The sequence below is a fragment of the Chryseobacterium lathyri genome, assembly GCF_030812195.1.
Lineage (GTDB): Bacteria > Bacteroidota > Bacteroidia > Flavobacteriales > Weeksellaceae > Chryseobacterium > Chryseobacterium lathyri_A.
The window spans coordinates 865073-980415 of record NZ_JAUSSF010000003.1; the positions used below are offsets into that span (position 1 = coordinate 865073).

At 36.6% G+C, this 115343-nt stretch carries 110 protein-coding genes and 1 tRNA gene (1 of these 111 cut by a window edge); 62 read left to right on the forward strand and 49 right to left on the reverse strand.

Annotation, left to right across the window (positions count from 1 at the left end):
- The 4 genes from J2T03_RS19175 to lpxB form a co-directional block, all read right to left on the reverse strand.
- Nucleotides 1–568, reverse strand: partial view of a succinate dehydrogenase cytochrome b subunit gene (locus J2T03_RS19175; protein ID WP_306845378.1) — the 5' portion only. It extends 95 nt beyond the left edge of the window; 568 of the gene's 663 nt are visible here — the first part of the coding sequence; its start codon is at nucleotides 566–568; its stop codon lies beyond the left edge, outside the window.
- Nucleotides 569–712: 144 nt separating this feature from the next.
- Complete coding sequence (locus J2T03_RS19180) at nucleotides 713–2515, reverse strand: ComEC/Rec2 family competence protein (protein ID WP_307220941.1); 1803 nt, start codon at nucleotides 2513–2515, stop codon at nucleotides 713–715.
- Between the two features lie 255 nt (nucleotides 2516–2770).
- Nucleotides 2771–3853: a glycoside hydrolase family 99 protein gene (locus J2T03_RS19185; protein WP_307220943.1), complete on the reverse strand. Its 1083-nt coding sequence runs from the start codon at nucleotides 3851–3853 to the stop codon at nucleotides 2771–2773.
- 76 nt (nucleotides 3854–3929) lie between these two features.
- Nucleotides 3930–5033, reverse strand: coding sequence for a lipid-A-disaccharide synthase (gene lpxB / locus J2T03_RS19190; protein ID WP_306845383.1), 1104 nt, complete (start codon nucleotides 5031–5033; stop codon nucleotides 3930–3932).
- 78 nt (nucleotides 5034–5111) lie between these two features.
- Here lpxB and J2T03_RS19195 point away from each other — a divergent pair, with 78 nt between their 5' ends.
- The 3 genes from J2T03_RS19195 to J2T03_RS19205 all read left to right on the forward strand — a co-directional run bounded on the left by J2T03_RS19195 (nucleotide 5112) and on the right by J2T03_RS19205 (nucleotide 7624).
- On the forward strand, nucleotides 5112–5621 hold the full coding sequence (locus J2T03_RS19195) for a DUF2480 family protein (RefSeq protein ID WP_307220944.1): 510 nt from the start codon (nucleotides 5112–5114) through the stop codon (nucleotides 5619–5621).
- Nucleotide 5622: 1 nt separating this feature from the next.
- On the forward strand, nucleotides 5623–6882 hold the full coding sequence (locus tag J2T03_RS19200; RefSeq protein ID WP_306845386.1) for a protein O-mannosyl-transferase family: 1260 nt from the start codon (nucleotides 5623–5625) through the stop codon (nucleotides 6880–6882).
- Between the two features lie 82 nt (nucleotides 6883–6964).
- Complete coding sequence (locus tag J2T03_RS19205) at nucleotides 6965–7624, forward strand: DUF937 domain-containing protein (RefSeq protein WP_306845388.1); 660 nt, start codon at nucleotides 6965–6967, stop codon at nucleotides 7622–7624.
- A gap of 54 nt (nucleotides 7625–7678) precedes the next feature.
- Here J2T03_RS19205 and J2T03_RS19210 read toward each other — a convergent pair whose 3' ends face one another.
- Nucleotides 7679–7798, reverse strand: coding sequence for a 30S ribosomal protein THX (locus tag J2T03_RS19210; RefSeq protein WP_306845390.1), 120 nt, complete (start codon nucleotides 7796–7798; stop codon nucleotides 7679–7681).
- Nucleotides 7799–7948: 150 nt separating this feature from the next.
- Nucleotides 7949–9343, reverse strand: coding sequence for an MATE family efflux transporter (locus tag J2T03_RS19215; protein WP_307220946.1), 1395 nt, complete (start codon nucleotides 9341–9343; stop codon nucleotides 7949–7951).
- Between the two features lie 112 nt (nucleotides 9344–9455).
- Between J2T03_RS19215 and J2T03_RS19220 the strand changes: the two genes are divergently transcribed.
- From J2T03_RS19220 to J2T03_RS19250, 7 genes are all read left to right on the forward strand, one after another.
- A complete protein-coding gene (locus J2T03_RS19220) occupies nucleotides 9456–9815 on the forward strand; it encodes an ankyrin repeat domain-containing protein (protein ID WP_306845392.1) in 360 nt (119 codons plus the stop codon).
- 163 nt (nucleotides 9816–9978) lie between these two features.
- Complete coding sequence (gene aspS / locus J2T03_RS19225) at nucleotides 9979–11733, forward strand: aspartate--tRNA ligase (RefSeq protein ID WP_307220948.1); 1755 nt, start codon at nucleotides 9979–9981, stop codon at nucleotides 11731–11733.
- 43 nt (nucleotides 11734–11776) lie between these two features.
- Entirely contained in the window at nucleotides 11777–12508 is a 732-nt protein-coding gene (locus tag J2T03_RS19230) for a carbon-nitrogen hydrolase family protein (RefSeq protein WP_307220949.1), read from the forward strand.
- 235 nt (nucleotides 12509–12743) lie between these two features.
- Nucleotides 12744–13529, forward strand: coding sequence for a non-homologous end joining protein Ku (gene ku / locus J2T03_RS19235; protein WP_307220951.1), 786 nt, complete (start codon nucleotides 12744–12746; stop codon nucleotides 13527–13529).
- Nucleotides 13529–14107 carry a DNA polymerase ligase N-terminal domain-containing protein gene (locus J2T03_RS19240; RefSeq protein ID WP_307220954.1) on the forward strand — a complete coding sequence of 193 codons (579 nt, stop codon included), beginning with the start codon at nucleotides 13529–13531 and terminating at the stop codon, nucleotides 14105–14107. Before ku ends, J2T03_RS19240 begins: the two co-directional genes overlap by 1 nt.
- Before the next feature lie 100 nt (nucleotides 14108–14207).
- Nucleotides 14208–16097, forward strand: a complete 1890-nt coding sequence (ligD, locus tag J2T03_RS19245; RefSeq protein WP_307220956.1) for a DNA ligase D — start codon at nucleotides 14208–14210, stop codon at nucleotides 16095–16097.
- A gap of 33 nt (nucleotides 16098–16130) precedes the next feature.
- Nucleotides 16131–16676 (forward strand): hypothetical protein, encoded by a 546-nt coding sequence (locus J2T03_RS19250; protein WP_307220957.1) that lies wholly within the window; start codon nucleotides 16131–16133, stop codon nucleotides 16674–16676.
- On the opposite strand, the gene J2T03_RS19255 is transcribed toward J2T03_RS19250, so the two are convergent.
- From J2T03_RS19255 to J2T03_RS19270, 4 genes are all read right to left on the reverse strand, one after another.
- On the reverse strand, nucleotides 16673–17407 hold the full coding sequence (locus tag J2T03_RS19255; RefSeq protein WP_307220958.1) for an SDR family NAD(P)-dependent oxidoreductase: 735 nt from the start codon (nucleotides 17405–17407) through the stop codon (nucleotides 16673–16675). The two genes, J2T03_RS19250 and J2T03_RS19255, sit on opposite strands and share 4 nt — an antisense overlap.
- A 338-nt stretch (nucleotides 17408–17745) precedes the next feature.
- A complete protein-coding gene (gene yajC, locus J2T03_RS19260; protein ID WP_306845401.1) occupies nucleotides 17746–18108 on the reverse strand; it encodes a preprotein translocase subunit YajC in 363 nt (120 codons plus the stop codon).
- A 9-nt stretch (nucleotides 18109–18117) separates the two neighbouring features.
- Nucleotides 18118–18636 carry a DUF1573 domain-containing protein gene (locus tag J2T03_RS19265; protein WP_306845402.1) on the reverse strand — a complete coding sequence of 173 codons (519 nt, stop codon included), beginning with the start codon at nucleotides 18634–18636 and terminating at the stop codon, nucleotides 18118–18120.
- Nucleotide 18637: 1 nt separating this feature from the next.
- Nucleotides 18638–19543 carry a transcription antitermination protein NusB gene (locus J2T03_RS19270; protein ID WP_306845403.1) on the reverse strand — a complete coding sequence of 302 codons (906 nt, stop codon included), beginning with the start codon at nucleotides 19541–19543 and terminating at the stop codon, nucleotides 18638–18640.
- 90 nt (nucleotides 19544–19633) lie between these two features.
- Between J2T03_RS19270 and J2T03_RS19275 the strand changes: the two genes are divergently transcribed.
- Both J2T03_RS19275 and J2T03_RS19280 read left to right on the forward strand, forming a co-directional pair.
- Nucleotides 19634–21295: an ABC transporter ATP-binding protein gene (locus J2T03_RS19275; protein WP_307220959.1), complete on the forward strand. Its 1662-nt coding sequence runs from the start codon at nucleotides 19634–19636 to the stop codon at nucleotides 21293–21295.
- Between the two features lie 99 nt (nucleotides 21296–21394).
- Nucleotides 21395–21730: a DUF3276 family protein gene (locus J2T03_RS19280; RefSeq protein WP_034701927.1), complete on the forward strand. Its 336-nt coding sequence runs from the start codon at nucleotides 21395–21397 to the stop codon at nucleotides 21728–21730.
- 207 nt (nucleotides 21731–21937) lie between these two features.
- Here J2T03_RS19280 and J2T03_RS19285 read toward each other — a convergent pair.
- The 11 genes from J2T03_RS19285 to J2T03_RS19335 form a co-directional block, all read right to left on the reverse strand.
- A tRNA-His gene (locus tag J2T03_RS19285) sits at nucleotides 21938–22013 on the reverse strand.
- 35 nt (nucleotides 22014–22048) lie between these two features.
- Nucleotides 22049–22768 (reverse strand): bacillithiol biosynthesis deacetylase BshB1, encoded by a 720-nt coding sequence (bshB1, locus tag J2T03_RS19290; RefSeq protein WP_307220960.1) that lies wholly within the window; start codon nucleotides 22766–22768, stop codon nucleotides 22049–22051.
- 82 nt (nucleotides 22769–22850) lie between these two features.
- Nucleotides 22851–24500: a tetratricopeptide repeat protein gene (locus J2T03_RS19295; RefSeq protein ID WP_306845406.1), complete on the reverse strand. Its 1650-nt coding sequence runs from the start codon at nucleotides 24498–24500 to the stop codon at nucleotides 22851–22853.
- A gap of 92 nt (nucleotides 24501–24592) precedes the next feature.
- Nucleotides 24593–25465 carry a PstS family phosphate ABC transporter substrate-binding protein gene (locus tag J2T03_RS19300; RefSeq protein ID WP_306845407.1) on the reverse strand — a complete coding sequence of 291 codons (873 nt, stop codon included), beginning with the start codon at nucleotides 25463–25465 and terminating at the stop codon, nucleotides 24593–24595.
- On the reverse strand, nucleotides 25455–25652 hold the full coding sequence (locus J2T03_RS19305; protein ID WP_306845408.1) for a DUF308 domain-containing protein: 198 nt from the start codon (nucleotides 25650–25652) through the stop codon (nucleotides 25455–25457). The genes J2T03_RS19300 and J2T03_RS19305 overlap by 11 nt, the downstream gene beginning before the upstream one ends.
- A 76-nt stretch (nucleotides 25653–25728) precedes the next feature.
- Entirely contained in the window at nucleotides 25729–26568 is an 840-nt protein-coding gene (locus tag J2T03_RS19310) for an energy transducer TonB (RefSeq protein ID WP_306845409.1), read from the reverse strand.
- Between the two features lie 23 nt (nucleotides 26569–26591).
- Nucleotides 26592–27161: an ExbD/TolR family protein gene (locus tag J2T03_RS19315; RefSeq protein ID WP_306845410.1), complete on the reverse strand. Its 570-nt coding sequence runs from the start codon at nucleotides 27159–27161 to the stop codon at nucleotides 26592–26594.
- Nucleotides 27162–27173: 12 nt separating this feature from the next.
- Nucleotides 27174–27776 carry an ExbD/TolR family protein gene (locus J2T03_RS19320; RefSeq protein WP_223560362.1) on the reverse strand — a complete coding sequence of 201 codons (603 nt, stop codon included), beginning with the start codon at nucleotides 27774–27776 and terminating at the stop codon, nucleotides 27174–27176.
- Nucleotides 27777–27845: 69 nt separating this feature from the next.
- Nucleotides 27846–28709: a MotA/TolQ/ExbB proton channel family protein gene (locus J2T03_RS19325; RefSeq protein ID WP_306845411.1), complete on the reverse strand. Its 864-nt coding sequence runs from the start codon at nucleotides 28707–28709 to the stop codon at nucleotides 27846–27848.
- A 240-nt stretch (nucleotides 28710–28949) separates the two neighbouring features.
- Nucleotides 28950–31763, reverse strand: a complete 2814-nt coding sequence (gene leuS, locus J2T03_RS19330; protein WP_307220962.1) for a leucine--tRNA ligase — start codon at nucleotides 31761–31763, stop codon at nucleotides 28950–28952.
- Nucleotides 31764–31944: 181 nt separating this feature from the next.
- Entirely contained in the window at nucleotides 31945–32418 is a 474-nt protein-coding gene (locus tag J2T03_RS19335) for a lipocalin family protein (RefSeq protein WP_307220964.1), read from the reverse strand.
- A 178-nt stretch (nucleotides 32419–32596) separates the two neighbouring features.
- On the opposite strand from J2T03_RS19335, the gene J2T03_RS19340 reads away from it, so the two are divergent.
- From J2T03_RS19340 to J2T03_RS19350, 3 genes are read left to right on the forward strand one after another with little or no spacing between them, the layout of a single operon-like run.
- The gene (locus J2T03_RS19340) at nucleotides 32597–33592 is read left to right on the forward strand and encodes an acyltransferase family protein (RefSeq protein ID WP_307220967.1); all 996 of its coding nucleotides are present in this window, start codon (nucleotides 32597–32599) and stop codon (nucleotides 33590–33592) included.
- A gap of 22 nt (nucleotides 33593–33614) precedes the next feature.
- A complete protein-coding gene (locus tag J2T03_RS19345; RefSeq protein WP_306845415.1) occupies nucleotides 33615–34370 on the forward strand; it encodes a glycosyltransferase family 2 protein in 756 nt (251 codons plus the stop codon).
- A complete protein-coding gene (locus J2T03_RS19350; protein WP_306845416.1) occupies nucleotides 34370–34996 on the forward strand; it encodes a deoxyuridine 5'-triphosphate nucleotidohydrolase in 627 nt (208 codons plus the stop codon). The genes J2T03_RS19345 and J2T03_RS19350 overlap by 1 nt, the downstream gene beginning before the upstream one ends.
- Here the strand turns inward: J2T03_RS19350 and J2T03_RS19355 are convergent.
- The 6 genes from J2T03_RS19355 to J2T03_RS19380 all read right to left on the reverse strand — a co-directional run bounded on the left by J2T03_RS19355 (nucleotide 34988) and on the right by J2T03_RS19380 (nucleotide 39736).
- The gene (locus J2T03_RS19355; RefSeq protein WP_307220968.1) at nucleotides 34988–36220 is read right to left on the reverse strand and encodes a 3-deoxy-D-manno-octulosonic acid transferase; all 1233 of its coding nucleotides are present in this window, start codon (nucleotides 36218–36220) and stop codon (nucleotides 34988–34990) included. The two genes, J2T03_RS19350 and J2T03_RS19355, sit on opposite strands and share 9 nt — an antisense overlap.
- Before the next feature lie 5 nt (nucleotides 36221–36225).
- Nucleotides 36226–36570, reverse strand: coding sequence for a cupin domain-containing protein (locus J2T03_RS19360; RefSeq protein WP_307220970.1), 345 nt, complete (start codon nucleotides 36568–36570; stop codon nucleotides 36226–36228).
- Nucleotides 36567–37034, reverse strand: coding sequence for a DUF1648 domain-containing protein (locus J2T03_RS19365; RefSeq protein ID WP_306845419.1), 468 nt, complete (start codon nucleotides 37032–37034; stop codon nucleotides 36567–36569). Before J2T03_RS19365 ends, J2T03_RS19360 begins: the two co-directional genes overlap by 4 nt.
- 17 nt (nucleotides 37035–37051) lie before the next feature.
- Nucleotides 37052–37768, reverse strand: coding sequence for a C40 family peptidase (locus tag J2T03_RS19370; protein WP_307220972.1), 717 nt, complete (start codon nucleotides 37766–37768; stop codon nucleotides 37052–37054).
- An 89-nt stretch (nucleotides 37769–37857) separates the two neighbouring features.
- On the reverse strand, nucleotides 37858–38505 hold the full coding sequence (locus J2T03_RS19375) for an O-methyltransferase (RefSeq protein WP_307220974.1): 648 nt from the start codon (nucleotides 38503–38505) through the stop codon (nucleotides 37858–37860).
- Between the two features lie 397 nt (nucleotides 38506–38902).
- On the reverse strand, nucleotides 38903–39736 hold the full coding sequence (locus tag J2T03_RS19380) for an OmpA family protein (protein WP_223560367.1): 834 nt from the start codon (nucleotides 39734–39736) through the stop codon (nucleotides 38903–38905).
- A 90-nt stretch (nucleotides 39737–39826) separates the two neighbouring features.
- Between J2T03_RS19380 and tilS the strand changes: the two genes are divergently transcribed.
- The 6 genes from tilS to J2T03_RS19410 all read left to right on the forward strand — a co-directional run bounded on the left by tilS (nucleotide 39827) and on the right by J2T03_RS19410 (nucleotide 47399).
- Nucleotides 39827–41146: a tRNA lysidine(34) synthetase TilS gene (gene tilS, locus J2T03_RS19385; protein WP_307220975.1), complete on the forward strand. Its 1320-nt coding sequence runs from the start codon at nucleotides 39827–39829 to the stop codon at nucleotides 41144–41146.
- On the forward strand, nucleotides 41143–43209 hold the full coding sequence (locus tag J2T03_RS19390) for a protein-disulfide reductase DsbD family protein (RefSeq protein ID WP_307220977.1): 2067 nt from the start codon (nucleotides 41143–41145) through the stop codon (nucleotides 43207–43209). The genes tilS and J2T03_RS19390 overlap by 4 nt, the downstream gene beginning before the upstream one ends.
- Before the next feature lie 152 nt (nucleotides 43210–43361).
- On the forward strand, nucleotides 43362–44912 hold the full coding sequence (locus tag J2T03_RS19395) for a T9SS type A sorting domain-containing protein (RefSeq protein ID WP_307220978.1): 1551 nt from the start codon (nucleotides 43362–43364) through the stop codon (nucleotides 44910–44912).
- A 196-nt stretch (nucleotides 44913–45108) separates the two neighbouring features.
- On the forward strand, nucleotides 45109–45633 hold the full coding sequence (locus tag J2T03_RS19400; RefSeq protein WP_306845428.1) for a biopolymer transporter ExbD: 525 nt from the start codon (nucleotides 45109–45111) through the stop codon (nucleotides 45631–45633).
- 101 nt (nucleotides 45634–45734) lie between these two features.
- Nucleotides 45735–46517, forward strand: coding sequence for an alpha/beta fold hydrolase (locus tag J2T03_RS19405; RefSeq protein ID WP_307220980.1), 783 nt, complete (start codon nucleotides 45735–45737; stop codon nucleotides 46515–46517).
- Nucleotides 46518–46589: 72 nt separating this feature from the next.
- The gene (locus J2T03_RS19410) at nucleotides 46590–47399 is read left to right on the forward strand and encodes a patatin-like phospholipase family protein (RefSeq protein ID WP_306845432.1); all 810 of its coding nucleotides are present in this window, start codon (nucleotides 46590–46592) and stop codon (nucleotides 47397–47399) included.
- A 46-nt stretch (nucleotides 47400–47445) separates the two neighbouring features.
- Here J2T03_RS19410 and J2T03_RS19415 read toward each other — a convergent pair whose 3' ends face one another.
- Nucleotides 47446–48450, reverse strand: a complete 1005-nt coding sequence (locus J2T03_RS19415) for a DHH family phosphoesterase (protein WP_306845434.1) — start codon at nucleotides 48448–48450, stop codon at nucleotides 47446–47448.
- A gap of 235 nt (nucleotides 48451–48685) precedes the next feature.
- Here J2T03_RS19415 and rpmH point away from each other — a divergent pair, with 235 nt between their 5' ends.
- Together rpmH and J2T03_RS19425 are read left to right on the forward strand one after the other, a co-directional pair.
- Complete coding sequence (gene rpmH / locus J2T03_RS19420; protein ID WP_034701860.1) at nucleotides 48686–48844, forward strand: 50S ribosomal protein L34; 159 nt, start codon at nucleotides 48686–48688, stop codon at nucleotides 48842–48844.
- Between the two features lie 155 nt (nucleotides 48845–48999).
- The gene (locus J2T03_RS19425) at nucleotides 49000–49710 is read left to right on the forward strand and encodes a cell division ATP-binding protein FtsE (RefSeq protein WP_111955548.1); all 711 of its coding nucleotides are present in this window, start codon (nucleotides 49000–49002) and stop codon (nucleotides 49708–49710) included.
- A 66-nt stretch (nucleotides 49711–49776) separates the two neighbouring features.
- Here the strand turns inward: J2T03_RS19425 and J2T03_RS19430 are convergent, their stop codons facing one another.
- Genes J2T03_RS19430 through J2T03_RS19440 form a run of 3 tightly spaced genes read right to left on the reverse strand, consistent with a single transcriptional unit; the run spans nucleotide 49777 to nucleotide 52512 of the window.
- Nucleotides 49777–50472: a tRNA1(Val) (adenine(37)-N6)-methyltransferase gene (locus tag J2T03_RS19430; RefSeq protein ID WP_307220981.1), complete on the reverse strand. Its 696-nt coding sequence runs from the start codon at nucleotides 50470–50472 to the stop codon at nucleotides 49777–49779.
- Complete coding sequence (locus J2T03_RS19435) at nucleotides 50472–51926, reverse strand: sensor histidine kinase (RefSeq protein WP_306845444.1); 1455 nt, start codon at nucleotides 51924–51926, stop codon at nucleotides 50472–50474. The genes J2T03_RS19430 and J2T03_RS19435 overlap by 1 nt, the downstream gene beginning before the upstream one ends.
- Before the next feature lies 1 nt (nucleotide 51927).
- Nucleotides 51928–52512: a riboflavin synthase gene (locus J2T03_RS19440; protein ID WP_307220983.1), complete on the reverse strand. Its 585-nt coding sequence runs from the start codon at nucleotides 52510–52512 to the stop codon at nucleotides 51928–51930.
- 48 nt (nucleotides 52513–52560) lie between these two features.
- On the opposite strand from J2T03_RS19440, the gene pdxA reads away from it, so the two are divergent.
- The 9 genes from pdxA (at nucleotide 52561) to J2T03_RS19485 (ending at nucleotide 60740) form a co-directional block, all read left to right on the forward strand.
- On the forward strand, nucleotides 52561–53652 hold the full coding sequence (gene pdxA / locus J2T03_RS19445; RefSeq protein ID WP_307220985.1) for a 4-hydroxythreonine-4-phosphate dehydrogenase PdxA: 1092 nt from the start codon (nucleotides 52561–52563) through the stop codon (nucleotides 53650–53652).
- Between the two features lie 84 nt (nucleotides 53653–53736).
- The gene (locus J2T03_RS19450; protein WP_306845450.1) at nucleotides 53737–54267 is read left to right on the forward strand and encodes a YceD family protein; all 531 of its coding nucleotides are present in this window, start codon (nucleotides 53737–53739) and stop codon (nucleotides 54265–54267) included.
- A gap of 66 nt (nucleotides 54268–54333) precedes the next feature.
- Nucleotides 54334–54537 (forward strand): 50S ribosomal protein L32, encoded by a 204-nt coding sequence (gene rpmF / locus J2T03_RS19455; protein ID WP_007843326.1) that lies wholly within the window; start codon nucleotides 54334–54336, stop codon nucleotides 54535–54537.
- 127 nt (nucleotides 54538–54664) lie between these two features.
- Complete coding sequence (gene accB / locus J2T03_RS19460) at nucleotides 54665–55147, forward strand: acetyl-CoA carboxylase biotin carboxyl carrier protein (protein ID WP_306845456.1); 483 nt, start codon at nucleotides 54665–54667, stop codon at nucleotides 55145–55147.
- Between the two features lie 98 nt (nucleotides 55148–55245).
- Nucleotides 55246–56601 carry an acetyl-CoA carboxylase biotin carboxylase subunit gene (gene accC, locus J2T03_RS19465; RefSeq protein WP_306845457.1) on the forward strand — a complete coding sequence of 452 codons (1356 nt, stop codon included), beginning with the start codon at nucleotides 55246–55248 and terminating at the stop codon, nucleotides 56599–56601.
- A 331-nt stretch (nucleotides 56602–56932) separates the two neighbouring features.
- On the forward strand, nucleotides 56933–57340 hold the full coding sequence (gene tssD / locus J2T03_RS19470) for a type VI secretion system tube protein TssD (RefSeq protein WP_306845459.1): 408 nt from the start codon (nucleotides 56933–56935) through the stop codon (nucleotides 57338–57340).
- Between the two features lie 331 nt (nucleotides 57341–57671).
- The gene (gene rocD / locus J2T03_RS19475; protein ID WP_306845461.1) at nucleotides 57672–58919 is read left to right on the forward strand and encodes an ornithine--oxo-acid transaminase; all 1248 of its coding nucleotides are present in this window, start codon (nucleotides 57672–57674) and stop codon (nucleotides 58917–58919) included.
- A complete protein-coding gene (locus tag J2T03_RS19480) occupies nucleotides 58919–59674 on the forward strand; it encodes a glycosyltransferase family 2 protein (RefSeq protein ID WP_306845463.1) in 756 nt (251 codons plus the stop codon). The genes rocD and J2T03_RS19480 overlap by 1 nt, the downstream gene beginning before the upstream one ends.
- Before the next feature lie 322 nt (nucleotides 59675–59996).
- On the forward strand, nucleotides 59997–60740 hold the full coding sequence (locus tag J2T03_RS19485; protein ID WP_307220987.1) for a polysaccharide deacetylase family protein: 744 nt from the start codon (nucleotides 59997–59999) through the stop codon (nucleotides 60738–60740).
- Here J2T03_RS19485 and J2T03_RS19490 read toward each other — a convergent pair.
- Entirely contained in the window at nucleotides 60737–61816 is a 1080-nt protein-coding gene (locus J2T03_RS19490; protein WP_307220990.1) for a glycosyltransferase family 4 protein, read from the reverse strand. The genes J2T03_RS19485 and J2T03_RS19490 overlap by 4 nt on opposite strands.
- 59 nt (nucleotides 61817–61875) lie before the next feature.
- On the opposite strand from J2T03_RS19490, the gene J2T03_RS19495 reads away from it, so the two are divergent.
- The 8 genes from J2T03_RS19495 (at nucleotide 61876) to J2T03_RS19530 (ending at nucleotide 71279) form a co-directional block, all read left to right on the forward strand.
- Nucleotides 61876–62853, forward strand: coding sequence for a glycosyltransferase family protein (locus tag J2T03_RS19495; protein ID WP_306845469.1), 978 nt, complete (start codon nucleotides 61876–61878; stop codon nucleotides 62851–62853).
- The gene (locus J2T03_RS19500; RefSeq protein WP_307220992.1) at nucleotides 62850–64037 is read left to right on the forward strand and encodes a glycosyltransferase family 4 protein; all 1188 of its coding nucleotides are present in this window, start codon (nucleotides 62850–62852) and stop codon (nucleotides 64035–64037) included. Before J2T03_RS19495 ends, J2T03_RS19500 begins: the two co-directional genes overlap by 4 nt.
- A gap of 64 nt (nucleotides 64038–64101) precedes the next feature.
- Complete coding sequence (locus J2T03_RS19505; protein WP_307220995.1) at nucleotides 64102–65322, forward strand: glycosyltransferase family 61 protein; 1221 nt, start codon at nucleotides 64102–64104, stop codon at nucleotides 65320–65322.
- Nucleotides 65319–65774, forward strand: a complete 456-nt coding sequence (locus J2T03_RS19510) for an N-acetyltransferase (RefSeq protein WP_306845475.1) — start codon at nucleotides 65319–65321, stop codon at nucleotides 65772–65774. The genes J2T03_RS19505 and J2T03_RS19510 overlap by 4 nt, the downstream gene beginning before the upstream one ends.
- A gap of 184 nt (nucleotides 65775–65958) precedes the next feature.
- Nucleotides 65959–67470 carry a hypothetical protein gene (locus J2T03_RS19515; RefSeq protein ID WP_307220996.1) on the forward strand — a complete coding sequence of 504 codons (1512 nt, stop codon included), beginning with the start codon at nucleotides 65959–65961 and terminating at the stop codon, nucleotides 67468–67470.
- Between the two features lie 37 nt (nucleotides 67471–67507).
- Nucleotides 67508–68416 carry a glycosyltransferase family 2 protein gene (locus tag J2T03_RS19520; protein WP_306845479.1) on the forward strand — a complete coding sequence of 303 codons (909 nt, stop codon included), beginning with the start codon at nucleotides 67508–67510 and terminating at the stop codon, nucleotides 68414–68416.
- Nucleotides 68417–68546: 130 nt separating this feature from the next.
- A complete protein-coding gene (gene gltX, locus J2T03_RS19525) occupies nucleotides 68547–70274 on the forward strand; it encodes a glutamate--tRNA ligase (protein ID WP_307220999.1) in 1728 nt (575 codons plus the stop codon).
- A gap of 48 nt (nucleotides 70275–70322) precedes the next feature.
- Nucleotides 70323–71279: an acetyl-CoA carboxylase carboxyltransferase subunit alpha gene (locus tag J2T03_RS19530; protein ID WP_306845482.1), complete on the forward strand. Its 957-nt coding sequence runs from the start codon at nucleotides 70323–70325 to the stop codon at nucleotides 71277–71279.
- Between the two features lie 63 nt (nucleotides 71280–71342).
- On the opposite strand, the gene J2T03_RS19535 is transcribed toward J2T03_RS19530, so the two are convergent.
- On the reverse strand, nucleotides 71343–72098 hold the full coding sequence (locus J2T03_RS19535) for a DUF6759 domain-containing protein (protein WP_306845483.1): 756 nt from the start codon (nucleotides 72096–72098) through the stop codon (nucleotides 71343–71345).
- Between the two features lie 144 nt (nucleotides 72099–72242).
- Between J2T03_RS19535 and tsf the strand changes: the two genes are divergently transcribed.
- The 9 genes from tsf (at nucleotide 72243) to J2T03_RS19580 (ending at nucleotide 86536) form a co-directional block, all read left to right on the forward strand.
- Nucleotides 72243–73070, forward strand: a complete 828-nt coding sequence (gene tsf / locus J2T03_RS19540; RefSeq protein WP_306845484.1) for a translation elongation factor Ts — start codon at nucleotides 72243–72245, stop codon at nucleotides 73068–73070.
- A 254-nt stretch (nucleotides 73071–73324) separates the two neighbouring features.
- Nucleotides 73325–76180, forward strand: coding sequence for a T9SS type B sorting domain-containing protein (locus J2T03_RS19545; protein ID WP_307221001.1), 2856 nt, complete (start codon nucleotides 73325–73327; stop codon nucleotides 76178–76180).
- A 138-nt stretch (nucleotides 76181–76318) separates the two neighbouring features.
- Entirely contained in the window at nucleotides 76319–79162 is a 2844-nt protein-coding gene (locus J2T03_RS19550) for a T9SS type B sorting domain-containing protein (protein WP_307221004.1), read from the forward strand.
- 114 nt (nucleotides 79163–79276) lie between these two features.
- The gene (locus tag J2T03_RS19555) at nucleotides 79277–82669 is read left to right on the forward strand and encodes a T9SS type B sorting domain-containing protein (RefSeq protein ID WP_307221007.1); all 3393 of its coding nucleotides are present in this window, start codon (nucleotides 79277–79279) and stop codon (nucleotides 82667–82669) included.
- A gap of 157 nt (nucleotides 82670–82826) precedes the next feature.
- Entirely contained in the window at nucleotides 82827–83615 is a 789-nt protein-coding gene (locus J2T03_RS19560) for a hypothetical protein (RefSeq protein ID WP_307221010.1), read from the forward strand.
- A gap of 195 nt (nucleotides 83616–83810) precedes the next feature.
- Nucleotides 83811–84584, forward strand: a complete 774-nt coding sequence (locus tag J2T03_RS19565; protein WP_306845489.1) for a DUF6759 domain-containing protein — start codon at nucleotides 83811–83813, stop codon at nucleotides 84582–84584.
- 98 nt (nucleotides 84585–84682) lie between these two features.
- A complete protein-coding gene (trmB, locus tag J2T03_RS19570; RefSeq protein WP_306845558.1) occupies nucleotides 84683–85360 on the forward strand; it encodes a tRNA (guanosine(46)-N7)-methyltransferase TrmB in 678 nt (225 codons plus the stop codon).
- Nucleotides 85361–85380: 20 nt separating this feature from the next.
- Entirely contained in the window at nucleotides 85381–86082 is a 702-nt protein-coding gene (locus J2T03_RS19575; RefSeq protein ID WP_307221012.1) for a DUF6759 domain-containing protein, read from the forward strand.
- 4 nt (nucleotides 86083–86086) lie between these two features.
- A complete protein-coding gene (locus J2T03_RS19580; protein ID WP_307221015.1) occupies nucleotides 86087–86536 on the forward strand; it encodes a DUF6759 domain-containing protein in 450 nt (149 codons plus the stop codon).
- A gap of 115 nt (nucleotides 86537–86651) precedes the next feature.
- On the opposite strand, the gene rpsB is transcribed toward J2T03_RS19580, so the two are convergent.
- The 3 genes from rpsB to rplM all read right to left on the reverse strand — a co-directional run bounded on the left by rpsB (nucleotide 86652) and on the right by rplM (nucleotide 88462).
- Complete coding sequence (gene rpsB / locus J2T03_RS19585) at nucleotides 86652–87413, reverse strand: 30S ribosomal protein S2 (protein WP_111955604.1); 762 nt, start codon at nucleotides 87411–87413, stop codon at nucleotides 86652–86654.
- Nucleotides 87414–87613: 200 nt separating this feature from the next.
- Nucleotides 87614–88000 carry a 30S ribosomal protein S9 gene (rpsI, locus tag J2T03_RS19590; protein ID WP_045501218.1) on the reverse strand — a complete coding sequence of 129 codons (387 nt, stop codon included), beginning with the start codon at nucleotides 87998–88000 and terminating at the stop codon, nucleotides 87614–87616.
- Nucleotides 88001–88006: 6 nt separating this feature from the next.
- The gene (gene rplM, locus J2T03_RS19595; protein ID WP_034706094.1) at nucleotides 88007–88462 is read right to left on the reverse strand and encodes a 50S ribosomal protein L13; all 456 of its coding nucleotides are present in this window, start codon (nucleotides 88460–88462) and stop codon (nucleotides 88007–88009) included.
- Nucleotides 88463–88775: 313 nt separating this feature from the next.
- Between rplM and J2T03_RS19600 the strand changes: the two genes are divergently transcribed.
- Nucleotides 88776–89885, forward strand: coding sequence for a DUF3667 domain-containing protein (locus J2T03_RS19600; protein WP_307221018.1), 1110 nt, complete (start codon nucleotides 88776–88778; stop codon nucleotides 89883–89885).
- Here the strand turns inward: J2T03_RS19600 and J2T03_RS19605 are convergent.
- Nucleotides 89882–90214, reverse strand: coding sequence for a hypothetical protein (locus J2T03_RS19605; RefSeq protein WP_306845493.1), 333 nt, complete (start codon nucleotides 90212–90214; stop codon nucleotides 89882–89884). The two genes, J2T03_RS19600 and J2T03_RS19605, sit on opposite strands and share 4 nt — an antisense overlap.
- Nucleotides 90215–90399: 185 nt before the next feature.
- Between J2T03_RS19605 and J2T03_RS19610 the strand changes: the two genes are divergently transcribed.
- On the forward strand, nucleotides 90400–93747 hold the full coding sequence (locus tag J2T03_RS19610; RefSeq protein WP_307221021.1) for a methylmalonyl-CoA mutase family protein: 3348 nt from the start codon (nucleotides 90400–90402) through the stop codon (nucleotides 93745–93747).
- Nucleotides 93748–93893: 146 nt separating this feature from the next.
- Here the strand turns inward: J2T03_RS19610 and J2T03_RS19615 are convergent, their stop codons facing one another.
- A complete protein-coding gene (locus tag J2T03_RS19615; protein ID WP_306845495.1) occupies nucleotides 93894–96626 on the reverse strand; it encodes a M16 family metallopeptidase in 2733 nt (910 codons plus the stop codon).
- Between the two features lie 120 nt (nucleotides 96627–96746).
- Here J2T03_RS19615 and J2T03_RS19620 point away from each other — a divergent pair, with 120 nt between their 5' ends.
- Both J2T03_RS19620 and J2T03_RS19625 read left to right on the forward strand, forming a co-directional pair.
- Complete coding sequence (locus J2T03_RS19620) at nucleotides 96747–97457, forward strand: diphthine--ammonia ligase (RefSeq protein ID WP_307221023.1); 711 nt, start codon at nucleotides 96747–96749, stop codon at nucleotides 97455–97457.
- A gap of 334 nt (nucleotides 97458–97791) precedes the next feature.
- On the forward strand, nucleotides 97792–98769 hold the full coding sequence (locus J2T03_RS19625; RefSeq protein WP_307221026.1) for a serine hydrolase domain-containing protein: 978 nt from the start codon (nucleotides 97792–97794) through the stop codon (nucleotides 98767–98769).
- A 51-nt stretch (nucleotides 98770–98820) separates the two neighbouring features.
- On the opposite strand, the gene J2T03_RS19630 is transcribed toward J2T03_RS19625, so the two are convergent.
- A complete protein-coding gene (locus J2T03_RS19630; RefSeq protein WP_307221029.1) occupies nucleotides 98821–99546 on the reverse strand; it encodes a hypothetical protein in 726 nt (241 codons plus the stop codon).
- The gene (locus J2T03_RS19635; protein ID WP_306845499.1) at nucleotides 99543–99866 is read right to left on the reverse strand and encodes a PadR family transcriptional regulator; all 324 of its coding nucleotides are present in this window, start codon (nucleotides 99864–99866) and stop codon (nucleotides 99543–99545) included. Before J2T03_RS19635 ends, J2T03_RS19630 begins: the two co-directional genes overlap by 4 nt.
- 82 nt (nucleotides 99867–99948) lie before the next feature.
- On the opposite strand from J2T03_RS19635, the gene J2T03_RS19640 reads away from it, so the two are divergent.
- The 4 genes from J2T03_RS19640 to J2T03_RS19655 all read left to right on the forward strand — a co-directional run bounded on the left by J2T03_RS19640 (nucleotide 99949) and on the right by J2T03_RS19655 (nucleotide 102555).
- Nucleotides 99949–100470 (forward strand): 2'-5' RNA ligase family protein, encoded by a 522-nt coding sequence (locus J2T03_RS19640; RefSeq protein WP_307221032.1) that lies wholly within the window; start codon nucleotides 99949–99951, stop codon nucleotides 100468–100470.
- 60 nt (nucleotides 100471–100530) lie between these two features.
- On the forward strand, nucleotides 100531–101085 hold the full coding sequence (ruvC, locus tag J2T03_RS19645; protein ID WP_307221034.1) for a crossover junction endodeoxyribonuclease RuvC: 555 nt from the start codon (nucleotides 100531–100533) through the stop codon (nucleotides 101083–101085).
- 120 nt (nucleotides 101086–101205) lie between these two features.
- A complete protein-coding gene (locus J2T03_RS19650; RefSeq protein ID WP_307221037.1) occupies nucleotides 101206–102276 on the forward strand; it encodes a DUF4407 domain-containing protein in 1071 nt (356 codons plus the stop codon).
- A gap of 81 nt (nucleotides 102277–102357) precedes the next feature.
- A complete protein-coding gene (locus J2T03_RS19655; RefSeq protein ID WP_306845516.1) occupies nucleotides 102358–102555 on the forward strand; it encodes a KTSC domain-containing protein in 198 nt (65 codons plus the stop codon).
- 66 nt (nucleotides 102556–102621) lie between these two features.
- Here the strand turns inward: J2T03_RS19655 and J2T03_RS19660 are convergent, their stop codons facing one another.
- The 7 genes from J2T03_RS19660 to J2T03_RS19690 form a co-directional block, all read right to left on the reverse strand.
- Entirely contained in the window at nucleotides 102622–104478 is a 1857-nt protein-coding gene (locus tag J2T03_RS19660; RefSeq protein ID WP_307221040.1) for a zinc-dependent metalloprotease, read from the reverse strand.
- 353 nt (nucleotides 104479–104831) lie between these two features.
- Nucleotides 104832–106292, reverse strand: a complete 1461-nt coding sequence (guaB, locus tag J2T03_RS19665; protein ID WP_306845519.1) for an IMP dehydrogenase — start codon at nucleotides 106290–106292, stop codon at nucleotides 104832–104834.
- Nucleotides 106293–106484: 192 nt separating this feature from the next.
- The gene (locus tag J2T03_RS19670; RefSeq protein WP_307221043.1) at nucleotides 106485–106985 is read right to left on the reverse strand and encodes a DUF4252 domain-containing protein; all 501 of its coding nucleotides are present in this window, start codon (nucleotides 106983–106985) and stop codon (nucleotides 106485–106487) included.
- A gap of 14 nt (nucleotides 106986–106999) precedes the next feature.
- Nucleotides 107000–108280 carry a DUF4252 domain-containing protein gene (locus J2T03_RS19675; protein WP_306845523.1) on the reverse strand — a complete coding sequence of 427 codons (1281 nt, stop codon included), beginning with the start codon at nucleotides 108278–108280 and terminating at the stop codon, nucleotides 107000–107002.
- A 67-nt stretch (nucleotides 108281–108347) separates the two neighbouring features.
- On the reverse strand, nucleotides 108348–109022 hold the full coding sequence (locus J2T03_RS19680) for a hypothetical protein (protein WP_307221047.1): 675 nt from the start codon (nucleotides 109020–109022) through the stop codon (nucleotides 108348–108350).
- Complete coding sequence (locus tag J2T03_RS19685; RefSeq protein WP_111960876.1) at nucleotides 108997–109506, reverse strand: RNA polymerase sigma factor; 510 nt, start codon at nucleotides 109504–109506, stop codon at nucleotides 108997–108999. The genes J2T03_RS19680 and J2T03_RS19685 overlap by 26 nt, the downstream gene beginning before the upstream one ends.
- 82 nt (nucleotides 109507–109588) lie before the next feature.
- Nucleotides 109589–109762, reverse strand: a complete 174-nt coding sequence (locus J2T03_RS19690) for a hypothetical protein (protein WP_307221049.1) — start codon at nucleotides 109760–109762, stop codon at nucleotides 109589–109591.
- A gap of 136 nt (nucleotides 109763–109898) precedes the next feature.
- Here J2T03_RS19690 and J2T03_RS19695 point away from each other — a divergent pair, with 136 nt between their 5' ends.
- The 5 genes from J2T03_RS19695 to J2T03_RS19715 are packed head-to-tail and all read left to right on the forward strand — an operon-like array spanning nucleotide 109899 to nucleotide 113557.
- A complete protein-coding gene (locus J2T03_RS19695; protein ID WP_307221052.1) occupies nucleotides 109899–111242 on the forward strand; it encodes a hypothetical protein in 1344 nt (447 codons plus the stop codon).
- A gap of 18 nt (nucleotides 111243–111260) precedes the next feature.
- The gene (locus J2T03_RS19700) at nucleotides 111261–111827 is read left to right on the forward strand and encodes a DUF6705 family protein (RefSeq protein WP_307221055.1); all 567 of its coding nucleotides are present in this window, start codon (nucleotides 111261–111263) and stop codon (nucleotides 111825–111827) included.
- Nucleotides 111828–111874: 47 nt separating this feature from the next.
- On the forward strand, nucleotides 111875–112453 hold the full coding sequence (locus tag J2T03_RS19705; RefSeq protein WP_307221057.1) for a DUF6705 family protein: 579 nt from the start codon (nucleotides 111875–111877) through the stop codon (nucleotides 112451–112453).
- A gap of 46 nt (nucleotides 112454–112499) precedes the next feature.
- Nucleotides 112500–113078: a DUF6705 family protein gene (locus J2T03_RS19710; RefSeq protein ID WP_307221060.1), complete on the forward strand. Its 579-nt coding sequence runs from the start codon at nucleotides 112500–112502 to the stop codon at nucleotides 113076–113078.
- 5 nt (nucleotides 113079–113083) lie between these two features.
- The gene (locus tag J2T03_RS19715; protein ID WP_307221062.1) at nucleotides 113084–113557 is read left to right on the forward strand and encodes a hypothetical protein; all 474 of its coding nucleotides are present in this window, start codon (nucleotides 113084–113086) and stop codon (nucleotides 113555–113557) included.
- Nucleotides 113558–113626: 69 nt separating this feature from the next.
- Here J2T03_RS19715 and J2T03_RS19720 read toward each other — a convergent pair whose 3' ends face one another.
- Both J2T03_RS19720 and J2T03_RS19725 read right to left on the reverse strand, forming a co-directional pair.
- A complete protein-coding gene (locus J2T03_RS19720; RefSeq protein ID WP_307221064.1) occupies nucleotides 113627–114787 on the reverse strand; it encodes a GlmU family protein in 1161 nt (386 codons plus the stop codon).
- Between the two features lie 243 nt (nucleotides 114788–115030).
- A complete protein-coding gene (locus J2T03_RS19725) occupies nucleotides 115031–115282 on the reverse strand; it encodes a type B 50S ribosomal protein L31 (protein WP_111960878.1) in 252 nt (83 codons plus the stop codon).
- Nucleotides 115283–115343 lie beyond the last annotated feature (61 nt).

Here is a 115343-nt window from a genome sequence, read left to right on the forward strand (position 1 = left end):
ATTTCGGATGTCTTGCACCAATAGACTGGAACGAAGATTGGAAACCGTGAGCCAAATGCAGTCCCAGTAAAATAAAAGAGATCACATATAAAGCGACTCTCCAGATATCTGCAAATTTCTCATGCAGCTCCGGCCAGAAACGTTCCGCATCAGGGGTAAGTCCTTCTACATACTTGTAATTGATTTCATGAAGCCAGAAATCATAGAGGTGAAGCGCCAAGAATGCTAAAATAACAGCTCCGGAAACAATCATATTTCTGGACATCCATGAAGAGTTCACGGAAGGGTTGTTTGAAGCATACTTTATCGGACGTGCTTTATTGTTCTTAATTTCCAATACAAATCCCATTATGAAATGGAAAATGACTGCAAAACCAAGAACAGGCTGCATTAAGAACTGCACAAAAGGATTATAGCCCATAAAATCAGATGCTGTATTGAACGCATCACGATTCAGGACTGATAACAAATTGGTCGTCAAATGCAGTATAAGAAAGATCAGCAAAAACAGAGCTGATAATGCCATCGCATATTTTCTACCTATCGTAGAACTCGTTAAACCTGCCATATAAGTTTAAATTTGAATTTCCCACAAAATTAAGAAATGTTAACAATATCGGGAAGTGAGAAATCTCACAATTAGCCAGTTTGTAATCTTTCTAAATAAGAATCTATCACATTATTTAAAGGGAAAATTTAAAAGTAGGACTTCTTATTTCAAATTATAAATTTTGTCATTATAAACGACCTTTTCTGCTGTTTGAGGAATTTTTTTTATTTCCATGGTTTGAATACGTCTTGAAGAGCAGTAAGGGCCGGCTATAAATTTTAAAATTTTCTTTTTATCAGAATTTTCTGCTATCCAGAAACAGGCCTTACTTCCTTTCTTTACTGATAATACTTTAGTTTTATTAAAATCATGAAGTAGTATTTCTTCTTTCTGATTTTCAAAAATAGTAAAGCCTGTTCTGATTATAAAAAAAACTAAAACCATCGCTACCACTCTAGTTAAATTTTTAAAATTGATATTTAAAAGTAATGGTCTCATCACATAAACGATAAAGGATAAGGATACCACTTCAGCAATATTCATCCCTATATTTGAGTAAAATAGCATATCCTTCTCTGAAAACCAGTGAATAAGGCTTAATAAAACTTGAATAGATCCGTCATATATAAACTTGATCCATGTAAAGTCGATCTTCAACCCAATGAGAACTGTCATTAAAAAAGAAAATATAATTAATATTTCTGAAAACGGAACAATCAGCATATTGGCAGGTACAGAAATTAATGAAAACTGATGAAAGTAATAAAGAACCAGCGGAAGTGTCGCCAGTTGGGCGGAAAGAGAGATCGTTATGGTATTGCAGATTAATTTTTTAAAATAACCATTCTGCCGGGGAAAATATTTCAAAAGCGGCTGGTTCAGCCAGAAAATCCCAAGCACAGCCAAAAAGCTAAGCTGAAACCCGACGTCAAAAAGCTGCTGTGTATCAATAACTAAAATAATCATTGCCGATAAAGAAAGAGAATGGAGCAAATCCGGTTTCCTCTGAAGAAGAACATAGACATAGTATACCGTGAGCATCATGCAGGAACGCATCACCGAATTTCCGAAACCAATAAATATGGCAAACAACCAAATAAAAAAGATGCTGGAAATCACCGCATACTTTCTGAATCGTAAAGGACTGAACCTTGTCAATAAAAAATAGAACATCCCAAAAATAACGACAATATGTGTTCCCGAAATAGCTAATAAATGAACCATTCCTGATCTGTTGAAATCCTCTACCGTTTCAGAATCCATTTCGGTCCTGTCTGCCAGGATGATTCCTTTTAAAAATTCCCGGGTTCTGGAAGACATTTCAACGCTGTCGATCTTTTGGAGTATTTCTAATCTGCGTTGCTGAATCTGCTCATTTAGATTTAAATCATTTCTTTCTGCGGAAAAAATTCCTTTTGACAGATAACACTGATATTCAATATTTTTTCTTTTCAGATATTTATTATAATCAAATTGAAAGTCATGCTTTGGAGGTCTTGGCTTTGATAGGTAAGCCTCGGCTTTGTAATAATGTCCAAAATCAAGTTCTTGATCTGTTTTTTGAATATAGAGAACAGCATTGAAACTTTCTTTTCCAACATGAATCACAGCCTCATATTTTTTATTTTTCTCTGTAGAATTCAATTTCTTTAAGATCTTAAAAAATACGGTTCCATTTTGAGGAACAGACAGATTTCCGGACGAAAAAGTATTGAAAAAATGAAGAGTTATTCCGGCCCCGAAGAACATCAACCCCAAAAGTATCGCTTTTGCTTTATGCAGAAAATAAGAATTCAAAAAATATAGAAGGAAAATTGATAAACAGCTCGCGGACACCATATAAATCATCATTTTATCCAGCGAAAATTTATCCTGAAGAAAGATCCCGAGTATAAAACATACGGATAAAATGAGAAGTGGCTGCCTGTTCAACTGTACAATATTTACACTCAAAAAGTAATTCATTTATTTGGTTATTTAATAACACAAATTTTGCAGAATTGATGCATTATTCCCAATTAAATGAATAATATACGGCTTGATTATTTACTATGAAATCAAGTTTTAAATAAAAAAATAAAGCCATCTGCAAAAGATGACTTTTTATTAAAAAACTGCATATAACAGCAATTTCTATTATTTAATTAAAATTTTTAATGTAATATATCTTTTCGTAAATGAAATATCTTTCCAAAGGATAATTTTCTAATTATTTACCACTTAAAAAAATTTGTCTGCCAACCGCTTCGTTTCTTTTATATAGAACCAGGAATCTTTTCCGTAATCTTCATATTTGAAATCTCCTGCCTTTTTAGGAATGGCGGGCTCTATCTGTGTTCCTTCATGCCATTCATTGAAAGAAGTGATTCTGATAAAATCCGGATTTACTTTTGCAGCTGCATCAAACATTCTTTCATAATATTTTCCGTTTTCTCTGCTTTTAAAATTGGCTTCATTCCAAGGTCTTATTCTGGTATCGGAATAACCTGGGCCTACGCACGGAATAAAAATAAGGTTCCTGTCTTTTGCGTATTTCGAAAGATAATTCCAATTGGAAGTTGTGCTTCCGAAAACAAAACCATCGCTGGCAAAATAGGTATAAAAGCCATCAAAACCAGATTTTACAAAAAATTCCGAATGTTCTTTTTCAACCCATAATCCTATGTAAACTCCGTCTAACTCTGTTTTCCGAACCGTTTTTTCTCCATTTTCAGAAAGAAGCTCAGACCATTCTGACGGTGAAATTTTATAACTGTCATAAACATAGTACAGCGGCTTACCATCAATTTTATAAAAAGCATGATGTAGCGAATAGGCCTTCACCAAATAGGAAATCTGCTCTCTAAGCTCAGTTATATTTTTATAAAACGGTTCTATGTGAAAAGCAACCTTTAAATGAAATTGGTCAGCTATATCCAGATATTGGGCAATACTCTTATCTACAAATGAATCTTTTCCCAGCCAGCTTAAAACAACCACTCCAATACCGGATTTCCGGATCATTTCCATATGCTTTTTAATGATCGCAGGATCATTCGAGCTGTAATTTCCCAAAGCGGGATAAAAATTAGCACCAATATCATCTGCGCCTTTGTAGTTTCCTAAATTGTTCCATTTTGGATTGCTCCAGTGAGGTAAGATATCATGATTCCAATGATCATATTTCCCGTCAACCTCAGGGTTTCCGTACCATCCATAATAGAAGATCTGGACCTTATCCCGGGATTTGCTCTTTTGAGCAAAACTTTTCGGTGAAATGCAGATCAATAAAATTAATACCAGAAAGCTTTTAAACAAATTCATTTGATAAAAATTAAAAATCTATAAATTATTCAGGATATGGATGGCCTTAAAAACTAAGATCATTCCGAAAGAGTAATTAAATACTTAAAATTACCTCAGCCGCTTTTTCACTGGCCCCTTTTCCGCCGAGCTTTTCTCTTAAAAGGCTATAATCTGCCAAAACCTGATTTCTTTTTTCCCCTTCTATCACTTTATTGAGCTCTTTCACAAGGTTTTTGGTATTCAGATCGGTCTGGATCAACTCCTTCACAACTTCTCTGTCCATGATCAGATTGACCAGAGAAATATATTTAATGTTTTTAACAAGTCTTTTTGCAATGGCATAAGAGATTTTGCTTCCTCGGTAGCAGACAACTTCCGGAACATTAAGCAAAGCCGTTTCCAGTGTTGCTGTTCCCGAAGTTACTAAAGCTGCTTTTGAGCACCTCAGCAGATCATATGTTCTGTTGGAAACAAAATGGACGTTGTCATCCACATATTTTTGATAGAATTCTTTCGGAAGGCTTGGTGCACCGGCAATGACAAACTGGTAATTTTTAAAATATGGTCTCACTGAAAGCATAATTTCAAGCATCTTTTCCACTTCCTGCTTTCTGGAACCGGGAAGAAGCGCTATGATTTCTTTTTCATTAAGACCGTTTTCTTTTTTAAATTCTTCAACATTGATATCATTCAATCCGGCTATTGCATCAAGAAGCGGATGCCCTACAAAATGAGAATGAACACCATGCCCTTTATAAAAATCCTCTTCAAAAGGAAGAATGACCATCATTTCATCTACATATTTTTTAATGATCTCTACCCTGCCTTCTTTCCAGGCCCAGAGCTGTGGAGAAATATAATAGACCACTTTTATCCCGAGCTCCTTCGCAAACTTTGCAATTCTTAAATTAAATCCGGGATAATCAACCAGAATAAGAATATCGGGTTTGTTTTTTCTGATATCCTCCTTGCAGAATTTGATATTGTTGAGGATGGTCCTTAAATTCATAGCGACTTCCAGAAAACCCATAAATGCCAGATCACGGTAGTGTTTTACCAATGTTCCTCCCTGTGCTTTCATAAGATCGCCGCCCCAGAATCTTATTTCCGCCTGTGGATCTTTCTGTTTAAGGGCTTTCATTAAATTGCTTGCATGCAGATCACCGGAAGCCTCTCCTGCGATAATATAATACTTCATTTCTATAGTAAGGATAGAGAACAAATTAAGGTTTACTTGATCTTAATTTGTAAATTTGTCCAAAGATAATGATAAAAAATGTCAGAAGAATTTGAAATCCGAAATAAAGTTGCTGAAAGCGGCCTTGTGAATTTCGACCTATCCACTCTGGTTCCTAAAGGAATAAGAAAGGGTATTGACCTTAAAGATTTTCTTTTCCAGGAATTGATTCTAAAGGAAAAAGATTTCAGGGAGAAGGTAGATGCCATCAATACTGAAGAATATGAAGACGCTTATATATATATTTACAATTCTGTAGATACTATTGTTCCGTTGTGGGCTTATTTCGTATTGACCGCCAAGCTTACAGACGTTGCGAAAAAGATCGTCTTCGGAGACCGTGAAGATTTGGAGGTGATCCTGATGCACAATGCTATCCAGACTTACGATTTTGAAGATATGAGGGGTAAAAGAGTTCTTGTAAAGGGCTGCTCCGACAAAGAAATTCCTGAAAATGCATACATAGAACTGGTTGAACAATTGAAACCTTTAGTAAAATCACTAATGTTTGGCGAAGCCTGTTCTAATGTTCCTATTGTAAAGAATTAACATGAGGAACTCTTTATCCGCCTTATTTTTATTCTTTATTTTTCTAGTAATTTACTACTCTGGGAGCTTTACAAAAATTCCTTTTGCAGACTGTGTTGGTTTTGTGCTGGATGCTGAGAAAGGTAAATTCATGACAACGGCTACGGCTACTACTCATTTCTTATATATCAATACGGTTATTTTAATTAAAAATATAACCGGGCTTAATGGGATCGAGGCAAGCCGTTTATTGGTAGTTTTTTCAGGAGCCGCAACCGTTTCCGTGATCTATCTTACTGTTAAAAGTATTACGAAAACAGAATGGGCTTCTCTCACAGCAGCATTTGTTTTTGGTTTCAGCTTCTCATTCTGGCGAAATGCAGAGATTGTAGAAGTATATACGTACAACACCTTATGGATAAGTCTTTTTTTCTTCTCGATTATCAAGAGTTTTATAGAAAACAAAAAACAATATATTGTATGGGCAGGTATATTTTTAGGCATCAGCCTTTGGGTACATATCCAGAATATTTTACTGATCCCTGCTTTCTTACTTTTCCTTTTTTATTTTAAAAGTCAAAAAAAATATTTCTATCCTTCATTGTTGGTATTTGTACTGTTATTCGCCTCATTATTTATTCTGAATATATCACAGGGGCTTTCTTTCAATTCACCATATAGCTCGGATCAGGGAAACTGGGTGGAAGAATCTTTCAGGAAAACCTTTTTGCAGTATGTTAAAGATTTTTTCCAATCTTTCGCTTATCTCATCTATAATTTCAACTTATTTACTTTCTTCGGAGTAATGGGTGCTGTATTTCTATACAAATCTAACAGAAAAATGTTCTTTGTTTTTCTTGCAGGATCTTTGTGTGTGTATGGCTTTTCAACTTTTTATGCAGTTTCGGATAATTATGTTTTTTTTCTTCCTTTCAACATTATTTTTGCATTGTCTGTGGGATACGGGCTGTCACATCCGAAATATGCTGCTCTCAAAAAAATGTCATGGGTCTGCCTGCTTATTCCCTTAGGATATGTGTTTGCTTATAAAGCCGTTTTCCAGACAGAAAGAGGAAAGGCATTCCACGACTTCAAAAAGTATAAAGGCGGCCTGGACTATTATATACTGCCATGGATGAATGACAATGCCGGTATTCTGGAATTTACAATTGATAAAAAAGAAGCTCCGGAACCTATTAACTGGATGACCCTGAGTGCTCTGGAATATATAAAACTGCTAAAAAGTAAAGGATATACGGAAGAGGAGATCAAAAAACTTTAACAATAATTGTGAGGCAAAAAATTCCGTGAATCACATTTTTTGATATCTTTGATTTACTTAATATTTTAAAATAAACACAAACATGAGTTTAATCGACCTACTTACAGGTAGCACCAGCAATCAGGTTGCTGAACAGGCAGAAAACAAATTCGGAATCAGCAGAAACCAGATTATCGCCTTATTGGCAGTAGCTGCACCTTTGGTTATTTCTTACCTTAGAAACAAGTCTCAGGACGCTAACGAAGCAGAAGCTTTAAATAACGCTTTAGATAAAGACCACGACGGAAGTATTCTAGATGATGCTTCACAAGCTGAAGCCAGACAAGCTGAAGGAGGATCTATCCTTGATCATGTTTTTGGCGGGCAAAAAAGCACTGTAGAAAATCAGCTTTCTCAAAATACAGGGATCTCAATTGATAAAATCGGGCCTATTTTAGCGATGCTTGCTCCGGTAATTATGGGATATATCGGTAAAGAGAAGCAACAGAATAATGTAGGAGCCGGAGGATTGGGAGATCTTTTGGGCGGAATTCTTGGAAATGCATCTAACCAGGCTCAGGAACAGCAATCCAGTCCTTTAAATGACATTTTGGGAAGCGTTTTAGGAGGTGGCCAGGCCCAGTCCGGAGGAAACCCACTTAACGACATCTTAGGAAGCGTACTTGGCGGTGGCGGACAGCAACAGCAACAACAGGGAGGCGGATTAGGAAGTATCCTTGGTAACCTTTTAGGAGGAAAATAATTTAATTTTGTATATTGAAAAAAGGCTGAAGATTGATCTTCAGCCTTTTTATTTTTAGCTCTTCGCTTTAGTTTCAGAAGAACCGATGGACTTAGAAGCTTTTCTAGGTCTTCTTTTACCATAGCTTCCTGCATTGATCTTTCCTCTTCTTGATTTTTTGTCTCCTTTTCCCATAGTGATAAATATTTATTGGTTAAATACTAAATTAGCAATAATGGTATACATCAAAAAAATTAAGGCTGTTAAAATTTTTATAAATATAACATAGATAAGGGAGTACAAGATTAGCTACTTTCAGCTTCCTGCCTCCATACATTTATCTATTTACACTTTAACCGTTTTCCACTTTCCTTTTTTAAACAAAATAAAAGCAACAATGGTAATTAAAGTTTCTGCAGCAGGAATAGAGATAAATACTCCTTTAGGTCCCATTCCAAAATGTTTGGAAAGAAAATAAGCCAGCGGGATCTGAAATAACCAAAATCCGAAAAAATTCACCCAAGTAGGTGTCCAGGTATCGCCGGCTCCATTAAAGGCATTAATGAGTACCATCCCAATTCCATAGAAAATAAATCCGACACTCATAATATGTAATGCGTTTTTGGCAAAATCTTTAATCTCTACTTCCTGGGTAAAAAATCCTACAAGAAAATCTCCAAGCAGAAAAAATATCAGACTTACAGCAAGCATAAAAATCACATTATATTTTACTGTTTTCATCACAGACTGTTCAGCTCTCAGCATTTCATTAGCTCCCATATTCTGCCCAACCAGCGTGGAAGCTGCATTGCTAAGCCCCCAGGCGGGAAGCATAAAAAACATCATCAGTCTCAGAGCCGTCTGATATCCTGCAGAAGCGTTTTCGCCTCCCGTAGTGGCAACCAGCTGGGCAAGAAAAATCCAGCTGCAAGAAGCAATCACAAACTGGAAAATTCCGGGAGTAGCAATTTTCACAATAGATTTTATCTGTTTGAAATCAGGGTTAAAGTAAGATAGTGCAATCCGGATCTGAGTATCGGCAACCAAGAGATGATACAGCTGATAAACCACCCCGATGCTTCTACCTATCGTAGTTGCTAAAGCCGCTCCGGTAAGGCCCATTGCAGGAACAGGCCCAAAACCTTTGATAAGAACAGGGCAGAGAATAATGTTAACGATATTAGCAATCCACAGCGATTTCATGGCAATAGCCGCATTTCCCGCTCCCCTGAAGATTCCGTTGATCAAAAATAAAAGCATAATGATCACACTGCTTCCCATCATGATTCTGGTGAAATCTTTTCCATAAGCTGCAGCTTCTGGTTTTGAGCCCATCAGAATCAAAATTTCCTCAGCATAAATTACTCCGAACAAACTCAAAATTGATGTCACAATAAATGAAACCAATAAAACCTGTGCTGCACTTCTGGAAGCCTGCTCAGGATTTTTCTCTCCTATTCTACGTGCTACCAAAGCTGTTGCCGCCATACTCATTCCTATGGCAATAGAATACATTACTGAAAGTACAGATTCCGTTAAGCCTACACTCTGAATCGCATAACCGCTTTCTTTCAGATGTCCTACAAAATATAGATCAACTAAGGCAAAAACTGATTCCATGGCCATTTCCAGCATCATAGGAACAGCCAGTAAAAGTACAGCACTCCTTATCGTTATTTTCGTATAATCTACTTCTGCACCACTAAAGGCTCTTTTCAAAAAGTCTATATATTTTGTCATTTTCTAATCAATAATTATCTGATTTCCAAAAATACAAATTCAATTCTTATAAAAATTTAGTTACCCATATCAAAAAAATAATTTAGATTTGTATATTGTTAAAATGAATCTTATGAAAAAAATAATCTCTACTGCCTTTCTACTTGTAATTTCAGTGTCTGCAAATATGCTTTCTGCGCAATCATTTAGTAAAAAACAGATGCAGGCTATTCAGTCTGATGACGTGGCATCATTTAAAAAGAATTTTTCAAAAGCCGACTACAACAAATGTTTCCCACTTAAGGATGAGACTTTTAGCGCATTAGGTTTCAGCTCGCTTTACGGCAGAAATAATATTGTTAAATTCCTTTTGGACAACCAGGCAGATATTAACAAAGAATGTAACGGAAAAACACCTCTTGCTTTAGCTAAATTAGGAAACAAAGAACAAACCGTACAGCTGCTGATACAAAAAGGTGCTGCGAATAATTAATTAAAAAGCCCTCAAATAATATACAAGACTTCCGAAAGGAAGTTTTTTTTGTTTATAGAACCTGCAAAAAATCTTATCTTTGCATCCGGAAATTATGGTGAAAAACTTCATGATCAGAAAGCTAAACCATATATCTTAAACATTGAACCTTAAACAAATAATTATGTTTCGATCACACACGAACGGAGAATTATCTCTGAAAAATCTTAATGAAGAAGTTACACTTTCCGGATGGGTACAGACTATCCGTGACAAAGGATTTATGATTTGGATAGATCTTCGGGATCGTTACGGAATTACCCAACTGGTTTTCGATCAGGAGCGTTCGTCTGCACAGCTGATGGAAGAAGCAAAAAAGCTGGGCCGTGAGTTCGTGATACAGGTTACAGGAAAAGTAATCGAAAGGATAAGCAAAAACCCCAATATTTCAACGGGAGAAATTGAAATTTTAGTTGAAAAATTAACGGTTCTTAATGAATCCCAGCTTCCACCTTTCACTATTGAAGATGAAACGGATGGCGGTGAAGAATTGAGAATGAAATACCGTTATCTGGATATTAGAAGAGCTCCGGTAAGAGATAAACTGATCTTCCGTCACAAAATGGCGCAGAAAGTAAGAAACTATCTTTCAGACGAAGGGTTTATTGAAGTGGAAACTCCGGTTTTAATCAAATCTACTCCGGAAGGCGCAAGAGACTTTGTGGTTCCGAGCAGAATGAATCCGGGACAGTTTTATGCCCTTCCACAATCGCCACAGACGTTCAAGCAGCTTCTGATGGTAGGCGGAATGGATAAGTATTTCCAAATTGTAAAATGTTTCCGTGACGAAGACTTAAGAGCTGACAGACAGCCGGAATTTACACAAATCGACTGTGAAATGGCTTTCGTAGAACAGGAAGATATCATGAATGTCTTTGAAGGAATGACGAAAACATTAATTAAAGATATTACAGGACAGGAATTCGGAGATTTCCCAAGAATGACTTTCGCAGATGCGATGAGAAAGTACGGAAACGACAAACCGGATATCCGTTTCGGAATGGAGTTTGTGGAACTTAACGAACTTGTAAAAGGAAAAGATTTTAAAATCTTTGATGACGCTGAATTGGTTGTAGGAATCAATGTAGAAGGTTGTGCTGACTATACAAGAAAGCAGATCGACGAGCTTGTTGACTGGGTAAAACGCCCGCAGATCGGAGCATCCGGAATGGTTTGGGCTAAATTCCAGAATGACGGTGTGAAAACATCTTCTGTCAACAAATTCTACAACGAAGAAGATCTGGCGAAGATCATCGAAAAATTCGGGGCTAAAGAAGGTGACCTAATGTTGATTTTATCCGGGAACGAAAATAAAGTGAGAGCTCAGCTTTCTGCTTTGAGAATGGAGCTTGGAAACCGTTTGGGATTAAGAAAAGGAAATGTATTTGCACCACTTTGGGTTGTTGATTTCCCATTATTGGAATTTGACGAAGAAAGTGGACGTTACCACGCCATGCACCACCCTTTCACTTCTCCTAAACCTGAAGATATTCACTTACTGGAAACAGATCCGGGTAAAGCAAGAGCGAATGCTTATGACATGGTTTTAAACGGAAACGAGATCGGTGGCGGTTCGATCAGAATCTTCGATAAAGATTTACAATCAAGAATGTTTGACTTATTAGGATTCTCGAAGGAAGAAGCAGAAGCTCAGTTTGGGTTCTTAATGAACGCTTTCAAATACGGAGCTCCGCCTCACGGTGGTCTGGCTTTCGGATTTGACCGTTTGGTAGCAATTCTTGACGGAAATGAGGTGATCAGAGATTATATCGCATTCCCTAAGAATAATTCAGGACGTGATGTGATGATCGATGCGCCGGCATCCATCGCAGACGCACAGCTGGATGAACTGGAAATACAATTGAATTTAAAAGCATAATGTAAAGCAGAGACAAAATCTCTGCTTTTTTAATGAGAAAAAAATGAAAATCGCAGCAGCTCAAATCAAGCCAGTAAAAGGAGATATTCTTAAAAACATTGAAAAACACAAAACAGTAATCAATGCCGCAGCTCATCATAATGTTGACCTGATGATCTTCCCGGAACTGTCGATTACCGGCTACGAACCAGAATTGGCAAAGCAGCTTTCCATTCATTATGAAGATCCTGTTTTAGACATTTTTCAAAAAATGGCAGATGAAAACAAAATAAGCATCACTGTTGGAATGCCGGTAAAGTCTGATGACCAGGTATTCATCAGCAGTATTATATTCCAGCCCGGAAAAAGAAGAGATGTTTATTTAAAACGTAATCTTTTTTCTACAGAAACCGGCATTTTTTCAAAAGGTGAGAACTTCTGCCAACTGGAAATATTGCAGAACAAAGTTTCATTAGCCATATGTTATGACTTATCTGATCCAATGCATTCGCAGGAAGCTTATCAGGTGGGATCAGATATCTATACAGCAAGTGTTCTTAATTCCGTAAATGGTGTTGATGAAGACCTCGTTAAACTTTCCAATATTGCAAAAACATATCACATGCATGTTGTAATGGCGAATTTTACAGGAGAATCAGGAGGCTATGAATGTGCCGGAAAATCTTCCGTATGGAATAATAATGGAAGTTTACTCGGACAGCTCAATCGTGAAAATGAAGGACTTCTTATTTTAAATATGGAAAATAATCAGGTAGAAAAAATCTACATAAATTAATCCTAAAAAAGATGGAGAAAATTTTCTTCACCTTTTTTATTTCACAAACTCTAATTCTTTTACTTTCAATATCTGATCTCTTCCCGTCCGGTAGAAAGGAACGCTATTTTGGAAAAGTATAAGAGTACAGAAATAATCATTACAACCCGCTGATATTTGACAACAAAGCCTGTAAAATGTACCACATCACGGTTCATCGGCATGTTAATTGATTGATTTTTAAAAACGTAAGACAATGAAAGCAATTTGGAACGGCGCCATTGGCTTTGGTTTAGTCAATATCCCTGTGAAAATTTATTCGGCAACTGAGACAAGCAAACTCGATCTGGATATGCTTGACAAGTCTGATTTTTCAAATATCAAATTCAAAAGAGTCAACGAAAAAACAGGCAAAGAAGTAAAATGGGAAAATATTGTGAAAGGTTATCTGATGGATGACAAATACATTATTCTCGATGAAGAAGATTACGAAGCCGCAAGTCCTGAAAAAAGCAAAATACTCTCTATCGATCAGTTTGTAAAAGAAATTGAAGTTGACAGCGTTTATTTTGAAAACCCTTATTTTCTCGAACCTCAAAAGAACGGGGAAAATGCTTACAGACTCTTATTAAAAGCTTTGTCACAAACAAAAATGGTGGGTGTCGGAACTTTTGTTCTTCGTGAAAGTGAAGCAATCGGAATGATCCGGCCTTACAATGATGAGGTTCTGGTTCTAAACCGCTTACGGTTCGCCCAGGAAATCAGGGATTATAAAGATTTAAAAATCCCTGCCAAAAAAGCTCCGAAACCTGCTGAATTAAAAATGGCAGTAAGTCTTATCGAACAACTTTCGCAAGAGTTTGACCCTGAGATGTATCAGGACACTTATTCCGAATCTTTGATGAAAATCATTAAGCAAAAAGCTAAAGGTAAAGGAGTAAAAGCTAAAAAAACGGAGCCTGTAAAAGAGGGCAAAGTAATTGATCTTATGGCTCAGTTAAAAGCCAGTTTACAAAATTCAAAATCTAAAAATGCATCGTAATGGCTCTCAAAGATTATAACGAGAAACGGAAGTTCGATGAAACAAGCGAACCTAAAGGAAAAACAAAAAAGAGTAAAGACAAGCTTATTTTTGTGGTTCAAAGGCATGCTGCGTCTCGTCTACATTATGATTTCCGGTTAGAAATGGAAGGCGTTCTGAAAAGTTGGGCGGTTCCCAAAGGTCCGTCATTAGATCCAAAAGACAAACGCCTGGCTATGGAAGTTGAGGATCACCCTTACGATTATAAAGATTTTGAAGGAAATATTCCGGAAGGAAATTACGGAGCAGGTCAGGTTGAAGTCTGGGACAGCGGAACGTATGAACCGTTGGATGATACCAGCAAACTTTCCGATGAAAAAGAATTGTTGAAAGAATTAAAAGCCGGTTCAATAAAATTCATTTTACATGGAAAGAAACTGAAAGGTGAATTTGCTTTGGTTAAAATGAAAAACGCTGAAAATAACGCCTGGCTTTTAATTAAACATAAAGACGAATTTGCCGAAGAAAATTATGACGCAGAAGAAAACACATCTAAAAATTCTGCAGTAACGAAGTTTTTAGAGGAAAAAAAAGCCTAAAAAAAAGCAAAAAGAAGTCATAGCTTCTGAAACAAAACCCAGATTTCAAAGATTCAACTCTTTAGTTGACGAAAAAAAATTAGAGAATTTCATCAGGCCTATGCTGGCCAAATCTTTTGAAACAGCCTTTGATGATGAAGACTGGGTTTTTGAAATAAAATGGGACGGTTACAGGGCAATTGCCGATCTCAGCCATAAAGATCCGCTGTTCTATTCCCGGAATGGAATTTCTTTTTTATCAAAATTTGAAAAAGTCACAAAAGATTTTGAACACCAGAAGTATCAAATGATCTTGGACGGAGAAATTGTTGCCTATGATGAACATGGAAAACCCAGCTTTCAGCTTTTACAACAAATCGGTGACAATCCCGATCTTGCTTTAACCTACCAGGTATTTGATCTTCTGTGGCTCAACGACCATTCTACGGAAGAGCTTCCACTTTTACAACGGAAAGAGCTTTTAAAGGAAGCTTTAACAGAAACAGATGTTATAAAATACTGTGACCATATTCCTGAAAAAGGTCTTGCTTTTTTCGAACAGATGAAGGAAATGAAACTGGAGGGGATGATCGCAAAAAAAGCAGACAGCTTATATATTGAAAATTATAGAACGACCGACTGGCTTAAAATAAAATTCACCAATACTGAGGAAGTAATTATTTGCGGATTTACAGAACCCCGAGGATCAAGGCAAGGTTTTGGAGCTTTAATTTTAGGAAAATATATTGACGGAAAACTAATTTATTCCGGACATACAGGAACAGGGTTTAATAAAGAATCCTTAAGCCAAATGCATGAAAGGCTAAAAAAATTGATTGTAAAAGCTTCCCCATTTGAAAAAAAACCTAAAACAAATATGCCCGTAACCTGGACAAAGCCTGAATTGGTATGTGAAATAAAATTCTCTGAAATCACCAAAGACGGCATTTTTCGGCATCCTGTTTTTGTTACCCTGCGTGAAGATAAAAATCCTGAAGAAATCAGTGATTCAATCAAGAAAATAAGTCAAATTAATGAAAATCCTAAAGAGATGAAAGCTAAAGCTGCACCTAAGAAAAGTATCAATCCCGCTGAAAAAGAAAAGGAGATCACTTTAAACAGACATACCGTAAAACTGACCAATCAGGATAAAATTTATTTTCCGAAAGATGGCATTACGAAAGGTGATGTGATAGACTATTATCAATCGGTTGCTGAATATATTCTTCCTTATCTGAAAAACCGTCCGTTATCTCTTAACCGTTTTCCAAACGGCATTGAAGAGCAGGGTTTTTACCAGAAAGATGCCGGAGACCATATGCCGGACTGGATTAAAACCACGGAAGTCTATTCGGAATCCAACGATAAGTATATTGATTATGTATACTGTAATGATAAAGCTACGTTAGCCTATCTGAATAATTTAGGCTGTATTGATTTAAACCCATGGAACAGTGCCCTCCCCGATCTGGAACATCCGGATTACCTTGTCCTGGATCTGGACCCATCAAAGAAAAATACATTTGACGATGTCATTGAAACGGCTCTTCAGGTGAACGAGGTTTTAAATTCAGTTAAAATCAAAGGCTATTGCAAAACTTCTGGAAGCACAGGAATTCATGTCTATATCCCGATGGGCGGAAAATATGATTTTGACCAGGTAAAAGATTTTGCTCATATTTTAATGAAACAGGTTCATGAACAGCTTCCGGAAATCACAACGTTAGAAAGAAGCTTACAGAAAAGAGATGATAAAAAAATATATCTGGATTATCTGCAAAACAGAACTGGGCAGACTTTAGCAAGTGCTTACAGCTTACGCCCCAAAGAAGGTGCTTCTGTTTCAATGCCTTTGGATTGGAAGGAAGTGAAGCCCGGTATGAAACCGACGGATTTTACGATTGATAATGCTTTGGATAGAATTAAAGAAAAAGGCGATTTGTTCAAACCTGTTTTGGGAAAGGGAATTGATATGATGAAGGCATTGGAGTTGCTGCAAAATATTGAATAATTTCTATATTTTTGCTAAAGTAAATTTTCATAAATGCCTGAATTCACCAAATTAACACTTCTTTTTGATGAAAATACAGAAAGAGATAACCAACAATTCTTTTTTAAATATATCCAGAAAAAAACTTTTAGTGAACTTAAAAAATCGGTCATTTATGCTGTTATATTCCTTTGTCTAGGCTTTTTTCCATTAGAGGGTTTACAAAAAAGCCCAATTCCATATATATTCAAATACTTAGGTTTTATTTATATTGGTTATATATACTATTTGGTATATCAGTATTTTGCTTCTAAAAAGAAAACTTATAAATCTATTGAAGATACTATCAAGGAGTTAAAGAAAAAGGATGAAAATCTTTATTCTATCACTTTAGATGAAAATAACATAAGTATTGAAAATCCTTTTAACACAATTAATTCTGTTTGGGAGAAAACGAGTTATAAGTTCATCGATAAATATCTCATTTTAAGCACCTTAAATGGTTATTTGAGTTTTATTTTTACTTCATTTGAATTTAAAAATAATGATTATCAAATTCTGTTAGATTATTTACAAAAAAATTCTAAACAGATAAATTAAGGCAGCTTCGCAACCAACCCTTCCGGCAATATTTTCAAAATAATATAAATAATCTTCCACTTAAAATTCGGGACAGTGGTAAAACAATTTCCGGCATTGACGATATGTCGTGCCACATAATCCGGCTCCATAATCAAAGATTCATTGAGTTGAAGGCCTTCGTTGATCTTCGTTCTGATATACCCAATCACCAAAGCGTTAACCTTTATTTTCCTGGAAGCCAGTTCCTGTCGTAACCCTGCTAAATATTGGGTGAAAGCAGCTTTTGTACTTCCGTACACAAAATTACTTTTTCTGCCTCTTACACCGGAAAGTGAAGACAATCCGATAATTCTTTCCAGATAAGCATTGTTCTTGTCCATGGCAATAATATTCAGAATAGAAACGGCGCCCATATAATTCACCTGCATCATCTGATAAGTTCGTTTAAAGTCTCTCAATGCTTTTTCATTATCAACCAAAAAACCGGCTGCATACACTACAATGTGAGGTTTCACCGGAAGTTCATCATAGAATTTCTGGTGGGAGTCAAAATCAACAGCATCAAAATAAAGAATACTAACTTTTAAAGGATCTAAATGATGATCTGCCACAAATTTTTCCAGCGACACAGTATCCCGTGAAGCTGCCAATACCGAAAATCCTTTTTCTGTGTACTGTTTGATACACTGTTTGGCTACATCTGAATTGGCTCCTAAAATGAGAACGGTTTTGCCTGTATTTTGATTCATGGTGCAAAGATATTTATTTGATTTTATGATGATGAATTTTGAATGGAAATACTTTTAAAACATAAATTTCACGAATGATTATCACGGATAACACCAATTTAAATACTATTTTTCATGCAGAGCTATCTTACTGAAAATATATTAGGTAAGAAATCTACCTAGTCAGTGTGATCTGCAGGAAATTTCTAACGCAAAGTTTCAAGATGTTTGGGTGAGGCAAAGAAATGTGGCTCCGCCACTGAATAAGTAAATGTTTACTTACTGTGTTGATAACTATATAAAAACTCGGCGCGGTGAACTTCGTTCACCGCGCCGAGCAATATTTTCAAACTAAAAAATTATTTCTTTTCAGTTTCAATTTCTTTTTTCTCTGTTGTTTTGTCTGCAGCTTTTGCTTTGTCTCCAAAACGTGCTTCAGTGAATTCTCTGGAAACAGCAGCTTTTTCGAATTTCAGCTTTCCGGATAAAGTTTCAATAACAAATCCATCATCCTGAACCTGAGCAATTCTTCCGTGAAGACCTGAAGTAAGGACCACTCTGGTTCCAACTTTTAAGGTTTCCTGAAAGGTTTTCTCCTGCTTCTGTTTTCTCATCTGTGGTCTTATCATCAGAAAATAAAACCCCACAAACATTACCCCCATCATGATCAGCATCATTGATGAAGATCCTTGTGGCTGTGCCTGTAAAAAGATTGTCAACATATTTTTAAATTACGGTTGAATGTTCGCTGTGAACGTTAATTTGATAGGAGCCTTATCTACGTTTGCAAATACATCTGCATATTTCTGAACGTTTCCGTCGAAGCTTGAAGAGTCAAAATGCAGAGTAATTTTTCCTTTTTTACCAGGAAGAATAGGATCTTTTGTAAAATCAGGAGCTGTACATCCGCATCCAGGCTTTACTTCAGAGATCACCAAAGGATTTTTCCCTGTATTGGTAATTTCGTAAACGTGCTCTACTTTATCTCCTTTTTTAATATTTCCAAAATCGAAGTTGTTTTCAGACAGGGCAACTGATGTTAACGGCTGGTTAGAAACCGGAGCTACTTCTGCTGTATTGGCTGTAGGAGCTGCCGCTGAATCGGTAGGGGCTAAATTGGTTGCACCTGCTGTAGAATCTGTAATATTAGCAGCTTCTGCACCGGCAGCAGCTTGCTGGTTCTCTTTTTTACAAGAAACTAAACCAAGGCCTATAATAGACAAGGCGATAATTGATAACGTCTTTTTCATGTTAAATTCTATTTTGATCTTTACAATATTTATCCAAAATTCCGTTGATGAAGATATTGGAACGGTCAGTCGCAAATACTTTTGCAATTTCAATATATTCATTGATAATAACTCTTGAAGGTGTAAAAGGAAAATTATCCAGTTCCGAAATAGCAGTCGACAAAATTACTTTATCCATTAAAGAAACTCTTTCCAGATCCCAGTTTTCCAATCTTTCACTTAGTTTTTTCTCATTCGCTTCCCAGTTATTCAGAGTATCTCTAAGAAGTTTTCCGGCGAAAATTTTATCCTCTTCATCTTTAATCATTTTAATTAAAGTTCTGCTTTCTTCATCTTCTTTCAGGAAACCGATTGTTTTCTGAACCATTGAGTTGGCGATGTGAATATCATCATACCATGAAAGTTCCTTGTCACTAAGATATTCCTGGAAATCATCATTCTCAGCAATATATCTTAAAAACAGTTTTCCAATAAACTTCTGATCTTCCTCAAAAGAATAGCCTTCTTCTTTCATGAAATCCTGATAACGCTTTCCTGCTGTAATTCTCTGAAAAGTTTTTACCAATATATCATCATGCATATCCCATTTCAGCTGTTTGTGCTGACCTGTGAAAAATAATCTTTCAGGATTTTCTTCCAGTTTAATCAGTACCTGATTATTGATAAATTTTTGGTTAGGGTTAATTTCAGCATCAGTTTTAAGATATTTGTTCTTCCCAATTTCGATCTGAGTCTCTGCCAATTCTTTCAGAGCCACTAAAAAATTAAGCTGATAGATATAGAGATTATAGATTTTCTCTATTCCTGAGAACATGTTTTTCTCTAAAACATCAAATTTCAGAGGATTCTGATAGTATGAATACACTGTTTGTACTACTTTTTCACGGATTTGTCGTCTTCCTAACATTCAAAGAGCTTTTTATGGGTGCAAAGATACAAAAATTAAAATTGATGAAATTCGTAGTCTGTTTACATTTTTGTAAATTTGCAAAACTTTATGAAAGCGCTAAAAACCTTAAACCCCTATTTTTGGAAACACAAAATATTATTGTTTTGGGGGTTATTATTTATCATTGCCAGTAATTTTTTCAATATCTATAAGGTTCAGTTTGTAGGAAAGTCGGTAGATGAGCTTACAAAAAGTGGAAATCTCGGATTCAATAAACAGGTTTTGATATATGTTGCCATTATTGTAGGCTGTTCGCTTTTAACAGGATTTTTCACCTTCATGATGCGCCAGACGATCATTGTAGCCTCAAGAAGAATTGAATACGAACTAAAGAATAAAATTTACAGACATTATCAGGACCTTTCACTTACAGATTACAAACAGACCACCATCGGGGATCTTATGAACAGGTTAAGTGAAGATGTTGTTGCTGTAAGAATGTATCTTGGTCCGGGAGTAATGTATGTTGTGAATCTGGTGATCCTTCTTTTAATCACCAGCATTTATATGGTGAAAACAGATGCTTCCATGACTTTATGGACATTATTGCCGCTCCCCATTTTATCTTATATTATATTTAAGGTAAGTTCGATTATCAACCAGAAGTCGAAAATTATGCAGAAAAGCCAGTCTGCGATTTCCACTTTCGTACAGGATAGCTTTTCAGGGATCCGGGTGGTGAAGTTTTTTGCTAAAGAAAACTACATTAAGAAAAACTATGGCATAAAAGTAACAGACTATCAGAATAAAGCACTCGATTTAGCAAAAACAGAAGCCTATTTCTTCACCATTATTTTATTTGTCATCGGGCTTCTGAATGTCGCTGTTATTTTAATTGGTGGACAGAAATATATTGCAGGGCAGTTAAGTGTCGGTAAAATTGCTGATTTCTTTATGTACATCAATATTCTGATCTGGCCATTCTCAATGGTGGGCTGGGTCACTTCAGTTAACCAACGAGCCGAAGCTTCGATGCAGAGAATTAATGAGTTCCTGGATAAAAAATCGGAGGTCATCAATACGAACTTTGAGAACTATCCTATTAAAGGGGATATTGAGTTCAGAAATGTTTCATACATTTATCCGAATACAGGAATCAAAGCATTAGATAACTTAAGCTTTAAAATCAAGGCTGGAGAATCTCTTGCCATAATGGGTAAAACAGGAAGTGGAAAATCTACTATTGCCCTTCTGCTTTGCCGGCTTATTGATCCTACAGAAGGAGAAATCTTAATTGATGGTAAAAACCTGAAAGAGCATAATCTTACTAATTACAGAAATTTTATCGGATACATTCCTCAGGAAAGTTATTTATTCTCTGATTCAATCGAAAACAATATAGGATTTGCCATTGACCATCCATCCCACGAAAAAGTGGTGGAATATGCTAAAATTGCAGACGTTGATAAAAATATTGTTGGATTTAAAGAACAGTATAAAACACTTGTAGGTGAACGCGGCGTGATGCTTTCGGGAGGACAGAAGCAAAGAATATGTATCGCAAGAGCATTAATTAAGGACCCAAATATCATTATTTTTGATGATTCCCTGTCTGCTCTGGATACGGAAACCGAGCAGAATATCCTTGAAAATATTGATAAGAAAATCAGCAACGCCACATCCATAATTATCACACACAGAGAGTCTAGCGCTCAAAGGGCAGATAAAATCATCAACCTTACCGAAATTACCAATTCTGTAACCGCTTAGCGGTTTCATTCTCAATTGTTAAATAAATCATAAAAAAAATTTTGTGATTAAAAGAATTCTTTTATATTTGTTCTTAACAAGATTAAAAAATATCTAACAATGAGTGAATACAAGGAACGCCATGAAAATGAAATTTTCACGAAGGTGTTAAAAGCAGGAAGAAGAACTTATTTCTTTGATGTGCGCGAGACGAAAGCAGGAGATTATTATCTTACGATTACCGAAAGTAAAAAGAATTTCGGGGAGAATGGTGAAGCTACATTCGAGAAACATAAAATTTATCTTTACAAAGAGGATTTTAAAAGTTTCCAGGAGATGTTTAATGAATCCACAGATTTCATCATTAATGAAAAAGGTGAGGATGTAATATCAGAAAAGCATGACAAAGACTTCAAAAGCAAATCATTCACAATTGATTCTGACGACGAAGTTTAAAAAAGAATATTTCTAAAAACACAAGCATCTGAAAAAGATGCTTTTTTTTATATCCAAACCGAGATTCTCCCGATAAATAACCTTAGGCTGAAATATATTAGAAAATTCTTTAAATAATTAAGAAGTATTTGCTAGTTTTTAAAGAATCCAAATGGTGGCGAAATAGCATAAAATAAAAAAGTACACTTTAAAAAGTGTACTTTTCTTGGGTGAATGAGGGGTCTCGAACCCCCGACCTTCGGAACCACAATCCGACGCTCTAACCAACTGAGCTACAATCACCGTTTTGTGAGTGCAAATATAGGGAAGATTTTTTAATTACCAAACAATTCCGTCAAAATTTTTCATTGCAATCAGCTTCTCAGACGTAAATCCCTCAGCATAAGCAACTCCCGATAATCGTCCTAAATCCTGCGCGCGGTAAGTAAGGCTTTCAAAAAAATCCTTTGTTGCAATAGGAGTAACCGGCTCATTGGATGTTGGGTCGTAGAACTGTGTTTTGAAAGCCATACATGCCTCAATTTTCTTATCTAGGTGCTCTGATATATCAATAACAAATTCCGGTTTGATATCTTTCCATTGGATATAATGAAAAATATGCTTCGGTCTCCACACTTCCTGGTTTTCTCCTTCTAAAACGGTTTCAATTTTTCTAAGCCCGGATAAAAAGCATGCATCCGACACTAATTTCGCTCCTTTTGCATGATCCGGATGCCTATCATCAATGGCATTGGCTAAGACAATTTCAGGGCGGTATTTGCGGATCATTTTTACGATCTCTATCTGATATTCTTCAGAATTCAGTAAAAACCCATCTTTCATACCCAGATTTTCTCTGGCAGAAACGCCAAGGATTCTGGCAGAGTCTTGTGCTTCTACTTTTCGGGTTTCATCAGTTCCTCTGGTTCCCAGCTCTCCTCTTGTAAGATCTACAATGGCACATGTTTTACCTTCTGAAATCATTTTAGCGATAGTTCCGCCACATCCCAGTTCTACATCATCAGGATGTGCTCCAAAAGCAAGTATATCTATTTTCATATTTTCAAAGATAAGATTTAAAATAAAAACTCCCCAAACAATGAGAATGGGAAGTTTTAATATCTATAATTTAAATTTTAAATTACTTATTGATTTCTGCGTTTAATTTTACAGCATCCTGATAAGTAGGATCAAGCTGTAAAGATTTAGCTACATAATCTTTAGCTTTTGCAAGATCAGTATCTTTACTCATATAAGCTACTGCAAAATAAGCGTAGGCTAAAGTCTGCTTGTTGGCTTCCTGATCTGCAGGTTTTACTGTGCTGATGAATTTTTCATACGCTATTTTCGCTGCATCATTATTTCCTGCCTGCTGATAAGAATATCCCTGGCTGTAATAAGCCGGAGCCCAATCAGGAAGAAGGGTACTCATTTTTTGCCATGTAAGGATTGCCCCGTTCCAGTTCTTAGCATCCTGGTAAGCTGTTGCCAACTTAAACAGGGAATCTGAATCCTGTGGATTAGCAGCAACTTTCTTTTTCAATGCTTCAATTTCCGGTGTAGATGGTCCTTTTTCTGCTTCAGCCTGAGAAGCTCCTCCTCCGGCAATGTTAGCAAGTTCCATATCCCACTTCATTGTTTCATCTTTAGCTGCTTTAGCAATAGCAATTTTTTGCTGTGCTTCTGTTGTTAAAGCTGATTTTTTAGCAGCATCAGTTTCAGTTTTTGCCAGTCCAGCAGCGATAAGTCCCTGAAGACCCTGGTCGGCCGGCTGTATTCTTGTTTTTTCGGCCTGAGATACGAAAGTATCCATATTCTGTTTTGCCTCAGCATAGTTTCCGTCTGCATAAGACTGATAAGCTCTTAATTTAAATTTGATTGGATCATCAATTTTATCAAAGATCTTATCCAATACATTTTTAGAGTTTGCATAATCTTCGTTCGTGAAGTATAATTTAGCAATTTCTAGCTGGGTATATGGATCCTCATCAGCATATTTTGTATAGTTGATAAGGTCTTGTGTTGCTTTTGCATTTTCCTGGTATCTGATATCGTAAGAAGCTAAAGCTTTGTAAGCAGGAGCATAAGTAGGGTCTACACCAATTGCTTTGTCGATGCTTTGTTTAGCTTGCTGCCATTGTTGTGCCGCCATCCATAGGGTAGCCATTCTTGTATAAACAGATGCCTTATTTTTAGCTAAAGGAAGAGCTTTGTCATAAGCAGACATTGCTTCACCCGGAGCTCTTTTTATTCTGTAAGCATCTCCAAGAGTATAGTAATAGTGAGCAGGAACTCCTTTTTTCTCAGCCTTTTCAATAGCCTTGTTCAGGAACTGAATAGCAGCATCAGGAGCATTGTTTTTCTCAAACAAAGTTAAAGCTTCTGCTGCTCTGAATAATACTTCAGCGTCTTTTTCTCTGGAATCTGCCACAATTTTCTGAATCTCAGCAATTGCGCTTTTATCTCCTTTACCTAATTTTACGGTAGCCAAACCTATTTTGTTAAGGTAGCTTTTGTTATCAGCAGCAAGACCTTTGTTAAAGCTTTCTATAGCTTTAGCATAATCAGGTTCTCCTTGCTTCAGGTAAGTATTTCCTAAATAGAAGTAATTTTCTGCTGTAGGTGCTTTGGCAACCATTTCTGTAAAATTGGTTTTAGCTTGTGCATACTTATCACTGTCTATACTGTTAATACCATCCTGCAGTGTCTGTGCAGTGGCAAAACCGGAAAAAAATACTACGGCTGCACCAAAAGCAATTTTCTTTACATTCATAATCATTATATCTTTCATTTTATATTTTTCTATATTTTTGAGTTATATGCTCCACAATTTTCAGACCAAAATAATATTTTTATAAGGGGTCTCTATTTTTTTAATATTTTTTAACGCATCTGTACTTCTCTTTTGTATATATTATAGGGCTGTAAGCCTTCTTTTTCTACAATCATCTGTCCCAGCTGTGTGCATGAATATCTGATAAATCCGTTAGCTATATTAAAGTTACCTTCGTTTGTTAAAAAATAGAGAACGCGTGTAAAAGGGTATTTCATTTCACGAAGGCCCGCACTATCAGGAGTATATAGTTTTCCTTTATCCTCTATTGGAAGAATTTTCACCATATCTCTCAACTTTTCAGATACTTTATCATAAGGTCTACTGAATGTGTTAAGCCCTATCACTCCTATTTTATCTGGATATTTTCCTAATTCCTCTATGATATTTTGATTTCCCGGAATAATGGAAAATTTAAGGTCTTTTGGCAGTTTATTCAGTTTTTGTGCAACGAAGTTGAGGTTGCTTGAATTCGTTCCGTCAAAAATAAAATTTTTAGCATCAGATGCTAATCCACTCTTGATTTCATCCATTGAGATACTCTGCTTTGGGGAATCTTTAGGAACAACGAATACGACTGCATCTGCAGCAAACCTGGCAGGAAGAAATTTCAGATCTACCTGTTCTTCATATGCTTTTTTCTCTTCAGGAGTCAGATCTCTGGACATTACAGTTATTCTTGCTTTATCTTTCAACAGATCAAGAAAAGCTAGATCTTCTTTTTGGGTTACTATTTTGATGCGGGTTTCCGGATAATTGATCATATATCCGTCTGCCAATGCTTCGGTAACGCTTTTAAAAGACTCATCCGTAAGTATGGTAAGATCTCCTTTATGATAAGATGGAGATTTATCTTCTTTTTTGCAGCCTACTGCAATGATGCTCATCATAGAAAGCAACGCAATTTTTAAACTATTCTTCATTTCCTGAATCTTTAATTCTTGAAACTGCTCTATAGATTCTAAATATTCCATAAAGAATAAGCACTGCACCCATTGCATAGGCAATGACAGGCTCCAAAATCGTAAAGAAAAATTTGTAGACAATAACTACAATCCCCAATACGATATAAAATAATCCTGTAACTAAGGATAACCAATTGAACATCATATAACAAAAATACCAAAAAAAATAAAAAGAGAAGCATATGCTTCTCTTTTTATTTATAATTCGAATAAATTAAGTCTTATTCAAAGTTCATCGTAAATGGTACGCTATAGTAAGATCTTACGCTCTCCCCGTTTCTTTTCGCAGGAGTCCATTTTTTAAGTTTCTTAACTACACGGATCGCTTCATTGTTGAAGTCGCTATTTGGAGATTTCTCTTCAATAGTAACTGCTGAAACTGTTCCGTCTCTCTCTACAACGAACTTAAGCTTAGCTTTAAGTGTACCTTCACCTCCTTCCATTAAAGAAGTATCAAAGTTTTCCCCAAGGAACTTTCTTAATGCGCCCATACCTCCAGGATATTCTGCAGATTGGTCTACATCTTTGTAGATCTCATTAGGGTTATTTGTTTTTACTTCCGCAGTACTGGCTTTGTTACCGGTAGATGGCGGTGGTGGCGGTGGTGTATAAGCCGGAGCTTTTACCCCTTCCTGATTATTTAAACCAGTCGTCGTTTCTAACTGCTTAGAAATTGGCGGCGGTGGTGTTTCAATCTTTGGAGCTTTTACAGGCTCCGGAACTACGTTCTGAATAACCTCGATTTTTTCCTCTTCTTTTGGAGGAGGTGGAGGAGGTGGTTCTTCTTCTTTTGGCTGCTCAATGATCGGATCTTCTTCAATAATGTTTACTAAATCTGCCTTCACTTCTTGCTTAGGTGGTTCAGTAAGTCTCTTAATTGTAAGATAAATAAAAGGAGACAAAGCCGCAACCAGGAATAATGCCGTTCCAACAATAAAAGATTTTGTCAGAAGTCTTGGATACTGATGTCTAAGATCATAGGCACCATATTCCTTGTTTCTATTTTCAAATACAATCTCATCTAAAGTAAGATTCTGATTGTATACATTTTCATCTGCCATAGATTTACAGTTTTATGGTTAAATTACTTTGTAGCTGGTGCCGTAGCTCCATTATTCCCAACTTTTCTATCATAGATGGCTTTTTCCCAAGGCTTCACATCGGTTACCCCATACTGCTCGCTTTTGGTAATTGCCATTTCGTCAAGAATATCTACAAAGTTCTTATATACAGCATCGTCAGTCGGCTTGATAATAACAGTAAATTTGGTTTTATCTACTGCGCCTGCTTTTGCTTTCTCAATTATTTTTCTAATCCCTTCTCTATCATAAGTAGTCTCGTTAAGATTCTGATCAGTTAAAGATGTAGGATCCTGCTGATGCCAAAAAATCTTATTGTCTTTACCCAATAATAAAGAGATTGAGTTAGAAAGTTTAATTTCTGTTGGAGGTGGTTTCGGCTGATCCTCTTTAGGTTTTGCCGGAAGTCCCAAATCCATTACATTCGGTTTACTAAATGTGGTTGTGAACATAAAGAAGGTTATCAATAGAAACCCCAAGTCCACCATTGGAGTCATATCGACTCTGGTATTCTGCTTCTTGGAACGTACTTTGCCGCCTTTGCCGCCTTTTTCCTGTACTTGTACTTCTGCCATTTCTAAATGATATTATTGTTTACCTTCTTGTGATGTAATCAACCAGAATTTAAGAAAATCGATATCTCTTAAACCTTCAAATAGGCTTTTAACTTTAGGATACTCAGTGGTAACGTCTCCTTTGATTGCTAATTTGTAATCAGGATTTACGCTCAGACTTTGTTTTACCCATTCTACTAACTGCTTATTTGTACTATCCATAGGAATCCCGGTAGGACTCTTAAAGCTTTTCTGCTCCTCATCTGACAAATCGAGATAGCCTTTCAGTTGGTTCATAGGAACCCCAATTGCTTGTACTTTTTGAAAGGCAGCTTTTTCTTGGTTGGTAAAAGTCATATTATACTTTTGTCCCATTTTTTCTAAAAGCTGTAATCTCTCTGATGCATTCTCTACCGGCTGGAAATAGAATTTCCCGTCCGGAGTGGCATTGATGGTCATCAAACTTGCATCAGGAAGTAACTTCTCTGATATTGAAGATGGCGGTTTAATCTGCTCCACGTCAGGTTTTTTAAACTGAGTGGTCAATATAAAGAATGTAAGTAGTAGGAAGGCAACGTCACACATTGCCGTCATATCCGTCACTACACCATGTCTTTTTGGTTTGACTCTCGCCATTGTTTTTGAATTATTTTAAATTAAACTTCTTTTAATTGGAATGCAAATTCCCTGCTACAAATTCAATTCTTAGTTGAATTCAGCAAAAGACTGCTGGATGCTCATAGCGATCTCGTCGATCTTATAAGTTAATCCATCAATTTTAGAAGTAAAGTAATTGTAAAGGATAATCGCGATAGCTGAAGTACCAATACCTAATGCCGTGTTGATCAAGGCTTCGGAGATACCTGTAGAAAGTGCAGCAGCATCCGGAGTACCACCACCTGAACCTAATGCAAAGAATGCTTTGATCATCCCGATTACAGTTCCTAAAAGTGCGATTAGTGTTGCTACAGTACCTAAAGTAGAAAGAATCATCATGTTCTTTTCAAGCATTGGCATTTCAAGAGTAGTAGCCTCTTCGATAGCTTTGTTAAGAGCTACCATTTTTTGCTCTTTATTTAAAGTAGTATCGTGAGAAAGTGCTTTGTAAGTAGTAAGACCTTCTTTCACTACGTTACCTACAGATCCTTGTTGTCTGTCGCACTCTTCTAAAGCTTCATCAATTTTGTTTTGATTCAATAAGCTTCTTACTTGTACTACGAAGTTGTCTAAGTTTCCTTTTCCAGCAGCCTTACCTAGTACGAAATATCTTTCAAAAGAGAAAACGATTACAGTAATCATGAAAGTAATCAAGATTGGTACGATAACCCCTCCTTTGTAGATAATACCTAAAAACGATTCTGGGTGAATGTCTTTTCCATCAACACTTGAGAAAGCTACAGATCCGCCACCTAGCTTTTCTGCGTCTTTAAAGTTTCCTGGGTTCCCAAGAACAAATAAATAAATACAAACTCCTATAACGAATAAAATAGGAATAATAACAGCCGGGTTTAAACCTCCTGCTTTTCTAGCAACTACTTGCTCATCATTTTTTGAAACATTCATTTCCATATTTAACTAAATTATATTGTTTTAAAATTTTACAGGGTGTAAATTAAAGGCAAAATTAATTAAAATGCAAGAGTCTTAAATAAACATTTTGCATTTTTCTGATAAAGAAAATTTAATACGATTTCGATATAATAATTATTTTAAATTATTTTATTTATTTTTCTCAATTTTAACATTTGAGTTAGAAATTTAAAAAAATAAAACCCTCATTTTTTTTAATTTGCCAATGTTAACTTTTTTTTAAATTACGATATTCACAATACGGTGATGCACAACGATGATTTTTTTAGGTGTTTTACCCTCCAAAATCGGCTGCATTCTTTCATCCGAAATCACCAAATCTTCGACTTCCTTGGCTGATAACTGAGCGGAAAGTGAAATTTTGAACTTCATTTTACCATTTACACTTACCGGATATTCAATTTCATCTTCTACTAGGTATTCCTCATTCAATATAGGGAATTTCTCAAATTCCACAGATTCTTTATTTCCCAGCAAACTCCAAAGCTCTTCGCAGATGTGTGGTGCATACGGAGAGATGATAACGGCTAATGGTTCTAAAATATTGCGTTTGTTGCATTTTATTTTTTGCAGTTCGTTTACAGCAATCATAAATGAAGATACAGAGGTATTGAATGAGAAGTTCTCAATGTCATAAACCACCTTCTTTATCAGGGTATGTAAAACTTTGTATTCTGCTTTTGTAGGTTCTTCATTGGAAACTTCAAAAGTATCACCGTTGAAATACAGGTTCCAGAATTTCTTGAGGAAACCATATACTCCGCTTAGCCCTTGTGTATTCCATGGCTTGGACTGCTCTAAAGGTCCTAAGAACATTTCGTACAGTCTTAATCCGTCTGCTCCGTATTCTTCACAGATATCATCAGGATTTACAACATTGTATTTGGACTTGGACATTTTTTCCACTTCACGGTCTGTGATATATTTTCCGTCTTCCAGGATAAATTCTGCATTGGCATAGTCTGGCCTCCAGGCTTTAAAAGCTTCAGTATCCAATTCATCAGAGGTTCCTTTTAATAAGGATACATCAACATGGATCTTTTGAGTCTGATAATTACCTGCCAGGTTTTTAGAAACATATTGATTGGTTCCGTCAATTCTATACACAAATGCACTCATTCCCAAAATCATCCCCTGATTGATCAGTTTCTGGAAAGGTTCATCATTATTAATATAGCCTCTGTCCTTTAGGAACATGTTCCAGAAACGGGAATATAATAAGTGGCCGGTTGCATGCTCGCTACCTCCGATGTATAAATCTACCTGTCCCCAATAATCTGCCAGTTCTTTTTTAACAAAAACCTCCTGATCATTCGGATCCATATATCTAAGGAAATACCATGAGCTTCCAGCCCAACCCGGCATAGTAGATAATTCCAATGGGAATATAGTTTTATCATCAATCAGATCTGTAGATACTACCTTCTGATGAGCCTCATCCCATGCAAACTCTTTTGCATTCCCTAATGGCGGATCACCATCTTCGGTAGGAAGATATTTTTCAACTTCAGGAAGTTCCAGCGGCAAAGCAGAAACCGGAAGTGTGTAAGGCATTCCTTCCTTATAATATATAGGAACCGGTTCGCCCCAGTAACGTTGTCTTGAAAAAATAGCGTCACGCTGTCTGTAGTTCGTGGTTCCGTGGCCGATTCCCTTCTTTTCAATAGCATCAATTATTAATGCCTTTGCCTCGTCGTAATTTAAGCCGTTTAAGAAATCCGAGTTTACGCAAACGCTTGTTTTAGAATCAAAAGATTTTTCCTGAACGTCTTCATCAGTTTCAACAACTTTTTTAATTTCTAAATTAAATTTCTTCGCAAATCTGTGATCACGCTCATCATGTGCAGGAACCGCCATTACAGCACCTGTTCCGTAACCCATCAATACATAATCTGAAATATAGATCGGCATTTTCTCGGCACTGAAAGGATTGATAGCATAACTTCCCGTAAAGGCGCCGCTCACGTTCTTCACGTCAGACATCCTGTCTCTTTCCGTTTTCTTGGAAGTTTCTTCTATATAAGAATCTACTTCTGCTTTCTGAGCTTCTGTAGTAATAGTATCTACCAAAGGATTTTCAGGAGCCAGCACCATAAATGTTGCTCCGAAAATAGTGTCAGGTCTTGTTGTAAATACCTCAACGATCTCGTCATGACCTTCTACCTGAAACTGAACCTGTGCTCCCTGGGATTTCCCGATCCAGTATTCCTGGGCATCTTTAAGAGGCTGCGGCCAGTCTAATGTATGAAGTTCCTGCAATAATCTTTCGGAGTATGCAGAAATCCTCATGCTCCACTGCATCATTTTCTTCTGGAATACGGGGAATCCTCCTCTTTCGGATTTTCCGTCTTTTACCTCATCATTCGCCAATACGGTTCCCAGAGCCGGGCACCAGTTTACGGTAGTTTCTGCTCTGTAAGCCAGACGGTAATTTAAAAGGATATCTTCTTTATCAAGATCTGAAGACTCTTTCCATTCTTCTGCCGTGAAATTTAATTCGTCGTTTTGATTGGCATTTAATCCCTCGGTCCCTTTTTCTTCAAAATGTTGAATTAAAGTATTGATAGATTCCGCTTTGTCTGTGTTTTTATTATACCATGAATGATACAGCTCGATGAAGATCCACTGTGTCCATTTATAATAAGATGCGTCTGAAGTTCTTACTTCTCTGCTCCAGTCGAATGAAAAACCGATCTTTTTTAGCTGCTCCTCATATCTGTTGATATTCTCTTCAGTAGTGATTGCCGGATGCTGCCCTGTCTGGATCGCATACTGCTCAGCAGGAAGGCCGAAACTGTCGTATCCTACCGGGTGAAGAACATTAAACCCCTGATGTCTTTTATATCTCGCATAAATATCTGATGCAATATACCCGAGCGGGTGCCCCACATGAAGCCCTGCTCCGGATGGATACGGAAACATATCGAGAACATAAAATTTAGGTTTGTCTGTGTTATTGGAGGTTTTGTAGGTTTGATTTTCCTCCCAGTACTTCTGCCACTTTTTTTCTATCTGCTGATGATCGTAAAACACTTTATTATAGATATTAGATGTTAGATATTAGATGTTAGATTTTTTCACTCCCATTCTAATTTTCACAAAAATAATGATTTTAAAAGAAATGGAAATTTTAATTTTTGATTAATTCAAGAATGTCCTTCAACAAAAAATCCCATCCGGAGATGAGATCTGTATTTAGGTATGTATATTTTATTTACTGAGGAATTCTCTTCATTGTAAATGTTCTTGTTTTATATACAGTCGGATCCTGAGTCTCTTCTCTAAATGCAATGTTTAAGGTAGCATCATTAAGAGTAATTATCTTACCATTGGATGGTTCTACAATACCCTGATACTTAACTATTACTGTTTTTGCACTTTTATCATACGTGTAGGTGAAATTTCTGTCTGACGTAATAGCACATTGTGGAGTTGTACCAATTTCTCCCCATTCAGTTCTTTTTCCGGCTGCCTCAGTATTAAATCTCCATCTGGAGTCTTTCTGACAGTCGGTATATGTAATAAGATCTGAAACAGGCTCTTCACCAACTTCTACAGTAGTAACTACTTCTTTCAACGGCTGCCAAACGCCTACAAGAGGATATTCCATCTCATTATCATCATCATCATTACATCCTGTAGCTACAAATAATGATAAACCTGCAAATAGTAATGCTAATTTCTTCATATATAAAATTTTCAAGGCTTAAAATTATAATTTTTTTGATTTATATCATCATTTTTTATGAAAAATAATTTTGATAAAGTATTTTTCTGAAAATTTTAGAGTATTAGCCCTCAAAACAGCCATTATTTAACAAAATATTGAATCCCAGTTTCCCCTCTATCTATTAAAAAAACTATTTTTGCAGAAAGAAACAAAAATGCAGAGTATAACGAAAAATAATTTTGACTTCATCCGTGTTCTCCTTGCCTTCATTGTCTTTGTAGGACATTTGGGAGCTTTAAGTGATTCCAGCCGCCTTACTTTTTTAACACACAGTCCTGTAGAAGTTGCCGTTTTTTCGTTTTTTGTTGTCAGCGGATTCCTTATTGCAAGGAGCTACGAGAGATCTTCCAGCCTGAAAAGCTATGCAAAGAAAAGGTTCAACAGGATCGTGCCTGCTTATTTGCTGGTTATATGCCTCTGCACCATTCTTCTGAGCCTGGTAAGTACCTTGTCTTTTTCTGATTATTTCGGGAACATAGAGGTTTATAAATATTTTTTCTGGAACTCTATTTTCATGAATTTCATGGCTCCCTCCCTTCCCGGAGTATTCGGAAATGAAGCTGTAAATGGTGCTTTATGGACACTAAAAATTGAAATATGCTTTTATGCTGCCGTTCCACTGATCTTCTTATTATTCGGAAAGAATAATAAATACAGGAATACCAGCCTGATTGTTCTGTACTTTCTCTCTCTGTTATTTCTCAATTATTTTGAAATGACCGGGAAAGCTGCTATTTCCAGACAGCTGCCGGGCTCACTGTGCTATTTTATTGGCGGAATGCTGATTTATTTTCATTTTGAAAAATTCATCAAGTATAAAAACATCCTGTTTATTATTGCTCTCATAACGGTTTGGATAGACCTGATCTTACATATCAAATTATTCTCTCCCATTATGATCAGTATTATTGTACTATATATCGCATATTCACTTAAATTCCTGAACAATTTTGGAAAATACGGAGATTTCACTTACGGTATTTATATATTCCATTTTCCTATTATCAGGGTATTTGCTACGCTTGGTTTTTTTGCCAACTACAATCCTTTTTTTATGAGTTTTGTATGTATGCTCGTCGTTATCGGAGTAGGAATTGCATCATGGCATCTTTATGAGAAAAAATTTTTATAATTTTACCCCAGTAAAAACGCAAATGAACGACTTAGTCTCCATCATCACTCCTTGTTACAATTCTGCCGAATTCATCGAAGAAACGATACAATCTGTTCTAAACCAGACCCATCACAACTGGGAATGGCTGATCACTGATGATCTTTCTAAAGACAATACCGTAGAAATCATAAGAAAATACAATGATCCCAGAATAAAATTACAGGTCCTTGAGAAAAACGGCGGTGCCGGAAATGCAAGGAACAACAGCCTGGAAAGGGCTACAGGACGATATATTGCCTTTCTGGATTCTGATGACTTCTGGTATCCTGAATATCTGGAAACGATGACCGGTTACATGCAGGAAAACAATGTCGAGCTGGTCTACTGCAATTATTCAAGATGTAATGAGCAGTTACAGCCTGTTTTGAAAGACTTCATGGCGGATAAAGTGGTAACCTTCTCTAATCTCCTAAAAACCTGCAGACTGGCCCCGGTTTCTACCATGTACGATACCAAAAGAGTTGGAAAATTTTTATTTCCCATAAAAAGCAAGCGTGAAGATCATGTCATGTGGCTGAATCTTTTAAAAGTAATTCCTGAAGGGATACCTATCAATAAAACCCTGGCAAAATACAGGATGCGTGAAAACAGCGTTTCCCGAAAGAAAAAAAACATCATTAAAGATCAGTATCTCGTATATAAAGATTTTATGGGATTTTCTACGGTGAAATCATTTTACTATACAGCCAATTGGGCTATTAACGGGTTCCTGAAATATTCTAAAATTTTTAATTAATGGAATATTCAAAAGAGTTTAAGGCAGCATTAAGTGCTTTTTCCAACGTAGAAAAAGACCGTCTTATTTTCAGGCTACTGAGGAAGGATAAACTTTTATCTAAAAAACTGTATTTCGAACTGATCGATCAGGAAACTACAGATGATAAAAGAAATGCGATGGAAGAAAATGTTGCAGAACAGGTTCTTCTAGCCTCGAAATATGTTGGAAATGCCAAATATTTCCTTACCATTATTCGAAAACTGAGCGCAGAGATAACGGAACACATCAAAATAACCACAGATAAATTCGGGGAAGTATCTCTGAACCTTTTGCTGGTTAACAGAATTCTGGATTCCAACAGTGATTTCAGCAGACAGAGATTCGATAATGTTTACAAACTCTACATTTATATCATTAATAAAGTATTCAAGGCACTGGTATTAACCAAGAAGCTGGATGAAGATTATTGGATGGAGATTGATGAGCTTTTGAGAGAAACAAAAAGTAAAATTTCCGAAAATCATTATTTGCAGAAGCTTTGTATCAATAATGGATTAGATATCAACTGGCTTGAATCCGATAATATTCCGGACAATATAGAGCAGATCATGAAAGATACCAAAAGCCAGGGGTTTTTAAGATAAAATTTTTCGGACAATCAGGTTGGTGGCATCAGGTTTCTCATCTACAAATTTTCGGGCATTGTCAGACATTTCTTTAAGTTCTTCCTCATTGTTCAGGAGAAACAGTACAAAATCTGCCGCCGCATATTCTTCTGTAAAAGATTTCCCTCCGTAATATGCAATAAGGTCGTCCGCTTCAGGATTTTTTCTATAATGATTCCCAAAGATCACAGGAGTACCAAATGTTGCAGCTTCCAAAATATTGTGCAGTCCTGCATCATGAAAACCTCCGCCTACCACAGCCACATCTGCATATGAATAAAGTCTGGACAATAAACCAATGCTGTCGATGATTAAAATCTGATATTTAGAAACAGGAAACTCTGCTTTATCTATTTGGCTGTACAGTAATGCTTCAGGAAAAAGACTTTTTAAATGCCCCACTCTTTTGAGATCATGGGGAGCAATAATCAATTTCAAATTTGCATTCATTCTGAAAATCGTAGAAGCGATCTTTTCTTCAGCCTGCCACGAACTTCCGAATACAACAGACTGATGTTCTCCTATAAAGTCCGAAATAAATTTAACATGATTGTCCCTTGCCCTAAGCTGTTTCACTCTGTCGAATCTTGTATCTCCTGTCACTGAGGAATTGGTCAGACCTATATTCTTAGCCAATGCAAAAGAAAAAGCAGTTTGATGAAAAAACCAGTCTACATTTTTTCTGAGCTGTTTTACAAACCACTTTCCATAGGAAGTAAAGAAGGCCTGTCTTTCATAAAACAAAGCAGAGATCACATAGATCTTAGTGCCTTTCTGTTTCAATTCAGCCAAAAGGTGATACCAGTAATCATATTTCACTGTAAAGAACAATTCCGCATCAAACTGGGAAATAAATTCCTTTATAATACTCTTTTTATCGAAGGGAAGATAGCAGATTACATCCGCGATATGTTTCTTTTTTACAACATTTTCATAACCGGACGGGGAAAAGAAAGTGACAAGGATCTTATGTTCTGGAAGTTTCTCTTTCAGCTTTTCCAAAACCGGAAGCCCCTGTTCATATTCGCCGAGACTGGCCGCATGCATCCAGATCACCTTGTCTGAGGGCGAAAATTCAGTTTTTACTTTGTTTAAAGACTGCTTTCTTCCTTCAACTCCTTTTTTAGTTTTATCATTAAACCAAGAGAAAACTTTCATTCCGAAGATGAGCAGGCTAATAAATATGTTGTATAGGAAAGACATTTAATTTATTTTTCGATTTCAATTCGGTCATTATAAGTAGATGGACTGGAAATAACCAGAAACTCCAATTCATCCTTAGATTCGTTGGAAATAAAATGTTTTGATTTGGGTTTAACAGCAATACTTTCTCCCGCCTGTACTGAAAACTTTTTATCATTAATATCAAATACCGCCTCGCCTTTTAGAATATAAAAAACCTGTTCTGCCACTTCATGGAAATGCAGTTTCTCAACAGTTCCGGCAGGCATTTTTTCCTGTTTTACAGAAAGATGGCGGGAATCGTTTAGAATCCAGCTGTCACAGCCCTTCCCCCAGATATAATGTGCTGAATTATCTTTAGAATATATCATTTGAATATCGCTACAAAAATAAAAACTACAATCAGGCTTCCGATTACTGATAAGATAGCTGTAGATAACGGTACTTTTGGCTTTACATTTTCATCAAAAGAATACCTGAACATATAATCCTGACTATTCATAAAAATAAGCATGATTAATACAAACAGCCATCTTATAAAAACCTCCATAATCAGGAACTGGGCGTACCTGTTATTTTCTGTAATTTCTACAGGAAAATTAGCAGTTTCCGGATGTCTTAATGCATAGACAAAAAAACAAAATAAAGCAGTCCCGATAACCGGAGTAACAAAAGAATATATTTTGCTTCCAAAGTTATCAGCCTTTCCGTCAAAATCGAAATGTACGGGAATTCTTTTAGGAAGGGTTTTGTAATGCTTCAGGGTAAACCACCAGAAAAAAACTACCAATCCGAAATTAAAAATATCAAAAGCTGTAAAAATAATATTCTCCATTCAGACCGTATTTAAGGTTAGAGTACATTTTTGATCACTCTCAGCTTATGGGTATGCTTATTCATTTCTTTATTAAAGATCCCTGTAGAATCTAGGATATCTATTCTCACTTTTCCTGAAGCATGAATAATCTTCTGATTCTCAAGCATAATTCCTACATGAATAATTTTACCTTCAGGGTTTTCAAAAAAAGCTAAATCACCGGGCTGGCTTTCTTCCACAAAGCTCAAAGGTTCACCCACCTCTGCCTGCTGATAGGTATCTCTCGGCAATTTAATATCATGAATCTTATAGACAAGCTGGGTAAAACCGGAACAGTCTACTGCAAAAAAACTCTTCCCGCCCCATAAATAAGGTACATTAAGAAACTCCCTGGCAGCTAAAGCTATACTCTCCCGGAGGTCGTGACTTCTTCTTGAAGCCACTGCAGGAAATTCCACCTCGGAACCCATTGACAGGAGGGTCTTTCCGTCATTCATTAACACTGAAGAAAAATCTTCAGTCACTACGGTAACTTTTCTTTTTGCCAGTTCTTCCTCTGTTACAGGTTTCAGCTGTTTGGTATCCATCCATCCTTCATATCCGTCATAATGCATTTTTATTTTGGTCCAGTTTTTATTCACTTCCAGGATATCAGCACTTTCTCCAAACAGTATTTCTGTAACAATTTCCGCTTTGTCAGAATTCTCTGCACGAACCGGTGCTACTGTAACATTACAAATTCCTTTATTCATTCATTCTCAATTAAAAGATTTAATGATTTAAAGATTAAAGAATTAGATTCCGTAAAATCTTTTAATTTTTTAATTTTTAAATCTTTTACCTATTTTCTTCTCAGAAAATTCACTCCGTCACGCAAAGGTAAAATAAGATTTTCAAAATCATCGTCTTTTGCGATCAAATCATTCAGTTCTTTAATGACCTGTGTAGATCTCTGTTTCGGATTTTCCTCCAGTACTTTTCCATACCATAGAACGTTATCAAACATCACTACCGAACCCGTTTTTGTTCTGGGTTTGATCAGCCTGAAATATTCCGCATAATTTTCCTTATCGGCATCTATAAAAATAAGATCAAAAATCTGATCCGTTTCTCTTAAAAATTCTTTGGCATCCTGAAGCTTAAAATCGATCTGTCCTGCATATTCGCTTTCTTCAAAATATTTTTTCGGCAGATAAGCAAGGTCTCCATTAACATCCAGTGTGGTAATTTTTCCATCCTTAGCAAGCCCTGCTGCCAGGCAAAGTGTGGCATATCCTGTAAAGGTTCCGATTTCCAATACCTTTTTCGGCTGAATCATTTGGGAGATAATAGTTAAAAGCCTTCCCTGCTGATATCCTGATATCATATGCGGCTGTGTGGTTTTCTGATAGGTCTCTCTTCTCAGTTTTTTCAGAATTTCAGGCTCTGAGGAAGCATGTGTTTCCAGATACCTGTCCATTTCAGGATTTTTTTCTTCAAAAAAGCTCATACTGCAATTCTTTTATGTTATTCAAAAGTACTTAAATATAAAGAAAAAATTATTACTGACCGGCATTTTTTCATCCGTCTCTCCGTAAAAATCCCATTAAAAATACCGTGAAAATACGGATATGTTTGCCTGAAAGATAGTTTTACATTTGCAGAGAACAAGGGGTAAAAACACTAAGACAAAAAACAATGAATGCAGGGGGAAAACTAATTAACACTGAGAATCAGAAGACCGCAAAGCCAAATGGCAGCGCGGATTCTTCGTCAAAAAAAACTAAGACAGAAATATCCAACTCATTTTTTCAACGAATTATTTCATTATTGAAAAAAGAAGAATTAATTTGATTAAAAAAAAATCCCGAATGACTTCGGGATTTTTTTTATGGGTATATTTCAATTTACTTCTTAGGGGCAATATCCATTAATTTCATGAACTCATCCAGCTTAGGCATAATGATGATTTCCGTTCTTCTGTTTTCCGCTCTTCCCGAAACGCTCATATTGGTTGCTTTAGGATTGTATTCGGAACGTCCTCCCGCAGTAATTCTTGCCGGATCTACTCCGAACTGGGTCTGAAGAACCTTTGCAATGGCCGTACCTCTCAATGCAGAAAGATCCCAGTTGTCTCTTGGCAGATTAGGTGAGCTTAAAGGTGCATTATCTGTATTCCCTTCAATCAACACAGAATATTTATCATAATCATTAATTACTTTAGCTACTTTTCCTAATACTTCCTGAGCAGCAGGCAATACATTGTAATCGCCTGTTTTATACAGCATTTTATCTGAAAGAGAGATCATTACCACTCCTTTCAACACCTTCACTTGTACATCGTCATCCGCTACATTATCAAGAGATCTTTTAAGCTTGTTGGACAATGCCATATTCAGACTGTCATTTTTAGCATTGTTTGAAATCAACTGTTTGATATATGAATTGGAAGCATTGATCTCTCCAACCAGTTTATCAATATTAGCTGAGCTTTTTCCTGTATTTGAAAGACATGCATCCAGAGATGATTTCAAAGCATCATGCTGGCTTTTTAAAAGATTATTCTCACCTGACAATGCAGAATTCTGAGACTTTAGATCCTGGATCTCTCTTTGTCTTTCACCGATATTTTCAATACACTGCTTATAGTTGGAGCTTAATGCATCATACTGCTTTTTGCTGACACAAGAGGTCAGTCCCAACGCCATTACAGTTACTCCTAAAATTTTAATAATCTTCATATGTAATCATTTTTAGACGAATCAAAGTTAGGAAAATTGAATTGAATTTTATGGATTATCTTTGCATAAAAGAAATCTTCAACATACCTTTTGGAAAAATTTAGTTTTAAAAATCAGCTAGAAAACCTTGTCCGAAATCCGGAAACTCACAGCTATCTTCTGGCTGTAAGCGGAGGTGCCGATTCTATGGTCCTGGCCTCTCTTTTTAAGGGTTTGGTACTTGATTTCCAGATAGCTCATATCAATTATAAACTCCGGGGTGAAGATTCTGATCTGGATCAAAAAACAGTTCAGGATTTTTGTGAGAAAAATCATATTCAATTTCATCTGTATGAGGTTTCGGAAAAAGATAATAGACCGGAAAATTCTATCCAGCTTTGGGCAAGGGAAATCCGCTACCGGTTTTTCAGGGAAGTTCGCGAACAGGAAAACCTTGAATTTCTTGTTACTGCGCATCATCTGAATGACCAGCTGGAGACTTTCATCATTAACCTATCCAAAGCTTCCGGTATCACCGGACTGAGTGGAATTCCGGCAAATAAAAACAATATGATCCGGCCTCTTCTCAACTTTTCAAAAAAAGAAATTTATGAGTACGCTGAGAAAAATAAAATTGATTTCCGGGAAGATCTCTCCAACAAGAAAAGTGATTATTTAAGAAACAAAATCAGAAATGAGATCGTTCCCAAGCTTTTGGAAACCAATGAGCATTTTCTGGAAAATTTCAAAAAAAGTTCTTCTTATCTGAATCAAACCAGAAATTTTGTAGAAAAACAGATTGGGGAAATTGAAAATAAACTTACGGTATTTAACCCTGACCATAAAATCTTATCCAAAGAAAAGCTGGGGCAGGAAAGTGCTTTCGTACAGTTTGAGATTTTAAAGAAATACGGATTCGATAAGGAAGAAGAAATTTCCAAAATTTTTGCAGCGGAAAACGGCAGCTCTTTTTTTTCAAAAGACTATCAGCTTATCACTAGCCGCAATGAATTAATTTTCATCAGTAAAAATCAAAAGCAGGAAACTGAAGATGAAATTATTCTGATTGAAAATTTTGATTTTTCCCAAATCCAAATGGATATCAGTCTTGAAAACACAATTGAAAATATGGATGGAATCAATAACTGTTTTGAATGGAATTTTGATGCCGCAAAACTTCAGTTTCCATTGCGTTTGAGAAAACAGCAGGACGGCGACGAGTTTTATCCTGTTGGCTTTTCAGGCAAAAAGAAGGTTTCTAAGTTTTTTAGGGACGAAAAATTATCTATTTTAGCGAGGCCAAAAATTTGGATCCTGTGTGACAGCTGCAATTCTGTACTTGGAATTGTACCCTTCAGACAGGACAGACGATATGCAAGTGATGAGAAAACGCAAAGTATTCTCAAAATTTTTAATGAAAAGAAAAAATGAAATTTAGAAACTGGTTTTTAGTAGTACTGCTGTTTTTAGCGGCAGGAATTAATGCACAGATCAAGAACCCTGTAAAGTTCAAGTTCACTGTGAACGACTTAGGGAATAACCAATATGAAGCGGTTTTAAATGCTACTATGGAAAGCGGCTGGCATATTTATTCCAAAGATCTTCCTGAGGATACGGGAATTCCTACCGAATATAAAGTTTCAGGGAAAAATATTGAACTGATCGGAAAGTTTACTGAAGTCGGCAAAAAGCACGAGGAATTTTCAGAAGCTTTTGGAGGAACGATAGTTTTTTATTCCAATTCTGCCGGTTTCAAACAGAAATTTAAATTAAAAGATCCTACAAAACCTGCTGACGTTACATCTGAAATTACTTATCAGACTTGTGACGACAGGGTTTGTCTGGCCCCGAATACTTTAGAATTCAACCAGAAAATCACCCCAAAAGGAGCTATTGAGGAAACGGTAGAAGAAAAAACTGAAGCTACAAAAGATTCGGTAAAAACTATAGAAACAGTTGTTACAGCTCCTGAAAAAGGTGAAGTAACGGTTACAGAAACTTCAAAACTGGATCCAAAACAGTTAAAAATAGCAACCATTGATTTCCAAAAACCTTTGACGGATTGTGGAACAGCCGTGGAAGAAGTTGGAGAAAATTACTGGACTTATTTATTCTTAGGATTTGTAGGCGGTCTGATTGCTTTGCTGACACCTTGTGTTTTTCCTATGATCCCGCTGACAGTTTCTTTCTTTACGAAAGGGAATAAAAATAAGGCAAAAGGTAAAAGAGATGCTCTGATCTATGGATTTTTCATTCTTCTGATCTTTGTCCTTCTGAGCCTTCCTTTCCATCTTATCGATGGAATTGCCGGGAATATTTTCAATGAAATATCTACGAGTGTATGGCTGAATATTGCCTTCTTTATTATATTCATCTTCTTTGCAGGAAGTTTCTTCGGATATTATGATATCACACTGCCGAGCTCTATTGCCAATAAGTCTTCAAAAGCAGAAGAAGCGGGAGGAATCATCGGTATTTTCTTTATGGCACTCACACTGGTTATTGTTTCTTTCTCATGTACCGGACCTATTCTGGGAAGCCTACTGGGAAGTGCTGTGACGGGATCTACCAACGTACCTATGCTGCTTACCTTTGCACTGGCAGGATTCGGGCTGGCATGGGCCATTGTTTTTGGATTGCTGGCTTTATTCCCACAGGCTTTACAGAGTCTTCCAAAATCCGGCGGATGGATGAATACCGTGAAAGTGGTTCTTGGTTTTGTAGAATTGGCTTTAGCTTTAAAATTCTTATCCAAGGCAGATTTAGTTTCTAAAACATTCTTATTAAAAAGAGAACTTTTCATTGCTATCTGGATCGTAATTGCACTAGGACTGGCCCTTTATCTATTTGGAATCATAAGATTTCCGCACGATGATAAAAAACCAAAAATTTCTATAACAAGGAAGATATTAGGAGCTTTAGGAATAGGTTTTGTGATCTATCTGATTCAGGGATTAATTCCTGCTGAACGTCCAAAACTCCAGCTGTTAAGCGGAATCCTGCCACCATTGAATGTAAGTTATCTTCACGACGAAAAAGACGGCATTCTGGGCATGCATCCTGAACACGATTTCTTTAAAGCTATTGAACTGGCTAAAAAGGAAAACAAACCAATTTTGATCGATTTCACCGGCTATGGCTGTGAAAACTGCCGAAAAATGGAAGAATTCGTCTGGAGTGAACCTGATATCCTTCCAATTTTACAGAATGATGTGGTACTGGCATCCCTGTACGTAGATGATAAGGAAGAGCTTCCGGAAGATCAGAAAACGAAAATAGATCTTGGGGACGGACAGATAAAAAAGGTAAAAACGATTGGTGACCGATGGAGCTTATTCCAACAGGTGAATTTCAACAACAATTCCCAGCCGCACTATGTTCTGATAACACCGGACGGGAAAGTGATCAATACGCCCGTATCCGGATATATGCCGAAAGAAGATTTTAAAAAATTCTTAGAATGCGGCGTTAATTATTACAAAACAACAAAGTAAGATTATTCTCAATATAAAAAAGCCTTATCAAGTCATTTTGATAAGGCTTTTTTGTACACTTATTAGAAGAATATCTACACTTACTAATTGATTTGAAAACAATTCCCTTTTTTCATTAAATTACATCCTGAGTCATTCAAATACAATCACATATGAAATATTTTAAATTTACTTTTTTATTTTCCCTGATCATTTACTCCTTTCTGCCGGCACAGACCGCGCCTGCTATACAATGGCAGAAATCACTGGGAGGAAGTTATGGAGATCAAGCAAAATCTGTCCAGCAAACTTCTGATGGAGGCTATATCGTTGCCGGGGAGTCTTCTTCTACCGACGGAGATGTGACAGGAAATCATGGAGATTCTGATTTCTGGATTGTAAAACTGGATGCCTCAGGAACTATACAATGGCAAAAATCACTAGGTGGGAGTTCTTATGACAACGCCAATTTTATTCAACAAACCTCTGACGGAGGATATATTATTGCAGGGGAGTCTAATTCTACCGACGGAGACGTGACAGGAAATCATGGGAATTTTGATTACTGGATTGTGAAATTAGATGCCTCAGGAAATATGCAATGGCAAAAATCATTGGGTGGGAGTAATCAGGATATAGCCAATTCTGTCCGGCAAACTTCTGACGGAGGGTATATCGTTGCAGGGGGAACTGGTTCTTTTGATGGAGATGTGACAGGAAATCATGGAAGTTTCGATTACTGGATTGTAAAACTGGATGCCTCAGGAACTATACAATGGCAGAAGTCACTGGGGGGAACTTCTTATGAAAGAGCCAATTCAATCCAGCAGACCTCTGACGGAGGATACATTATTGCAGGGGCAGCCAGCTCTACGAATGGAGATGTTACTATAAATTATGGAAACGAAGATTTCTGGATTGTAAAATTAGATGCCTCAGGAGTTGTGCAATGGCAGAAATCATTGCTGGGTAATCTTGCTGATTCCGCACAATCTATCCAACAAACATCAGAGGGAGAATATATTGTTGCCGGCTTGTCTAATTCTGTAAACTCTGAAATTCCGACAATGTTCGGAATAGCCAATTATTGTGTGGCAAAATTAGATGTTAACGGAAATACATTATGGCAAAGATATTTTGGTGGTAGCGGTGGCGATCATCCTTACTCTATCCAAACTACTTCTGACGGAGGATATATCGTTGCAGGGGGAACCGGTTCTTTTGACGGAGATGTGACAGGAAATCATGGAAGTTTCGATTACTGGATCTTAAAATTAGATGCCTCAGGAAACATACAATGGCAGAAATTATTGGGTGGAAGTGATTTTGATGAAGCCTATTCCATTCAACAGACAGCTGATGGCGGATATATAATCGCAGGTATGGTTTTTTCTGCAGACGGAAATATTACAGGCTACCACGGAAACAATGACGCATGGATCATCAAATTAGGCTCCAACCAATTAAACACTGAAGAAACCCAACTTATTAATAAGCCAATGATTTATCCTAACCCGGCAAAAGATATTATTTATCTGGATCATCTTCCCGCAGAAACGGTTGTACATATTACCGATATGTCCGGAAGAAAATTATTCTCTGGAAAGTATAAGGGTATAAAGACTTCTATAAATATTAATCAATTCATAAGTGGCACCTACATTATTCAGGTAGAAAACAAGGAAAAGATTATTCTATCTGAGAAACTACTCATAACCCAATAGTAATCATATTCTTAAAAAATCATAAAGCCTTGTGAATATAAAACCTCACAAGGCTTTTTCATGTCAAACATATCATGAATTTAAAAATTTATTACCATTTATTAATTTTAGGTATAAACTTTGTATAGATTCCTTCAAATAAGTACCAACACTCTACTTTTTACCAAAAACCGTTTAACATTTAAAAATATTAATTATGGCTGAAGTAATTGCACAAGAAAAACAGGGAGGCAAACAAAAGAAAAAATTAATCCGAGTAGACATGACTCCAATGGTGGATCTGGGATTTTTACTGATCACATTCTTCATGTTTACTACTAATTTCACAAAACCCAATGTGATGGATCTGGGACTTCCTGCAAAGGATCCTAACCCACGTCCGATAAATACACCTTATATTGGAGATCAAAACCAGGTTACCTTTATTTTGGGAAAAGACAACAGGGTATTTTACCACCAGAGTAATGAAAAAGATTTAACTACAGGAAATTTGAAAGAAACAGATTTCAGCGGTGTAAAAATTTCCAAGATTATTTCTGAAGCTTATAAAAACGCTCCAGTGCCGGAGAACTTTACAATCATTGTAAAACCTACCGATGAGGCCAATTATAAAAATTTCGTGGATATTCTGGACAATATCGCGATCTCTAAAAAAGAAAAATACGGGATTACAGATATAAAACCATGGGAAGAGAAAATTTATACTGAATTAATCAGATAATACAAAGGAGCATTTTTTTACAATGCTCTTTTTTTATGTAAATTTGAAGATACAACTGACATCGTCAGCTGAACATTTTAACTGTTATAAAATTTAAGATTATGCTGAACTTTGAAAGAAAAGGAAATGGAAAAGAGATTCTGGTACTGCTTCACGGCTTTATGGAAAACCTTTCTATCTGGAGTGATATGGAGCCACATCTTTCCAGAGATTTTTCACTGTTGAAAATAGATCTTCCCGGCCATGGCCAGTCCGACATCCTGGCTGAAGTCCACACTATGGAGCTGATGGCTGATGAAGTGAAAAAAGTTTTAGATCACGAGAAGCTTGATAAAGTACATCTTTTAGGGCATTCCATGGGAGGATATACTTCACTGGCTTTTGCAGAAAAGTATCCTGCAACTCTTAAAAGTCTGACTTTATTTTTTTCCACTTATTTTCCAGACGATGAAGAAAAAAAACAACAGCGGATCAAAAGTTACAGGATCATCAAAGATTCTTTTCCCCATTATGTACGGGCGGGAATTCCAAATCTTTTCAATCCCAATGAAAGAGATGTTCTGGAAGGAAAAATTGAAACCGCACTTGAGACCGCACTTTCTACCAACAATCTGGGAGCTCTTGCCTGTGTAAAAGGCATGGTGGAAAGAACGGACAAAAAAGATGTCATGCAAAACCTGGAAGCAAAAATTCTGATATTGGCAGGAAAACACGATAATGCTGTAAAAACAGATATGATGATCAAACATCTTCCGGACAGAACCAATATAAAATCCTATATCCTGGACTGTGGACACAATGGGCACTGGGAAAAACCCAGCATCTGCGCAGAAATTATCAATGCGGAACTTCTTCATAACCTTCCCAAGAAATTAGTCCTGTAATAACCCGACAATGGCTTTATTGGCCGGTGCATATCAAAATTTCTTGTATCTTAGTAAGGAATAATTATTTCAATGGGCTTATTCTCGTTCAAAAAAAAGAAACTGCCGGTCATCGGCCTTACGCTTTCCGGTGGAGGTATGCGCGGAATTGCCCATATCGCAGTACTGAAAGCACTGGAAGAATATAATCTGAGACCGCATATCATTTCTGGAACCAGCGCCGGCTCTATTGTGGGAGCATTTTATTCCTTCGGAAAATCGCCGGATGAGATGATGGATATTGTAAAGCAAACGACATTTTTTTCAAGGTCTTACCTGAAACTTTCTAAAAACGGTATTTTCAGCTCTAATTTCATCTTAAAACTTTTTAATGATCATTTTCCAGAGAATGATTTTAAAATCTTAAAAATCCCCGTTTATGTTGCAGCTACAGAAATGACCCACGGAATTGTGGATTTCTTTTCGGAAGGTGAGCTTTTCGGACCGCTTTTGGCCTCAACAAGCGTTCCGTTTATTTTGCCTCCTGTGAGAATGGGTGAAAAAATATATGTTGACGGAGGCGTTTTGGATAATCTTCCTATAGAGCCGATCATTGACAAATGTGATTTTTTAATTGCCTCACATGTCAATTCAATAAGCTATGATGAATTAAATAAAATGAGTCTTATGAAGGAATTCGACCGTATCCTCCATTTAGCGATCGCCAAATCGGTCTACTCCAAAGCAAAGTCGTGTGATATTTTTTTAGATCCACCTAAAATGACAAAATTCAGTTTGTTCAGTAAGAAAAACCTTGATATCATGTTTCAGGAAGTATATGAATACACCTGTAAAGAACTTGAAAGCAAGGGATATACTAAAGATATGAACCTCGGAGTGTAAGTAGTTTACTGACCGAAATCAGTCTGTATTTTCATACGACAATTTCTTATAATTCCTCCTGCTCCAGCCTTTTCTTAAATGTCTCGATAGTATCCTGAAGAGATTCATCAGATTTTCCACCTGCTGCATTGATGTGTCCGCCGCCACTGAAATATTTTCTGGAAAACTGATTCACATCCACATCATCCTTACTTCTGAACGAGATCTTGATAAAATCATCATACAGGTCTTCCATAAAGAAAGCCGCCATTTTAACTCCCGCAATGCTCAGTCCATAGTTTACAAAACCTTCTGTATCTCCTTTCTGAAAGCCAAATTCCTTTAGCTCATTTCTTGTAAGAGACAGCACGGCCACTTTGCCATCATTCACCACTTCTATCCTTCCTAGTACGAGAGCAAGAAGATGAAGACGGGAAACCGTATTGGTATCCCATGTATTTGAGGTTATAACGGACGGATCAGCTCCTTTTTCTATCAGATGAGCAATAATCCTGTGGGTCGTTGCACTTGTGGAACGGAAACGGAAACCACCTGTATCTGTCATGATTCCTGTATAAAGACATTCTGCAACATCCTGGTTCACCAGCTTTTCATCTTCCATTGCTTCAATAAAATGATAGATCATCTGCGAAGTAGCAGGAATTACCGTATCAGAATATACAAAGTCAAAATTTTCCGGTTGCTGATGATGGTCGATGAGAATCTTCTTAGCTTTAGATTTGCTTAACCATTCGCCCAGCAGCCCTATCCTTGAAGGAGAATTAAAATCAAGGCAGAAGATAACGTCTGCCCCGCTGATCAGATCAAATGCATGCTTTCTCTTATACTCGCCGATGATCACCTTTTTAGATTCCGGCATCCATTTCAGAAATTTCGGAAAATCATTGGGAACAATTACATCAGTCGGAATTCCTTTTGCCCCAAGATAATGCTTTAATCCCAGACTGGAACCTATGGCATCTCCATCCGGGTTATAGTGGGTAAGGATAATTATCTTATTTTCGGGCGTAAGTAATGTATTGATATCTAAAAGTTCTGCTGGTGTAAACATCGTGTGTTTATTTTTCTTTAAATTTGAGTTTTCAAAGATAGAGCTTTTAAATAAATCAGCTAAATATTATTTCTTTACACAAAATTTCGTTTCTTGGCACAGTTTGTCAATATTGGAATAAAAAGCATTTCAAATAATTTCTAAAAAAAGATGAGTAAAATTTGTAACTTTTAAAAATTTCTATATCTTTGCAACCTGAAAATTAATAGATTAATTACGATTTAAATATATAGTAATGAGTAAAAGAACATTCCAGCCATCAGAAAGAAAGAAAAGAAACAAACACGGTTTCAGAGAAAGAATGTCTACGCCAAATGGTAGAAGAGTTTTGGCAGCAAGAAGAGCTAAAGGCAGAAAGAGTTTAACTGTTAGTGCAGCCCGCGCTAAGAGATAATATCTCGAATTATCATATACAGATCATGCTTGAAAAGAAGTTTTTCAGGCATTTTTTGTTGTTAAACTTTCCTAAAGTTTAAGGTTTTTAAGCTTCTTTTTTCTATTTTTAAGATCTGAAAAAATATTTTAGAAATAGCACTATAAAATTGAATTATGCCGCATACACATATCTCCGGAGATAATATTATAAGCTTACAGCACGCAAAAATTGCGCAAAAAAACTTCACTGTTCTTTCTGATGTTAATCTTAACATCAAAAAGGGCAGATTCTGTTACCTTATCGGAAAGACAGGTTCCGGAAAAAGCTCCCTTCTGAAAACACTTTACGGACACATTCCTTTAGCATCAGGACATGGAGCTGTGGTAGGTTTTGAACTTGCCAAGCTGAGACCTTCAGATATTCCTAACCTGAGAAGAAAACTAGGGATTGTATTTCAGGACTTCCAGCTTCTTTCCGACAGAACAGTTGAAAAAAACCTAAAATTCGTTCTTGAAGCCACAGGATGGAGCGATAAAATAAAAATGGAAGACCGCATCAATGAAGTTCTGGGAAGCGTAAATATGAAAAGCAAAAAGCACAAGATGCCGCATGAACTTTCAGGAGGCGAGCAGCAACGTATCGCTATTGCAAGAGCTTTACTGAATCATCCTGATCTGATCTTAGCGGATGAGCCGACAGGAAATCTTGACCCGGAAACATCCAACGAAATCATGACGCTTCTGAAGCAGGTAGCCCTTGAAAACGGAGCTGCTGTAGTAATGGCAACACATGATTATCATATGATACAGAACTTCCCGGGTGAAGCCATCAGATGTGAAGACGGAAAAGTATCAGTATTGGATACTGCAGAATTATTTGAGTAAAATTAAGAAAAAAATAGAGACCGAAAGATAGCTGATCTGGATTATCTAACTTCTAATCTCTAGCTTCTATTTTCTAAAGACATGAAACTCCTTCGTGAGTTCAAGATATTGGTCCGAGTATTGTCTCGGACTTTTTTCTATTACAAAATCAGATTCCTCGATTCTTCCTTCTGCGAACGAAAATTCAAGAACTAATCTTTTAGTTTTTGAATTTTCAATCCCTTTAATATTAACTTTTCGTTTTAAGAATAAACGGTTTTCTGACGCTATTTCAATAAAAACACTGCCGGCTTCAACAGGGATAATAACCGACAGAACACCATGATCAGACAGAAGTTTTGCAGATATTGAAACAAGCTGCTGAAAGTTCAGCTCTACAGTCTGACGTGCTATTTTATCTTTATCAGATCCGGATTCTTCGAAATAAGGAGGATTTGAAACAATCAGGTCAAATTTTTTTTCTGTTTTAAAAGTTTTAAGATCCTGATGGATATTTTTCAGCCTTGAATAAAAAGGAGAATATTCGAAATTCGTTTTTGTTAGCAAAGCTGCATCTTCATTGATATCAATCCCCAGAAAAGAGGCGTGAGCATTTCTCTGAGCAAGCATTAATGAAATCAGGCCGGTTCCGGTTCCTATCTCCAAAACTTCTGAAGCACCTTCTATATCAGCCAAAACACCCAGCAAAACACCGTCTGTGCCTACACGAAAGACTTCTTTTGACTGCTGAATTTCAAAATATTTAAATTTAAAAGGCTTCACTATAAATTTGTAGGTAATGTAATAGTAAATGTAGACCCCTTCCCTACTTCTGATTTCACTGCGATCTCCCCTTTGTAGTCTTCGACCATTTTTCTTACCATAGAAAGCCCAAGCCCCATACCGCTGTTTTTAGAGGTGAAATTAGGCTCAAATATCCTTTCGTACATATTTTCAGAAATCCCGATTCCGTTGTCCTGTACGGAAATCATTACCCTTCTCTGATGCTGCTCCACATCTACGTTAATGATCAGTTTACGTTCATCACTTTGGGCCTGTTTTGCATTGGTGACAAGGTTGGTTATAATCCTGGAAAGATAAATCCTGTCCATATTGATCATAATATTGCCTTTATTGGAGTGCATAAAAATACTGTCATCATTGAAAACACGCAGAATATCTTCAACCTCAGTATTAAGATTGATGACTTCATTATTTTTTTCGGGAAGTTTTGCAAATTCCGAGAAAGCTGAAGCAACAGTCGCGATCAGATCAATCTGATCTACCATGGTTTTGCTCATCTGTTTTACCCTTTCTCTGATGTTTGGATTTTCAGGATCAAATTTTCTCTCAAAATTCTGGATGGTAAGTTTCATTGGGGTAAGAGGGTTCTTAACCTCATGGGCGACCTGTTTGGCCATTTCCCTCCAGGCTTCTTCAGACGCCTTGAAACGTAATCTTTCTTTTTGGTCCTGGATCTGCAGGATCATTCTGTTGTAAGCTCTTGCCAATGCATTAAGCTCATCGTTTTTATAGTATCTGATAGGCCGCATTTCATTTTCAAATAATGTAATACGGGTGATCATATCAGAAAATTTAGTGATATTTTTAGCCAGACTGTTAGATGTTACCCAGCTTATCCAGATACTGAACAGAATCAGGAAAATATCCACCAATAAGATATATTTAACGTATTGATGAAGAACATCAAGATAAGCAGATTCATTGTGATACAAAGGAATATATACAATTCCTATGGGCTCAAGCTCATTATTTTTTAAAAGAAGATAAGAGGAAGTACGTCCTGCATCTTTGGTCTTGTCATACCCTTTAATATCAACTCTGGAATCAGTAGCCAGAATTTTATTGACTATATTGAGCGGAATGACTCTCTGGTCAATAAGACTTTCATCTTTATTGGAAAGAAGATAATTTCCTTTCAGATCATAGATCACAATATCATGCTGGTTGATATCTGCTATTTCAAAAATCTTATTTCCCAAAACTTGTGGCAGGTCCTCTGTCTCCACAAGGGTGCGGCTCACAGCATAATCCAGATACCTCATCACCGCATTGGTCTTCTCCTGCATATCAATATTACTCTGCTGCAGGGAGTTATTCCTTAAAACAAAATAAGGAACCAGCGATGTAGCGACAACACTTAAAAAACATACGAGTAAGAATCCGAAAAATACCCGGTTCCTTAAACTGTATCCTCTGTATTTACTTACTGGCATCCTATTTTTTAATTAACCTAGCAATATACTTACCAATGATGTCAAATTCTAAATTAACTTTATCTCCGATTTTAAGATGCTGCATATTTGTAAACTCCCAAGTATACGGAATAATGGCTACAGAAAACTGTGTGTCTTCACTTTTTGCCACTGTAAGGCTTATTCCGTTTACCGTAATGGAACCCTGCGGAACAGTTACAAAACTACCATTGTCTTCATATTTAATGGTAATAAAATAGCTTCCGTCCTTGTTTTCAATTCCTGTTACTTCACCGGTTTTATCAACATGTCCCTGCACAATATGTCCGTCTAACCTTCCATCCATCTTCATGCATCGTTCAAGATTTACCACAGTACCCACATCCCATTTTCCAAGGTTGGTCTTTTCCAGTGTTTCATTGATTGCCGTCACCACATATTGGCTATCTTTAATCTCTACAACTGTAAGGCAGCACCCGTTATGAGCAAGGCTTTGATCTATTTTCAGTTCGCTTGTAAAAGGGCATGTTAATGTGAAATCTATGTTGCTTCCTTTTTCTTCAATCTTTTCAATAACACCAACTGCTTCAATAATTCCTGTGAACATATTATTTTTTGCTAAATTTGTAAATTATAATCTTCAAAGATAATCAAAATGAGCCCAAAAAACCATAAAGTACGAGTAGGAATTTCAATCGGTGATTTTAACGGCATCGGTCCGGAGATCATCATGAAATCCCTGAGTGACAAAACCATTACGGATTTTTTCACTCCGGTGATTTTTGGCTCGGGAAAGTTATTTACCTTCCAGAAGAATATTTTCAAGCTGAATCTGAATTTCAACTACATCAATGAAGCATCACAGGCTCAGGCAGGGAAACTCAATATGGTGAACCTCACCAAAGATAACGTGAATGTAGAGTTGGGTGTTCCTACAGAAGAATCTACCAAAATGGCTATTGATTCTCTGGAACTGGCTACCGAAGCCTTAATGAAAGGAGAGATTGACGTGCTTGTTACAGCACCTATCAACAAGGATGAAATGGTAAAAATGGGCTTTAAACATGCAGGGCACACAGGCTATTTTGAGGAAAAATTCAGTAAAAAGGGGCTGATGTTCTTGGTTACAGAAGATCTTAAAGTAGCGGTATCCACACACCATATCCCGATTGCCAGTGTTGCAGAAAATATTTCCAAAGAAAAAATAAAAAAACAGATCAGAGCTCTGAATCAGACATTAATCGAAGATTTCTGTGTACAGAAACCGAAAATCGCAGTATTAGGACTGAACCCTCATGCAGGAGACGGAGGCGTAATCGGAAAAGAAGAGATCGAGATCATAGAGCCGGCAATAAAAGAGCTTTCTGACAACGGAATACTGGCATTTGGACCTTATCCTGCTGACAGTTTTTTCCAGCCTAATAAATACAAAAGTTTTGATGCTGTTTTAGCAATGTATCATGATCAGGGACTTGCTCCCTTTAAAACATTAGCCTATGAAGAAGGCGTAAATTATACGGCAGGACTTCCGTTTATCAGAACTTCACCGGATCATGGAGTCGCTTATGATATCGCCGGAAAAAACATGGCTGATGAACAAAGTTTTACTGAAGCTATCTTCACTGCTATTAAAATTTTCAAGAACAGAAGCGAATATAACGACCTGATGAACAATCGTATGCAGCCGAGAAAAATGGTTATTGATAACGGAGTAGATGAAGATCTTCCAGACGAAAACGAAGGATAAATTGTTAAAACAAATTTTAAATTAATTTGTTATGAATTTTATTTGTTATTATAAAAAAATTGCATATTTTTGCACACTCATTTTATGGACAAGTTAAGAAACTATGACGTAAGCTTTTCCGGACTTAAAAACGGTAAGCACGTGTTCAAATTTGAGATAGATAAAACGTTCTTTCAATTATTTGACACTGAACAGGAATTTACAAATCCTAAAATAACAGCAGATGTTTTTCTTGAAAAGCATACTACATTTTTAGAATTTGAGATCAAAGTACATGGAACAGTAGAACTTATTTGTGATATCACAAATGATGAATTCAACTATCCTATTGAAAACGAGATTAGAATTTTGGTGCATTTTGGTGAAGAATACGACGACAGCAATGAAGACGTCATTACCATCCCAGCCTCAGATCATGCATTCAATGTGGCGCAGCTGATCTATGAAAATGTACAGCTTTCTATACCGATGAAAAAGATTTCACCGAATGTAAGCGATGAAGATCTGGAAATTCTGAACAGGTTCAGTCCAAAAGATATTGAAGAGCCTGAGGAGGAAAATTATAATAGCGATCCCAGATGGGACGCGCTAAGAAAGTTAAAAGATAATAATTAAATAAAATAATTTAAATATGATGAGATGATGAATCTCATCGCTCATCAATTAAAAAAGTTATTCAAAATGGCACATCCTAAGAGAAGACAGTCGTCCACAAGAAGAGATAAGAGAAGAACTCATTATAAAGCAGTAGTTCCTCAATTAGCTAAAGATGCAACAACTGGTGAACTTCACCTTTACCACAGAGCTCACTGGCATGAAGGAAAACTTTACTACAGAGGTAAAGTAGTATTGGAAAAAGAAGTAGCAACTACAGAAGAAAACTAAGAGTCGCTTTTCATTAAAAAAGCCTCATTTTAATACAAAAACCGCCCAATTTTGATAAAATTAGGCGGTTTTTTGTTGTTTTTTGTGTTTTTTTGGTATCTTTGGGACAAAATCAAATATCAAATTTATGGACATTAAAGACATACAGAATCTTATTAAGTTTGTATCTAAAGCTGAAGTTTCAGAAGTAAAATACAAAACTAAAGATTTCGAAATCACTATTAAAACTCCATTAGCCGGTAGCGATGCGGTTTATGCACAGCCTGCAGTTTACCATACAGCTCCTCAGGCTGCATCGGCTCCTGCTCCTGTAGCAGCTCCGGCAGCGGCTCCTGCTGAAAAAGCGGAAGCAGCATCTGATGACAGCAAATATGTAGCTATCAAATCTCCTATGATCGGTACTTTCTACAGAAAACCATCACCGGATAAAGATGTATTTGTAAATGTAGGTGACGAAGTTTCTGCAGGAAAAGTAGTTTGCGTAATCGAAGCAATGAAGTTATTCAACCAGATCGATTCTGAGATCAGCGGAAAAATTGTTAAGATCTTAGTAGACGACGCCACTCCGGTAGAATATGACCAGCCTTTATTCTTAGTAGACCCATCTTAATTTAGAGTTAGATGTTAGACATTAGATGTTAGACTTAATTCTGCATTCAAAATAACATTATCTAATTTTCAAATTATCTAATTTTCAAATTGAAGAAGATGTTCAAAAAAATATTAATAGCCAATCGTGGCGAAATTGCAATGCGTATTTTACGTACCTGCAAAGAAATGGGGATCAAGACCGTTGCGGTATACTCTACTGCAGACAAAGACAGCCTTCATGTAAGATTTGCTGATGAAGCAGTTTGTATAGGTCCTGCTATGAGCAAGGACTCTTACCTTAAAATCCCTAATATTATTGCGGCAGCAGAAATTACTAATGCTGATGCCATTCATCCAGGTTACGGATTCCTGTCTGAAAATGCCAACTTCTCCAGAATCTGCCAGAAAAATAACATCAAATTCATTGGTGCTTCTCCTGAACAGATCGAAAAAATGGGTGATAAGGCAAACGCCAAAGCAACGATGAAAGCTGCAGGAGTACCATGTGTACCCGGTTCTGACGGATTAATCGAATCTTACGAGCATGCTGTAAAAGTAGCTGAAGAAACGGGATATCCTGTGATGATCAAAGCTACTGCAGGTGGCGGCGGAAAAGGAATGAGAGCCGTATGGAAAGCTGAAGACCTTAAAGATCACTGGGAATCTGCAATTCAGGAAGCTGTGGCGGCCTTCGGAAACGGAGGAATGTACATGGAGAAACTGATTGAAGAGCCAAGACATATCGAGATTCAGGTTGCAGGTGACCAATTTGGTAAAGCATGCCATCTTTCTGAAAGAGACTGTTCTGTACAGAGAAGAAACCAGAAACTGACTGAAGAAACTCCTTCTCCGTTCATGACTGATGAACTTCGTGAGAAAATGGGTGAAGCTGCCGTAAAAGCTGCTGAATTTATTGGATATGAAGGGGTGGGAACTATTGAATTCCTTGTAGATAAACACAGAAATTTCTATTTCATGGAAATGAATACAAGAATTCAGGTGGAACATCCTATCACTGAACAGGTAATTGATTATGACCTGATCAGAGAACAGATCCTTCTTGCTGCAGGAACGCCTATTTCAGGAATCAACTATTACCCGAAATTACACTCAATTGAGTGTAGAATCAATGCTGAAGATCCTTATGCCGACTTCAGACCTTCTCCCGGGAAAATCACAAGATTAAATATTCCCGGCGGACACGGAATCAGAGTAGATACTCACGTATATTCAGGATATACCATTCCTTCCAATTATGACTCAATGATCGCTAAGCTTATTACTACGGCTCAAACCCGTGAGGAAGCTATCGCTAAAATGAAACGCGCATTGGAAGAATTTTATATTGAAGGGGTAAAAACAACTATTCCTTTCCATAGACAGCTGATGGATAATGAAGATTATCTGGCCGGAAACTATACAACAAAATTCATGGAAGATTTTGTAATGGATAGAAAATATGATAATCACTAAGATTATTGATATATAAATGTAAAACTGCCTCATTTCTGAGGCAGTTTTTTTATGCTTGATTCTACAATGACTTATTTTTTTGAATAAAAATTTATATGTATTTCAAGACCCCATCCAATCGTCCTATCCATCGGGAGTCTACAGATCCTTAATATAAAAATACATAAATCACTGATTTTTAGCCAACAACAAACCTAACAACTGTTAGTCGAAGAATTACGACACTTTTTAAGATTTCCTCAATTTTTTTTTCTTGATAATATAATTACTTCTAAATTTGGTGACATAAGATATCAAATCACACAATATTAACATTTAAAATTTACTAATCATGGCAGAAAGAAATTCAAGAGGAATTCTAAAATTCAATGGCGGTGAAGGACAGAAGTTATTAAAACTTAACTACAGTGTATCCCGTTCTACAGATGTATCAGGAAGAGTGGCATCAGATCCTTCTAATGCATTGATCAAAATTACGGTTGAAGCTACAGAAAAATCAGATATTCTGGAAAGTCTTCTTAACGGAAAATACAAGCCTACAACCGGAGAGGTTACATTCAACAAGTCTCATGAAGAAGGAACACTGACTACTTTGAAATGGGAAAACGGATATGTTATCCAGCACGAAGTAGATTTCGATGCGGTAGATGACAACAGTATGTACATCAGCTTTGTAGTAAGTGCAGAACTTATTGATCTGGGTAATTCTTCTTATAGAGCAGAATGGCCTACATCTTAAGAATCTAATTTCTAAATCAAAACATCAGACAGAATGGTAAACCGAAGTAAGGGATACTATTCTGTCTTTTTTGCTGTATTGAAAAAATACTGTTCTTTAAAAGATTGCAGTGTGTATGAACATGAACCAAATATAACAAAACACTGTTCTAAAAATAATTCAGATCATGCCGGAAAGATATAAAACCTACACCGTCTGGTCAGGAAAGAAATATTTTCTAAAACAGCACATCCCAACGTGAAAATACACTTTAAATACTATCCTGTACCGTATTACGTTTTTGTTCATGCATCTCATTAATAATGCTTAAATTTGTCAAAAACCAAAACATATGTCAACAGCAGCAACAGCAAAAAACTCACAGTATTTTATTGACCTTGAAGACAAACATGGAGCCCATAACTATCACCCTCTGCCAGTGGTCCTTGACCGAGGAGAAGGCGTTTTTGTATGGGACGTGGAAGGCAAGAAATACTATGATTTTCTTTCAGCATATTCTGCTGTGAACCAAGGACATTCCCACCCCAAAATAGTAGCCGCACTTGTAGATCAGGCTCAGAAACTAGCCCTGACCTCAAGAGCATTTTACAATTCAAAATTAGGCGAATACGAGAAAAAAATTACTTCCCTTTTTGGATTTGACAAGGTACTTCCTATGAATTCCGGAGCTGAAGCCGTAGAAACGGCCGTAAAATTAGCCAGAAAATGGAGCTATGAAGTAAAGGGAATTTCAGAAAATGCAGCCAAGATCATCGTATGCGAAAATAATTTCCACGGAAGAACAACTACCATTGTTTCTTTCTCCAACGATCCCGATGCTAACCAAAACTATGGCCCCTTCACACCAGGATTCATAAAGATACCTTACAATGATACTGCAGCGTTAGAAGAGGTGCTGAACAGAGAAGCAGAAAATATCGCTGCATTTTTAGTGGAGCCTATTCAGGGTGAAGCCGGTGTTTATGTTCCGGATGAAGGTTTCCTGAAAAATGCTTCTGAATTATGTAAAAAACATAACGTACTGTTTATTGCAGATGAGGTACAGACCGGTATTGCAAGAACAGGACAACTGATTGCCTGCCATCACGAAAATGTACAGCCTGATATTCTTATTTTAGGGAAAGCCCTTTCCGGAGGAATGTATCCTGTTTCTGCAGTGTTGGCCGATGACAGCATTATGAATGTGATTAGACCAGGACAGCACGGTTCTACATTCGGAGGAAATCCTGTCGCGTGTGCCGTAGCAGTAGCAGCATTGGATGTAGTTGCCGATGAGAAACTTTCCGAAAGAGCAGAACATTTGGGCCAGCTTTTCAGAGCAGAAATAGAAAAGATCATTAAAGAAAACAGTCTTATTACCAAAGTAAGAGGAAAAGGCCTTTTGAATGCTATTTTGATTAATGATACTCCAGACAGCTCTACAGCATGGAATTTATGTCTGCAGCTAAAGGAAAATGGTCTTTTGGCCAAACCTACCCATGGTAATATCATCAGATTGGCACCACCTTTGGTTATTACAGAAGAGCAGCTTTTAGACTGTGTCAAAATCATTGAAAAAACTATTACAGAATTTCGTTAATGAAGTTATCAGTCTGTTATATTGTTTTAAATGGGGAAAGAATCATTGAAAAAAGTATCAGCAGCGTCTATGAGATAGCTGATGAGATTATTGTCGTTGATTCTTTTTCCACAGACAAAACTGAAGAGATCTGCACTGGGTTTCCAAAAGTAAAATTTATCAGAAAAAAATTTCACGGCTTCGGCTGTCAGAAAAACTATACCCTGTCTGAAGCTTCCGGAGAATGGATACTGTTTTTGGATTCTGATGAAGTTCCGGATAAAACTGCTGTAAATGCTATTAAAGAAGTTTTAACAACTTCCAGTCCTGCCTATAACGTATACGAAATCCACTTCAACAATATCCTGCTGAAGAAAACCATAAAATATGGTGGCTGGGGTAATGTGTGGAGAGAAAGATTCTTCAGAAAAGGCCACGGAAAATACTCTGACGATCTGGTGCATGAATGTTTTATTACACAGGATAAAAAAGGAAAACTTCCCGGAAATATTGATCACTACACCTATAAAAGCATTGCCCATCACATTGAAAAGATCAATAATTATACACAACTCATGGCAGAAAAAAAAGTTTTGAACGGAAAATCTGTATCTCTTTTTAAGATTATTTTTTCCCCGTTCTATGACTTTATGAAAACCTATTTTTTTAAGCTGGGCTTTCTGGATGGTGTTGCCGGATTTTATATATCGATTACCGGAGCATTTTACACCTTTCTGAAATACATAAAAATAAACGAGATCTACAAATTCAAATAAATATCTTTCAGATTAAAATAAAAACAGTCAGCTTAATTGTATTATAGCCGGCTGTTCTATTCTGCGTATTTCTTTTTCCTGTTTGCTGTCCTTACTTAATACACCTTCTTTAATTTTGAAGTTAAATCTTATTTTAATATATTTTTAAGCCAGTGCGTTCAATATTTAATTAATTTTGAATTCTGTAACAGATGTCTTTTTTTGTAGACTCATATATTATTCAGGGAATCAGTTAGTCGGTAATAAATACAATTATATAGCCCGTAAATAATTTTATCGACAATCATTCCATAAAACATACGGTTTATACATTCAGATAACCATGCTCAGATTTGTCAAAAGGACACTCGGATTTTCAGGAACAGAAAGTGTCCGTATTCTCATGTATCATAAAGTTCTGCCGGAGAAAAAAATTTCCTGCAGAGATTTGCTGACGGTTTCAGCAGAAGATCTGGAACAGCAATTTAAGTACATTAAAAATAATTATAACACTTTATTTTTTAATGACCTGAAGGCTAATGGCCAGCTGAAGCGCAAGCTTATACTCACTTTTGATGATGGCTATCTCAACAATCTTCAGTACTTGGTCCCATTGTTGGAAAAATATCGCTTGAAAGCCACAATCTTCATTCCGACCGAACTTATCCAGGAAAATGAAACAAGTGAAAACCGCCAGTTAATGACCTTTGATGAGATCAGGTCCCTCAACCCTGAAATTGTGGAAATTGCACTTCACAGCCACTCTCATAAGAACTATTCGCAGATCTCACTGCAGGAAGCAGCAGATGATATTCATAAAAATATCCGTACCCTTGAAGAAAATGAAATACCGTTTACCAAGGTGCTCGCTTACCCTTATGGCAAATTTCCTAAGAAAAGAGAACAAAAAAAAGAATTCTTCTCCATACTCGAAAAGGCAGGAATTATTTCTGCAGTACGCATCGGTAACAATATTGCCTACTATCCATGGAAAAATAAATTTGAGATCAAAAGGATTGACATCAGGGGTGGTGACAGTTTTGATGTATTTAAGTGGAAATTAAGGCTCGGAAAGATTAAGCTTTAATTCAGCAGCTCATTGTAAAGTTTTTCATAAGCTCCGGCCATTTCAAGGTATCCGAACTTTATGGCTCTCTGCTTTAGCTGTAAGGCATATTCAGCCGTCCTGGAACCATAAGTCTGCATTCCGTATGCATAAACCTGCTGCATATGCTCCACTGAAAAGTCGTCAAAATAAAAAGCCAGATCCCCTCCAATTTCAGGAAGGCTGGTTAATTTGCTTAAAAAAACAGGCTTTCCAAAATACATGGCCTCAACGGGAGGAATGCCAAAACCTTCTGCCAATGAGGGATGACAATACGATTCGCAATGCTGGAGAAGAAAATATTTTTCATTATTATCTATATTTTCCAAAATATGCACTTTCCCTTCCAGTCCCAGTATTTTTATTTTCTCTAAAAATCTCTCTTTATAGGCAGATTTTGCAGATGAAGTTACCAATACAAGATGCCTGTCATTTTTTGAAATAAGGTCTAAAAGCGCTTCTTGATTTTTTTTTGGGAAAAGCACCCCGATATTTAAAATATATTTCTTCCCGATGAAACCGTAAGTATGTTCAGAAGTGAACTCTGTGGTTACAGGAAAAACCAGTCCGTTATAGATCACTTTTACTTTAACATTGTTTTTTAAAGTAAAAAATTTCCTGTTCTTAAGAAAATCTTCTTTTACAAATTCTGAAATACAAACTATGGCATCTGCATTACCTATATTTTTCTGAACCAGTTTTGTATATTTTTTTACTTTTTGTTCCGAACTTCCATCGTGAAGAAAATTAAGATCATGGAGCGTTACTACCTTTTTCTGCCCTTTTTTTACAATATGAAAATATTTGGAAAGCTGATGAGCGGTATGGATCAGGGAAAAAGATTGAGTATTTATAGAAAATTTCTTCTGCCAGAACTTCCAGTTGATAATATTAAAGTTTTTTTTTGTCTGCGGAATATTTTTTTTTGGTCCGTAAAAAGTATACTCAAAATCAGAGGGTTTCTCGTCCAGACCCTTTATTAATGAAACACATACGTTGGCGATTCCCGACTTCGGGTACTTCAATCTTTCGGCATCAATAAGGATTTTCTTTTTCATTCCGGTCAGGCTTTTCATCAAAAATATAAATTTAAATATGAAATTTTTATTTTTGCAGTATGAAAATTTGTTTAATCAGCTTCGATTTCTGGCATTATGATGAACACATAGTGGAAAAACTGAGTGATAAAGGCATTGAAGCATGCCATATCAACATCGGAGCCTTTACCCACAAAAATACGGGAGAGCGTATAAAAAACACGTTCAGCAAGATTTTTCTGGGCAAAAATCCGAAATATCACAAAAGACAAAGTTTCATACTGGAATCTCTGGAAAAAATAGGGCGACAGGATCAGATTCTGGTCATCAATCCTGAGGCTATTGATGAGAGCATCCATCAGAAAATCAGAGAATATGCAGACCGGAACATTGCCTACCTCTATGACAGTATGGCAAGAAACCCAGCTACACATCTTCTTCATTATTTTGACACGATTTTTTCTTTTGATGATGAAGATGTGAAAAACTTCGGATTCGAAAAGATCACCAATTATAATTATCTCGATCATATTCCGGCAGCCAAACAGTGTCCGAAGCTGGATCTGTTCTACATCACGTCTTATGACCAAAAAAGGCTTTCTGCGTTGAATCTATTAATTAACCGTATACATCCGATGAAAATAAAATTCGAGGTCTATATGGTCGGTAAAAAAGGCTGGAAAAATAAACTGAACCAGATCATTGATAAGAAGAATATTGATATCTTAAAGTTCGGAAGAAAAAAGATACCTCATCACGTACTGCCTGCCTATTATAAGAATACTAAAGCAATCCTTGACCTGATGCGGGCCGACCAGACCGGGCTCAGCTTCAGGATATTTGAAGCCATGGCCCTGGAAAAGAAAATTATTACGGATAATCCCACGATTAAAACGTATGATTTTTATAATCCCAATAATATTTTGGTACTGGATAAAAATTTCCGTAATCTGAAAAAAGATTTTTTCACTACGCCATACGAAAAACTGCCTGAAGAAGTTTATTATAAGTATACTCTTGACCATTGGGTGAACACTGTATTTAAACTGAATTCATGAAAGAAATTAAAAATGTGCTTATTGTAACCAGGGAATACAAATCATCCCGCACTCCTAAAATGGGCGGTACAGGCGTCTTTTATAAAAATTTATGTACAGAACTTGTAAAGAGGGGTATTTCAGTACATGTTTTCTTAATCTCAAAATATATATTTGATATAGAGGAAGATGGTGTAAAAATCCATTCTATCAAAGATATTTTCAAAGCCAATCCTCTTCTTGAGCTTGTAAGATCTTTTACAGGAAAACTGAAAATTCTTGAGCAGATTCATTTTAAAACCTATTTGTATGAGAAAAAAGGCATCTCTGATCAGATCAATGCCTGGATCAAGAAGAATAGCCTCCATTTTGATATTGCAGAAACCCATGATTTCGATGGTCTGGCACTTTCTATCCCTAAAGAAATTCCTTGTGTGATCAGATGCCACGGCTCGTGGTCTGTTCTGGAAAAATATTTCGGTTACAAAAAAGTTCATAAGGGAAGAATCTTTTGTGAAAAAGAAGCTTTTAAAGGCCAAGAAAATATCATTACGATATCCCGGTACAATGAGAAAATCAATAAAACACTGTTCGGTATCAAAGATCCGAAACTCATTTACAATGGCATTGATGAAACATTCTACAAGCCTGCAGAAAATGTAGAAATTTTTCCTAAATCTGTTTTCTTTTTAGGGAATGTTTCTTTTGAAAAAGGCGCAGAAACTTTGATCAATTCCTTTATTAAGCTTAAAAAAAACCATCCGGAAGCGTCACTCCATTTTATCGGGAACTCTAATCATTACCCTACCTATATCACTGAGAATATTCAGGACATGGAGACCCGGAATTCAATTCATTTTTATGGTAATAAATCGGGAACGGAAATTGTAGAGCTCATCGGCAAAGCAGAGGTGGTGTGCTTCCCATCTAAAGGTGAAAATTTTAGCTTATCTTTGCTTGAGGTAATGGCCATGCAGAAACCTATTGTATGTTCTGCAATAGATTCCTTTAAAGAAATTATAGAGGAGCCTATAAACGGCTTGATTGCCGAGGAAGGAAACTTCCATGAAAAGATAAGTCTCATTTTTGAAGATGCTGATCTGAGAAACAGGCTATCCGTTAATGCAAGAAAATTAGTAGAATTAAAATTCAGCATTGATAAGATGGTTGATGAAACGGTACATTATTATCAGGAGATTATATAGAAAATACAGTCTGTCTATCTACAGAGATAACCCGGATTTCTTAGTTCATCCTAAGTTTTAGAATATGAATGCGCAGGAACAAATTGAAAATTTAGAAAAACAGCTTAAAGCACTTAGAAAAAAATATTATATCAAATCCTTTTTCAGAAAAGCAAAAAGGCTTGTAACCGATTTTTTGCCGCTGGATTCTGTCCCGTCTGAATACTGTACGGAAAGAATCAAGATCATTGAAAAACAAGAGGTAGAAATTTTTCTCCCTAAAACCTTTTATGCTCCTCAGGCTTCTGTAAAAGCACCTAAAAATACCATAGAGATTTTTGCTCTTCAAAATGTACTGTGTATTCCTAATTCCACGTATTTCTTAAACCTGAAAAAAGATAAAATTTTTTATGAAAGATGGCATGATGATGACAGGATTACTTATGTATACAATACCACCAATTTAATACAACATTCCATGACTCTTGCAAAAGTAAAGAATTACAAGAATGTGTATTATGATGATGAAGCTATTTTTATGGGTGGAACTTTTACGTTCAATTATTATCATTTTCTGGTTGATATTCTTTCTAAAGTTGAGTTTTTTAAATATATCCCCGACGCTAAGAATAAACTGATTATCATAGATGAAGAAGTACAAAAGGTTGAAAACCTGAAAGACCTACTGATGTTTTTTCTGAAGGATTATAAAATTCTATTTCTCAACAACAATAAAAATTATTACCAGTTCAAAAAGCTGTGGCATATCTCGAGTATCAATTATGCCATCCCGAACATTATGCCGGGCGAAAAATATGAAGCCGGATTTGCAAAATTATCGAAATCCTCTTTGCAGTATCTTAGAAAAACGGCCTTTGATAATCTAGACCTAAGCAAGGTCCGTATCGAGCCTATTAAAAAAGTATTTATTTCAAGAAGATCACAGTATAGAAAATATAACGATCATGAAATTTTTGAAACAGCAAAAAAATATGGGTTTGAAAAGGTTTTCTTTGAAGACCTTAACATTCACGAGCAAATATACCTGGTCAATAAGGCTGATTATATCATAGGGCCAACAGGAGCGGCATGGACCAACATCCTTTTTACAAATCCGGGAGCCAAAGGATTACTTTGGCTTAGTTCTGTTTGGGGGGATTTCGCTATTTTCTCTACATTGGCAAAAGAAATTGGCCTTGATTTACACTTTTATATTTATCCTCAAACAAGTAAAGATTTTCATGAAGATTATAGGTTGGATCCCGAAATTTTCTCAAATGAACTAAAACAACTTTTAAGCTTATGATAAATATACATCCTACTGCAGAAGTGCTAAGCAAGTCTATTGGTGAAAATACAATGATATGGCAGTACTGCGTTGTGCTTCCCAATGCCGTAATAGGTGAAAATTGTAATATCAACTATAATGTTTTCATAGAAAATAATGTTTATATTGGAAATAATGTTACTATAAAGCCGGGAGTACAAATATGGGATGGGATTTCTATTGAGGATGATGTTTTTATTGGGCCCAATGTAACTTTCACCAATGATAAAAAGCCTGTATCAAAAAATAAAAATTTCACTTTACTAAAAACCATTGTCAAAAAGGGAGCCTCTATTGGAGCAAATGCAACAATACTTCCGGGAATTACCATTCATGAGAATGCAGTAGTAGGGGCAGGAAGTGTTGTGACAAAAGATGTGCCTGCCGGAGAAACATGGTTTGGAAATCCGGCAAAAAAACAAATCAAATGAAATGCTTGAAATAATCTAATGATAGCTACTCGTAGCTGGATTGTTTTATGATAATCAACCATGTGATTTTATAATCAGTTTGATAACAGAATTTTATTTTTGCAGTATGAAAATTTGTTTAATCAGCTTCGATTTTTTGGCATTATGATGAATACATAGTGCAGATAGGAAATATATGACAAATATGGATTCGGTACCCAATTATAATAAAAATCAGATTTTCTCTTATGGAATATTACTTTTATCAGGTCTGTATTTTGCCTTCATAAGTGCTTACTCTATCAATCAGGCTGATTTAGGGTTTCAGTTATCTGCAGTGGGAAGATTAAAAACAGGGCAGATTATTTATAAAGACTACGATTTTATCCGTCCTTTTTTTGGGGTTATTTTTTGGGATTATCTGCTGAAGGTTATTCCGCTTCAGTTTGATTATTTAATTTTAATCTCTAGAATCCTTGTCATTATAGAGAGCTTTGTCATTTGTTCTGTCATCCAGAAGCTTATCTTTGATAAGAAGGATTTACAGACTACCGTATTTCTGGTATTATGTTTTCTTCACACCTTCCCTATCATGCCCTGGCATACTATAGATGGAATTTTCTTTGCCGTGCTTGCTTTGCTGTTTTATAAAGAAAAATGGTATCTGAGTTCACTTCTTTTTATTGCATTTGCTTCACTTACCAAGCAATCGTTTGCTATTTTCGGACTGGGCGCATCAGTCATTATCCTTTTTGATCTGTTTAAAAAATTTGTGATTACAAAAAAAGATCTCTACCTCTTTATTCCTTCTTTTTTATTCTTAATTGCAGTACTGTTTCAGTATCGGATTATTGAAAATTTCAACTTATTTATAGAACAGGTTTTACAACCTGCGTCTCCATCTTATGTTTATGAGGGCTGTATAGCACCTTACTTTTCTTTTGAAAAAAAATTTCACACCATACTTTATATACTTTCATTAGCCCTTATCTATTTTATAAACATTAATAGAAAAGTATTTGAAATAGCATTGGTGGTTGTATTGCCTGTCTTTATCATATATCCTTTTTTTAATGACGGGCAGTTTAAGGGGACTTATGTTTTGTATGTCATCTTATTTATCTTATTTCTCAAGTATGAACGGCAAAATAAATTTATATTTTTATTGCTGTTTCTAGGATGGTGCTCTTCCATATCCTGGGGATATAATACACCTGTTTTTTTTATTTTAATTCTTCTTTACAAGTTTATAGAAAAGCAAGACCGGTTTTTCCTGCTTTTATGGGGAATCGTATTAACCGTTTTTTCAATATACAGAGGCAAGTACCCTTATCATTCTGAGAGTCTTACATCTAAACATGTTTTTATTAAAAATGCTCCGGCAGTTTCAGGATTGTTGGTTTCTGAAAAAGAATACTCTTATATCCTGGAGGCACAACAGATACATAAAACACATAAAGATGTTATATTCTTACCTGCCTCTCCTCTTTTGGATATTATTAACGCAAGTTTTTTAAACCGTGCGTCATGGGAAATGGATGTGGAATATCCAAGCTGGAAATCCGATCTTCAAAAATTAAAAACAAACACAATAGCAGTAGATAATAATCTCCTGCATTACTATAAAGAGGGCTTCTTTGTCAGTTCAATGACTCTTGAAATGATGAAACAAAAAAAAGCCATCAAAAAGACAAAATATTTTACCATTTTAAGGTAATTAAACTCATCCTATCTAAAATCAGTATCTTTAAACAATGAATAACCCGTCGCTTGTAAGCCTCATCATCATCACCATGAACCATGAAAAGTTCATTGAGCAGGCATGCTTGTCCGCCATTTCACAGACCTACCCCAATTATGAAATTATTCTCTTGGATAATGCTTCGAAAGACAGGACGTTTGAAAATGCAGAACAGGCCCTTTCAACCTTTGACAAGCATTACAAAATCATCAGAAATACTGAGAGCTTCGGCGTAGCAAAAAACCTTAACATTGCAGTTTCCCATGCTTCAGGAGAATACATTTCCATACTTTCGGGAGATGACTGGTTTACGGAAGATCATCTTTCAGAAAAAGTATCATATATTGAGAAAAATCCGGTAGACTTTATTCTTTCAGACGGTTATAAATATTATCAGTCTGAAGAGAAAATGACAGATGCCTATACTCCGAAAGAGAAAAAGCAGATCATAGACACCCTTGATAATTTTTTCCAGGAAAACGTTTCCGAAAACAAAACAGCCAATGTAGGAACATTTGTAAAAAGAGAGCTTCTCGTGAAATATCCGTTTGATGAAAACATCAATACTGAAGACTGGGATATGAATCTGAGACTGACTTCCAAAGGCTATAAAATTGGGTTTATCGACAAAAAGCTATTCTACTACAGAATCCTTTCTACCAGCCTTTCGAGAAACTGGAAGCTAATGAAAGATTCTTATGAAAAAGTGACCCATAAATACATTGATTACATAAAAGCAGATCAGGAGCTTTATAAAAAATACAGGCTTAAGCTTATTCATTTCAAGTACGAAATCCTTTTATCAGAAACAGATTCGGAATCTGAGAAAAAAAGGCTGCAAACGGAATGGAAAAAAGAAAAGTACAGAATTAAGTACAAAAATCCTGTCCTATTCTTTAAACTGCTGATGCTAAAAAAGTAAATAAAAAAGATGGAGTGAATTTTCACTTCATCCTTTTTACTGTCTAAAACCAAAAAAACCAACAACGAAAGTGTAAATAATCCTTAAAACATATAATTTTAAGTAAATTTGCACCAAAATTTTTATTGAAATGGAGAAAGTAAGAGTTCGTTTTGCTCCAAGTCCTACCGGACCTTTGCATTTGGGAGGCGTAAGAACCGCATTATATGATTATCTTTTTGCCAAAAACCAGGGTGGTGAATTTGTCCTTCGAATCGAAGATACAGATACAGCCAGATATGTGGAAGGGGCTGAAGACTATATCGAAGAAGCTTTAGAGTGGTGCGGAATCATTCCTGATGAAAGCCCTAAGAAAGGAGGAAAATTTGCACCTTACAGACAATCTGAAAGAAGGGATATCTACGACAGATATACAGAGCAGATCCTGAAAACAGACTATGCCTACATCGCCTTTGATACGCCAGAAGAGCTGGATGCGATCCGTGCTGAATTCGAAGCGGAAGGAGATGTTTTCTCTTATGACAACAAGACCAGAAACCGACTGCGAAACAGTATTGCCCTTTCTGAAGAAGAAGTTCAGAAATTACTGGATGAAAAAACGCCTTATGTGGTAAGATTCAAAATGCCGGTTGACAGAACATTAAACCTTCACGATATCATCCGAGGAAATTCTTCTGTGAACACCAATACCCTGGACGATAAAGTTCTTGTAAAGAACGACGGAATGCCTACTTACCATTTTGCCAACATCATTGATGATCACGAAATGGAAATTTCCCACGTGATCCGTGGCGAAGAATGGCTGCCGTCTTTAGGGCTTCACACTTTATTATACGAAGCTATGGGTTGGGAAGCACCTCAGTTTGCCCACCTGTCTCTAATCCTGAAGCCTGATGTATCGACTTTAATTAATAAAGATAATATTGACAGCATCACAAAATCTTTTGCAGAAGAATTTGTCCTGAAAAACAGCCAGTTTTCTTTTGATGAATCAGCAGAGCTTATTAAATTATTCTTTGCAGAAGTAAAAAGCCCGAGATTTAAATCAATGCTGGGCGAAAATGATAAGGATAATCCATTAACAGCTTCTGTAAAACAGTTTTTAAAGAAAGGGCTATCCGGAAAATTAAGCAAAAGAGATGGTGATAAATTTGGATTCCCTGTATTCCCGCTGGACTTCAAAGACCCTTCCACGGGAGTTGTTTCCAAAGGATACAGAGAAAACGAATATCTTCCTGATGCATTCATCAATATGGTAGCCCTGCTGGGCTGGACTCCTGCAGATGATAAAGAAATCCTGTCTCTGGAAGAAATGAGCAAAGAATTTGATCTTCATAAAGTACATAAAGCCGGCGCCAGATTCAGTAAGGAAAAATCAGAATGGTTCAACCATCAGTATATCCAGATGAAGTCTGACGATGAACTTCTTCAGATACTAAAGAATACAGACCTTAACCTGTCCGGTGTTGCTGATGAAAAATTAGTAAAGATCATCGGTTTGATGAAAGAAAGAGCTACCTTCCCTAAAGATATTTACGAAAACGGAAAATTTTTCTTCGAAGCTCCGGTTTCCTATGATGAAAAAGCATCTAAAAAAGCCTGGAACGAAGAAACTTCAGCTGTTTTAGAGGAGTTAGTCAAAAATCTTGCTACCACTGAATTTACTTCAGAAATCCTAAAGCAGGCAGTCCACGATTTCGCGGAAAACAAAGGCCTGGGGATGGGAAAAGTGATGATGCCGCTGCGTTTATCTTTAGTAGGAGAGCTGAAAGGCCCTGATGTTCCGGATATCATGGAACTGATTGGAAAAGAGGAAAGTATCTCCCGAATAAACAATGCTATCAATAATTTTAAATAGTTTTTCATAATTTTTCATAAATTTGAAAGATTTAATTTACTTCAAGAAATGGAATATTTAAGTTTCGAACTTCCTATAAAAGATCTGATGGATCAACTTCAGACTTGTTCTTTAGTAGGAGAAGAAAGTGGTGTTGATGTAAAATTAGCATGCAGCCAGATTGAGGATAAGATTTTGGAAAAGAAAAAAGAAATCTACGAAAATCTTACCCCTTGGCAGAGAGTACAACTATCCCGTCATCCTGATCGTCCCTATACAATTGACTATATCAACGGAATGGTAGATAAAGGAAGTTTTCTGGAACTTCACGGAGACAGAAATTTCGCAGACGATCCCGCAATGATCGGCGGTTTGGCTACATTGGATGGTCAGAAAGTAATGATCATAGGAACCCAGAAAGGGAGAACAACCAAAGAAAGACAGTACAGAAGATTCGGAATGCCGAATCCTGAAGGATACAGAAAAGCTTTACGACTGATGAAGCTTGCTGAAAAATTCAAAATCCCTGTGGTAACTTTAGTAGATACACCGGGAGCTTATCCGGGACTAGAAGCTGAAGAAAGAGGACAGGGTGAAGCAATTGCCAGAAACATTTTCGAAATGGTTCAGCTTAAAACTCCAATTTTCACTTATATTATCGGTGAAGGAGCGAGTGGCGGAGCTTTGGGAATAGGTGTAGGAAATAAGGTATACATGCTTGAAAATACATGGTACACTGTAATTGCTCCGGAAAGCTGTTCTTCTATCTTATGGAGAAACTGGGATCACAAAGAAGATGCAGCCAATGCATTGAATCTTACTCCAAAAGATGCTTTAAGAGAAAAATTCATTGACGGTATTATTGAAGAACCCCTTGGTGGAGCTCAATATGATCCGGAAACAGCTTATCTGAATCTTAAACATTCGATTTTACAGAATATCAAAGCTTTTTCAAAATTCTCAGGACAGGAACTTGAAACCCAAAGGCAGGAGAAATTCATTGCGATGGGACAGTTTAAAGGATAAAAATAAAAAACGGTTAAGAAATTTCTTAACCGTTTTGTTTATAGCTTAGTTTCTTTTTACTTATTAATCAGCTACATTGAGGGCAATTTCAATATCCTGGGTTACCTTTTTGATCGAAGAATATTTTGCATCGCACACCATCGTAGTCAGTACATATTCACCTTTATCTATCAGAATAAAATTCTGTCCTTTTGCCGGAACCGTTAAATTATAATATTTCTTTCCGCTTATCTTTACGATCAGGTTACAGCTTGACCTGTTCTTGATGTTGATATAAGCCTCATTCTTATTCATATCATTATTAAAAATGTGGGTAAGCATTGCTGCCGTTTTTTTATGGGCTTCACTAGGTTCTGATTTGGCAACTCCGGCAGTTTTGGCGGAACTCATGGAACCAACGCTTGCCAGTCTCTCTTCTTTCAAAGCCTTTATAGCATCATTTACCTTATCCGTGTTCTTATTTTCAGCAGATGTTTTATTGGCCGCTATCACTTTACCGCTGTTAAGTTCATTATTCTGAACAATTTTTTCTATTTTCTCTTTGCTGATTGGTTTAATGGTAGGTTTGGCTTCAGGGGAATTATCAGCCATAATCATATCAATAAGTTTTCTTTTAAAATAATCTGTTTTGGCATGCCCAGGATTCTGTTTCAGAAAACCGGCGATTACCCGGGCCTCTTTTGAAGCTTCAGCATCCTGTTCTGTATAGATGATTACCGTTTCTTTTTCCACCACAGCTTTGGATTTCGATTTCTTCTTTTTTTGTGAGAAACCTAAGGTGAAAATGCATAGAAATATAAGTAGAAAGATTTTTTTCATTAATCAAGTCTTTAAAATAGTATTAAATATATCAATAACGTGAAAAGTCATTTTTTAGTTTATCATTAAAATCATTATCTTTGCACTGCTTTAAAATTAAGCTAAAAATTAATACTAATCTTAAATAAAAAAATAATAGATATTATGTCTTATACACCAGTTGCTGCAGACGTAGCGAAATTAAGAAACCAAACAGGTGCAGGTATGATGGACTGCAAGAAAGCTCTAGTTGAAGCAGAAGGAGACTTCGAAAAAGCAGTAGATATCCTTAGAAAAAAAGGACAGAAAGTAGCTGCAAACAGAGCTGACAGAGAATCTTCTGAAGGTGCGGTAATCGCTAGAGTAAACGAGGACAACACTTTAGGTGTGGTAATCTCTTTAAACTGCGAAACTGACTTCGTTGCAAAAAATGAAGCTTTCATCGAGCTGGCTTACGAATTTGCTGAAATGGCAATCTTCGCGGCTACTAAAGAAGAGCTTTTAGCTACAGACTTCCACGGAATGACTGTTGCTGAGAAATTAATTGAGCAAACAGGTGTTATCGGTGAGAAGATCGAGATCGGAGCTTTTGAAAGAATCGAAGGACCATTCTTAGGAGCTTACATCCACGCTGGAAACAAAATTGCTGCTATCACTTCTCTTTCTGCAAAGGTAGACGGAGCTGACGAGGTTGCTAAATCTGTTTCTATGCAGGTTGCTGCGATGAACCCTATCGCTTTGGATGAAACCAGAGTGTCTCAAGAGACAATCGATAAAGAATTAGAAATCGAAAGAGAACTTCTTGTAAAAGAAGGTAAGCCGGAGAACATCATCGACAATATCCTTAAAGGTAAAATGCAGAAATTCTACAAAGACAACACATTGGTACACCAGTCTTTCATTAAAGACGGAAGTATTTCTGTTGCTGACTATGTAAAATCTGTAAACGGAGATCTTAAAGTAACAGGATTTGTAAGAGTAAGCTTAACTTAATTATCTTTCAAATAAAATAAAAAATCCCGGTGAATTTCACCGGGATTTTTTATATATGTGCTCTGCCAGATCAAGCTGGTAAGAACTTCTTATCAGTAGATGATCACCTGGACAGAGCCTGATACAAGATTACCAGTTTCATATTCCTGATGGCTTTTAATTAAAAATCGTGATTAATTTTTAACTTTTGTTATATTTATTTAACACTATTTCAAATATTATTTTAAATTTGTAGAAATCCTAATTCCACACACATGAAAAGATTTCTACTCAGCTTAGTATTACTTCTTTTATCAATTAACACGCTCTTTGCACAAAGGGACACGGAACACTGGTTTGCTCCTATGGCAGCTAAATCTAATATTCTCAACAGTCCTAAACAGGCGTTATATTTTTCTACAGATTCTGTAACACCATTTCCTGTAGAAATATACAGCAATAATATACTGCTTGGAACAGTGACGATCATGAAGGGAGATCCTAAGACATTTGATATTTCCACAGCTACAATGATTACATTGAATACAGCTGACATGTTCACACCCATTGGTAAAGGAATTTATACTAAAGGAACAAAACCATATTATGTTAATTTCAGGTTTAGTGTTACCAGCCACGGGGAAATATTAACGTCCAAAGGTAAAGCAGGTATTGGGAAAAAATTCTATGCTGCAGCTTCTCCAATGACCGGCCAAAATATAACCCTTTTGAACTTTACAACTGGTGTTTTGGCGACAGAAGATAATACAACAGTTACGGTTTCCGGATATGACTCAGGAGTACAGTTCTCTAACGGCAGTACAGGAACTACTGCACCTACGCTTACATTTACCCTTAATAAAGGACAGGCGTATATCATAGAAGGTAGAGAAAATAACGGAACCAATGCCTTCGGCTTCATCGGCGCCAAAATAGAGTCTAATAAGCCTGTATCAGTTACTAACGGTAACTTTAACGGACAGTTTGCGCTCCCTCCAATTGCGGGATCCGGCGGTTCTGATATTGTTATGGATCAATCCGTTCCTACAGACAGACTAGGAAACGAATTCGTCCTTGTAAAAGGAAACGGCGATAACAATGACGGTGATGAAGACGCACTGATCATCGCAACTGAAAATGATACTCAAGTTTTTCTTAACGGATCTACCACTCCTATCCAAACCCTTAATGAAGGAGAATGGGTAAGAGTAGGCCAGGGACCAAATAATACCTATGTATTCCCATATATTGATCAGGGGAATTCTCATTTCAATATGCATATCAAAACCTCTAAAAATGCATATGTTTATCAGCTCCTGGCAGGTCTTCCAAACAGTACGGCAACAGAAGGATTCAATTATATTCCTCCTTTAAACTGTTTCCTACCGAGAAAAATCGATGAAATAGGATTGATCAATCAACTTCCTGAAGCTTTTTCAAGCGGCACAAAAAATGTAAAATTAAATATCCTCACTGAAACAGGAGCAACGGTTACCGTAAATGGAACTCCGCTTCCAACTACACAGGGTCCCTTTACTGTAACAGGAACTACAGCCTGGGTATCTTATTCTGTTCCTAATATTACAGGAAATGTTACTGTTATTTCTACAAAAGCAGTTACAGCAGGTATTTCTGCTGGAAGTGGAGCAGTAGGATACGGTGGTTATTTTGCAGGATTCTCATCAATTCCAGTGATTGCAAAACGTTCCGGAGAATGTGCTCCAGGTATTGTTCTTGAAGTGGATGATGGATATGAAGGCTACCAGTGGTTCCTGAACGGAACAGCTATCGCGGGAGCAACAGCCAATACGTTCTCACCTACAACTTCCGGAAACTATACGGTAAAAGTAACAATGGGTACATGTCCGCCTGTTACTACTCCAATCTATAAGGTTTTTACCTGTTTAAAACTTACTACACAAACACTGAATGCATGTTCTACAAAGGTAATTACACCGGCGTTCACATCTTCAACACAGACTCCTGTACCGGGTACACTGGTGATTATTACTCCACCAGCACACGGTACAGCTGTAATAAATTCAAACGGAACGATCACCTACACTCCTACTACCAACTATTATGGCCCGGATCAGATCGTCTATAAATTCTGCGGTAATGCTACTGAATTTATAGACTGTGAGCAGGTTACTTTAAACCTTACTGTAGTGCCATTTGTAGTAAGAGATGCAATAATCTCAGCATGCCAGTATGATGTAGATCCTTATGCTTATTTTGATCTTACTAAAGCCAGCGTTACCGACTATAATGCAGTAGTTAAAAAATATTATCCTACATTGGCCGATCTTACTGCAGGAACTAACGAAATCACAGTTCCCCAAAACTATCCGTCTACCGGAGGATTTGTGTATGTAAAAGTTACAACAAACGAAGGATGTACAGCGAATGCAAAAATTCAGCTGATTGCTCTTCCGATCAAAAAATCACCAATTCTTGTTGATCAGTTTATCTGTGCAGACGCCACAACAGATCTGGATGCAGGTCCCGGATATGACTCATATCTCTGGAATACCGGAGCTACAACATCTTCTATTCAAAATGTAGGTATTGGAGAATATTCTGTAATTCTGGGCAAAAACGGATGTTTGCTGCCACAAATTGTAAGAGTAAGAAAAGCTGAAGATCCGGTAATCACCAAGATCGAAATTTCTAACACAACAGCTACAGTAGTTGTAAACGGAGGAAAAGCTCCATACAAATATGCAGTAGATTCACCATCTAACTGGCAGGATTCTAACGTATTTACAGGGCTGACAAGGGGGCAACATACTTTCTATGTAAAAGACACTTATAATTGTGATCCTACATCAGTGGAAGTAACAATTCCTAATTTATTAAATGCCATTACTCCTAACGGTGATAATAAAAATGACTTTATTGACTACAGCGAATTAGCTTATAAAGAAAACCTTTCTTTTGTAATTTATGACAGATACGGAAATATGGTATTTACCGGGAACAAATTCAATAATTACAAGTGGGACGGAAAACATTATGACAAAAAATTGCTAACAGGAACTTACTGGTATCATATCAATTGGAATGAAACCAACAAAGAAAAAACTCCTATCCACTATACAGGATGGATTTTAGTTAAAAACATTGAATAACCGTTCTTGGCAACAAATAATTAACCGCGACTTAAAATCGCGGTTTTTTTCTGACGCAAAATGATTTTTTTTTAAACATTTTATAATTCCACGTTAAATATTCTCTTATTTTTGCGACAATCCTAAATTCCTATATACATGAAACATTTTTTACTCACTTTTCTTTTGCTGTTCACAACAGCCAGCTCACTTTTCGGGCAAAGAGATACGGAGCATTGGTTTGCTCCTATGGCAGCCCGAAGTACAAATATTATCAACCCACAACAGGCATTGTATTTCTCTACAGATTCAGTTACTCCTTTTCCTGTAGAAATTTACAGTAATAATACCCTGCTGGGAACAGTGACTGTCTCTAAAGGGGCTCCCCAGACATTTACCATTCCGTTAGGAAGCATTATTACCGGTAATACTTCTGAACTGTTCGTTCCGGTAAGCAAAGGAATATATACAAAAGGAACAAAACCTTATTTTGCAACCTTAAGATTTTCTGTAAGCAGTCATGGAGAAATTCTGACATCTAAAGGAAAAGCAGGGATCGGGAAAAAGTTTTATGCAGTAGTTTCCCCTATAGAAAATCCTATAGTTGCACTGAACTTTACCACTGGTGTGATGGCTACAGAAGACAATACTACAGTCACCGTTTCGGATTATTCCAGTGATGTCATATTTACCAACGGATGGACTGGTGTGACCAATCCATCTTTGACATTCACCCTTAATAAGGGTCAGTCCTACATTATTGAAGGAGTTGGTGATAAAGCAGGGAATAAAGAAGGCTTTATTGGTGCTAAAATAGAGGCCAACAAACCTATTTCCGTGACCAACGGGAACTTCAACGGCCAGTTTGCAATCATTCCAACTGGTTCTTTCTTTGACGGAGCTGATATTGTCATGGACCAATCTGTACCTACAGACAGGTTGGGGAATGAATTCGTTCTTGTAAAAGGAAACGGAGATATCAGTGAAAGAATGGAAGATGCCCTGATTGTAGCTACCGAAGGTGGTACACAAGTATTCATTAACAATGGGGCAACACCGGTGATCACCCTAAATGAAGGTGAAAGCTACAGAGTGAATAAGTTATCCAATACCAATTACATCAATCAGGGTAACAACCACTACAATATGTATATTAAAACAACAAAAAATGTTTATGTATACCAGTTATTGGCAGGTGTTGCAGCGAGTAACGCTACGATCGGATTCAATTATATTCCTCCTTTAAACTGCTACCTTCCAAGAAAAATTGATGAAATAGGAAACATTAATATTCTTCCTCCTACCACCAACAATGTTAAATTAAATATACTGACAGAAGCAGGAGCTGCAGTTACCGTCAACGGAGCTACCCCTCCTGCTGCTCAGGGCCCTTATCCAGTTTTAGGGACTTCATCATGGGTATCCTACTCCGTGCCGAACGTTACAGGAAATGTAACAATTACTTCTTCAAAAGCGGTAACAGCAGGAATCTCAGGAGGAAGTGGTGTAGTAGGCTATGGTGGATATTTTGCAGGATTTTCCTCCATTCCGGTTATTGCCAAACAGACCGGCGACTGTATTCCGGGAATTGTACTGGAAGTGGATGACAGCTTTGATTCTTATCAGTGGTACAGAGATGGTACTCCCATTACCGGAGCAGTAGCCAACTCTTATATTCCGACACAGTCGGGTAATTATACTGTAAAAATCACGGTAGGCTCATGTCCCCCGATAACTACCCCGGTCTATAAAGTATTCACTTGTCTTACCGAAACTACATTGAACGAAACAGTGTGCGACGGTGTTAAGCTGATTGTTCCAACATTTACAAATTCTACTCAGTCTGTAGTCCCGGGTAGTGTAATCATCGTTACACCACCAACTAATGGGAACGCAGTAGTTGATCCTGCCACAGGGGTCATTAGCTATGCTCCTGCCTATACGTATGTAGGACCAGACTCATTTGTTTACAAATTTTGTGGGAATAACCCTGATTTTACGGACTGCGAGGAAGTAACATTAAATTTAACAGTTTCTGAGAGTCCGGTTGTTAACAATGCTTCTTTAAGAACATGTTATTTAGAAGACAATCCGGCTACGGGATTATTTAACCTTACCAATGCTTCTGTAACCGTACAGCCAGGAGTTACCAAAAAATATTATCCTTCCCCTACAGATGCTGACAACAGTACGAATGAAATCCTGAATCCAGCAAATTATATTGCTCCCACCGGAGTTGCTTATGTAAAAGTAATCAATGCCAACGGATGTTACAGAATTGCAGAAGTTTCACTCACAGTTCTTCCTCCTGTAAAATCTACTGTTCTTGTTGATAAGATTATCTGTGTAGAAGACAAAACAACGCTTGATGCCGGACCAGGTTTCAACGGTTACGAATGGAGTACAGGAGCTAAAACACAGGCCATCCAAAATGTTGGCGTAGGAACCTATTGGGTGAAATTGAAAACCGGCGACTGTGTTACGCTTCAGACCGTGAAGGTATATGCTTCCGAGCAGCCGGTTGTTTCCAATATCGACATTTCAAATACTACAGTTACCGTATATGCAATAGGCGGAACCCCTCCATATCAATATTCATCGGATAATATCCAATGGCAGGATTCCAATATATTCACTGATGTGACGAGAGGAATATCTGCAGTATATGTAAAAGACAGTTATAACTGTGATCCAATAAAAGTAGAAATTACCATTCCTAATCTGATCAATGCTATTACCCCTAATGAAGACGGTGTAAACGATGTCCTTGATTATTCATTATTATCAGGCAAAAAAGATTTGGAATTCACTATTTTTGACAGATATGGAAGCAAAATATTCCAGGGAGATAAATCAAACGGTTATAAATGGAATGGTACGCTAGGCGGAAGCAAAAGAGTGCCTACCGGAAATTACTGGTTTGAGATCCATTGGAATGAACCTGCTGGTAAACAGACTGCTGTAAAATATACAGGCTGGATTCTCGTAAAAAGCAGAGAATAAGGACTGAAAAATATAACTTTTCAAACCGCGATTTTACCATCGCGGTTTTTTTATTACTTTTTCAAGTAATGAATCCATTTTATTATTAAATTTGTGTTAAACCCTCTCTACTGAATGAAAAAAATTTTATCTTTTTTATTTATACTTTCTTTTTTCACCTTTACCTTTGCCCAATTGGATAGGGAGCATTGGTTTGCACCAATGATGGATAGAAGCATAAGCCCTAATCCATATCAGAAATTATACTTATCTACCAACAGAACAACACCTTTCCCTGTCAACATATATAACAATAACGTTCTTATCGGAACGGTAAATATCAGCAAAAACAATCCTCAGAAATTTGATGTTCTAAGAAACTATATCATTACCACCAGCCAGACCGACCTCTTTACTCCAACTACAAAAGGATTATATCTAAAAGCTGAATTTCCTTTTTATGCTAACCTCAGGTTTTCCGTATTCAACCATGCTGAGATCATTACTTCAAAAGGAATACCTTCTACAGGAAAGAATTTCTATGCTGCAAATGCCCCCATTACGGTCAGTAATGCCATCTTAAACTTTATGACCAGTGTTCTTGCAACTGAGGACAATACAACAGTTACAGTCTCCGGGTATAAGCCAACGGTACAGTTTTCAAACGGAACCACCGGCGCTACAAACCCTGTCATGACCTTTACCCTCAATAAAGGGCAGTCATACATTATAGAAGGTACGGGTACAGCAAATACTGATGGTTTCATTGGTGCTAAGATAACCGCCAGTAAGCCGGTGAATATCACCAATGGAAATTTCAATGGCCAATATGCCGGAAACTATCCTTCGAGCTCTGATATTTTAATGGATCAGGCTGTCCCTGTTGAAAGACTTGGAACTGAGTTCGCATTAGTAAAGGGGAATGGCAGAATAGGGTCTAATATGGAAGGAGCCATTGTGATTGCTACTGAGAACAATACGCAGATTTTTGTTAACGATGAAATTCCTCCCCTTACCACTTTAAATGCAGGACAGTATTTTATTATTCCTGATTCAAAATATAAACTACAGGCGGGGGTCCACTATAATCTCTACCTTAAAACATCCAAAAATGCCTATGTCTATCAGATTCTTGCCGGGGATTCCGTTTCAGGGAGTGAAGTAGCAACCGGCGGGTTCAACTTTATTCCGGCACTGAACTGTTATCTTCCCAAACAGATCAATGAATTGGGCTTTATTGATGAGAACTTTGTTCATTCCACTGCAAATCCTTCGGGAATTCTTAATATTCCCACCAAACTGAACCTTATTACAGAAAAAGGTGCCAATGTCACGGTAAACGGCGCTGTTCCACCGGTAACAACAGGCCCATTCGATATGACAGGTACAGCCAACTGGGTTACATATGGTATTCCAAATGTTGCCGGAACAATCACTATAGTGTCTGACAAAGCAATTACCGCAGGAATCAATGCTGGAAGTAACGCTGTCGGATATGGGGGATTTTTCGCAGGTTTTCCTACACAACCCGTTATTTTAAGCTCAGGAGGAACCTGTGCTCCCGGTATTGTGCTTACGGTAGATCCCGTTATTTATGATACCTATCAGTGGTATGTAAACGGAACTCTTATTCCCGGAGCTACAGGAGCATCCATCAGCCCTACACAGTCCGGATTTTATACATGTTCTGTAACGATGGGGAAATGTGCACCCTTGGTGACGGAGCAGTTTAAAGTTCTGAATTGTACAAAGCTGACTACATCATCCTTCAATGTCTGCAGCACAAAAACTATAACCCCGACATTCACCAGCTCTGCACAGACACCTGTCCCTTCTACGGTCGCTATTGTCAATGCTCCTACACTGGGAACTGCTGTTATCGATCCTGTGACCGGTATCATTACTTATACCGTCAATACTCCCGGAACAGTCGGAACAGATACTTTTACCTATACTTTCTGCGGAGATGATCCTGTTTTCCCAGATTGTGAAACAGTAACCGTCACCGTCAATATCCTATCTCTTATCGTAACAAATGTTACGTTGTATGCCTGTAATATTAACGGACAGGGAACTTTTAATCTTACTACCGCCAATGTAACCAATAACTCACCGGTAACTATTACCTACTATCCTACTTTAGCAGATGCTCAGACAGAAAATCCTGGAGCACTTATCACCTCTACAAATTCCTATACCGCTCCGGACGGTACCATTGTATATGCTGTAGTAAAAAATAACCTGGGCTGTAAAAGTATTGCCCAGATCACCCTTACTTTATACAACCTGGCTATTGTAACGAACAATTATAATGGCACTTTCTGTGATGACAATATGGACGGAACAGTCACCGTCACACTATCCAGTATAACAGGCATTGTGCTGAATAATCCCGGTTACTTTACCAACGTAAGATATTATGCATCCCTTGCAGATGCTAATGCAGGAAACAACAATACTCTTCCTAATACCTGGAGCTATACAGCTGCAACAACCATTTACATCAGAGTTGAATCTCCGGATGGCTGTGCTGTCGTTGTAAAACCTTTACAGTTCAGCATAGGAAGCCGTATTCCTTTATTAACACCTGCCGCTGTAACAAGCATTTGTGATGATGATCTTGACGGAATAAAAGCGGTTGATCTTGCACAGTTTATTCCACAGTTTACAGCAGACCCAAATGTGACCTATACTTTCCATGGAAGCTTGGCAGATGCCCAGAATGATATTAATCCTATATCAGCAACCGTTAATGTTACAGCTGCACAGACCTTTTATATCAGATTTGAGAAAAATGGGGTCTGCCCTGAAGTTGCACCTATTAAAATCACCATTAAAGCCCCTAAGAAATCTGATCTCTTAAAAGACAAGATTATCTGTCCGAAAGCAACTACTACATTAGACGCAGGCCCAGGATTTGAAAAGTACCTTTGGAGTACAGGAGCGACTTCTCCTTCTATTTCCAATGTTCCTGTCGGAAGCTATTGGGTAGAGCTTACATTCAATGGCTGTGTTTACAAACAATATGTTAACGTTATAGAAGCACCTCTTCCGGTGATCACTTCCATTGAAATCAACGGATCTACAGTAACGGTTGGCGTAAGTGGCGGTGTGCCCCCCTATGAATATTCTCTGGACGGAGTAAGCTGGCAGAGTTCAAATGTTTTCAACAATGTACCAAGAGGAGCCCACAAGGTCTTTGTAAGAGACTCTAAGCTGTGTGGCGAAGTAGAAAAAGCATTTGCCATCATCAATCTTATCAATACCATTACCCCTAACGATGACGGGCACAATGATGAGATAAACTATTCCGCTTTAATGAGTAACACGAATCTGGAATTCAGAATATTCGACCGTTATGGAGCTGAAGTCTTCAGAGGAAGCCCAAGCAACCGGTATACCTGGGACGGAAGAATGGGCGGAAGACCTGTACCAACAGCTACTTACTGGTATTTCATCACCTGGACGGAATTTGGCACTTCTATTCCTATAAAATATACGAGCTGGCTACTGGTAAAACGTAAATAATGAAATATTTGGTTAAATTTCATTATATCGTTTTTATTGATCAACATTATAACATTCATTAACAGTTAAGTATTAAAGTTTAATATAACTTTAACCTGTAATCACTATCTTAATAGGTATAAATTGCTGTATTTCTACGTAATTTTGCTCTAATTATATGAAGAAGCTAATTACCCTTTTAATGCTGGTTTTTCTGGCAAAAATCAATGCACAGACATATTCCGGAGAGGTATTTTTAAGAGACAACTCGATCCTGTATCTCAACCAGGTTTACGTAACCAATCTGAATACTCAGAAAACGGTACTTACCGATTACAACGGTACTTATAATATACCTGCAGCTCCCGGAGACGTGATCCGCTTTACCTCTATCGTTACAGAACGAAAAGATGTAAAGCTTACTCCACAGATGATGCAGCAGAAAAATATCATTGAATTAAAAATTGCATATTACGAAATTCAGGAAATTGTGTTAAGCAGGTTCAAACCTACCGGAAACCTTAGATATGATGTAAATTCTATCAGAAAAGAGGATAAGGGGCTGGCCATTAAAAAGGTAATCGGACTTCCTGAACCTAAAGGTGACGGGACATCTCCTGAACTACCGGTTGCCGGCTTAAGAGACGGTGGGCTCACCTTCAGCCTCGAAAGCATCTATGACATCCTTTCGGGTGACAGAAAGAAAAAACAGCGTTATATGGCTTATGAAAGGATGAATAATTCTGTATCCCAGATTAAGAATTATCTTGGTAAAGACTATTTTGCCAAGTTTAAAATTCCTGATAATCTTATTGATAATTTCCTTCAGTTTGTTTATACGTCAGAAAATATTGAAGCTTATGTCCTGTCCGGTAATTTTGAGGCAATAAAAATCCCTATCGAAAAGTATCTGCCAATCTATCAGAAGAGACTTAAGACTTCGAATCTTCAGGAAGTAATTAAATAAGCCTTTGATATTTTAAGAAATGTATACTATTTAATAATTTATAGTATACATTTCTTTTCTATTTAAAAATATGTTTAATTTTATCTCACAATTACGTATCTAAAATAAAAACAGCAGTATTCCGTTATTGTAATAAACTAATGGACCAAAACACAAATTGAGAAAGAACATCAGCTTTTAACTTAATATTTGTTAATGAAAAAACTACTTTTACTATTTGTTTCTGTTCTATTTTTTAATCTGTCTGCCCAGAAAAGGGGGAAAGACTACAGCAATATTTTAAAAAGTAAAAACATCTATGAGATTAATGCTTTTCTCAGGGATGCACATCCTGATGATCCCCGGAGATCTGTATTGAAACCCAGGGTAATGGAAATGATGACCCAATACATTAAAGACGCTCATCCTGCAGACCAGAAAGTGAAAGACATGCAGGAAATGCTTGCACTGCTGAAAAGAAGACCGTCTACAAAGATCAGTTTTGATGAAATGAACGCCATTATCAAACAGAAACAGATCGCCAAATATAAAGCAGAACTTGCCGCCAAACAATCTACGGTGGTGTATACACCAAGTACTACCCAAAACGCTTTTGTTGTCAATACATCCGCCAATGTCGCTGTTCCGAATGCTGAAGCTGAAGAGTTTAATATGCTGATGGCTGTAAATCCTGTGGAGCACAAAAATAAAACGGTAAAAATATTAAATTCCCTATTCGATAACGACCCGAACAGCAAGGAAAGCATTGTTCTTATCAAAAATAACTCTGATTGTAATATCATTGTAAGAATGGAAGGAGTGGGAAACACCAAATACAGACTTGCCGTTCCCGCCCATGATGAAAGTACAATTGTTATAACCAAAGGACAGTATCTCTTCACAAGTCTTGTATGTGGCGCGCAGTATGCTTCCCAAAAAACAATCGAAAAAGCTATTATGGTAGCATTGGGAACCTCCCCAACACAGTAAGCCCTCTATAAATACGCACAGATCTAGTCTTTTATGCTTAAAAGGCAAGGTAATCTATGTAAAAATTGCTATTTTTGCAGGATTTTATAAATGACTCGATGGGCAAAAATAAATTAGCAAGATTTGCTGAAAACAAGATTTTACCAAATGTTATCCAACCCACAAGAGAGGATGCATTAAACGGTTTTCCACTTAAAGGAAACTGGAGAAAGGATTTCTTTAAGAATGACCACCCAATCGTGCTCGAATTGGGTTGTGGAAAAGGAGAATATTCTGTAGGGCTTGCGAAAACCTTCCCTGAAAAAAACTTCATCGGAATAGACATTAAAGGAGCCAGATTCTGGTTTGGCGCTAAGGAAGCCGTGGATAGCGGAATGAATAATGTGGCATTTCTCAGAACACAGATCGAGCTTGTAGATCATTTTTTTGCAAAAAGTGAAGTTGACGAAATTTGGATCACATTCCCAGATCCTCAGATCAAATACAAACGTACAAAACACAGACTTACCCATCCTGACTTTTTAGAACGGTACAAAAAATTTCTTAAACCTGGTGGAATCATCCATCTGAAAACGGATTCTGAATTCTTGCATGGCTATACGTTGGGCTATTTGCAAGGTGCCGGTTATGAAATCATTACAGCCCATCATGATATTTATGGTGCTCCGGAATATGATCCGAATACGGAACATCTCAGAGACATAAAAACCTATTATGAAGAGCTTTTCTCAGCTAAAGGAAAAACAATAACATATATAAAATTCCGGATAAGCTAATGGAATAACACAACAAATTGATGAAAAAAATTTTAACGCCCCTCCTCTTCTTTTTCCTGGTTTCGGGTTCTGCTTCAGCACAGAAAAAACACAAGGATATCTTAAAAAGCACAAATACAAAAGAAATTGAAGAATACCTAAGGAATGCGCACCCTGATGATCCTAAAAGAGCTGTTCTAAAACCCAAGCTCATTGCTTTAAAGAATTCTGGCTGGACAAAAGGTGCTAAAACCGCGAAACCAATGGAAGCCAGACCGGTAATGACTGATATCCCAAACAGGTTTTTGAGAAATTCAAACTCTAATGATGCGGAAGAGTTTAAAAAGCTCATCGCCGAAACTTCTGATCAGCATAAAGACAAAACGGTCAAGCTTCTGAATGCTATGTTTGATGAAGATATTACCAGTAAAGAGGCAGTGCTTCTGTTTAGAAATAATTCGGACTGTAATATCATCCTTAGAATTGAAGGAAAAAATTTCTATAACCTGGCCGTTCCTGCACATGGTGAGAATTTTATCATCCTCAATAAAGGCTCATATAGCCTGAACAGCAATGTTTGTGATGTAAAATACTCCTCTCAAAAAGATATAAAAAAAGGTATATTTGTAGTGATTGAAAATCCGGGTACGTCGCCTAAGTCTGATGCAAATAAAGATGCTGCAAAAGACCAAAAGGAAGCAATACCGGTTAAAACTTTAAAAAAGAAAAGATCCAAAAAATAACTGTATGAAAAAGCTATTCGCTTTCTTCGGAATTTCACTTACCCTTATGAGTTGTAGTGTGAACTACGGCAACTACCCTATAAGAACATCTCATCCATCATCTTCAGGAAATAGTTCCGGGGGGAATACTGTAATGAGCACGGAACGGGAATATGCAGAGCTTATTAAAACCTATAAGCCTGAAACAGCAGATGTTTTAACCGATCTTTTGAATGACGACTCTCCTACGAATCCCAGAACTTCTATTTCAGTGGAAAATAAATCTCCTTGCAATATGGTGCTTACTGTGAGCAGTACCGGCTTCTTTAAAAAGATTCCGATAGGTTCCGGTAAAGTTGGATATACAATGGTTCCTAAAAACCGGAATTACAGACTCTCCGGAATGCTCTGTAACTCATCTTACGATTCTACAAAGTTCATCACCACATCTTATGCTATAAAGATTAGCAATTAAAATAACCCCCACTCAGTTGAGTGGGGGTTTTTCTTATACCAAGACATATAACTACATAATAAAAAAACGCTGGACAAAAATCCAGCGTTTTTCCTATATTAAAGAAAATCTTTAATTATTCAGCATCGAAATCAGTATCTGTTTCAGCAGATACCTTTTCTCCCTCTTCTTTAGATTTTTCTTTATCAGCTTTTCTTTGAGACTGACCTTCTTTGATAGAATCAGAAACGATGTTTAAGATCATATCGATAGATTTAGAAGCATCATCGTTTCCTGGGATAACGAAGTCTACTTTTCTAGGATCAGAGTTCGTATCAACAATACCGAAAACTGGAATACCTAATTTCTTAGCTTCAGTTACAGCGATATGTTCTCTCATGATATCTACAACGAAGATTGCAGAAGGAAGACGAACCATGTCAGAGATAGAACCTAAGTTCTTCTCCAGGTTAGCTCTTTGTCTGTCTACCTGTAATCTTTCTTTTTTAGATAAAGTTTCGAACGTACCGTCTTTTTTCATTTTGTCGATATGGTTCATTTTCTTTACAGCCTTTCTGATCGTAACGAAGTTCGTTAACATACCACCAGGCCATCTTTCTGTAATATAAGGCATATTAAGTTCAGAAGCGTGTTTTGCAACAACTTCTTTCGCTTGCTTCTTAGTAGCTACGAAAAGAACTTTTTTACCTGCAGAAGTTAATTTTTCCAAAGCGCTACAAGCTTCGTCCAATTTAACTGCTGTTTTATGTAAGTCTACAATGTGAATACCGTTTTTCTCCATAAAAATGTATGGAGCCATATTTGGATTCCACTTTCTGGTCATGTGACCGAAGTGTACGCCAGCCTCTAAAAGGTCTTTTACATTTGCTTTTGCCATGTTTTCTGTTTTTGTTAGTTTACTTTCCGTCTTTTAAACAATCAACAACTTCTTTAGATGGGAGAAGTGTTTGGATGCTAAACGTAACGGGCAATTTGCTTTAGGCTTTAGGCACTAAGCTGTAAGCTTCAAGCGAGTTAAAAAGTTTAATAAGTTTTTCAAATAGCTTATTGCATATTGCTTTAAGCTTACCGCAATTCTTAACGTTTTGAGAACTGGAATCTCTTTCTTGCTTTTTTCTGACCTGGCTTCTTTCTTTCCACCATTCTTGCGTCTCTTGTAAGTAAACCAGCTGGCTTCAAAGCTAATCTGAATTCAGCATTGATTTCACATAAAGCTCTTGAAATACCTAATCTGATAGCTTCTGCCTGACCTGTATTACCACCACCGAAAACATTTACGGTGACGTCATACTGACCAACAGTTTCAGAAAGGATAAACGGCTGGTTCAACTTGTAAACCATCACGTCTGTAGAGAAATAAGTTGCAGCATCTTTACCGTTTACTGTAATAACACCAGAACCTGGTCTTACATAAACTCTTGCTACAGAAGTTTTTCTTCTTCCGATTTTGTGAACTATAGACATAATTAATTATTTAAATTCGTTAACATTAATTGTTTTAGGCTGTTGAGCTTCATGTTTGTGCTCAGTTCCTTCATATAAATAAAGGTTCTTCAATAAAGCAGATCCTAATCTGTTTTTTGGCAACATACCTTTTACAGATTTCTCTAATACTTTTAAAGAATCTTTCTTCTGAAGTTCAGCCGCAGTCATAGACTTCTGTCCACCAGGGTAACCTGTATGCCAGATGTAAGTCTTATCAGCCCACTTATTTCCGGAAAGCGTAATTTTCCCAGCATTCAAAACGATCACGTTATCACCACAATCTACGTGAGGTGTAAAGTTCGTTTTGTGCTTACCTCTCAAAATCTTTGCAACCGTAGAAGCTAGTCTTCCTAACGGCTGTCCTTCAGCGTCTACCACAACCCATTCTTTATTAGCAGTAGCTTTGTTCGCTGAAACAGTTTTGTAACTTAATGTATTCACACGTTTTAGTTAAAGATTAAACATAATTTTCCCCTAAAAGGGTGTGCAAAGGTACAAATTATTTTTGTAACCCAAAAACATATTTTATTTAATCTATCCTACTCCCCGGGTTTCACTTCCTTTTAATTGATTTTATCAACAATTGGTTTTTTAAAGGACTTGCCCAAAAATACAAATGACAAAGTAAGGAATTTAAACACTAATCTCTTTCTTTATTAAATTTACCTTAAAGATTTCCTTTAAATCTTATTAATATGAGTATTTATTTCACGAAATATTTATATTTGTGCCCAAATCATAGTTCTAACTATCCATGAGCCACGGAAAAATAAGAGAAGATAAAACCTGCCTGAACTGCGGGCACCAGGTTGAAGAAAGATTCTGCCCGCACTGCGGACAGCAAAACATAGAAAGCCGTCATCCTTTTTACTATTTATTCACTCATTTTTTTGAAGATTTCACTCATTATGACGGTCAGTTCTGGGGGACTATGAAAAATCTGCTTTTTAAGCCGGGAAGGCTTACAAAGATTTATCTGGAAGGGAAAAGACAGCAATTCGTGCCTCCCGTAAAACTTTACATTTTTATAAGTTTTGTCACTTTTCTGTTTATTTCATTCCAAATAACAGATTTAAATTTTGGCAAGGAAGGAGCCCGCCAGGCAAAAGACATCAATAAAGAGATTCAAAAAGAAGCAGCTAAAAATAAAGATGTAAATAAGGCTTTACAATCTCCGGAAGTACTAAAGGCAGATTCCCTTACCGGTGGAATGTTGGCTCGTGCATTAGATTCATCCCAAGTTAAAAATACAGCTCAAGATAGTGTAGATGTTGAAAACATATTTAAAGAGAATAAGAGCATTACAAAATCCTTCGGACTGCAGTCTATGGAGGATTTTGACAAGAAAGATCAAAAGAACGGGCACCAATATCAGGTTTTCCGTCCTTTCGTGGCTAAGATCTTTGAGCTGGAAGAAAAAGGCCATTCTCCTAGTGAGATTACCAATATGTTTATTAAGAGCTCTGTTCACAATTTACCAAAAGCTCTTTTCATATACCTTCCTTTGTTTGCTTTTCTGCTATGGATATTTCACAGTAAAAAAAAGTGGTGGTATTTTGATCATGGCGTTTTTACCCTCCACTACTTTTCTTTTTTATTACTGCTCACTCTTCTTCTTTTTGTACTGAATAAGGTGTTTAGCTATTTTGAAACAAACAGCTTTGTCATTATTCTGAAAGGGTTGCTGACCACAGGGGCTACTGTTTATGCAGGATGTTATTTTTTTGTAGCTCATTATAAAACCTACCGTACGCACCCTGCCCTGACTATTTTAGTAGGTGCTATTATATTTTTTATCAACACCGTTTTATTTACATTTTTATTAATGGGCTTGGGAATTGTTAGCTTCTTATTAATGCATTAACTGCGCAGGGACTTGTTTGCTCTGAAACTAGCAATTAGGTAATAGGCTACAAAAACTGTAGAAAACTTCAGGATAGACGGAATGGCAAGCTCAAGATTGAATATAAACGTTCCTGTTAGCACCAAAATACCCATTGCGACAAAGGAAATACCCAGTTTTTGCGGCAATGTAAAATTGGGTGTATCTAAATAATAGGCAATTCCCCATGCTATCCCAAAAGACAGTGCATAATATACATCAAGCCCGATATTATCCGAACTGTAAAAAAAATAATTGATAAGGAAGCTAAGAACTGTTCCTAAAGTAAAATACATCCAAGCCTTTTTCATACTATATATATTATGGCGCAAAAATAGAGAATTTACTTGTCATTATTAAACGAATGATTGTTAAGTTGGGGAAATAACAACCTGCCAATTACAAACAACATTCTAAAAATCAAACCATTAAACAAAACCAAACGGTTCTTATTTTATTATTATATTTGAAAATTCAGAAATTTTCTAGATTTTTTATGGAAACCCAAAAATATACTCCAACCAACAAAGTAAGAATCGTAACAGCGGCGTCATTATTTGACGGACACGATGCTGCGATCAACATCATGCGCCGCGTGATCCAGGGAACAGGATGTGAAGTGATCCACCTTGGCCACGACAAATCAGCCGAGGAAGTTGTAAACACAGCAATCCAGGAAGATGCCAATGCCATTGCACTAACCTCATATCAAGGCGGACACAATGAATATTTTAAATACATCTACGACCTTTTAAGAGAAAAGAATTCCCCTCAGATCAAGATTTTTGGTGGCGGTGGCGGTGTAATCCTGCCGGAAGAAATTGAAGATATCATGTCTTACGGAATCGACAGGATCTATTCTCCGGATGACGGCCGTGAACTTGGCTTACAGGGAATGATCGATGATTTGGTTCAACGATCAGATTTTGCAACAGGAAAGGATATAACTGCTGATGATCTGGATTCAATTAGTTTTGAAAATTCCACAAGCATTGCTAAAGTCATTTCTGCCGTTGAAAATTTCTCTGAGGAAAAGCCTGAGTTGGTACAAGCTATTGACGAAAAATCAAAAGATCTAAATATCCCGATTATCGGTATCACAGGAACCGGTGGAGCGGGAAAATCTTCATTAACAGATGAATTGGTAAGACGTTTTATCCGTTCAAATCCTGATAAGAAGATTGCCATCATCTCAATTGACCCTTCTAAAAAGAAAACAGGAGGTGCATTGTTGGGAGACAGAATCCGTATGAACGCGATCAATGATCCGAGAGTTTATATGCGTTCGATGGCTACGAGAGAAAATAACGTTTCCGTTTCACCATTCATTCATTCTGCATTGAATGTTCTGAAGCTGGCTCATCCTGATGTAATTATTCTGGAGACTTCAGGTATCGGACAGTCCGGTTCAGAAGTATCTGATTTTGCAGATGTTTCAATGTATGTAATGACCCCTGAATATGGGGCATCCACTCAGCTGGAGAAAATTGACATGTTAGATTATGCCGATTTAGTAGCTTTAAATAAGTCTGACAAACGTGGAGCCTTAGACGCGCTTCAGGCTGTTAGAAAACAGTTCCAGAGAAACCATTTATTGTGGGAACAGCAGCTGGACGAAATGCCGGTATATGCTACAAAAGCATCTCAGTTCAATGACCATGGAACGACAGAACTATACAACAGATTAATTTCAAAAGTAAACGATAAGTTTTCAGGCTTAGATTTAAAAACTTTTGCTGAACAGGAAATTACAGATGAAGTAACGATCATTCCTCCCAAAAGAGTCCGTTATCTTTCCGAAATTGTTGAAAACAACAGACAATATGATGCAAACGTTGAAAAACAAGCTGAATTAGCCAGAAAAATGTATCATATCGAAGGGGTAAGAAATTTCCTTTCCAATGAAGCTTTAGACACTGAATATCAAAAAGCGGAAAAAGATCTTCAGCAGGAAAATATCGACTTCTTAAGAACTTGGGATGATACAAAAAAAGCTTTTCATGAAGAGTTTTATTCGTATTTCGTAAGAGGAAAGGAAATTAAAGTGGAAACCTCAACGGAATCATTATCCCACTTAAGAATTCCAAAGATTGCTTTACCAAAATATACTGACTGGGGTGATCTGATCAAGTGGAAAGGCCAGGAAAATCTTCCGGGAGGGTTCCCGTACACAGCAGGAATTTATCCTTTTAAAAGAACAGGAGAAGATCCTACAAGGATGTTTGCAGGAGAAGGAGGTCCGGAAAGAACCAACAGAAGATTCCACTACGTTTCTGCGGAAATGGATGCAAAACGTTTATCCACAGCGTTTGACTCTGTAACTTTGTACGGCCAAGATCCAGCTTTACCACCGGATATTTATGGTAAAATCGGAAATGCGGGCGTTTCTATTGCAACGTTAGATGATGCTAAAAAGCTATATTCAGGATTTGATTTGGTGAATGCAATGACTTCCGTTTCAATGACGATTAACGGACCGGCTCCGATGTTGCTGGCTTTCTTTATGAACGCAGCCATCGATCAGAATGTTGAAAAATATATTGCAGAACATAAGCTTGAAGCAAATGTTGAAAAAGCTTTAAAAGCAAAATTTGACGATAAAGGTTTAGAAAGACCAAAATATAACGGAGAATTACCTCCTTCCAATAACGGTTTAGGTTTAAAATTATTAGGAATAACGGGAGATGAAGTAATTCCTGCGGAAGCTTACGCTGAAATTAAAGCTAAAACGATCGCAACCGTTCGTGGTACAGTTCAGGCAGATATTTTAAAAGAAGACCAGGCTCAGAATACCTGTATTTTCTCTACTGAATTTGCTTTAAGATTAATGGGTGATGTTCAGGAATATTTTATCACAGAAAAAGTAAGAAACTTCTACTCGGTTTCTATTTCAGGATATCATATTGCAGAAGCAGGTGCCAATCCGGTTTCCCAGCTGGCATTTACTTTGGCAAACGGTTTCACGTATGTGGAATATTATTTGTCAAGAGGAATGGATATCAATGATTTTGCGCCGAACTTATCTTTCTTCTTCTCTAACGGTATTGACCCTGAATATTCAGTGATCGGCCGTGTAGCAAGAAGAATCTGGGCAAAAGCAATGAAGCTGAAATACGGGGCAGATGAAAGAAGCCAGATGCTGAAGTATCATATTCAGACTTCAGGCCGTTCGCTTCACGCTCAGGAAATTGATTTCAATGATATCAGAACAACACTTCAGGCGCTTTATGCAATCTATGATAACTGTAATTCTCTTCACACCAATGCTTACGACGAGGCTATTACGACACCGACTGAGCAGTCTGTAAGAAGAGCAATGGCGATTCAGCTGATCATTAATAAAGAATTAGGATTAGCTAAAAATGAGAATCCGCTTCAAGGCTCATTTATTATTGAAGAACTGACGGATCTTGTGGAAGAAGCCGTTTATGCGGAATTCGACAGAATTACGGAAAGAGGTGGTGTTCTTGGCGCCATGGAAACCATGTACCAACGTTCGAAAATTCAGGAAGAATCTATGCATTACGAATGGTTAAAACACACAGGAGAGTACCCGATCATCGGAGTAAATACATTCCTTGGAAAAGACGGTTCGCCAACGGTTCGCCCGGGAGAAGTGATCCGTTCTACTGAAGAGGAAAAGCAGGTTCAGATCGAAACTTTACATAATTTCCAGAAATCCAATGAAGACAGATCTGCAGAAGCTTTAAAACAACTGCAGTATGCAGCCATCAACCAGCAAAACTTGTTTGCCGTAATGATGGATGCTGTAAAATACTGCTCCCTTGGACAGATTACCAATGCTCTTTTTGAAGTGGGTGGTAAATACAGAAGAAATATGTAGCAGCGAGGCCTAGCAATTATTGACTATCTAACTATAGAAATAAACCTCAAGGAAAATTCTTTGAGGTTTATTATTGCGTAAAAAAACCGCAGAAATAATCTACGGTTTTTAATTTAGTTTTAATTAGCCTGAATTCGGGATTAAAATTATTTCTTATTAAAATCTCCGGCAAAAACTGAAGTCAGTTTGTCTTCGCTGATGTATTTTCTAAGAACTTCATTTACCTGGTTTACTTTCAGACCGGAAACTTTACTTTCTAAAGCATCATAATCTTCCAATGGAATACCAAATTGTAGCTGGCCATTCACAAGTCCCATCAAAGTAGCCTCATTTCCTAAATCCGTTTTTCTTGAAGTTAACCATGAATTTAGGTTTGATTTCAATTCTTCTTCTGTAAATCCTTCCTTAACCGCTTTATTTACTTCTTCTTTCAACGCTTTATTTACAGCCTCTTTTTTAGTTGGATTAAAGAATGCATACCAGCCCCAAGAAGCAACCGTATTATCAGAAGGAACGCTGATATAAGAACCTGCTCCATAACTGATCCCTTCTTTTTCCCTAAGTCTGGTCGGAATTCTTGAGGTAAGGAAACCACCGCTTCCCAACATTTCGTTGGCAATAACAAAAGCAGGATAATCAGGACTGTTTCTATCCATCGAGAAGCTGATCTTTCCTACCGCTGCTCCATTTTCTTTATCTGGAGTTAAGTATTCTTTGTCCTGTTTTTTAGTTGTAAAAAGTTCAGGCTTAATTTTCTCATAGACAGATTTCGAATTCCATTTTGCAAAAGTATTTTCCATCAAAGAAGATGTTGTTTTAGAATCCAAATCACCGATCATAGTTCCTATCCCATTATTACTTCCTAAAATTTTGTTATAAAAATCTACAAGTTCCTGTCTTTTTATGGCTTTATTGGCATCAATCTGCTCTTTGAAAGAAGGTGTATAGAAAATACTTTCTTTGGGATAATTTTCTGTAATTTTTTCAATTTCAGTAAATGCCAAAGCTTGCGGGTCATTTAAAGAACCTTCTAAATATGTATTGTATTCATTGACAATTTTCACCAATTCAGATTCCGGAAAATTAGATTCGGTTAATATTTCTTTCATCAAATCCATTACTTTCGGTAAGTGTTCTTTATAGGTGCTTACATTTGCATATAAAGTCTGTCCACTGAATGAAAAACTGATATTAGATTTCCACAGATCAAGCATGTCCTGAATTTGTTCTTTTGTATGGGACTTTGTTCCTGCTTTCATGACCTGAGCCATCAGAGAACCAATTTGAGCTTTTCCACTTAAATCTTTAGCATTGCTTACCGGAAAACGGAAGCTCCCCAATACTTTTCCTCCTTTAATCTCCTTTTTGACAATACCATACTTCATTCCATTACTTAACTTTCCTTCCGAAAGATTGGCTTTCAGATTTTTAATGCTTGCCTCGAAAGGAGCAACTTCTTTTTCTAAGGCCTTACCTTTGTAATCTTTCGTTAAAGTAGCGATTTGTTCATCAGAGAATTCATTATTCTTAACTCTTATCTCATCTTTAGTAGGAATAAATACTCCAACCGTTCTGTTATTTGTTTTGAAGTATTTATCAGCAACCCTCTGAATATCTGCCAAGGTTAATTTTTCAATGTTATCACGGTATAACATTCCCAGTTTATAGCTTCCTGCTCCTACAATTTCTGTTAAGTTAACAGCAAAACCGATTGTATTATTTTTTGTATTTTCTATCTGCTTAAGAATTTTCGCCTTTGCTCTCTGTACATCCTGCTCTGTAAATTTTATTGCAGAAACTTTATCCAGTTCAGCTCTGAAATCATTTTCTACTGCTTTTACATCTTTATCCGCAGGAACCTCAAGCCCAAAATACATAAATGCAGCATCTCTTACTGTTGGCTGATAAGAATATACAGAAGCAGCTTTATGAGAATCAATCATTGCTTTATATAAATAACCTGAGGGATCGGATGTCAGAATCTCAGATAAAGCATCTAAGGCAGCATAATCTTTATCTGCATAAGGAGCCGTATGATACAAGGCTCCAACGATCTTGCTGTCTCCCGAACGTTTCAGCTCAACAAAACGCTCTCCGTCCTGGGCTGGTTCCACAGTATAGGTCTGATCTAATACTCTTGACGGCCTTGGAATAACAGAAAAATATTGGGAAATATAATTTAAAGCCTGTTTCTCATCAAATTTTCCGGCTACGACCAGCGTTGCATTATCCGGCTGGTAATGTTTTTCGTAAAATTTTCTCAGGGTTGGCGCTTTTACTCTTTCAATATCTTCTTTACTTCCGATAGTACTATTTCCGTAGTTGTGCCATAAATAGGCTGTTGATACAATACGCTCCATCAAGACATCTCCCGGTCTGTTTTCTCCGATTTCAAATTCATTCCGTACGACAGAAAATTCTTTATCAAGATCTGACTGAAGAATGGTAGCATTGATCATTCTATCTGCCTCCATTTCTAAAGACCATCTTAAGTTTTCGTCACTGGAAGGAAATATTTCATAATAATTCGTTCTGTCATACCAAGTCGTTCCATTGGCATTCCCTCCCTTGTCGGACAGTTGCTTTTTAATATCACCTAATTTTTTAGTGCTTTTAAACAGCATGTGTTCAAGCAAGTGCGCCATCCCTTTTTCTCCATAACCTTCGTGCTTTGAACCTACATTATAAATGATATTCACGACCATATTACTTTGAGAAGCATCAGGAATCAGAAGAACTTTCATGCCATTATTCAAAGTATATTCTTTTACTCCTTCAGTATTGCTCACAAATTTGGGAGCATCTGCTTTCTGAGAAAAAACAGGGTTTAGAGCTCCAGTAAAAAAAAGGACCGCAGTCCCGATAAGAAGGTTTTTCATCTCTTTTATTTAATTTTGTTAAAAGTTTTAATAAATTTCTCACTTTATATCTCTATTAGACGAATTAAGTGATCGAAAAGTTACAATTTTTGTCGTAACTATCAATTTAAATAGCATTCAATGAAGCCAAAAGCCGTATTCAACTGGAGCAGTGGAAAAGATTCCGCTCTTGCATTTTATAAAATCCAGCAGAAAAATCAGACTGAAATTACAACTTTGCTTACCAGTATCAATAAAGAATTTCAGAGGATCTCAATGCATGGTGTCCCTACTTCACTTTTGGAAAAGCAGGCCGAAAGTATAGGATTGCCTTTAATTAAAATGGAACTTCCCAAAGAACCGTCTATGGAGGAATACCGAGATCTCATGAGCAAAACGATGTCAGATATTCAGGCTACGGGCATTACGCAGTCTGTTTTTGGCGATATTTTTCTTGAAGACCTCCGAAAATACCGTGAAGACCAGCTGAACTCAATAGGAATGGAAGCTATATTTCCACTTTGGAAGCAAAACACAACCGACCTTATCCACGAATTTCTGGATCTTGGCTTCAAAACTATTGTAACGTGCGTGAATGAAACTTATCTGGATAAAAGTTTTGCAGGAAGAATTATTGACCAGAATTTCATTAAAGATCTTCCTGGAAATGTTGATCCATGTGGAGAAAACGGGGAATTCCACACATTTACTTTTGATGGACCTATCTTTAAAAACCCTATTCAGTTTGAAATAGGGGAAACCGTAAAGAAAACCTATCCTAAACCGAAAGTAAATCCTGAAGATGAGGACGGTGAGTATGTTTTCTGGTTCTGTGACCTGGTTCTGAAATAAGATTCTACTTGCACAGGCTATTTTTAATTTACTGTAGCTTTGCTATTATCTTTTCGTCACATTAAATATCAGTTCGACATTCATTCCTGGCAATGAACACAACCTTAGGTTAGCACAAATTTTGCTTCTCTTTGAGACTTCAAAGGATTTTCTTACATTTAAATATGTATCAGCTCCGATATCAGTAACTTTTAATATAAACACCTTGATAAAAAATTTTACCCTCTTTGTGCTTTTCTGTTTTTTGTTTTCATGCAAAACTGAAACGCCCAAAAATCCGGTTGACAAAAATCTAATTATTGATTCCACAATCGTGGCCTTTCAAAAAACGTTTTTGGAGCAGCAGATTGATTCTGTATTTAAAAAATATAATTTCAACGGAAGCATTGCCGTATTTAAAGATTCGCTGCAACTGTACAGGAAGGAAAACGGCTATTCTGATTTCAAGAATAAGGTAAAGATCGACAGCAATACGGTTTTTGCCATTGGATCTGTAAGCAAACAGTTTACTGCTGCCATTGTCCTTCTTCAGATGGAACAGGGAAAGCTGAATGTCGGTGACAAAGCATCCAAATACCTGAAAAAATTCCAGACTAAAGAGTATGAAAATATCACTATTAATCAACTTTTAAATCATACTTCCGGATTAAATACTTTTGGAGGTAAGTTGCTGTTCAAAAGCGGTTCGGACTTTTTCTATTCCAATGACGGTTTTAATGCTCTGGGGCAAATTATAGAAACCGTTTCCGGAAAAACATATGATGAGAATGTTATGGAACTGTTCAAAAAAGCAGGAATGAAAAATTCTTCCACAGGAAATATCTTTGAAGGTAAAGATTTTGCAAGCGCCTATTTGGGAAACGCTACAAAGTTTGCAGCCGTTCCGAATATGCCGAAAAGACTAGCAGGAAAAGATATAGGAACTCCGGCAGGCGGCATTCTTTCGACCATAGAGGACCTCCACATCTGGAATAATGCCATTTATGGCGGAAAGATCCTTAAAGCGGAAACTTTAAAACAGTTTGTTTCTAAAAGCTCAGAAAGACATCATGCAATTTTAGGAAAGATGGGCTACGGCTATGGCATCATGATCAATATCGGAAGCCCTGAAAGTTATTTTCACAGCGGCTATGTAAAGGGTTCTCCATCTCTGAATATTTATTATCCACAAACCAAAACATCAGTTATTATTCTATCCAATATTGCAGATGAAGAAAAGGGGAAAAGCTGGACTTTCAGGCCTCATGTAGAAGTTAAAAAGATGACAGACAATCTGGAAAATATTCTGTTACAGCTTAAAGCAAAACATTAATTTCTTTACATTCCAATATAAAAGCTCGAGCTGAATTGCTATCCGCAAATATTAATTGTCAGCGGACTGAAGAAAATTCTGCATCTTTTTCAGAGTCTTTTTATGTTCAAAAAAATTGAACAAGGTAAAAATCACCGAGCTATGGAGGATAAAGGGAACCAGTAATGTGATGATTGTTCCCACAATTTCAGATGTATTTTGTGTTCTGAAAAACTGGTAAGCGTAATGTCCGTTTTTTCCGAGCAGCTGCAACATGGAAATCGTAATTATTACCATCAACCCTACATTGTGTTGGTATAAGGTATAAAAACATTTTCCTTTGTATTTAAAATCGGTTCTCATGTATTTCCATATTTTAATATTGAAAAGCCATACCGTGCCCATTGTCAGTAAAAACATTCCATTCAGCAGTCTGAAAAATATTCTGTATTCTTCCTGGCTTTTTGAAAAATAAATCAGCAATAGGTTAATGCCAAGAAAAGCAAGACCTATCATAAAAGACTTTTTCAGGAGTACATTGAATTTTTCCTTTATTATTTTTTTTACAATTAATGGAATTTTTACAGGAGAAAATAAAAAGTAATTTACCATTTTAAATTCTCCGTCCCATGATTTTTTAACCTTCAGAAATGCATCTTCAAAACTTAAATTTCCATGAATTTGAGCATCTGTGATCTGGGAGATCATATGGTCCTTTATTTCCACTAAAATATCAAGAGGAAGTTCTTGAAAAATAAGATAGTCTGTAACCTCTTTTTCCTGTGTTTGAGTCATCATATGCTAAAAATGGTATTTAGGTTTAACAAATAACTTTTCATTTCGTTTTCCTGAACAGCCTGATGTTTCTTTCCTTTTTCTGTCAGAAGATAATATTTTCTGTCCCTTCCATTGATCTTCTGAACTTCTGACGTTATCATTCCGTCATTCTCCAATTTATGCAACAGTGGATACAGCGCACCTTCCGTCATCTCAAGCTCGCCTTCTGTAAGTTCTTTTGCACGCTGGGTGATCTGATAACCATACATTTTCACTTCTTTAGAAAGCAGCTTCAAAATAATGTTCTGGAGTGTCCCTTTGTAAAGGCTATTTTTTTTCAACTGTTCTTATTTTTATACCTTTCAAATATATGCATAATTTTCTTATGTATAAAAAATTCTTGAAAAATATTTACTTTGCTGTATGAAAAAAATGTATTTCATTGCTATTTACCCTCCTAAAGACATTATTGATAAAGTAAGGGTATTTAAACAAGATTTTGCTCTGAATTACGACAATTCAAAAGCATTAACAAATGACGCGCATATTACTTTACTCTCACCTTTTGACAGAGATCCGGAACTGGAAAGTGATATTCATAATGCTTTTCAGAAGATAAATACGGATATTCCTCCTTTTGAAATCATCCTGAATGGCTTCGGCAGCTTCCCTAACCCAAAAAATCCGGTCATCTTTATCCGACCTGAAACCAACGAAAATTTAAATTTACTTCATCAGAGGACCAGACACTATTTCAGCTTTGGTAAGAAATCTTTCACCCCTCACATGACTGTTGGTTACAGAAATCTTAGTTTTGATAACTACCTGAATGCATGGGAAATTTACAAGGACAAAGAATATAAAACTAAATTCTTAGTCGATAAGATTCTACTTCTCCGTCATGACGGAAGATGGATTCCTATTGCTGAAAAACATTTAAAATAAGGCTCAATCAAACTTTACCACAATTCAACAAAAAAGATTTATAAACCCTATCTTTGAACCATGATTTCAGAGAAGATAATTTTAGGGATTGATCCCGGAACAACGATTATGGGTTTCGGCATTATTTCCGTGACCAAAAGTAAAATGGAAATGATTTCCATCCACGAACTGATCCTGAAAAAATATCCGAATCACGAAACGAAACTGAAATACATCTTTGATAAAACATTAGCGCTGATCGATGAATACCATCCGGATGAAGTTGCCCTTGAAGCTCCATTTTATGGTAAAAATGTACAGAGTATGCTTAAATTGGGCCGCGCACAAGGAGTTGCAATGGCCGCTAGCCTATACAGAAATATCCCTATTACAGAATACTCTCCTAAAAAGATTAAAATGGCCATCACCGGAAACGGAAATGCCAGCAAAGAACAGGTAGCCGGAATGCTTCAGAATCTTTTAAAACTGAAAGAATTTCCTACCAAATATTTAGATGCTTCGGATGGCTTGGCTGTGGCAGTCTGCCATCATTTCAACTCCGGGACTATTGCAGATACAAAGTCTTATAGCGGATGGGATAGTTTTTTGAAGCAGAATCCGGGGAGGGTGAAGTAGATAAGATAACCCAAAGTATATCAAGCAATTAAATTAAAACCTTCAATTACTTGGCAAAACATAATACTATCTTTTACATTGGTATGATTTTTAGTGCTACATTTGTATAAATTTTCACTAATGAAAACAAACCAACAAACTATAAATCAAGCGAATCATAAAATAAACTGGTTCCAGAAGTTTCTGATGGTATGCTCCGGAGGAAATATTCATATTTTAAGAAAGACTCCAAGTGAATGGAATAAATTTTCAGGAATTGGAGGAATTGTATTATTCACCGCGGTTTTTGCCACTCTATCTGCAGGCTATGCCATGTATACTGTATTTGATAATGTATGGACTTCAGTGGGTTTCGGAATCTTGTGGGGGTTGATGATCTTCAACCTGGACCGTTATATTGTTTCCTCCATCAAAAAAACAGGGACATGGGGAAATCAGATTTTAATGGCTATTCCCCGTCTTATTTTAGCAACATTTTTAGGAATTATTATTTCTAAGCCGCTGGAACTTAAAATTTTTGAAAAAGAAGTCAACAAGCAGCTTAATACCATTATTCAGCGAAATAAAAAACAGCTTGAAGGTGAAATGAGCGGCAGAATCCTGAAACAAAGCGGCCCTTTTGAAACTGAAAAAAAGCAGATCGCTGAAAAAACCGTACAATATCAGAAAGCTTATGATTCAGCAGCCGTAGAACTTGAAAAAGAAATTCTTGGGAAGCAATCCGGACTTACAAGTGGAAAAGAGGGTTATGGTCCCAATGCAAAACGTAAAGAGGAACTGAAGGAACAACGCCGTCTGGATCTTGAAAATTTTCAGAAACAGAACGCACCCAGAGTGGAATATTTAGATAAAGAGATCTCCAAAGTTTATACGAATCTGGAAACAGAAAGAAAATCCTCAGAAACTTTTGAAGATAAATTCAACGGTTTTGCAGCAAGACTGCAGGCTTTGGATGAACTGGGCAAAAATTCAGCAATTATTGGGCTTGCAGCAGCTTTTATCATGGGGTTATTTATCTGTCTTGAAATCTCTCCGGTGCTTGTAAAATTGATTTCCCAGGTCGGACCTTATGATTATCTGTTAGAAAAAACAGAGAATGATTTCAGGCTTTACTCTAAAGAAAAAATTGAAAAAGGAAATGCTCTGACTGATTTCAGAATTGATGATTTTAAGGATAATTTAAAAAAATAGCGAATTTTTCACGCATGGTTATTGATATGCCTTCGGAAACTCTAAGAGTCATTTGGGAATATTTTTTGCAGGTTATATGCCATGCCTTCAAGTGTCGTCAACAGTTATATTTATTTTCCTGAGACTGAGATATTAAGAATTGTGTATCAGTCAGGGGCTGTTTATGATTATCTTAAGGTTCCTATATCTATATCTGAAAAATTCAGGGAAGCCAAATCGAAAGGAAGGTTTCTGAACAGTGTCATCAAGCCCAAATTTAAATATATTAAGATCAACTGAACAGATCATACAAATATAAATGCCCCCATTACTGGAGGCATTTATATTTGTATGTATGATCAAACTTTATTTAATGATCAGTTTAGAGGTCTTACTATCTTTCCCGTTGGAAATCTGAACCATATAAACTCCTTTTTCAAGCTGTTGGTTTATTTTGTAAACTCCATTTCCTTCATCAGCTACAGATGGGTTTGCGATCAATCTTCCTGACATATCAGAAATAGAAACTTTTAAATTCTTACCATTTTTAGCTTTGATAAACACTTTATCACCTGTTGCAACCGGGTTAGGATAAATCACAAGGTCATTATTATCAGCCTTCACTTCACTTGTAGCAAGATTAGTTACCAACATTACAGAATAATCTTCTGCCTGACCATATCCAAGTTGGCCACATGGTGTAAATGTACTTTCAGCGTCTGCCATAACTCTCATTCTTAATGGAGTGTTTAATGTTGCAGTAGCCGGAGGTGTAAATGCACCTGTAAATGTTCCATTACCATCTGCACCAATTGCCACATCAGTTCCAGAAGCAACCAGTTCATTTGCTTCAAAAGTACCATTATTATTATAGTCTATCCAAACACGTACAGATTGAGGATTTCCAAAAATTCCAACACTAACAGTCTGCTGTTGATTAACAAGCAATGGTGTGTATATATTCATGGAGCATGCCTTTGTAGTATAATCTACGTAATATAATGCGTGTGCCTGCCAATATCCAGGAGATGCATTATCTATTTGTCCTAACTTCACAGAAACAGGACCTGCTAAATAATCTCCTGGATTTGCCAAACCTGCTGGTGTACAAGCTGCAACCGGAACAACCGACGGCGCCGGAGTAGAAGGCAGAGCTGTGCCCGCCTTTGAAGTTGTCAAGCTGCTTCTGAATAGCATAAAGGAAGTATTAATTCTATCTCCTTGCCCAGCAGTAAATTTCTGAGCAACAGAATTCGAATAATTCATCATATTATACTGTACCCCTTGATAATTTACACCAGTACAAGAGTTAACTGTAGAGTTAGAAGGAACTGGCCAGTCTAAGTAACCGCTTCCAGATCTTTCAGTATCACAAACCTGATCATCATCATCGGCACAAACTCCGGTCGTAGGCGGACAATAATCTGCATCTCCGGGAACAGCATCAAATCTACCATCCTGGAAAGTATGATACAATCCCATAGCATGTCCAAATTCGTGAGCAAATGTCGTGTCATGAGGATTGGTTACAACCCCTGTTTTCATAAAGGATTCGTAATTAGAATCAAGGTTATTTGGGAATGCAGCAAATCCCATCAGCCCTGCATTGGGAGTTGTGCTTCCATCAAATGTAGTTATTACGTAAATATTAAAATAAGAAGCTTCCGGCCAGTGTGGGGCCAAACCTTTAATAGCCGCTCTAGAAGCACCACTAGCTGTTTGATAAGCCATTCCGGAAGTATTATATCCACTTAATGTACCACCATTATACCTTACAATACCAGTGGTTGCATTACAGTTCGGATCTCTTTTGGCCAAAACCAGTCTAATAGGGAATACTGCTGATGTTCCAAAATCTGCAGGTACTCCATTAGCAGGCCAGGCATAAGTTCCGGCATACATCTGGTTAGCTTTATCCAGCCATTGCTGAATCTGAGTATCTGTTCTAGTGAATGTAGGATTATTGCCTTCAATGACATGAACTACAACAGGAATTTCATAGGCACCATTCACCATTCCTTTAGCAGCTGATAAAGGATTTGCCTTTCTTTCAGCTTCTATATTCTTGATAACTTTATCAAAAATCTGTCTTACTCCAGGAATTGTTCTATCCTGTAATTGCAACTCTTGATCAAACCCGCAGATTTTCTGCTGTTGCTGCAGATGTTGTGCAGTTAATGAAAGCGAACATAGCATTGTTCCATAAAGGAAAATTTTCTTCATAACTTCAAAATATTTATTTTTTTAATATTAAACAATTTAAATTCATAAATTCATTTAAAATACTTTCCTATTAGTAGCAAAAATTGGGTTTTGTTACTAATATTTTATATTTTTTTTGACTTTTTTAAAAAACACCTTTTTTTAAAGTTTAAAATTCATAATTTTTATATGGAAAAATTTAACTAAATATAACAACCCATAGAATAAAGCTTTAACATTAAATAAAATAGCATTATTTTTTTACTATTTAAACACTTGAAAATATCTTTTTTTGAGATTGGTTACACTTTAAATAAAATTGGCTGCACATAATTTGTACAGCCAATAATTCTATAATATCTTCTTTAAATATTTTAGAAAGAATAGTTTGGAGCTTCCTGAGTGATAATTACATCATGCGGATGAGATTCTTTTAAACCGCTTCCTGTAATCATGACCATTTTGGTATCTTTCTGTAAAGCTTCGATATTTTTAGCTCCGCAGTATCCCATACCGGCTCTTAAACCTCCGGTCAGCTGGAAGATCACATCCTCGAGCTTCCCTTTGTGTGGCACTCTTCCTTCAATTCCTTCCGGAACGAATTTTTTAGCTTCACTCTGGAAATACCTTTCTTTTCCTCCTCTCTTCATGGCAGAAAGACTTCCCATCCCTTGATAAGATTTGAATTTTCTTCCCTGAAAAATAATTTCTTCTCCCGGAGCTTCATCTGTTCCGGCCAAAAGAGATCCCAGCATTACAGCTCCTGCCCCGCTTGCAATCGCCTTTACAATATCCCCGGAAAGCTTGATTCCTCCGTCAGCAATTACTGTTACGTTTTTGGATGCTGCATATTCGTAAACATTATAAATTGCAGACAGCTGAGGAACCCCAACGCCGGCAACGACTCTTGTTGTACAGATGGAACCGGGTCCTACTCCAACTTTAAGAACGTTAGCGCCTGCTTCAATAAGGTCTTTTGCTGCTTCAGCAGTTACAATATTTCCTCCTACGATATCTAAATCCGGATATGCTTTTCTGATTTCTGAAATTTTATCCAAAACCCCTTTTGAGTGCCCGTGAGCAGAATCAATAGCTACGATATCAACACCAGCGGCGACCAATGCTGCAATTCTGTCCATCGTATCTTCTCCTACACCAACACCTGCTCCTACGATAAGACGTCCTTTGTGATCCTTATTAGAATTCGGGTACTCCAGCTGATTGTCAATATCCTTAATTGTAATTAATCCTACGAGCTTATTATCTTTATCTACGATCGGAAGCTTCTCTACTCTGCTTTTAAGAAGGATTTCTTTCGCTTTCTCCAGGTTGGTATTTTTATCGGAAGTGATCAGATTTTCTTTAGTCATGATCTCCTCTACTTTCATTTCAAGATTTTCCTGGTATTTTACGTCTCTGTTGGTAATGATTCCGATCAGTACATTATCTGCATCTACTACAGGAAGGCCGGAAATTTTATATTTGGCCATAGTTTCCTTAGCTTCAGCCAGGGTATGATCTTTTGAAAGGGTAACAGGATCAGAAATCATTCCGTTTTCTGAACGTTTCACACGGTTTACCTGGGCAGCCTGCTCAGCGATCGTCATGTTTTTGTGGATAAAACCCAAGCCCCCGACTCTTGCCAAAGCAATAGCCAGATCTCCTTCCGTAACTGTGTCCATCGCAGCAGAAACTATCGGAACATTCAGCGTAATTTTGTCGGTAAGTCTTGATTTTAATGCTACCTGGTTAGGTAAAACTTCTGAATAAGAAGGGACTAGAAGAACGTCATCGAAAGTGATGGCTGTCTCTACAATTTTGTTATGAATAGACATCTTTACTTTCTTTGCAAAATTAGGTTATTTTAACGAGATATGAAAATCCTTTTCAATAGTTTAAATAAAATTTAATAATCAATAACTTAAATGAAAAACCGTTCTTAAATAAGAACGGTCTTCTGTACAAAATAATTGATATAGTATGAAACTACTTGTTTTTCTTTTATGAGTGCTATAATAAATAAAAAATTACTTATCTGTAGCAGCATTAATTACTTTTGAAACATCATCTGCTGTAAAGCTTCCTTTCACATCCACAAAAACCAGTTCTTTATCTGAATTAACAGTGAACATCATATTTTTAATGGTTTCACCATTCTGCTTTACCCTTATATTGATATTTTCACCCTTATGTTTTATGCTAGCCCATTCTTCAAAATTATTGTCATTTAAGTATCTGGAGTATTCGTTCAGCATATCTTTGCTCCCGTTATCTACAGTCATGACCTTTATCTTTGAGACTTTTTTTACCAGTGCAATAACTTCTTCACTTTCACCATCTTCCCTTAAAGCTTTTTTAATAAAAGGCCTTGCCATAAACACAGGGACATTGAAGCTCGCAAATGTTGCCCCTTTAAAATCATATCCTGACTGCTTAAAGAAATCCATATTGGGCCTTCCTGAAACAAGACATGACTGAAGTATAAGCAATGTAAAGATTCCTAAAAAAATGTTTTTTAAAGTTTTCATGGTGATCAGTTTTTTTAATCGATAGGTTTCAGAGTTCCTCCGGATGTTTTGCTGATATTGGATTCTATTTCAGGTCTTCCTTTATATTTCACCAGCCCTCCTGAGGACGCTTTTACTTTCAGTTTGGTAGAAACGTTCACGGAAAGGTTACCTCCGGATGTGGCCTCTGCCTCAAGATTCTCCAGTTTCAGCCCGTCTGCTTTAAAAAGTGCTCCACTGCTTATATCAATTATTCCGGAATCTGCTTTTCCTTCAATAGCTGAATTAGATCCGCTTGAAGCCTTTACCATAATAGTTCCCGCTGTAATTCCGGCCCTGATATTCGCTCCTGATGAAGTTCCAATATCTACTTTATTAGAGACCTTAAAATCTCCTTTCACATTAGCTCCGGATGACACATCAATAACCAGATCATTTTCCCTTATAGAATTCACCACATTAAAGTTAGCTCCTGAAGAAGCCTTTATATTATCCATTCTCGGAGAAGATATGTTAACGCTTAGATTTCTAAACTTTAAATTCTTTGTTCCTTTATTATCTATATAGATTTTCAATATATCGTTTTCCACTTTTGTGATGATGTACTGAAGCTTGTCAGAGTCAGCGATTACTTTTACGCTGGTAGGACTTTCCTGTTTAAAAACTACATTCACACCGGTACTTACGTGGATTCCTGAGAACTCGCCTACATTTCTTGCTTCCCCGTTTAGGTAAGAGGAATTATTTTCAGAAGTAAGGCTGTTTCTTGTATTAGTTACAGAATTGGTTTTCGTTTCGCTGGAATTAATGATCTTGTTCACATCATCCATAGAAAGTCTTCCGTCCAGCATAACCAGGATATTTTCCCCTTTTCCTCCATCAATGCTCAGCAGGAGATCATCCAGCATTCCGTCTTTTGCATCGGAAGAAAGAAATTTTATCTTTGCCCCGGAATTATTAACAGACATAATCTCGTTGTAATTAAGGTTTTTTAAATACATGGAGACATCTTTGCTGAGCCTGGATAGGTTGTCCTGAACCTTACGGCCTTCTGTTGTATTAACATTTTCCGGATTTTCTGTAATGAGAATTTTCAATCCGTTAATTTTCGAAAGCAGAGGTTTAATCTGATCCAACTGGGAGTCATCAATATTAAGGCTGCTCAGCATGCTGAACATAGGCTTTGCAATTTTAATAGAGGTTACTCCTTCCACCTCCTGGTATCTGTCAAAAAGCATGTCGAATTTATCCCGTTGCCCATACACGGTAAAGAAGTGGGAAAAAGCGAGTGCGAATATTATGAATATTTTTTTCATGAGTCAATTTTTATTTTCTTAAGCTGATTATTTTTGCCTGATCAGGAGCATAATCTATTTTTTGTTGTTAATAATCATCGTCTACTACTGTAGGCTGTCCCAACTTTTCACTAACGTTATTTGCAAATATCTGGAATGAATATTTGGTTACATTGATCGCTTCATCTACATTATCAATCCTTTTACCGTTTACGATGACATAGGAGTCCTTATATCCGGTAGAATCTTTTAAAGCGTTATTATTTTTGAATGAAGAGTTATTGACAAACTTTGGTTTCGATTCCTTTTTCAGTCTTCCTCTTTTTGGCAATATCTCATCCAGCACATCTTTTTCCGCCACCGAATTCTCTTGAAAAACAGAATCTTTTTTGACCCCGGAAATGGAATCGGTATGATTAACCGCTACCTGCTGCTGATGGTCATTATTCTCTTCAATAAATTTTGATTTTTGTTTCAGAACCTCATCTTTCACCAGTTTTTCTTTTTCAATACCATCTGTACGATAATCATTAAAGAAAAAACCGGCACTGAAGAGAAGCACAAATCCGGCTGCCATCCAGAACCATTTCGGTAAAGAAGGCTTATTTTTTTGGAGCGGGATGATGGATGCCCCGTTGTTTTCAGAGCCATCCGCTCCACCTTCTGCTTTCTGAAGAAAATCTTCAAAGCTCCAGTCCATCTTTTCTTCCTTTATCTCATGGAAGATCTCATCGTATTTATTCTGAAATTGATCTTTGTTCATAGCTCATCAGTTGTGATATTTGTTCTTTTACTTTCTGTCTCGCCCGCATCAGGTTTACCCTTACTGCGTTTTCTTCCATTTCCAGCATTTCGGAAATTTCCGAGACCTCATATTCTTCTACATCTTTCAGATGGATCACCATTTTCTGTTTTTCCGGGAGCTGGTTGATAAACCCTATAATATGCTCCTTCAGGTTATTGATGTCCATGCTGTACAATTCTGAGCGGTGAAGCTGCAAATCTGCAAATCCCAGCTTCACATCATGGTGCTTCAGCCTGTTAAGGCACTCGTTCCGGACAGATTTCAAAGCATAGGATTTTAAATTTCCAAACTTCTCCAGTTCCTCTTTCTTTTGCCAGAATTTAATCATCAGATCCTGCACCACATCTTCTGCCTCATCACTGCTCATAACGAATCTTTTCGCAAAACGATACATCTCGTCTTTGAGAATAAACACCGTATTCTTGAAAGTTTCTTGGGTCATGAGTTTTGTTTCTATTAGTAAGACAATTAAAATCTTAATTCTATTACATCATAAAATAAAAAAACTTCAAAAATCTTGAAGTTTAATTTTTATCGATCAGTTTTCGGAGATAAGCAATTTCTGTTTCTTTATCTTTTAGTCTTTGTTCATACTGCTCTATTAGCTTTTCTGGAAGCTGGTTTTGATAAATAAAACTGCTGTTGATCCTCGCTTTTTTCAGCTTTCCACCTAAAGTCATAGCACAAAGTATTTTCATCAAAATTACATATTTTTTTCATTTAGAAAAATAGTACGGATATCAGTAATTTTTGACTGTCTTTTCTCCAATTGTTTTTCACACATTTGTTGAGTTATAAAAAGAATTATATTTAACTCATTAAAAACAAAAATGCATGAAGAAGAATTTTATTTTCCGGCTTCTGTCGTTAATAGCAGTGGCTATTGGTCTACAATCCTGTAGAACAAGTGAAGATTATCTTTCCGGTAATGAAGAGCCTTCTTACTCCAAAAAGTTTCAGGTATTTTCGTCAGCCAACAAAGAACCTGTAAACTACGCCCAAGGGTTTAAAACATTGTTAGAACACTATGACCAGATCAATGGAACCAGCTACACCAGAGCCTCTTTACTGAAAAAAGGAAACTTCAATAAAGATAATTCTGAGTATGTAGAATTTAGTCTCTATTCTCAGGAAATGCTCCTGGATGATGGTGAACGCTGGGTGGTATATCCCATCATAAAAAACAGTCAGGTTGACGGTCTTATGGTCGGTATACTGAGAAATGAAGAAACAGAAGTGGAATTCAGAAAGCTCGATTCCGGAAGCTCTTATTATGCTGAAGTGATAGAGATATTCCGCACAGCCTTTATGAAAAGTAATCTAAAAAAGGGAGTACTAAGTAAGGGAAGCGGTTGTGGATTTGAGGGGCAAGAACCCTGCGATGTAGGTGAAATCGTTATTCCTCCCCCTCCCAAACCAAGACCTACAGGAGGTGGAACACAGGGAGGATGTACAGGATACAATAACTGTTTTGACCCAAGTGTAGGAAGCGGAGGCGGAGGAAGTGCCGGACAGGGAAGCGAAGACCCCACTCCGTGTTGGAGGATGCAACTAAAAACAAATAATGAAACTTTTAAAAACAATATCACAAATCTTGAAGGAAAAACGGGTGAGAGTTTTGAAAGTGGTTTCAGAATAGGAAGCGGAGGTGAGAACCAAATACTGCAAAATAATCTAGGAAGCCAAACTGTAAATATGACGCGTTTCCCAAATACAGTTGCGATAATGCATTCTCACTACGATGGTTTGTATCCTATATTTTCTCCGGGAGATATAATTTATTTTAATGAATGGATCGTATGGGCACAGAACTATAACAGCAATCCGGCAAACTCACCTAAAATCCCTCTTAACCAAATTGTTTTTACAGTAGTGAGCAGTTGGGGGAATTATTCTTTTATGTTTGATGGCACATCTTCTACACCTTTTCCTAATTTTACAGAACAACAATTATTAGACTTTAATGATTACTATATAAAAGTACTAGATGAAGCAAAGAGCGTAGGAAATGTAAGTGGCAACATAAGCTACAATATGGAACAGCTTGAAAAGGGATTTCTTAAATTTATGACTGAAAAAATGAATATGTCTGGTGCAAGCCTTTTCAGAAATACTTCCAGTGGAAATACTCAGCTAAGCCTCGTCAACGGAAAACTAACAGAAACTAACTGCCCTTAATAATAAAGCATAACAATTATGAAAAATCTATTTTTAATTATAGTGACATTACTAACATTTTCTTGTAAAGCACAAGAGTATCCTCTTAATACAAGTCTAGATAATCTACCTAATAATGCTTATTTAAAAGATACAAACAATGAATTGGATAAGTATGTAGGGTTGTGGAAAGGTACCTGGAATGGAAAGAGCCTTTATCTTGAACTAAAAAAAGTAAAATATTATTATAGTGGAAATCCTTCATATTATGAAGATAAGATTTTAGGCGAAAGAAAAATTATCACTGATAATGGAACTGTAGAGATTGATCGGATTACTAATTTTGATAACCAAGTTTCTGAATTTAGAGGGATGTTTTCAAGCTTAAGAAACGGAAACTGGAAAAGGTTATATTTTTATCCTAAAAATATGTGTGGAAAATCAGCAGCTTTAGATATTACAAGCTTTACAGGGAATCAAATGACACTTCATTTAGAATATATGCCTAGTATTTATAAGGAAGACTGTATACATAATGCATATGTTCAGCAGCATAATGATTTCCCTATTAATTTTCCTAAAGATATTGTATTAACAAAGCAATAAGAATGAGGCAGTCCGAACTTTTTCGGACTGCCTCATTTCAATTACAGATGATGAAAAATCTATTTTTAATTATAGTGACATTACTATCATTTTCTTGTAAGGCACAGGAGTATCCTCTTAATACAAGTCTAGATAATCTACCTAACAATGCCTATTTAAAAGATACTAATAATGAATTGGATAAATATGTAGGTTTATGGAAAGGAACATGGGATGGAAAAACGCTATATATTCAGTTAAAAAAACTAAAACACTATTCTTCTATACCAGGAGATACTCATCCATATTACATAGATGTAATTTTTGGTGAAAGAAAAGTTGTGGCAGCTGATGGAACTATAGAAATTGACAGAATTACTAATTTCGATGAACAAGGTAATGAAATAAGAGGGATATTTTCAAGCTTGAGAAACGGAAACTGGAAAAGATTGTATTTCTCTCCTAAAAATATGTGTGGAAAAAGAGCCTCGCTAGATATTACAAGCTTTACAGGGAATCAAATGACACTTCATCTTGAATATATGCCTAGTATTTATAAGGAAGACTGTATACATAATGCATATGTTCAGCAGCATAATGACTTCCCTATTAATTTTCCTAAAGATATTGTATTAACAAAACAATAAAGATGAGGCAGTCCGAATCTTTCGGACTGCCTCATTTCAATTACAGATGATGAAAAATATATTTTTAATATTAATAACGATTATTTCCATTTCTTGTAAAGCACAAGAGTATCCCTTAAATACTAATCCTACAGATATACCAGCTAATGCTTATCTAAAGGATATGAATAATGAATTGAATAAGTATATCGGTCTATGGAAAGGCACTTGGGATAGTAAGATTATCTATATTCAGTTTAAAAAGGTAAAATACTATTTATCAGTTCCTGGGGGAACTCATCCTTATTATACTGATTTAATATTGGGAGAAAGAAAAGTGATTTCAAATAACGGAACTGTAGAGATTGATCGGATTACTAATTTTGATGAACAAGGGGCTGAAATTAGTGGGATGTTTTCAAGCTTAAGAAACGGAAATTGGAAAAGACTGTATTTCTCTCCTAAAAATATGTGTGGAAAATCAGCAGCTTTAGATATTACTAGTTTTACAGGAAATCAAATGACACTTCATTTAGAATATATGCCTAGTATTTATAAGGAAGATTGTACACATAATGCATATGTTCAGCAGCATAATGATTTCCCTATTAATTTTCCTAAAGATATTGTTTTAACAAAACAGTAGTCCTCATGAAATATAAACTCTTAATTGCGCTAATTGTATTTATAAATTCATCCTTTTATGCTCAGGAAATTTCTAAAATAGAGTTCCATCATTCAAATTCATTGATCACATTCAGTTCGATAGACATAACCTTTGAACCTATAAAAAACAATACAAAGGAGAAGATAAAAATAAGAGTAAAAAAAGGTAGAGAAAATGAATATTATTCTGAAATTTCTAAAACAAAGTTTTTCAAGATTTATAATGCCTGCATGAAAATAAAAAATGATACTGTTGCAGTGAAAAATAATTTAGTAGATGGTTCAGCAACAAATATTACCTTATATGATAAATCAGGTACTAAGACAAATTATTATGCAGAAGGTTTAACAAAAGAGTCTCGAGATAACAGATTTCAAAAAGACTTTTGGTATGTTACTAAATTAATCATAAAGGTGGCGGGATTAAAAATGGAAGACTTAACAGGTTATAAATACTAATGCTGATAAAATTATTCTGACAAAACATTAATTACAAATCCCTCCGAATATTTTTCGGAGGGATTTGTATTAATACGTATCAAAAATATATTTCAAAATAGCTTTATCTTCATCCGTTAAAGCAACTTTTCTTCTAGCCATTGCCCTTTCTGCCACTTCATAGGCTTTATCTAATTTAAATCTTTCATCATCTTTACTTCCGCCCCATGAGAAATTCTCTACAAGGTTTGGCGGAAAACCTGGCTTGAATATATTAGAAGCCACCCCTATCACTGTTCCGGTATTCAATTGGGTATTGATCGCTGTTTTAGAGTGGTCTCCCATAATAAGACCGGCAAACTGAAGCCCGGTATCTTCAAAGGCTTTTGTTCTGTAGCTCCACAATTTGACCTGACTGTAATTGTTTTTAAGGTTGGAAGAATTCGTATCTGCGCCGAAATTACACCATTCGCCGATTACAGAATTTCCAACAAAGCCTTCATGCCCTTTACTTGAATAGCCAAATATGATAATATTATTCACTTCACCGCCCACTTTACAATGCGGGCCGACCGTGGTAGCTCCATAAATTTTTGATCCTAAATTAAATTTGGAATCTTCTCCCAGCGAGATAGGTCCACGAAGGTTACAGCCTTCCATCACCTCAGCATTTTTCCCGATATAAATTTTTCCTGTTTTTGTATTGATCGTAGAAAATTCGATCTGGGCTCCTTCTTCAATGAAAAGATCTTTCTTATCCCCTAAAAATCCGTTGGTAGAGGAAAGCTCCTGTGAAGTTCTTCCTTCTGTCAGCAAATTGAAATCAAAATCGATTGCCAGATGATTATAGGTAAATAAATCTGCAGGTTTTTTAAAGAAGGTTAATTTCTCTTTTATATCTGTCATCTTTTCGATCTGGTTCAGGGAAAAACCTTTCATATTAATTCTGGCCGCAACCAGTTCATCTTCATAAACAAGAGCTTCACCCTGTTTAAGATCCTTGATTTGCTGAATTACCGTTTCGGTCGGCAGAAAATTAGTAACCAGGAAAAGACTTTCTTTTTCTTCAGGGCTTTTGAATTTATTCTGAAGATAATTTTCGGTAAAATAAGAAACCTCATTATTTCCTAAGATCTTTTGCCACCGCTCGGAAAAGGTAAGGATTCCGCATCGCATGGCGGCAACAGGACGGGTAAAAGTTAACGGAAGAAAATCTTCCCAGTACTGGGCATCTGAAAATACTAATTGCATTGTAATATAGAAGTTAGAGATTAGAAGTTAGAAGTTAGAACCCAACATTGAGATTATGATTTGCTGCAAATTCAGGGTATCTAATTTCTATTCAGAACAAAAATACAAAAATAGCTGGAAATAGAGATTCGATATTGGAAGCTAGAAGTTATACTATCTACGGCCGATTTCTAACTTCTAATCTCTACATAAAAAAAGTCTCCCAATAAATTGGAAGACTTCAGTATGTTTGGTAACAAAAAATTACTTAGCGAATTTTTTGTATTTGTTCATAAACTTATCAACTCTACCTGCAGTGTCAACTAATTTCACTTTACCAGTGTAGAAAGGGTGAGAAGTTGAAGAGATTTCCATTTTGATCAATGGATATTCTTGTCCTTCATATTCAATACTGTCTTTTGTTTCTGCAGTTGATTTGCAAAGAAACACCTCGTCGTTACTCATATCTTTGAAAACAACAAGTCTATAATTTTCTGGGTGGATTCCTTTTTTCATAATACAATTTTTAAAAAATTAAAGTTTGCTTCCGAAATAGTAATGGTATTTCTCTGCTAAT

Excerpts from the sequence above, each read along its gene's own strand:
- J2T03_RS19180 (WP_307220941.1), bottom strand. The coding sequence starts at position 2,515 with ATGAATTACTTTTTGAGTGTAAATATTGTACAGTTGAACAGGCAGCCA.
- J2T03_RS19185 (WP_307220943.1), bottom strand. The coding sequence starts at position 3,853 with ATGAATTTGTTTAAAAGCTTTCTGGTATTAATTTTATTGATCTGCATT.
- lpxB (WP_306845383.1), bottom strand. The coding sequence starts at position 5,033 with ATGAAGTATTATATTATCGCAGGAGAGGCTTCCGGTGATCTGCATGCA.
- J2T03_RS19195 (WP_307220944.1), top strand. The coding sequence starts at position 5,112 with ATGTCAGAAGAATTTGAAATCCGAAATAAAGTTGCTGAAAGCGGCCTT.
- J2T03_RS19200 (WP_306845386.1), top strand. The coding sequence starts at position 5,623 with ATGAGGAACTCTTTATCCGCCTTATTTTTATTCTTTATTTTTCTAGTA.
- J2T03_RS19205 (WP_306845388.1), top strand. The coding sequence starts at position 6,965 with ATGAGTTTAATCGACCTACTTACAGGTAGCACCAGCAATCAGGTTGCT.
- J2T03_RS19210 (WP_306845390.1), bottom strand. The coding sequence starts at position 7,798 with ATGGGAAAAGGAGACAAAAAATCAAGAAGAGGAAAGATCAATGCAGGA.
- J2T03_RS19215 (WP_307220946.1), bottom strand. The coding sequence starts at position 9,343 with ATGACAAAATATATAGACTTTTTGAAAAGAGCCTTTAGTGGTGCAGAA.
- J2T03_RS19220 (WP_306845392.1), top strand. The coding sequence starts at position 9,456 with ATGAAAAAAATAATCTCTACTGCCTTTCTACTTGTAATTTCAGTGTCT.
- aspS (WP_307220948.1), top strand. The coding sequence starts at position 9,979 with ATGTTTCGATCACACACGAACGGAGAATTATCTCTGAAAAATCTTAAT.
- J2T03_RS19230 (WP_307220949.1), top strand. The coding sequence starts at position 11,777 with ATGAAAATCGCAGCAGCTCAAATCAAGCCAGTAAAAGGAGATATTCTT.
- ku (WP_307220951.1), top strand. The coding sequence starts at position 12,744 with ATGAAAGCAATTTGGAACGGCGCCATTGGCTTTGGTTTAGTCAATATC.
- J2T03_RS19240 (WP_307220954.1), top strand. The coding sequence starts at position 13,529 with ATGGCTCTCAAAGATTATAACGAGAAACGGAAGTTCGATGAAACAAGC.
- ligD (WP_307220956.1), top strand. The coding sequence starts at position 14,208 with ATGCTGGCCAAATCTTTTGAAACAGCCTTTGATGATGAAGACTGGGTT.
- J2T03_RS19250 (WP_307220957.1), top strand. The coding sequence starts at position 16,131 with ATGCCTGAATTCACCAAATTAACACTTCTTTTTGATGAAAATACAGAA.
- J2T03_RS19255 (WP_307220958.1), bottom strand. The coding sequence starts at position 17,407 with ATGAATCAAAATACAGGCAAAACCGTTCTCATTTTAGGAGCCAATTCA.
- yajC (WP_306845401.1), bottom strand. The coding sequence starts at position 18,108 with ATGTTGACAATCTTTTTACAGGCACAGCCACAAGGATCTTCATCAATG.
- J2T03_RS19265 (WP_306845402.1), bottom strand. The coding sequence starts at position 18,636 with ATGAAAAAGACGTTATCAATTATCGCCTTGTCTATTATAGGCCTTGGT.
- J2T03_RS19270 (WP_306845403.1), bottom strand. The coding sequence starts at position 19,543 with ATGTTAGGAAGACGACAAATCCGTGAAAAAGTAGTACAAACAGTGTAT.
- J2T03_RS19275 (WP_307220959.1), top strand. The coding sequence starts at position 19,634 with ATGAAAGCGCTAAAAACCTTAAACCCCTATTTTTGGAAACACAAAATA.
- J2T03_RS19280 (WP_034701927.1), top strand. The coding sequence starts at position 21,395 with ATGAGTGAATACAAGGAACGCCATGAAAATGAAATTTTCACGAAGGTG.
- bshB1 (WP_307220960.1), bottom strand. The coding sequence starts at position 22,768 with ATGAAAATAGATATACTTGCTTTTGGAGCACATCCTGATGATGTAGAA.
- J2T03_RS19295 (WP_306845406.1), bottom strand. The coding sequence starts at position 24,500 with ATGAAAGATATAATGATTATGAATGTAAAGAAAATTGCTTTTGGTGCA.
- J2T03_RS19300 (WP_306845407.1), bottom strand. The coding sequence starts at position 25,465 with ATGAAGAATAGTTTAAAAATTGCGTTGCTTTCTATGATGAGCATCATT.
- J2T03_RS19305 (WP_306845408.1), bottom strand. The coding sequence starts at position 25,652 with ATGATGTTCAATTGGTTATCCTTAGTTACAGGATTATTTTATATCGTA.
- J2T03_RS19310 (WP_306845409.1), bottom strand. The coding sequence starts at position 26,568 with ATGGCAGATGAAAATGTATACAATCAGAATCTTACTTTAGATGAGATT.
- J2T03_RS19315 (WP_306845410.1), bottom strand. The coding sequence starts at position 27,161 with ATGGCAGAAGTACAAGTACAGGAAAAAGGCGGCAAAGGCGGCAAAGTA.
- J2T03_RS19320 (WP_223560362.1), bottom strand. The coding sequence starts at position 27,776 with ATGGCGAGAGTCAAACCAAAAAGACATGGTGTAGTGACGGATATGACG.
- J2T03_RS19325 (WP_306845411.1), bottom strand. The coding sequence starts at position 28,709 with ATGGAAATGAATGTTTCAAAAAATGATGAGCAAGTAGTTGCTAGAAAA.
- J2T03_RS19335 (WP_307220964.1), bottom strand. The coding sequence starts at position 32,418 with ATGAAGAAATTAGCATTACTATTTGCAGGTTTATCATTATTTGTAGCT.
- J2T03_RS19345 (WP_306845415.1), top strand. The coding sequence starts at position 33,615 with ATGAACGACTTAGTCTCCATCATCACTCCTTGTTACAATTCTGCCGAA.
- J2T03_RS19350 (WP_306845416.1), top strand. The coding sequence starts at position 34,370 with ATGGAATATTCAAAAGAGTTTAAGGCAGCATTAAGTGCTTTTTCCAAC.
- J2T03_RS19355 (WP_307220968.1), bottom strand. The coding sequence starts at position 36,220 with ATGTCTTTCCTATACAACATATTTATTAGCCTGCTCATCTTCGGAATG.
- J2T03_RS19360 (WP_307220970.1), bottom strand. The coding sequence starts at position 36,570 with ATGATATATTCTAAAGATAATTCAGCACATTATATCTGGGGGAAGGGC.
- J2T03_RS19365 (WP_306845419.1), bottom strand. The coding sequence starts at position 37,034 with ATGGAGAATATTATTTTTACAGCTTTTGATATTTTTAATTTCGGATTG.
- J2T03_RS19370 (WP_307220972.1), bottom strand. The coding sequence starts at position 37,768 with ATGAATAAAGGAATTTGTAATGTTACAGTAGCACCGGTTCGTGCAGAG.
- J2T03_RS19375 (WP_307220974.1), bottom strand. The coding sequence starts at position 38,505 with ATGAGCTTTTTTGAAGAAAAAAATCCTGAAATGGACAGGTATCTGGAA.
- J2T03_RS19380 (WP_223560367.1), bottom strand. The coding sequence starts at position 39,736 with ATGAAGATTATTAAAATTTTAGGAGTAACTGTAATGGCGTTGGGACTG.
- J2T03_RS19390 (WP_307220977.1), top strand. The coding sequence starts at position 41,143 with ATGAAATTTAGAAACTGGTTTTTAGTAGTACTGCTGTTTTTAGCGGCA.
- J2T03_RS19395 (WP_307220978.1), top strand. The coding sequence starts at position 43,362 with ATGAAATATTTTAAATTTACTTTTTTATTTTCCCTGATCATTTACTCC.
- J2T03_RS19400 (WP_306845428.1), top strand. The coding sequence starts at position 45,109 with ATGGCTGAAGTAATTGCACAAGAAAAACAGGGAGGCAAACAAAAGAAA.
- J2T03_RS19405 (WP_307220980.1), top strand. The coding sequence starts at position 45,735 with ATGCTGAACTTTGAAAGAAAAGGAAATGGAAAAGAGATTCTGGTACTG.
- J2T03_RS19410 (WP_306845432.1), top strand. The coding sequence starts at position 46,590 with ATGGGCTTATTCTCGTTCAAAAAAAAGAAACTGCCGGTCATCGGCCTT.
- J2T03_RS19415 (WP_306845434.1), bottom strand. The coding sequence starts at position 48,450 with ATGTTTACACCAGCAGAACTTTTAGATATCAATACATTACTTACGCCC.
- rpmH (WP_034701860.1), top strand. The coding sequence starts at position 48,686 with ATGAGTAAAAGAACATTCCAGCCATCAGAAAGAAAGAAAAGAAACAAA.
- J2T03_RS19425 (WP_111955548.1), top strand. The coding sequence starts at position 49,000 with ATGCCGCATACACATATCTCCGGAGATAATATTATAAGCTTACAGCAC.
- J2T03_RS19435 (WP_306845444.1), bottom strand. The coding sequence starts at position 51,926 with ATGCCAGTAAGTAAATACAGAGGATACAGTTTAAGGAACCGGGTATTT.
- J2T03_RS19440 (WP_307220983.1), bottom strand. The coding sequence starts at position 52,512 with ATGTTCACAGGAATTATTGAAGCAGTTGGTGTTATTGAAAAGATTGAA.
- pdxA (WP_307220985.1), top strand. The coding sequence starts at position 52,561 with ATGAGCCCAAAAAACCATAAAGTACGAGTAGGAATTTCAATCGGTGAT.
- J2T03_RS19450 (WP_306845450.1), top strand. The coding sequence starts at position 53,737 with ATGGACAAGTTAAGAAACTATGACGTAAGCTTTTCCGGACTTAAAAAC.
- rpmF (WP_007843326.1), top strand. The coding sequence starts at position 54,334 with ATGGCACATCCTAAGAGAAGACAGTCGTCCACAAGAAGAGATAAGAGA.
- accB (WP_306845456.1), top strand. The coding sequence starts at position 54,665 with ATGGACATTAAAGACATACAGAATCTTATTAAGTTTGTATCTAAAGCT.
- accC (WP_306845457.1), top strand. The coding sequence starts at position 55,246 with ATGTTCAAAAAAATATTAATAGCCAATCGTGGCGAAATTGCAATGCGT.
- tssD (WP_306845459.1), top strand. The coding sequence starts at position 56,933 with ATGGCAGAAAGAAATTCAAGAGGAATTCTAAAATTCAATGGCGGTGAA.
- rocD (WP_306845461.1), top strand. The coding sequence starts at position 57,672 with ATGTCAACAGCAGCAACAGCAAAAAACTCACAGTATTTTATTGACCTT.
- J2T03_RS19480 (WP_306845463.1), top strand. The coding sequence starts at position 58,919 with ATGAAGTTATCAGTCTGTTATATTGTTTTAAATGGGGAAAGAATCATT.
- J2T03_RS19485 (WP_307220987.1), top strand. The coding sequence starts at position 59,997 with ATGCTCAGATTTGTCAAAAGGACACTCGGATTTTCAGGAACAGAAAGT.
- J2T03_RS19490 (WP_307220990.1), bottom strand. The coding sequence starts at position 61,816 with ATGAAAAAGAAAATCCTTATTGATGCCGAAAGATTGAAGTACCCGAAG.
- J2T03_RS19495 (WP_306845469.1), top strand. The coding sequence starts at position 61,876 with ATGAAAATTTGTTTAATCAGCTTCGATTTCTGGCATTATGATGAACAC.
- J2T03_RS19500 (WP_307220992.1), top strand. The coding sequence starts at position 62,850 with ATGAAAGAAATTAAAAATGTGCTTATTGTAACCAGGGAATACAAATCA.
- J2T03_RS19505 (WP_307220995.1), top strand. The coding sequence starts at position 64,102 with ATGAATGCGCAGGAACAAATTGAAAATTTAGAAAAACAGCTTAAAGCA.
- J2T03_RS19510 (WP_306845475.1), top strand. The coding sequence starts at position 65,319 with ATGATAAATATACATCCTACTGCAGAAGTGCTAAGCAAGTCTATTGGT.
- J2T03_RS19515 (WP_307220996.1), top strand. The coding sequence starts at position 65,959 with ATGGATTCGGTACCCAATTATAATAAAAATCAGATTTTCTCTTATGGA.
- J2T03_RS19520 (WP_306845479.1), top strand. The coding sequence starts at position 67,508 with ATGAATAACCCGTCGCTTGTAAGCCTCATCATCATCACCATGAACCAT.
- gltX (WP_307220999.1), top strand. The coding sequence starts at position 68,547 with ATGGAGAAAGTAAGAGTTCGTTTTGCTCCAAGTCCTACCGGACCTTTG.
- J2T03_RS19530 (WP_306845482.1), top strand. The coding sequence starts at position 70,323 with ATGGAATATTTAAGTTTCGAACTTCCTATAAAAGATCTGATGGATCAA.
- J2T03_RS19535 (WP_306845483.1), bottom strand. The coding sequence starts at position 72,098 with ATGAAAAAAATCTTTCTACTTATATTTCTATGCATTTTCACCTTAGGT.
- tsf (WP_306845484.1), top strand. The coding sequence starts at position 72,243 with ATGTCTTATACACCAGTTGCTGCAGACGTAGCGAAATTAAGAAACCAA.
- J2T03_RS19545 (WP_307221001.1), top strand. The coding sequence starts at position 73,325 with ATGAAAAGATTTCTACTCAGCTTAGTATTACTTCTTTTATCAATTAAC.
- J2T03_RS19550 (WP_307221004.1), top strand. The coding sequence starts at position 76,319 with ATGAAACATTTTTTACTCACTTTTCTTTTGCTGTTCACAACAGCCAGC.
- J2T03_RS19555 (WP_307221007.1), top strand. The coding sequence starts at position 79,277 with ATGAAAAAAATTTTATCTTTTTTATTTATACTTTCTTTTTTCACCTTT.
- J2T03_RS19560 (WP_307221010.1), top strand. The coding sequence starts at position 82,827 with ATGAAGAAGCTAATTACCCTTTTAATGCTGGTTTTTCTGGCAAAAATC.
- J2T03_RS19565 (WP_306845489.1), top strand. The coding sequence starts at position 83,811 with ATGAAAAAACTACTTTTACTATTTGTTTCTGTTCTATTTTTTAATCTG.
- trmB (WP_306845558.1), top strand. The coding sequence starts at position 84,683 with ATGGGCAAAAATAAATTAGCAAGATTTGCTGAAAACAAGATTTTACCA.
- J2T03_RS19575 (WP_307221012.1), top strand. The coding sequence starts at position 85,381 with ATGAAAAAAATTTTAACGCCCCTCCTCTTCTTTTTCCTGGTTTCGGGT.
- J2T03_RS19580 (WP_307221015.1), top strand. The coding sequence starts at position 86,087 with ATGAAAAAGCTATTCGCTTTCTTCGGAATTTCACTTACCCTTATGAGT.
- rpsB (WP_111955604.1), bottom strand. The coding sequence starts at position 87,413 with ATGGCAAAAGCAAATGTAAAAGACCTTTTAGAGGCTGGCGTACACTTC.
- rpsI (WP_045501218.1), bottom strand. The coding sequence starts at position 88,000 with ATGTCTATAGTTCACAAAATCGGAAGAAGAAAAACTTCTGTAGCAAGA.
- J2T03_RS19600 (WP_307221018.1), top strand. The coding sequence starts at position 88,776 with ATGAGCCACGGAAAAATAAGAGAAGATAAAACCTGCCTGAACTGCGGG.
- J2T03_RS19605 (WP_306845493.1), bottom strand. The coding sequence starts at position 90,214 with ATGAAAAAGGCTTGGATGTATTTTACTTTAGGAACAGTTCTTAGCTTC.
- J2T03_RS19610 (WP_307221021.1), top strand. The coding sequence starts at position 90,400 with ATGGAAACCCAAAAATATACTCCAACCAACAAAGTAAGAATCGTAACA.
- J2T03_RS19615 (WP_306845495.1), bottom strand. The coding sequence starts at position 96,626 with ATGAAAAACCTTCTTATCGGGACTGCGGTCCTTTTTTTTACTGGAGCT.
- J2T03_RS19620 (WP_307221023.1), top strand. The coding sequence starts at position 96,747 with ATGAAGCCAAAAGCCGTATTCAACTGGAGCAGTGGAAAAGATTCCGCT.
- J2T03_RS19630 (WP_307221029.1), bottom strand. The coding sequence starts at position 99,546 with ATGATGACTCAAACACAGGAAAAAGAGGTTACAGACTATCTTATTTTT.
- J2T03_RS19640 (WP_307221032.1), top strand. The coding sequence starts at position 99,949 with ATGAAAAAAATGTATTTCATTGCTATTTACCCTCCTAAAGACATTATT.
- ruvC (WP_307221034.1), top strand. The coding sequence starts at position 100,531 with ATGATTTCAGAGAAGATAATTTTAGGGATTGATCCCGGAACAACGATT.
- J2T03_RS19650 (WP_307221037.1), top strand. The coding sequence starts at position 101,206 with ATGAAAACAAACCAACAAACTATAAATCAAGCGAATCATAAAATAAAC.
- J2T03_RS19655 (WP_306845516.1), top strand. The coding sequence starts at position 102,358 with ATGCCTTCAAGTGTCGTCAACAGTTATATTTATTTTCCTGAGACTGAG.
- J2T03_RS19660 (WP_307221040.1), bottom strand. The coding sequence starts at position 104,478 with ATGAAGAAAATTTTCCTTTATGGAACAATGCTATGTTCGCTTTCATTA.
- guaB (WP_306845519.1), bottom strand. The coding sequence starts at position 106,292 with ATGTCTATTCATAACAAAATTGTAGAGACAGCCATCACTTTCGATGAC.
- J2T03_RS19670 (WP_307221043.1), bottom strand. The coding sequence starts at position 106,985 with ATGAAAACTTTAAAAAACATTTTTTTAGGAATCTTTACATTGCTTATA.
- J2T03_RS19675 (WP_306845523.1), bottom strand. The coding sequence starts at position 108,280 with ATGAAAAAAATATTCATAATATTCGCACTCGCTTTTTCCCACTTCTTT.
- J2T03_RS19680 (WP_307221047.1), bottom strand. The coding sequence starts at position 109,022 with ATGAACAAAGATCAATTTCAGAATAAATACGATGAGATCTTCCATGAG.
- J2T03_RS19685 (WP_111960876.1), bottom strand. The coding sequence starts at position 109,506 with ATGACCCAAGAAACTTTCAAGAATACGGTGTTTATTCTCAAAGACGAG.
- J2T03_RS19690 (WP_307221049.1), bottom strand. The coding sequence starts at position 109,762 with ATGAAAATACTTTGTGCTATGACTTTAGGTGGAAAGCTGAAAAAAGCG.
- J2T03_RS19695 (WP_307221052.1), top strand. The coding sequence starts at position 109,899 with ATGAAGAAGAATTTTATTTTCCGGCTTCTGTCGTTAATAGCAGTGGCT.
- J2T03_RS19700 (WP_307221055.1), top strand. The coding sequence starts at position 111,261 with ATGAAAAATCTATTTTTAATTATAGTGACATTACTAACATTTTCTTGT.
- J2T03_RS19705 (WP_307221057.1), top strand. The coding sequence starts at position 111,875 with ATGATGAAAAATCTATTTTTAATTATAGTGACATTACTATCATTTTCT.
- J2T03_RS19710 (WP_307221060.1), top strand. The coding sequence starts at position 112,500 with ATGATGAAAAATATATTTTTAATATTAATAACGATTATTTCCATTTCT.
- J2T03_RS19715 (WP_307221062.1), top strand. The coding sequence starts at position 113,084 with ATGAAATATAAACTCTTAATTGCGCTAATTGTATTTATAAATTCATCC.
- J2T03_RS19720 (WP_307221064.1), bottom strand. The coding sequence starts at position 114,787 with ATGCAATTAGTATTTTCAGATGCCCAGTACTGGGAAGATTTTCTTCCG.
- J2T03_RS19725 (WP_111960878.1), bottom strand. The coding sequence starts at position 115,282 with ATGAAAAAAGGAATCCACCCAGAAAATTATAGACTTGTTGTTTTCAAA.